Raw genomic sequence first — 115,343 nt, 5'->3', positions numbered from 1 at the left:
TGGACGGCAGGGCGCCCCTGCTCACCCGTGAGACGACGGCCCTGTTCGGCGGGCTGCGGACACCCGGCCCCGACCTGGTGACCGGCGGCGACGACCACTTCGCGGTGGGCTTCGAGTACCTGGCCGGCCGCTACCCGCTCCTCGGCGAGGAGTCCTTCGGACACAGCGGCGCCACGGGCTCGCTGGCCTTCGCCGACCCGGCGAGCGGGGTGGCCTACGCCTACACACGGCGGCGCTTCGCCTTCCCCTCGGGCGTCGGCGCCTCCCCCGAGAACGGCCGTCTGGCCGATGCCGTACTGCGGGCGGCCTCGGCCTCGTGACACGGTGGGACAAGGCCTGCACGGCCGTGTCCGGCGGGTCCGAACGGGAAGGGTGCGCGGCATGGGCGACGTGTTTCTCGTGCGGCACGGTGAGACCGAGTGGTCGCGGTCCGGACGGCACACCGGCTGGACGGACGTGCCGCTGACCGAGCGCGGCCGGGAGGAGGCCAGGCAGCTGGTGCCGCTGATCCGCTCGCACCGGATCGGGGCCGCGTTCGTCAGTCCGCTGCAGCGGGCGCGGGAGACGGCGGAGCTGATCGGGCTGCAGGACGTGCGGGTCGACCCGGATCTGCGGGAGTGGGACTACGGCGGCTACGAGGGGATCACCACCGTCGAGATCCAGCGCACCCGGCCGGACTGGTTCCTGTTCCGGGACGGGGTGGAGCCGGGCCCGCCGGACCACCCCGGAGAGACCCCCGAGCAGGTGGGCGAACGCGCGGACCGCATGCTGGCCAAGGTGGACGCGGCACTCGCCGACATCGAGGGCTGTGTGGTCCTGGTGGCGCACGGCCACTTCCTGCGGGTGTTCACGGCCCGGCGGCTGGGGCTGCCGCCGTCGGGCGGTGCCCTGTTCCAGCTGGCCACGGGGACGGTGTGCCGGCTGGGGACGGAGCACGGGCGGCCGGTGATCGCCGGATGGAACCTGCGGCCCGGGGCGTGAGCGCCCGTCACCGACCGTTGTCAGACCCTCCTCGTAGCCTCTCAGGAGGTGGGACAGGGGGCCCGGCGACGGGAAGGAGCATGCCGTGACACGACCACCGACCGCCGCTCAGCGGCGTGTGATCGATGCCGCCTGGCCACGGGGACGGTGTGCCGGCTGGGGACGGAGCACGGGCGGCCGGTGATCGCCGGATGGAACGTGCGGCCCGGGGCGTGAGCGCCGGTCACCGGCCGTTGTCAGACCCTCCTCGTAGCCTCTCAGGAGGTGGGACAGGGGGCCCGGCGACGGGAAGGAGCATGCCGTGACACGACCACCGACCGCCGCTCAGCGGCGTGTGATCGATGCCGCCGATCCGGTGACGGGGCGGCTGAGGGGTACGGAGGCGCAGCTGGCGGCGCTGGTGAAGTGGGGGTTCGCCTTCCGGCACCCGCGGCCGCCGCACGACCACTTCCTGACGCCGGCCGGGCATCGCATACGGGAGGCCGGGGAGCCGGGGACGCCTGCGCCCGAGACCGAGGCGACCGCCGACAGCGGTGTCTTCGCCGCGCGCGTCGGCGGTGAGGAGGAGCCGCCGCAGGCCGGTCCGGCCCGCGGGCGCGAGGTGCGCAGCGCCTGGCAGGGCTTGCTGGAGCTGCGGCGGATGACCAATCCGGACGGGGCCCTGGACCGGCCGTGCGGCTGGGAGCGCGCGCACCTGGTGCAGGCCGCGGCGCTCGCCCTGGAGGCGGCCGGCCACCGTCCGGCGGGTGCTGACCTGGTCGGCTACCGGGTGAGGGCGACACCGCAGCCGGAGGCGGTCGCCGTGCACGAGCCGGATCCGGCCGCGCTGCGGGCCTGCGCGGCCACGCTGGAGGAGGCGGGCTGGCAGGTCGGCGAGCACAACGACCCACGGTCCAGGGCGCGTTATCTGCTGGCCTCACCCCGCCGGGCATAGCGAGGCATGCCAAGATCGGTCGGTCGCATCGTCCATCAGTACGAGCTGTACTGCGAGCTGTACGAGGAGAGGGAGCAGTGACCGAACCGTTTTCCGTCCCGGTGACCGTGCGCGGGTACGAGACCGATGTGCTGGGGCACCTCAACCAGGCCGTGTACCTGAACTACGCGGAGCACGCCCGCTGGTCGTTACTGCATGCGGCCGGTATGACCCAGGCGACCCTGGTGGCCAAGGGCGTGGGCCCGGCGGCCCTGGAGACCACCCTGCGCTTCAGGCGTGAGCTGGTCGCCGGCGACGAGGTCGAGGTGACCTGCGCCTTCGAGTGGGGCGGCGGCAAGACCTTCCACATCGAGCAGACGATACGGAAGGCCGACGGCACGGTGGCGGCGGAGGTCACCGCGGTCGTCGGCCTGATGGACCTGAAGCAGCGTCGGCTGCTCCCGAACCCGCGGGAGTTCTTCAAGGAACTCTCCACGGACCCGGCCCTGTTCGGGCTGTGACGCCCCCTCGTCTCAGACCTCCCCGAACGCCCCCTTGTGGTCCTCGGCCCACTCCCGGTAGGTCCGCGCCCGCCGCCCCAGGACCTGCCGTACGTCCTCGGTGACGACGTCGTTGCCGCCGTCCTCGATGAAGCGGGCGGCGGCCATGAGGCTGTCGGCGTACGTCTCGCCCAGGCCGGCCGCGAGGAACTGTTCGCGGCGTTCGGCGGGCGAGAAGTCGTGGAGGGGCACCGGACGGCCGAGGACCTCGCCGAGGACGGCGGCCTGCTCGCGGGCGCTGAGGGTCTCGGGACCCGTCAGGGTGTACGTGCGTCCAGCGTGGCCGGGGTCGAGCAGTGCGGCCACGGCGATCTCGGCGACGTCCCGCGGGTCGACGACGCCCTGCCTGCCGTCGCCCATCATGTTCGGCGCGGGGGTGCCCTCGCGGACGGCCGCGGCCCAGGTCAGGGTGTTGGAGGCGAAGGAGGAGGGGCGCAGGACCGTCCACTGCAGGCCGCTGTCCCGTGCTGCCTGCTCGCCGGGCATGTGCCAGGTCGCGAACACTCCCAGCTCGGGGTCGCCGGTGCCGATCGAGGAGAGCTTCACGATGCGCCGTACGCCCGCGGCCCGCGCCGCCTCGACCAGCCCGCGGTCGTGCTCGGCGTCGTCCGGCCCGAACACCCCCACCAGGAAGGCGGCTTCCGCACCCGCCATCGCGGCCTCGACCGAGGCACGGTCGCGGTGGTGGCCCGGCGCGGTCTCCACGCCGGACGGCACCCGCGCCCGCGCAGGCTCCCGGGTCAGGGCACGGACCTTCTCGCCGCGTGCCGCGAGCTGTCGTACGACGTCACTGCCGATGGTGCCCGTGGCACCCGTCACAAGGATCATGTCCATCACGGTGGGCCGCGCGCGGCCCCGAACTCTTGGAAATTCCGGCACGGTTGCGGAGCCCGGGCGGCCGTGCGGCGCGCTTACGGTGGAGGGGTGACCAACATCGTGTCCCGAGAGGTCCTGCCCACGCCCGAGGTGCTGCGCCCGTGGATCGCGGGCATCGGATCCGTGACGGTCGGCGACGTGCCGACGGAGCCCTTCGTCCACCTCCCGGAGGCCACCACCAAGGTGGTCGTGCGCACCGGGGAACACGGCATCCGAACCACCATGGTCGTCGGCCCGCGGGTCCGCGCCTCTTACCACCGAGGCAAGCGCCGTGCCTCCTGTGTGGAGCTGCGGCTCGCGCCGGGAACCGTCCGCCCCCTGCTCGGCATCCCGGCCGTCGACCTCGTCGGCCGTGCGGTGCGGTTGGAGGAGCTTGCGACTTTGCCGGCCCGCCAACTGGACGATTTCCTGCGCCGGTTGGAGCCCGAGGAGGCCCTGGCCCACCTCGCAGAGGTGCTCCCCGAGTGGCTCGCGGACGCCGCGGACCGCTCCCGCACCGAGCTGGTGCGCGCCGGCGTCGACGCGATGACGGTCCGCACCGGTCGCACCCCTGCCCCGGTGGGTGACGTGGCGCGCGAACTCGCGGTCAGCGAGCGGCAGTTGCGCAACCTGTTCGCCGAGGGCGTCGGCCTCTCCCCCAAGCACTACGCCCGTATCAACCGGGTGCGCACGGTACTGGACTTCGCCGGCACCTGCCCGTGGGCCGAACTGGCGGCCGCCATCGGTTACTACGACCAGTCCCACATGACGACCGACTTCCGCACCCTGATGGGCGTACCGCCCCGCTCGTACTTCACCGGCCGCCTGCCGGTCGCGACGCCCTGCCAGGCGATCCGCCGGGGCTGAAATCGGATGCGGGCACCCCTGCCCGCCTGCGATGCTCCACCCTCATGGCCGCACGACGTATCAGACCCAGCCGCTACATCTCCCTCGACATCGAGGCCGACGGCCCCATCCCCGGCCCGTACTCGATGCTGAGCTTCGGCGCGTCGGTCGCCGGGACACAGGATGCCGACGGGTTCACGGCCGCCGACCCGCAGCGGCAGACCTTCTACCGCGAACTTCGCCCGATCAGCGAGGAGTTCGTCCCGGAGGCGCTCGCGGTGAGCGGGCTCGACCGGGAGCGCCTGCAGAGCGAGGGCGCCGAACCCGCCGTCGCACTGGGTGAGTTCAGCGACTGGGTGCGCGAGGTGAGCGCGGGCGCGCAGCCCGTGATGTGCGGCTACCCGGCCTCGTACGACTGGACGTTCCTGTACTGGTACCTGATCCGCTTCACCGCTGCGAGCCCGTTCGGGCACTCGGGCTGCCTCGACATGAAGACGCTGTACGCGACGAAGGCGGGGCTGCCGCTGCGCGCGGTCGCCAAGGGCACGATGCCGCGCCATCTGCTGTCCCGGCGTCGCCATACTCACCATGCGCTGGATGACGCGATCGAGCAGGCCGAGCTGCTGGCCAACCTCATGAACTGGCCGGGGCCTCACGCGTCGGCACCGGCACCTGATTGAACGCGTAGTACAGGGCGATCAGACCGTGGGCCGCCAGGGTCAGCGGGGCTGAGACGAAGGCGAGGCCCACCGTCACCGGGTAGGCCAGGGAGCCCAGCGCGAAGCGTGCGCGGGTCGCCCGCGCCGCCGGTACGTCGACACGGGAGTCGAAGAGGTGGCCGGTGCGGGTCAGATGCCACCACAGGGCCTGGAAGGTGAGCGCCATCAGGACCATGACCAGGCTGTAGACGGCCGCCGCCACATGCGAGGCCGTGTCCTCGCGCAGATACTCCGCGAGCATCGCGGTCGGCCACGGCACCGCGGCCACCACCATCAGCACCAGCAGGTTCAGGAACATCAGCGTCCGGTCGACGCGGGCGACGTAGCTGAACAGCTGGTGGTGGTTGATCCACATGATGCCGATGACCAGGAAGCTCACCACATAGGCGGCGTACGAGGGCCACTGCGCGCCCAGCGCGTGCCACAGACCGCCGTGCTCACCGACCGCGGGAACCTTGATCTCCAGGATGAGCAGGGTGATGGCGATGGCGAACACGCCGTCGCTGAAGGCCTCGACGCGACCGGACTCATTCATGGGAGACAGACTGCCCCATCGCCGGTGGGGGCACGGCCATTACCGTGCCCCGCACCGACGGTTCAGTGGGCGGCGGCGATCTGCTCGCCGGCCTCCATGGGGTGGGTGACGTCCTGCTCGTCCCGGCTCCTGCCGAGGTGGTTGAAGACCAGGTTCAGCAGGACCGCCGCCACACAGCCCGTGGAGATGCCCGAGTCGAGGACGATCTTCGCGGTCTGCGGGAAGGCGTGGTAGAAGTCCGGCGCGGTGATCGGGATCATGCCGACGGCCAGCGACACGGCGACGATCAGGACGTTGTTGTCCTTGTCCAGACCGGCCTTGACGAGGGTCTGGATACCGCTGGCCGCGACCGAGCCGAACAGGACCACGCCCGCGCCGCCGAGCACCGGGCGCGGTACGACGGCGATGAGTGAGGCGGCCATCGGGCACAGGCCCATCAGGACCAGGAAACCACCGCCGGTGGCGGCGACGTAGCGGCTGCGGATCCTCGTCATCGCGACCAGGCCGATGTTCTGGGCGAAGGCGCTGCACATGAAGCCGTTGAACAGGGGGCTCAGCGCCGAGCCGAGGGTGTCGGCGCTCAGGCCCGCGGCGATGGTCTTCTCGTCCGCCGGGCGTTCGACGATCTCGCCGAGCGCCAGCATGTCCGCGGTGGATTCGGTCATCGAGACCACCATCACCACGCACAGCGAGAGGATCGCCGCGAGCTGGAAGCGGGGCGCCCCGAAGTGGAACGGCGTGGGGAAGCCGATGACGGCCGCGTCCGTGACCGGCCCGAAGTCCGTGGCGCCGAAGGGGATCGCGAGCAGGGTGCCGGCGATCAGGCCGAGCAGCACGGCGATCTGTTTGACGAAGCCGCGGGTGAAGCGGCGAAGCACCAGCACGATCAGGAGCGTTGCGGCCGCCAGGCCGAGGTTGGTCGTGGAGCCGTAGTCGCCGGCGGTGGGGTTGGGTCCCTGTGCCCAGCCGAAGGCGACCGGCAGCAGGGACACGCCTATGAGGGTGATGACGGTGCCGGTGACGACCGGCGGGAAGAAGCGGACCGCCTTGCTGAAGAACGGGGCGGCGATGAAGCCGAGCAGCCCGGCGACGATGACCGCGCCGAAGATGATCGGCAGGGCGTCGGACTTGTCCTTGGTGGAGGCGACCACCGCGGTCATGGGGGCGACGCCCGCGAAGGTGACGCCGTTGACGAAGGGCAGCCGGGCGCCGATCTTCCAGATGCCGAGGGTCTGCAGGAAGGTGGCGAGGCCCGCGGTGAAGAGGCAGGCGCCGGTGAGGAAGGTGAGTTCGCTGCCGGTCAGGCCGATGGCCGCGCCGACGATCAGGGGCGGGGCGACGACCCCCGCGTACATGGCGGCCACGTGCTGCAGGCCGGTGGTGGCCATTTTGAGTGCGGGGAGTTTTTCGTCGACGGGGTGGGCGGTCACGGCGGTTCCTCCGGGTCAGCTAACACGTCGGCTCTGACGTGGGTTTCTTGGAGGTGGTGCGCGGTCATGGGGGTACCTCCCGCTCGAGCGAATTCGAGAGTGGGGGAGGGACCGCCTGGAAGGAAGGTGACGGTGACCGTTCCGGGGCACGCACGTCCATGCGCGCCCCGGAGACGGCCGCCATGGAACCGCTGGGGTCCACGGCTACCGGTCGAGGGCCGTCCCCCTCGACCGGAGATCTTCGACCGCTCAGCCCTGCGCGGCGATCTGCGCCAGGCGCCGGGCCTCGGCCCGCGTGGAGCGGGCGATGGCGTCCTCGTCGATGTGCAGCAGGCGGCCCGCCTCGACGATCTGCCGGCCGTTCACGAAGGAGGCGGTGACCGGGGCGGCCGCGCCGAAGACCAGCGCGGTGACCGGGTCGGCGATGGAGGCGTGGGCGAGGGTGTCCAGCTTCCACAGCACCAGGTCGGCGAGCTTGCCGGGCTCCAGGGAGCCGATCTCGGCGCTGCGGCCGAGGACCTGGGCGCCGCCGTAGGTGCCGAGGCGCAGCGCCTGGCGGGCGTTGAGGGCGGCTTCGCGGTGGGCGCCGAGGCGGTTGATGAGCAGGGCGTTGCGCAGCTCGGTGTGCAGTTCGCCGGACTCGTTGGACGCCGTACCGTCGACGCCGAGGCCGACCGGGACGCCGGCCGCCAGCATGTCGGGGACCCGCGCGATGCCGGCCGCGAGGCGGGCGTTGGAGGACGGGCAGTGGGCGACACCGGTCTTGGTACGGCCGAAGGCGGCGATGTCGGAGTCGTTCATGTGGACGCAGTGCGCCATCCACACGTCCTCGCCGAGCCAGCCGGTGGACTCGAAGTAGTCGGTCGGGCCCATGCCGAACAGCTCCTTGCAGAACTGTTCCTCCTCGACGGTCTCCGAGCCGTGGGTGTGCAGACGCACCCCGAGACGGCGGGCCAACTGGGCGCCCTCACGCAGGAGTTCGGTGGAGACCGAGAAGGGCGAGCAGGGCGCTACGGCCACCTGGGTCATCGCGTCGAAGGAGGCGTCGTGGTGCTCCTTGACGGTCGCCTCGGTCGCGGCGAGGGCGCCTTCGAGGGTCTCGACGGCGAAGTCCGGGGGCAGGCCGCCGTCCTTCTCGCTGCGGTCCATGGAGCCGCGGGCGAGGGTGAAGCGGACGCCCGTCTCGCGGGCGGCGCGGATGATGGCGCCGGACAGGTCGCCGGAGTCCTTCGGGAAGACGTAGTGGTGGTCCATGGCGGTGGTCACGCCACCGCGGGCCATCATCGCGAGGGATCCCTGGGCGGCCGAGTACACCATCGGCTCGTCGATGCGCGCCCAGGTGGGATACAGCGCGACCAGCCAGTTGAACAGGTTGTGGTCGGTGGCCAGGCCCCGGGTGATCCACTGGTAGAAGTGGTGGTGGGTGTTGACCAGGCCGGGGGTCACCAGGTGACCGGATGCGTCGATACGGCGTACGACGTTCTCCAGGCCCTCGGGGGCTCTGCCCGCGCCGAGCGCCTCGATGCGGTTGCCGGCGATGACGACGTACCCGTTGGCGTACTCGGTGTCGTCGGCGTCGACCGTTGCGATCGAACAGTTCTCGATGACGATGCGCTGGGCTGCTGCCATGATTCGTCCTTTTCGCTCAGTGGACTTTTGTGGAGAGGGCACGGCAGGACCCTAGGAGTTTTGAGTGCCGTGACCGGGGACGCGGGGAGGCGGGTTCCCCGGTCACGGGTGCCGAATATCGAGCTGCCCGGAAGGTGCTCAGAGGTTGGTGAGGTCCACCGGGATCTTCGGCTCGCAGCCGTCCCGCAGGATCGTCGCCTCGATCAGGCCGTAGGGGCGGTCGGCGGCGAAGTACACCTCGTTGTCGTTCTTCAGGCCGAAGGGCTCCAGATCGACGAGGAAGTGGTGCTTGTTCGGCAGCGAGAAGCGGACCTCGTCGATCTCGCTGCGGTTGTTGATGATGCGCGAACCCATTTGGTACAGGGTCTGCTGCAGGGAGAGCGAGTACGTCTCGGCGAAGGCCTGGAGCATGTGCTTCTTCGTCTGCTCGTAGGACTTCTCCCAGTTGGGCATCCGCTGCTCGTCGTCGGTCCAGTTGAACCGCCAGCGGGCCGAGACCGACGTGGCCAGAATGCGGTCGTACGCCTCCTGCAGCGTCGTGTACTTGTCCTTGACGTAGCCCCAGAACTCGGAGTTCGTCGAGTTCATCACCGTCAGGTCCTTGAGACCGGAGACGACCTCCCACGACGAGCCGTCGTAGGTGATCTGGGTCAGCCGGGTCTCCTGGCCCTTGCGCACGAAGGAGTGCTTGACCTCGTCCGCGCCGATGAACTGGGAGTTCGCGTCGGAGGCGGCGATCCGCTCCCAGGCGTACTCCTCGATACGGATCCGGGCCGTCTTGATCGGCTCCTGGCTGGTCACGAAGTGCCTGGCCAGGTGGATGCCGAACTGCTCGGCCGACTCGATGCCGTGCTCCTTGGCGAACGCGAACACCGTGTTCTTGGTGGTGTCGGTCGGCAGCACGTTGGCGTTGGAGCCGGAGTAGTGGACCTCGTCCATGTCGCCGCTCAGCGCGACGGACACGTTCAGGTCCTTGATGTGGTGGGTGGCGCCGTCCCGCGTGATCTTTACGACTCGGTTCTCGGCCTTGCCGTACTGGTTCTGTCCCAGGATCGTGGGCATGTGTCTGCTAGCTCCCTCGGTAAACGGAGTAGCCGAACGGGTTGAGCAGCAGCGGTACGTGGTAGTGCTCCCCGGGCTTCACGGCGAAGGTGATCGCCACCTCGGGGAAGAACACGGCACCGCTGTCCCGATTCGCGGGGGCGTCCTGCTGCGCATCGGCTTGCTTCTTCTCGAAGTACGGCTCCACTGCGAAGTCGAGCCGTACGTGGGTCGTCCCTTCCGGCAGCGCCGGCAGGTCCTTGCACCGGCCGTCCGCGTCGGTCGCGGAACCGCCGAGCGCCTGCCACGCGGCTTCCCTGCCGCTACGGGCGGAGAGCTCGATGGCGACGCCCTCGGCGGGGCGGCCGACGCTGGTGTCCAGGATGTGCGTGGACACGGAGGCGGTGGTGCTGGTGCTCATGGTGTCAGGCTTCCTCTTCGACGAGTCGGGCCAGTCGGATGCGGTTGATCTTGCCCAGCTCGGTGCGGACGATCTCCCGCTCCTGCTCCGGCGAGTTGCCGATCCGCTCCTTGACCGCGTCCCGCATCTGCTCGCCGGTGCGGCCGGTGGCGCAGATGAGGAAGACATGGCCGAACCTGTCCTGGTAGGCCAGGTTCAGTTCGAGCATCTCCGACTTCAGTTCCTCGGAGGCGCCGGCCATGCCGCGCTGTTCCCGGGCCGAGGTGGGGTCCCCCGGCTTGGGGCGGCCGATCGGCGGGTGCCCGGCCATCGCCTCGGCCAGGTCCTCGGCGCTCAGCTCGGCCATGGCGGCGTCGCTGGCGGCGAAGAGGTCCTCCGCGGTGGCGTACGGGCGGGCGGCGAGCAGCCGCCGTGCCCAGGTGGTGGAGGCACACGCCTCGTGGAGGGCGGCGAAGGCCGCGTGCTCCTCCAGTACGTTGAACCGGGCCAGGCCCGGGGGCGTGGAAGTCGACGTCACGGGTGCCTCCGTGGCCGCGAGAACGGCCTTCGTGCTGAACGGGCTGCCGTTAGCTAACGCCCCCGCGCGACGCCGCGTCAACACTTTGTTGAAAATTCGGGGTAACAAACCTGACCGGACGGCGACCCCGGGAGGGCCCCTCAGCCCTCCTTCTCACGGTTCAGATAGTTGTAGACCGTGAACCGGCTGACGCCGAGGGCGCCCGCGACGGTCTCCACGCCGTGCCGTACGGAGAAGGCGCCGCGCGCCTCGAGTATCCGTACGACCTCCTGCTTGGCCTTGCGGTCCAGGTCGGCCAGGGGCTTGCCCTGCTTGCGCTCCATGGCGGCGAGGATGTGGTCGAGGGAGTCGGCGAGCTGGGGCAGGCGTACGGCGACCACGTCGGCGCCCTCCCAGGCGAGCACGACGTCGTCGGGGCCGGCCTCGTCGGGCGGGAGCAGCTCGCCGCCCATGGCGTCGACCAGTGGTTTCACGGCCGTGATGAACGGCTCGTCCCCGGTGCCGGTCACTCGGCGCCCTCCCCGGCCGCGCCGACCACGTTGACCTGCAGCGAGACCCGGGTGGCACCGGCCTGGAGCGTCTGGCGGAGCAGCGCGTCCACGGCACTCAGCACGGCGTCGGCGGCGCCCTCCGCCGTGTTGCCGAACGGGCCGACGTCCACCTCGTCCAGCTCGGCCGCCTCGATGACCTGGCGGGCGACCACCGCGTGCGCGGGCGCCTCGTCGAGATCGAAGGGCTCGGTCGTGAACTCCACTCTCAATCGCACAGTACCCCCACACAGCCTTCTGACCTGCACTTTTGCCCCCGACCACCCACCGAGAGGGCACATCAGGGCACACCGAGGGCACAGTGAAGGGTGCACCACAGTCGCGATCCACCGCAGGCCGGTCAAGTTCACGCGACGGAGCCGGTTCGTCCGCCACGAGGCGACCCTAACCGACCGGGCAAGGGGATGCCGTGCGCGCTCCCTACGGGGCCGTGCGCGCAGGTTCGAGTCCTGGCATCAACCTCCGGCGGGGACACCGGGCACAGACGGCGCCCGGTGGCCGCCGCGTGGTCATCGCACGTCGAACCGGTCGATCACCAGATAGGTGCCTCCTGTCTTGGTGAGGGTGAGGGTGTGGCGCCCGAGGGGCAGGTCACTGACGGAGTACACGGTCTGCTGGGCCTGGCGCCTCGCGGAGGATGCGTCGACGGTGCCCCGGGAGGCGCCGTCGAGGGAGACCGCGATGGTGCCCTCGTCGGAGTTGGTCTCGGTGACGAGGCTGATCCCGGTGCCGGTGAAGGTGACGGTGGCCGAGTCGCCGTTGGCCGTGGTGGCGTGGACGTCGTCCTTGTAGTCGCCGAGACCTCGGTTGGCGTAGTAGCGCCAGGAGGCGCCGGTGTAGGCGAGGGAGGAGTCGGTGTCGTTGTGGACGCCGGTGACCTCGAAGCCGTCCAGGGTCGCCCAGGTGCCGCTGCGCTTGACGAACTGCACGGTGTGGCTGCCCGCGGTCAGTCCGCTGGTGCTGTAGATGACCACCTGGGCCCGGCGGGTGGTGGCGCTGGTGTCGACCAGGCCCTTGGAGGTTCCGTCGATGAAGACCTCGACCTGTCCCTGGTCGGTGTTCTTCTCGCCGATGACCGAGACGCCGGTGCCGGTGAACGTCAGCGAGGCGGTGTCACCGTTGGTCCCCGTGGCGTGCACGGCGTCCTCGTAGTCGCCCGCGCCGCGGTTGCCGTTCGCCGTCCAGCTGCCGGTGTAGGAGATGGCGGTGTCGTCGTCGTCGATCCTGCCGGTCAGCGGCTGATGGGCCGCGTCGGGGCCGGCGGCGGCGATGACGGCCCGGGCGGCGGAGGGCCAGGCGCCGCCGGAGACGATCGTGGCCTGGTTGAAGGTGATGTTGGTGCCGCTGTTCTTGTAGTTGGTGGTGTCGGAGTAGTTGTCGTGGATGTTGATGTCGTGGATGGTCGGCGTCCACATGCCGATCCAGTTGCCGCCGCCGATGCGGGTGACGTTGTCGTGGGTGTTCCAGTAGGAGCTGCCCTCGTCCTGGTACAGCCTGTTGTTGGTGTGGTTGCCCACCTCGACGAGGTTGCCCGCGAGCATCGACGTGGTGGAGCCGTCCCCGTTGCCCTGGCCGCCGTTGGTGTAGATGGGGCCGCCGTCATAGAGGATGTTCATCACGTCGTGCACGTGGTTGTCCAGGATCTGGTTGCCGCCGGCGTAGATGGTGCCGTGCTGGCAGGTGCGCAGGCCCTGGGCGGACTGCATGGAGCACGGTGAGGCGTAGCCCCAACCCCAGCCGAGTGACATGCCGGAGTAGGGGGTGTGGCCGATGTCGTTGTGCGAGATGGTGAGGTCGCGCGTGTAGCCGGCCCAGATGCCGACGGCGTCGGAGTAGTCCCGGCCGACGTCGGAGATCCCGTTCTGGGAGACGGTGTCGCCGGTGGTCATGCGGTGGGTGTCGGTGAGGTAGTAGTCGTCCACCTCGCCCACGGAGACGCCGCCACCGGAGGTGTCGTGGATGAGGTTCCCGGTGATCGTGGAGTCCTGGGTGCCGTCGGCGAGGTCGATGCCGGTGCCGCCGGTGTGGGTGATCTCGTCGCCGGTGAAGGTGATGCCGGATCCGCGGTGGACCTGGACGGCGGCGGGGATGCGAATGGGGGCGTTGTGGTTGCCGGGGTCCCACAGCACGCCGGCCTGGTTGTCGATGTAGCCGGCCGTGGAGGGCAGCGTCCAGGTGGTGTAGGCGAAGGTCAGGCCCTGGAAGGTGATGTCGTGCGCGGGCGTGATCGCGTCCGGCACCACGGTGAAGCCGTCCAGGATCATGTTCGTCCCGCCGGTCTTGACCAGCTTGATGGTGTGCCGGCCCTTGGCGAGGCCGCTGACGGAGGCGACGACCTGCTGGGCGAGCCGCGATGAGCCGGAGGCGGACACGCTCTGGACCTTGGTGCCGTCGATGTAGACGTCGATGCCGCCCTCGTCGCTGTTGGTCTCCGAGAGCACGTCGATCCCGGTACCGGTGAAGGTGTAGCTCAGCGAGTCGCCGTTGGTCGTGGTGGCGTGCACGTCGTTGTAGAGGTCACCCAGGTTGCGCCCGCTGGAGGAGCTCCAGGAGCCGGTGTAGGTGATGGCCGGGTCCGTGTCGTTGACCGGGGCGAGGTGGCCCGGCGAGCCGCTGACGTTCAGCAGCGTCTCGGTGGTGGGCAGTTCCACGTCGGCGGTGCCGAGGTCCTCACCGCCGCGCGGCTTGTAGTACAGGAAGCCCGCCGAGCTGTCGAGGTAGAACTCGCCCGGGGCGTCGAGCAGTTGGTAGGCGTTCTCCACATAGGTGATGGAGCTCAGCTTCGGCAGTCCGGCGCCGTTGAAGGGGAAGCCCCGGTTGGGCACCGAGGTGTTGTTGTTCTTGAAGCAGGCCGGGTCGACGTTGAGGCTGGACCCGCCGCCACTGGGCACGGTGATGCTCGCGAGCGGGCAACGCATCTGCTTCCAGGCGTTGTTGTTCACGATCTCCACGGAGGAGGCGTTGGTGAACGACGTGTAGGAGGAGTCGCTGGTGGTGAAGCCGGCCCCGGAGAGGGTGAAACCCGAGGGGTTCAGCGGACCGCGTGCGCGCTGGGCGCGTACTCCGTCGACGAACAGCTGCCGGCTCTGCGTGCCGGCCGGCACGGCGGCGCGGTAGATGTTCTTGCCGCTGTCGAACAGGGAGAACCCGCTGACCTTCGTCGCCCCGCTGAGGACGGGCTTCTCACCCGGGTAGGCGGCGTAGACCACCTTGAAGCCGTTGCGCCCGGAGTCGGACGCGCCCAGAGCGAACGCCTGGGACAGGCGGTAGGTGCCGCCGCGCAGATAGACCTCGATGTCGGCGGCCATGCCAGGGGCGAGGCCCGCCACTTTGCGCTTGGCGCCGTCCAGGCTGCACGGCGCGCTCAGTGAGCAGGTGCTGCCGGACCCGGACGGCGACGCGTACAGCACGGTCGGCGTGGCGGCGTACGCCGGGCTGGGCACGGCGATCGCGGTGCATATGAGCCCTGCCAGCGTGCCGAGCACGCCGGAGAGGCCGGCGGCTCTGGGACGGAACAACGGCATTGATGCTCCTTCGAGGAGGTGTGAGGACACCCAGGGCTGCGGACCCCATCGCCACAGGGCGGCGACCGCCTGCCGCCCGGGGCCCGCAATTGCCTCCGGGAGGGATGAAAAGAGATCCGATGTCCCTTGACGGCCTTGCGCTGACAGCTGGAGTGCACAACGGAAAAGGGGAAGTTGACCAACGAGACATCGGATCTATGGCCTGGGAGGAGGCTACGGCGACGACCCGCCACGGGCAATAGCCAGGAACCGGGGAGTTGAGTCCTTGCCGACCGAAGGCGGCAGTTGATAAGTCGTACTCATGCTAATCAAGATCACAAATGCAAGCCTTGTACTTTCAAGCCCATACACTAACTTTGCCGGGCAAAATAGCGCATAAGCTAAGCCCATCGCCCTGAGTCCATCAAAGAAGTGCCGTACGCACCCTTGACGACTCCCTTGATGAGGCGGCTAATTTCTTGCCTCGTTGATATCGATGTAGCCGTCTCATCCGACTTCCCCCCGCCCTACTCGGGCCTCTGCAAACCAACGGAACCCGGAGCCGCCACATGAACGCTTTGCCGAGCGTCCGCAGGCTGTCAGCAGTGATTGGCATGGCGTGCTCGGCTGCGCTGCTGACTTCCCTCACGACGCCGACCACGGCCACGGCCGTGACCCGGGCGACCTACTACGTCGCCCCCGACGGCGACGACGCCAACGCCGGGACGATCACGGCGCCGTTCAAGAGCCTGCAGCACGCACGCGACGTGGTGCGCACGGTCAACAGCGACATGACCGGAGACATCACCGTCTATCTCCGTGGCGGTGACTACCCGGTGAGCAGCACCATCGACTTCACGTCGGCCGACTCCGGAACGAACGGCCACCATGTCGTGTACGCCGCCTACCCGGGCGAGAAGCCGGTGCTGGACGGGGGCGTTCAGGTGACCGGCTGGACTCAGCACAGCGGGAACATCTGGAAGGCCACGCTGAACCGCAACATCAAGCTCCGCTCGCTCTATGTCAACGGCAAGCGCGCCAAGATGGCCTCCAAGACGATCAACTCGGCCGGGTGCTACGGGTCCTACGCCGTTACGGCCGGCCAGGCTTCCTGGGCGTGGGAGTCGGGTTCGCAGTGCGACGGGGCCAAGTACAGCCTCTCCGACCTTCCCGCCGTCGCCTCCAACCAGGACGACGTGGAGATCGAGTCGGCGACGACCTGGACCACGGCCATCGTGGGCGTCCGCCAGATCACCACGAGCTCGGACGGCGCCAGTCGGGTGGCCCTGTTCCAGGAGCCGGGCGCGGCCATCGCCCAGGCACCGCCGAACGGCAACTTCAAGGCCGGCAGCGGCAGCCACACCTTCATGAACGCGTACGAATTCCTGGATCAGCCCGGCGAGTTCTACTTCGACAAGACGAGCCACACGCTCTACTACTACAGGTCCGGCTCCGAGAACATGGCGTCGGCGCAGGTCTTCGCGCCGAACAACGTGTCCACGCTCATCAAGATCGCCGGTACCTCCACGACCGACCACGCGCGGAACATCACGTTCTCCGGGCTCACGGTCGAGCACAGCGACTGGAACCTGGTCAACGTCGCCGGCTCCGCCTTCCGCCAGGGACAACAGGGCAACGCGAGCTCGACCGTGTACGCGAAGCAGAACTTCCACGCGTACACCTACCGCAACGTCGACCTGCCGCCGGGGGCCATCCAGATCGAGAACGCCGACGGGATCGTCCTGCAGCGCAATACGGTTCAGCACACCGGCGCGGACGGCATCAGCCTGGTCAACGACGTGACGGACTCGCAGTTGACCGGCAACGTCACGAACGACACAGCCGGATCGGCCATCACCGTGGGGCACCCGCAGCACGTGTACGTCGGGGACTACACCTCGACCAACCACGAGAAGTACCCGGTGAACGTCGAGGGAGTCTGCAAGAACATCTCGATCACGGACAACTACCTCTACGACAGTGCGGTGTTGTTCCAGGGGTCCAGCCCCGTGTCGGCGTACTTCACCGACACGCTGTCCGTGCAGCACAACCGGATCGAGAAGTCCCCGTGGGCGGGCATCACCCTCGGCTGGGGATGGTGGAACTTCGACGGTTCGGCGAACTCCATCAATCCCGGGACACCGACCACCACGGCGAAGAACAACACCGTCAGCCACAACCAGATCGTCGACACGATGCAGGTGCTTGGCGACTCCGCTCCCATCTACGACCTGGGGAGCCAGCCGGGCACCGTGATCAGCAACAACTACGTCCAGGGCGTCCCGGCCGGCCGCAAGTACGGACTGCACCCCGATGAGGGGTCCGCCTACCTCGACTTCCACGACAACGTGCTCGACGTCGACCCGAACGTGGCCTACACCATCAACTCCGGTACCTGGGGCCGCCAGCACGACTTGACCATCACGAACACCTACGGCACCGTCAACAAGATCGCCAGCAAGAGCGTCCCGAACAGCACCATCCAGGACGTGCACGCGTACTCGGACGACGTGTGGCCGTCGCAGGCGTACAGCATCGCCGTGAACTCCGGTCTGGAGGACGCCTACAAGGACCTCGTCCCCCGGAGCAACCTGGGTGATCAGGACTACGTTCTGCCCGCGAGCACGTTCACCGGCAAGGGCGTGTCGTCCATCCCCGTCCGCAGCCTCGGCGACGCGACCAAGACGCTCTGGCTGGCTCCCTCGGGTACGACGACGTTCGCCGCCGGCCCCACCATGACCAAGGCGACCGGCACGGCGACGACCATCAGTGTCCCGCCGACGGTCGGCGACTACCGCCTCTACGTCGTGGACGCCCAGGGGAACGCGTCCGCCGCCTCGAAGTCCCTCGTACGGCAGCGATGGGCCTACGTCGACGACAAGGCTTCGGGTCCGACCTACTCCTCCGCCTGGTCGAACTGGAACGACTCCAAGGACTTCGACGGATCCGAGAGGTACACCAACAGGTCCGGCGACTACGTCCAGTACTCGTTCACCGGCTCGGGCGTCCGGTATCTCGGCATGAAGCAGCCGAACATGGGCAAGGTCGACGTCTACATCGACGGCACCCTGGCGCAGTCGGGCATCGACGCCTACGCCCCGACGGTGACGAAACAGGTGCCGCTGTTCGAGAAGACGGATCTCCCGGCGGGTTCGCACACCATCAAGGTCGTCTGCGACGGAACGAAGAACGCCGCCTCCTCCAACACCGTCTGCGCGCTGGACGCGTTCGCCTCCATCCCGTTCCCCGCAAAGAACGCGTTCTACAAGGTCCTCAACAAGAGCAGCGGCAAGGCGGCCGACGTCTCGGGCGGATCGACCTCCGCCGGGGCGAACGTCATCCAATGGAACGACACCGGAGCGCAGAACCAGGACTGGCGGTTCGTCGCGTTGGGTGACGGCAGCTACGAGATCGTCAACCAGAACAGCGGCCTGCTGATGGACGTCACCAGCGCATCCACCGCGGACGGCGCGACCGTCATCCAGCAGGCCGACGACAACGCTGACAGCCAGCACTGGAAACTGACCGCTGCCGGAAACGGCTACTACAAGATCAAGAACGTGAACAGTGGCCTGCTGCTCGCGGTGTCGGGCTCCTCGACATCAGCAGGCGCCCAGCTCGTGCAGACGACGGACACGAACGCCGACAGCCAGCTGTGGCAGGCGGTGAACGTGGACTGACGACGCGGGCCGGCACCATCCCCTGCCGGCCTCCACCAACCGCGTGCTCGCGCACAACCCCTCCCCTACCCGTGATGACTCCTGGGGCAAGGACGGACATTCGTGGACATCACCAGACGACAGCTCGGCCGGCTCACCGCGGTCGGCGCCGGGGCGCTCCTGCTGCCGGGCCTGCTGCCGGCGAGCACGGCGGAGGCAGCCGCACTGTCGGCCGGGAAGTGGGGGGACCAGGGTGACGGCACCTACGTCAACCCCGTCCTCCCTGGCGACTTCAGCGACTGGGACTGCATCCGGGTCGGCGCCGACTACTACGGCATCACCAGCACGTTCGGGTACTCGCCCGGCGTGGCCGTTCTGCACTCGACGGACCTGGTCAACTGGCGGACGCTGGGCGGCGCGGTCGACGATCTCACCAACATCGGCCCCTTGTTGAACTGGGACCGGATGAACCGCTTCGGCCGCGGAGTGTGGGCCGGGGCCATCCGCTTCCACGCGGGGCGGTACTGGGTGTACTTCAACACCCCCGACGAGGGTTTCTTCATGACGTCGGCCCCCTCGCCGAGCGGGCCGTGGGATCCGCTGACGGCGGTGTGGCGGACCTCCGGCTGGGACGACCCGTGCCCCTTCTGGGACGACGACGGACAGGGCTACCTGGTCACCACGCACTACGCGGACGGCTACAAGATAAACCTCTTCAAACTGTCCGAGGACGGCAAGTCGCTGGTCGGCTCGCCCACGGTCATCCACCAGTCGCCGGGCAGCGAGGCCAACAAGCTGTACAAGATCAACAGCTTGTACTACCACCTGTACAGCGAGGTGAAGTCCGAGGGCCGAGTGCTGATGATGAACCGCGGCTCCAGCCTCTACGGCCCGTACGAGACCCGGCAACTGGAGCACGTCAACGCCGCGGTGGACCGCGAGCCCAACCAGGGAGGGCTGGTTCAGGCTCCGGACGGCACCTGGTACTTCGTGACCCACCACGGCCACGGCGACTGGGAGGGGAGGCCGCTGTCCCTGCTGCCGGTGACCTGGGTGGACGGCTGGCCGATCCTGGGCCAGGTGGGCGCGGACGGCATCGGCACCATGGTGTGGACCGGCCAGGTACCCGCCGGCGGCACACCCGGCCTGCCCCTCGACGCACTGCCCCCCGTGGTGACCAGCGACCTGTTCACCGACACCCGCCTCAAGCCGCAGTGGGAGTGGTACTACCAGCCGCGCGCGGACCACTGGTCGCTCACCGAACGCCCCGGCTACCTGCGGCTGAAGGCGTTCGCCCCGCTGGCGGCCGACAACCTGACCAAGGTCGGCAACACCCTCACCCAGCGGGTGCTGCGCACCGCGGGCGGCGCGACGGTGACCGTCCGCCTCGAACTGGCCGGCCTCGCCGACGGCCAGCACGCCGGACTGTGCCACTACGCGGCCACCTACGCCGGACTGGGTGTCCGACGCTCCGGCACCACCACCACGATCGCTCACAACGCCGGCGGCACCCTGACCTACGGCCCGGCCGTCACGCAGGACGCCGTGTGGCTGCGCACCACCTGGGACGTCGACGGAGTGAGCCGGTTCTCCTACAGCCTCGACGGCAGCGCGTTCACCTCGTTCGGCGGCACCTACCATCTCACCTGGGGCGGCTACCGCGGCGACCGGGTGGGTCTCTACACCTACAACCCGAACAACACCGGCTACGTCGACGTGGACTCGGTGCAGTACACCGTCGCTCCCACCCGGACCTACACGTGCGTCAGCATGCGCAGCGGCAAGGTCGCCGACGTCTCCGGCGCCTCGACCGCGGACGGCGCCTACGTGATCCAGTGGCCCGACAACGGCAGACCGAACCAGCAGTGGACCTTCCAGTCCACCGCGGACGGCTACCACACCATCACCTGCGTCAACAGCGGCAAGGTCCTCGACGTGGCGGGGTCCTCACTGGCGGACGGTGCGCGGGTCGTGCAGATGCCCGCCGACGGCCGCACGAGCCAGCAGTGGCAGCTGCGCGCACAGGCCGGTGGCCAGTTCATCCTGGTCAACCGCAACAGCGGCAAGGTGCTCGACGTCAGCGGGGGCAGCACGGCCGACGGCGCCGCACTGATCCAGTACCGCGACACCGGCGGCTCCAACCAGCGGTGGACCTTCCACCGCGTCACCGGCAAGTAGTGCTTGGCCAGGTGTAGCCCGACCAGCAGACGCGCCTGTCCGCGTTCGGGCAGGTCAGTGCCCCCAGAGCACCACCACTGGCCGACAAATTCACTGCGGAGCGCGGGAGGGGTGCCCCCAGAAGCCGGGGGCACCCCTTTCGCCATGCGGTGATGCGTCAGGCGCAGTCGCGCACCTTGATCGTGTAGATGCCGCGGCCGTGGGTGGCCGCGTACAGGGTGCTGCCGTCGGGGCCCAGCTTCAGCTGGAGCACGGCGACGGCCGGGAGGTCTCCGACGCGCTGCCACTTGGTGTGGCCCGGGGCGCGGTAGACGACGCCCAGGTCGGTGGCGACGGCGAGGCCGCCGTTCGGTGTGACGATCGCGGAGTTGGTCGGCACGTCGGGCAGGTTCGCGGAGATGTCCTTCCAGGTGGTGCCGCCGTCGGTGGACTCGAAGACATGGCCGACGCCGGCTCCGGGGCCCTCCGTCCAGTGCCGGGAGAAGCCGTTGACGGCGAGGAAGACGTGGTCGGCGTTCTTCGGGTCGATGGCGAAGCCGCTGAGGTAGCGGTTCGGTACGGTCCCGTCGGCGGGCAGGGTGATGTCGTGCCAGCCGGTGCCGTCCGCGTTGCCGACGGAGATGCCACGCGCGAAGCCCTGGTTGTTGCAGGGTCCGCACCAGGCCGCGTACACCTTGCCGCCCGATGCCGCCACGGCGGTCGCGGTGCGGCCGGCGCCGAGGTCGTAGACGCTCGTCCACTCCTTGCCGCTGCGGATGGCGTAGCCATGGGTCTGCACCCAGATGTGCCGGCCGCCCGCGATCCACGTCGAAGAGCTCTTCAGGTCGGTCGCGAGCGGGGCGATGAAGCGGGCCTCGCTGGTGGCGTTGTCGGCCGGGGCGACGTTGTACGAGGTGGCCTTGGTGGCATCGGTGGTCCAACTGCCGTCGTTCACGGCGCAGTTCTGGGTCACCTGGATCGCGAGGTAGACGTACTCCTCGGCGATGTTGCAGCCGTTGGCGGGGTCGGTGAGGGTGTCGCCGCCGTCGCCGCCGAAGTCGGAGCCCATCACCTTGTCGTTGCTGCGCAGCACGGACTGGCCGTTGTCCTGGAGACCGCCGGTGACCGAGACGCCGCCGTAGGTCAGGTCCTTGCCGATGCCCACCGAGTAGTACTGGAGGGTGTCGATGGTGCCGTCGTTGAGGGAGGTCCAGTCGGTGGCGTGGCCGGAGGCGTCCTGGGAGCCGTCGACCGGGCGCCGGTAGACGCCGCCGTCGTTGCCGACGTACACGAAGCTCTTGCCGTGGTAGCTGCCGATCGCGACGCCGTGCTGGTCGGAGTGGGTGGTCTGGTTGCAGTCACCGGTCTGCTTGGCAGGGTCGATGCTCCAGCAGGAGAAGGTGAAGTTCCAGTACGGGCCCACGGTCGACCAGGTGCTGCCGCCGTCCTTGGTCTCGTAGACCTCCTCCAGCCCCGCGTAGACGTGCTTGGGGTCGCTCGGGTCCACGGTCAGGAACTGGTTGTACCAGGCCTGTACGCCGGGCATGTAGCCGCTGGTGGTCAGCGCGGAGCCGTCGGCGGCCAGACCCTTGTAGTCGGCGATCTTCGTCCAGGGGCCGAACGGCGAGGCGGCACTGTAGATGCCCTCCAGGCCGCTGTCCGGGTTGGTGTTCAGCTGCTGAGGGGACTCGTCGATGGCGTAGTAGCGGGAGCCGTCGGCGGAGCGGGCGAAGGTGACGTTGCCGACGTTGCCCGCGTCGGTGGGCAGATCGCCGAAGCCGCTGGTGATCCGCGTCCAGGCGCCGCTCGCGTCCTTGGTGAAGAAGCCGTTGTAGTCGTCACCGCTGCGCCAGCCGACCGCCAGGATCACCTTGGACGGGTCCTTGGGGTCGATCGCGACGTCGTTGGCGATGTTCTTGTACGCGGCCGACGGGTCGCTCGCCTTCGGACCACCGGGGAGGTAGTCGGGGTTGGGCGCGTACTCCAGCTTCCAGGCGCCCTTCAGGGTCTTCGTGGAGTGGCTCCACACGCCCGCGCTGGTCGCCGCCCACACCTTGCCGCCGCCGAAGCGCAGCTCGTGGATGGTGGTGGACTCCAGCTCGTCGCCGCCGACCCGGCTGCGGGCGGAGAAGGTGCCGTGGTGCGGTTGGGACAGGACGTAGACGCCGCTGCCGAGGTACGCGTCCGCGTTGGTGGTCGCCTCGCCGGTGCCCAGCCACAGCCGCCCGCCGCCGTCCAGCGCGAGCGCCCCGGTGGACTGCGAGGGCAGCTTGTCGCTGATGGGCTTCCAGTTCCCGCCGCCCCGCTTGGACCGCCAGACGCCGCCGCCCGCGCTGCCCGCGTACACATACCCGTCGTCATCGGCGGCGAGCGCGGCCATGCGGCCGGTGACATTGCCCGAGCCGCCACTGGAGTTGGAGTCGATGTCGCGGTAGCGCGAGTCGTCGGAGTTGTACGGCAGGTCGGTGATGTTGCGCCAACTGCCTCCGGTGCTCGGCAGGTTGGTCAGGCTCGTCCAGGCGGCGCCGTAGGCGCCGGGGGCGACGATGCCGGGTGAGGTGCGGGCCTCGGCGTACTGGTCCGCGCCCTCGGCTATCTCGTCCGCCTCGTTGCCTCCGTCGCCGTCCTCCCCCTTCAGCCGCGGGCTCATGGTGCCGACCGACTGCGTGCGCTCGGCGGCCAGTTGAGCGAGTGTGCGGGCGCCGAACGGAGCCTTCGTCCTGCCGGACGCGGCGCCTGCGGGTGTCGCGACGAGTGCGGCGGATGCGGTGATGGCACAGATCGTGAACCATCGTCTCTTACGGGTTGGTGCTGACACCAGATCCTCCCGAACGGGTGGTCGTACAGCCGTCGCAGGAGACCCGATCACGGGCGATGGAAGACATCTGCTTTTTGGACAAGCCTTGACCAGAACCTGTCACCCACGGGTCGTTCAGGGGCTGTCCTCGCCGCCCTCGGTGCCGCCGTTGGCCAGCCACTGCGCGTAGGCGATCGCGGCCAGTCGGGCGGAGAAGAGGTTGTCACGTGCCGTGGCGGTCGTGGCGGAGGCGGTGCCGGCGGCCGCGGCGAGGCCCGAGGCGGGCGTGTACATCGCCTCGTTGAAGACCGAGCCGCTGGGTACGGTGGCCACGGCGAAGACGGGGTGGGCCGTGGAGCCGGAGAAGGACGTCGAGATGTAGTCGCCGACCATGGTGCCCTGGGTGGTGCTCGCCAGCCAGGAGTGGCTCATCGGACCGGCCAGCTGAGTGGGCGCCGTCCAGGTGCTGCCGCCGTCGGTGGAGGAGACGTAGCCGACGTCCAACTGGCAGGTGGAGGCGGTGCAGTCGGCGACCGGGTGGTAGTAGTACGTCAGCGCGAGGTGCGCGGTGGAGCCCGAGGTGGCCGGGTCGACCGCGAGGCCGGGGATGAAGTGGTCGACGGCACTGGTCGTCGCGTCGATCGGGACCCGGGTCACCGAGGACCAGGTCGTGCCGTTGGTCGTGGTCGCCATCACGATGTCGTTGGAGGTGCAGGAGCCCCCGCTCGCGCGGAAGCGGCAGTCCTGCCAGACGACGTACACCTTCCCGGAGGCGTCGATCTCGGCGGAGGGCAGCGGGCCGCTGCGCAGACCGCCTCCCACGGTGAAGGAGCTGACGGTGGCCACGGTGGTGGTGCTGGACCAGGAGCTGCCGCCGTTGGTGGAGCTGAAGGCCCGGATCGCGGTCTCCGAGGCGTTGGCGATCGGGACGACCACGGTGCCGTTGGGCTGCACGACGGGCTGGCCGCCCAGGCCGGTGGCGTTGTTGCCGGTGTTCTTCGAGGCGCCCCAGGTGAGGCCGCCGTCGCTGGAGGTGGTCATCTTGATGCGGTCGCCGGCGCCGTTGTTGTCGTACTCGGTGTAGCAGTTGCCGTAGAAGGCACTGCCGGCGGTGTTGTCGCAGACGATCCAGTTCTTGTCGAGGCTCGAACCGGTCGCGGTGACCACGGGGTTGCTCCAGGTCAGGCCGCCGTCGGTGGAGCGACTTGTGAACACCTCGGGCACGGAGACGGACGAGGTGATGGGGATGCTGGAGATCAGCCAGACGCCGTGCTTGGCGTCGTAGGTCACCGACGCGTCGCTGACCCGCTGGAAGGTGCCGCCCGCCTGGGTGGTGATCCCCGGCAGGAAGCCCTTGGTCCAGGTGGTGCCCCCGTCCTTGGAGGTGGCGAAGCCGACGTTCGAGCCGCCGCCGTCGGTGAACCGGCCGACCTGGAAGGCGGAGACGATCGTGGAGCCGTAGGAGAAGGTGTCCGGCTCGACCTCGGTGGCGTGCTGGCTGGTGGAGTTGGTGTAGGGATCGGCGCTGATCGGGGTGAGGGCCGGGGCCGCGGCGGCGGAGGTCGTCGACAGGGCCAGCGCGCCCGCCGCGAGGGCCACCGTCACCAGGCCGGGTCTCGCCAGGCGGTGGAGCAAGGACGCCAGGGACATGATCCGTTCCCTTTCCGAGAAGGGGCACGTCCGGCATGCCTTGTACACGTCCGCACCATGAGGGGCGGGCGGGAGCCCGGCCGAACCGAACATCGTGCTGGACGTGCTGAACGACGTCGACACATTGCTCTGCTTACATGGTCATGTCAATGCGTGACGACCCAACGCCCCATAAAGCACTGGGAATTGACGCCCGTTTGACCTTCCCCCGTCACCGCTCCGTCTGCCGGCCCTTCCGCAGGAAGCCCCGCAGCCGGCGCTCGGGCCAGGTGTTGATCACGTCGTCCCGGGTGAGCCGGCCGCGCTGGGCGGTGCCGATGCCGTAGCGCATGTTCGCCAGGTGGGGGACGGCGTGGGCGTCGCTGTCGACGGCGAACTTCACGCCGTGCCGCCCGGCCCGCAGGATGTCCTCGTCGCGCAGGTCGAGCCGGTCCGGGTGGGCGTTGATCTCCAGGGCCGTGCCGGTGCGGGCGCAGGCGGCGAAGATCGCGTCGAGATCGGCGTCGATGCCGGGCCGCTTGCCGATGATGCGGGTGGTGGGGTGGCCGATGATGTTGACGTACGGGTTCTCGCAGGCCCGTACGATCCGCCGGGTCAGGGCCTCGCGCCCCTGGGTGAAGTGCGAGTGCACGGAGGCCACGCACAGGTCGAAGCCGGCGAGGAACTCCCCGGGCCAGTCCACCTCGCCGTCCGGGCCGATGTTCAGCTCGACGCCGTGCAGCAGCCGCAGACCGCCGCGCCTGCCCCGGGTGGCGTACGTCCCGTCGAGCTCGCGCACCCGCTCGCGCTGGGCCAGCATCCGCTCGTCGGTCATGCGCTGCATGGCCATGTCCGGGCCGTGGTCGGTGATCGCGTAGTAGGTCCAGCCCCGCGCCGCGGCGGCCTCCACCATCTCCTCCAGCGGGGCGAGGCCGTCGGTGAGGTCGGTGTGCGAATGCAGATCGCCGCGGAGGTCCGCCTCCGTCACCAGGTCGGGCAGTTCGCCGTGCAGCCCGTCCTCGATCTCCCCGCGGTCCTCGCGCAGCGTCGGCGGGATCCAGGGCAGCCCTAGCCGGGCGTACACCTCTTCCTCGGTCTCGGAGACGATCTTCTTGCCGCTCTCGACGTCGAAGAGCCCGTACTCGGAGAGCTTCAGCTTCTGGTGCACGGCCAGTTCGCGGGTGCGGATGTTGTGCGCCTTGGAGCCGGTGAAGTACTGCAGTGCCGCGCCCCAGGAGTCCGGCGGAACGACCCGCAGATCGACGTTGAGGCCCTTGCTGGTGCGCACGGACGTCTTCTTCTCGCCGGTGCCGATCACCTCGGTGACGTACGGCAGCTCGGTGAACGCCCGCATGATCGGGGCGGGTTCCGTGGCCGCCGCGAGGATGTCGATGTCGCCGATCGTCTCGCGCATCCGGCGCAGTGAGCCCGCGTAGCCGCAGCGCAGGCAGCCGGGCACGGCGGACAGCTCGGCGACGATGTCGTCGGCGAGGCCCATGGCCAGGTCGATGTGGACGCGGCCGCCGGAGGACTGCAGCAGCGAGATGCCGTGGAGGATGTTCTCCTCCGTCTTCGGCCCGAAGCCCTTGAGGTCGCGCAGCCGCTCCTCGTGGATGGCGTCGGCCAGTTCCTCGACCGAGGAGATGCCCAGCTCCTCGTAGACCGTCAGTGCCTTCTTCGGGCCGAGCGTGGGGATGGCGGTCAGCCGGCGCACCCCGGCGGGGATCTTCGCGCGCAGCTCCTCGACGGCCGAGACGCTGCCGTGGTCGAAGTACTCCAGCACCTTCTGCGCGATCGACCTGCCGACGTTCGGGATCTGCTGGAGGCCCTTGAGGTCGAGCGTGGCGACATCGGCGTGGTGGCCGCCGACCGACCGGGCAGCCTTCTCGTAGACGCGTGCCTTGAACGCGTCTCCTCCCGTGATCGAGATCAGATCCGCGTACTCCTGGAGGAGCGCGGCGACCTCGTCGTTGGACCGGGCCACACCTTCAGGGTAGGCACGCCGCGACGGACGTGCCGTCCTCCCCCGTAGAGCAGGTGACAGGAGTTCGCAGGGAGGGACCGCAAGGTGACAGGGCGCAGGGTAAGACGGGTCAGGGGTACGGCGGTGGCAGCGGCGGCGATGGCGGCGCTGACCGCCTCGCAGGCGCCGGGGGCGATCCCGGCACGGGCACAGGCGCCGATGGCGCGGCCCGGGGAGCACGGGCCGAGCGTGTCGGGCGACGCCCCGTACCGCACGGAGCTTCCCCCGCTCGCGCGGGAGCACGTGGGCCTCGGGGGCGGGGCACCGGCGGTCACGGGCGGCGCGGTTCCCGCGACGGTCTTCGCCGCGTACCGCCGTGCCGAGGCGGAGCTCGCGCGTACCGCGCCCGGCTGCGGGCTGCGCTGGCAGCTGCTGGCCGCGATCGGGCAGGTGGAGTCGGGGCAGGCGGACGGCGGCCGGGTGAGAGCGGACGGCACGACCGTGACGCCGATCCTGGGCCCGCGCCTGGACGGCGGTGCCTTCGCCGTCGTACCGGACACGGACGGTGGTGCGTACGACGGGGACGCGGTGTACGACCGTGCGGTGGGCCCGATGCAGTTCATTCCGTCCACCTGGGCCCAGTGGGGAGCGGACGGCAACGGCGACGGGCGGGCCGACCCGAACAACGTCTTCGACGCGGCGCTCGCTGCCGGGCGGTATCTGTGCGCGGCCGGCGGGGACCTGTCCGAGCCGGCGGGGCTGGACCGGGCGATCCTCGGCTACAACCACTCGGAGGACTATCTGCGCACGGTGAAGGCCTGGTACGCGTACTTCCTGCAGGGGCACACGGTGGTGCCGGACGGCTCCACGGCCTCGTCGGTACGGCCCTCGACGCGTCCCGGACCCTCGCACCCCGCGAAACCGACCGCGACCCCGAAACCGACGCCGAAGCCGTCCCCTCGGCCGAGCACCACCCCCTCCGCACCGGCGTCCTCACCCCCGTCCAACTCCGGTCCGACGGCCGGTACTTCACCCGAACCCCTCGCCCCTGCCACCAGCCCCTCCATCGCCCTGCCGACCGACAAACTGCTGCCCAGCGGCCTCCCGCTGACCGGCGGCTGACCAGTAACGGCGCGGACTCGATGCCCGCTCCCCCCTCCACAACCGCCGCTACCGGGCGGTAATGTCGCCATCCGCCGGGCTGGGACGAGACGCCCGGTGGGGTGAGCGCAAAGGGGCCCTCATGGCGACGGAGATGCCTGCGGAGGCAAGAGCTGCCGAAGAGCGTTGGCGGCGCATGTGGAGCCACCGTGAGCAGCTGCTCAGGGTGGCCCGGCGCAGGTCGATGAGCCAGGAGGACGCCGAGGACGCGGTGCACGAGGCGATGCTGCGGGCTGCCGAGCGGCCGGATCTGGACGACGAGCGGCTCGGGGCGTGGCTGACGACGGTGACCATGCGGTTGTGCGTCGACCGGTACCGGCAGGTCAACCGGGAGGCCGAGGTCCGCACCAGCCCGACGCTGATCGCGCCAGGCCCGGTGCCGGTGGAGGAGGCCGTGTGCGACCGGGCGGAGGCCAAGTGGCTGGCGGTGCGCAGCGGTGAGCTGCCCGCGCGGCAGGCGGAGGCGCTGCGGCTGAAGTCCGAGGACCTGGACGTGAGCCAGGTCGCGGTGCGGATGGGGCTCAGCTACCGGACCGTCGAGTCGCTGCTGGCCCGGGCCCGGCGGACGCTGCGCGCCTCCCTGGCCGGGACGCTCGGGTTCGTGTTGTTCCTGTTCGGGCGGGGGCGGCTGCGGGCGGGCGGCAAGGCGCAGGCGGTGGCGGCCGCGTCGACGGCGGCCACGCTGGTGGTGGCGGGCTTCGTCCTGCCGTACGCCCTGGACGGCGGCCACCCGGCCACGACTCCCCCGCCGGGGGCGTCCCCCGCCCCCGGGAAGGCCGCCGAGACGGTACGCCCCGCGAGCGCCGGCCGCACGCCCACCGCGAAGGCCCGCGAACTGTCGACGGCGGCCTCGAAACCGTCGACCGGCACCCACAAGGGCTCCCTGCTCCCCCTGTCGGTCCCGCCTCTCCCCAAGGCTTCACTCTCCCCGGTTCCGGCAGTCCCCGAGGTCCCGAACCTGCCGAGCGCCCCCGCCCTGTCGGCCCTGCCGACCGTCCCCACACCGGCGACGACGCTGCCCAGCCTCCCGAAGGCTCCCGCCACCCCGTCCGCGCCGGTCTCACTCCCCGCACCGACGCCGACCGGGCTGCCGTAAACGCGAGTCGCACCGCCGGAGCCGACCTGACTGCGGGAAGCCGCGCCCCGGTGCCGTCCCTGCCGACTCAACTGCGGGCAGTCGCGCGGCCGACGCCGCCCGTGCCGCCGTAGCTGCGGCCAGTCGCTCCGCCATCGCCCACCGTGCCGCCGTAGCTGGGGGCAGTCGTGCCGCCGGGGCGGCACGGGTGGGCGCAGGTCCCGCGCGGGGCGCCCATGCCGACGCCCACAGCACGACACGACAGGGCCACCGCCCCACCTGCCGTAACACCCGCAGTCCTCCCCCCCAGCCCCCGAGCGCCTCGGGCCTGCCGACCACGCCCGCCCCGCCGGGCCGCCGCAGGCACCCCGCACCCCCTCCGAAAAAAATCCGCCTCCCCGCGACGGACCCCCCGCCCCTCCCCGTAGAGCAGATGTCGGAGCTGCTCCACGGGCCGAGAGGTGGACCGGATGGGTGTCGAGATCTGTGTGGAAGGGCTGACCAAGTCCTTCGGTCACCAGGTCATCTGGCAGGACGTCTCGCTGACGCTGCCCGCCGGGGAGGTGTCCGTCATGCTCGGCCCCTCAGGGACCGGCAAGTCGGTGTTCCTCAAGACGCTCGTCGGGCTGCTGAAGCCGGAGCGGGGCAGTGTGAAGATCGCGGGGCGGGACATCACACGGCTGCGCGAGCACGAGCTGTACGAGGTGCGGAAGCTGTTCGGTGTGCTGTTCCAGGACGGCGCGCTGTTCGGCTCGATGAACCTCTACGACAACATCGCGTTCCCGCTGCGCGAGCACACCCGTAAGTCCGAGAGCGAGATCCGGCGCATCGTGCTGGAGAAGATGGACATGGTCGGGCTCATCGGCTCGGAGGCGAAGCTGCCCGGGGAGATATCCGGCGGCATGCGCAAGCGGGCGGGGCTGGCCCGGGCGCTGGTCCTCGACCCCGAGATCATCCTCTTCGACGAGCCCGACTCCGGGCTCGACCCCGTCCGCGTCGCCTATCTCAACCAGCTCATCGTCGACCTCAACGCCCAGATCGACGCGACCTTCCTGATCGTCACGCACGACATCGCCTCCGCCCGCCAGGTCCCGGACAACATCGGGCTGCTGTTCCGCCGCGAGCTGGTCATGTTCGGGCCGCGGGAGGAGCTGCTGACCAGTGACGAGCCGGTCGTGAGGCAGTTCCTGAACGGGCGGATGCAGGGCCCGATCGGCATGGCGGAGGAGAAGGACGCCGCCCAGGTCGAGCAGGAGCTGGCCGCGCTGAGCGGCAGCGAGACCGCACAGACACCCGGCAGCCAGGCTCTGACTCCCCGCCTGCTGCCGGGGCCGGGCATCACCCGGCCGCCGCGCTGGGAGGCGATCGCCCGGCGGGAGGCGGAACTGCGGCGCCGGAAGGCGGTGGCTGACGCATGAGACTGTCGCCGACCGGAGCGCTGCGGCAGTCGGGGAACCTGTTCGCGATGGCGCTGGACGTCGTCCGGACGATGCCCCGACGGCCGTTCCAGGCAAGGGAGTTCATCCAGCAGGCCTGGTTCGTCGCCAGCGTGACCATCCTGCCCACCGCCCTCGTGTCCATCCCCTTCGGGGCGGTCATCGCCCTGCAGATCGGCAGCCTGACGAGGCAGCTGGGCGCCCAGTCCTTCTCCGGGGCCGCCTCCGTCCTCGCCGTGCTGCGCGAGGCCTCGCCGATCGTCACCGCGCTGCTGATCGCGGGCGCCGGCGGCACCGCCATCTGCGCGGACCTCGGGGCCCGGAAGATCCGCGAGGAGATCGACGCCATGCAGGTCCTCGGCATCGATCCCATCCACCGCCTCGTCGTACCCCGGGTGCTGGCCTCGATGGTGGTGGCGGTGCTGCTCAACGGTCTGGTGTCGGTGGTCGGCGTCGCCGGCGGCTACTTCTTCAACGTCGTCCTGCAGAACGGCACCCCGGGCGCCTACCTCGCCTCCTTCACCACCCTCGCCCAGCTCTCCGATCTGTGGGCGGCCGAGATCAAGGCGCTGGTCTTCGGGGCGATCGCGGCGATCGTCGCCTCCTACAAGGGACTGACCGCGAAGGGCGGCCCGAAGGGTGTGGGCGACGCCGTGAACCAGTCGGTGGTGATCACCTTCATGTTGCTGTTCGTGACGAACTTCGTGATGACCGCGGTGTACTTCCAGGTCGTCCCGCAGAGGGGCTGAGGCACAGACATGGCAGTGTTGAGAAGTCTGGAGGAGCTCGGCCGTCAACTCTCCTTCTACGGACGGTCGTTGGCGTGGACGGGCCGTACCGTGCGCCGCTACAAGAAGGAGATCCTGCGGCTGCTGGCCGAGGTGAGCTTCGGCCGTGGCGCCCTCGCCGTCGTCGGCGGCACGGTCGGCGTGATCGCCTTTCTGTCCTTCTTCACCGGCACCGAGGTGGGCCTCCAGGGGTATGCGGCGCTCAACCAGCTCGGCACCTCCAACTTCGTGGCGTTCCTCTCGGCGTACTTCAACACCCGTGAGATCGCCCCGCTGGTCGCCGGGCTCGCGCTGTCCGCGACCGTCGGTGCGGGCTTCACCGCCCAGCTCGGCGCGATGCGGATCAGCGAGGAGACCGACGCCCTGGAGGTCATGGGCGTGCCCTCGCTGCCGTTCCTGGTGACCACACGGATGATCGCCGGGTTCGTCGCGGTGATCCCGCTGTACGTGATCGGGCTGCTGTCCTCCTACTTCGCCGCCCGCACGATCACCACCGGCTACTACGGCCAGTCGGCGGGCACCTACGACCACTACTTCTCCCAGTACCTGCCACCGGTCGACGTGCTGTGGTCCTTCGGGAAGGTGCTGGTCTTCGCCGTCCTGATCATCCTCGTGCACTGCTTCTACGGCTACTACGCGAGCGGCGGCCCGGCAGGCGTCGGCGTCGCGGTGGGCCGTGCGGTGCGGACCTCGATCGTGGCGATCAACGTCCTCGACTTCTTCCTTTCGTTGGCCATCTGGGGCGCCAACACGACCGTGCGGATTGCGGGGTGAACCGTATGAGGGTGTGGAGACTGCGGTTGTACGGCGTGGTGTTCCTCGCCGTGCTCGCCCTGTTGCTGTCGTTGTCCGTCGCCGTGTACCGGCAGGCGTTCACGCCGGTCGTACGGATCAGGCTGGAGGCCGACAGCCTCGGCAACCAGCTCGACCCGCGCGCCGACGTCAAACTGCGCGGCCTGCTGGTCGGCGAGGTGCGCTCGGTGCACGCCGACGGACAGAAGGCGACGCTCGACATCGCGCTCAAGCCGGAGTACGCCGCCGACATCCCCTCCGACGTGCGGGCCCGGCTGCTGCCCAAGACGCTCTTCGGCGAGAAGTACGTCGACCTGGTCGCGCCCGCCCGTTCCTCGGCCCGGCCCATCCGCGCCGGTGACGTGATCACGCAGGACCGCACCCGGGTCGGCATCGAGCTGCAGCAGGTGATGAACGACCTGCTGCCGCTGCTGCGGACCGTGCAGCCCGGCAAGCTCAACGCCACGCTCTCCGCGTTCGCCACCGCCCTGGAAGGCCGCGGCGACCGGATCGGCGACAACCTCACGCGCGTGGAGGACTATCTGCACCGCCTCAATCCCCATCTGCCGTCCCTCACCGAGGACTTCGCCCGGCTGGCCGATGTCGCCCAGGTGTACGGCGACGCGGCGCCGGACCTGATGGAGATCCTCCGCAACACCGTGACCACCAGCCGCACCCTGGTCGCGGAACGGGACCGGCTCGCGTCGGCCCTCACCACGACGGCCGGCGCCGCCGGCACCGCACAGGACTTCCTCGACGAGAACGGCGACCGGTTGATCACCCTGGGGCAGGTCTCCCGCCCGACCCTCGAACTCTTCGCCCGCTACTCCCCCGAGTACCCGTGCCTCCTCGCGGGCCTGGTCCACGAGGAGCAGGCCTCCGAGCAGGCGTTCCGGGGCGGCAAGATGCACATCACGCTCGAGGTCGTACGGCAGCAGGGGGCGTACCGGCCCGGCGAGGAGCCGCGCTACGCCGACCGGTCCGGTCCGAACTGCCGTGATCTGCCGCATCCTGCCGTGCCCGCACCGGGGTTCCACCTCAACGACGGTTCCCGCAGCGGCGGTCCGTCCGGTCCGCTCGGTGTCTCCGCCACCCGGGCCGAACAGCGGGCGGTCGGCTCGCTGGTCTCGCCCGTGCTGGGGGTGCCCGCCGACGAGGTGCCGCCGGTCGCGACGCTGCTGTTCGGGCCGATGGCGCGCGGGACGGCGGTGAGCGTCGTATGAGGACCTCTGCAGCGCGGCAGACCGCCGCTCCCCTCATCAAGTTCAGCCTCTTCGCACTGGTGACGATCGTGGCGACGGCCCTGCTCGCCGCCACCATCGTGAACCTCTCCTTCACTCCCGACCGCACCTACCGTGCCGTCTTCAGCGATGTCACCGGCCTGGAGAAGGGCGACGACATCCGGGTCGCCGGAGTGCGGGTCGGGCAGGTCCAGGGCATCCGGATCAAGGACCGTACGCTGGCGGAGATCACCTTCACCGTCGGCGCCGACCGGCCGCTGCTCACCAGCACCCACGCCGTCATCCGCTACCGCAACCTGGTCGGGCAGCGGTACGTCGCCCTCACCGAGGGCGCGGGCGACGGCACCCCGCTGAAGCCCGGCGGCACCATCCCGCTGCAGCGGACCCAGCCCGCGCTGGACCTCAACGCCCTGCTCAACGGCTTCAAGCCGCTGTTCGCAGCGCTCAGCCCGTCCGACGTCAACCAGCTCGCCACCGAGATCATCAAGACGCTCCAGGGCGAGGGCGGCACCGTCAACAGCCTGCTGGCGCACACCGCTTCCCTCACCACGACCCTCGCGGGGCGGGACAAGCTGATCGGCTCGGTGGTCGACAACCTCAACGCCGTGCTGAAGACGCTGGACGAGCGCGGCTCCCGCTTCTCCGAACTGCTCCTTCAGCTGCGGCGGGTGATCTCCGGGCTGTCCGCGGACCGGGGTCCCATCGGTGAGTCACTGGTGAACATCGGTGATCTGACCGACGCCACCTCGGGGCTGCTGACGGACGCGCGGCCGCCGCTGAAGGACGACATCGCCCAGCTGACCGATCTCACCGGCACGCTGAACGACAACGAGAAGACCGTGGAGGGCGTCCTGCAGCGGCTGCCGAACAAGCTCAACGCACTGACGGGGACCGCGTCCTACGGCTCCTGGTTCAACTTCTACCTCTGCGACTTCGACGGCCGGATCGTGCTGCCGAAGACGAAGCAGGCGCTCACCCCCGATCTGCACGTGGCGAGGGCGAGGTGCGGCTCATGACCCGCAGGAACCGCCCGGAGCCCCTGGTGAAGGTCCGCATCGACCCGCCGAAGCTGCCGAGGCCACGGCTGCCCCGGCGTGCGCCGCGGGCGCGGGGGCCGGAACCGCTGATGAAGGTGCGCATCGAGCCGCCCCGCCTACGGCGCCCGAAGCCGAAGCCGCAGCCGCGCCCGGCGGCACCGCGCCCGCAGCCCATGATGAAGGTGCGCATCGACCCGCCCAAGCTGCCGCGCATACGGATACGGCGGCCACGCCTGATCCCGTTCCGCGAGCGGAACCCCGTGGTCATCGGGGCTGTCGGTCTCACCGTCCTGGCACTGCTGACCGTGGCCGCGTTCAACGCCGACAGCCTGCCCTTCATCGGCGGCGGCACCACCTACAGCGCGGCCTTCTCGGAGGCGGGCGGGCTCAAGCCCGGGGACGAGGTGCGGATCGCCGGGGTGAAGGTCGGCAAGGTCGAGGCCGTCGACCTGGACGGCGACCACGTCAAGGTCACCTTCAAGGTCAAGGGCGATCCGCACTTCGGCACCGACACCGGCGCGTCGATCCGGATCAAGACGATCCTCGGCGCGAAGTACCTCGCGCTGCAGCCCGAGGGGCCGGGCCAGTTGTCGGCGGGCAGCGAGATCCCGCTCAGGCGCACTGTGCCGGCGTACGACGTCGTGCAGGCCTTCAGCGACCTGACCACCACCACGGAGAAGGTCGACACCGGGCGGCTGGCGAAGGCCCTGGACACCATCTCCGCCACCTTCCAGGACTCGCCCGCCGAGGTGCGCGCGTCCATCAAGGGCCTGTCGGAGATCTCCCGTACGGTCGCCTCCCGCGACCAGGCCCTCGGCGAGCTCCTCGACCACGCGAACGGCACGACCGGTGTGCTCGCCGACCGCTCCAAGGACTTCACCGCCCTGGTCAAGGACGGCGACCAGCTGTTCCGGGAGATCAGCAGGCGACGGGAGGCGATCCACAAGCTGCTGAAGACCTCGGCCGCGCTCGGCATCCAGCTCTCCGGACTGGTCCAGGACAACGAGAAGGAGATCGGGCCCGCGCTCGAGGGCCTGAAGCGTGTGGTGCAGATGCTCGAACGCAACCAGGCAAGCCTCGACCGCAGCGTGCAGCTGCTCGCGCCGTATGTGCGGGTCTTCACCAACGCCCTGGGCAACGGCCGTTGGTTCGACTCCTACGTCCAGAACCTCGTCGCCGCTCCGGTGACACCCCGGACGGGAGGCACCCCGTGAAGCGCCTGACGAGACGCCTGGCGGTGCTCACCGCACTCGCCCTGGTCGCCGCCCTCACCTATGTGCTGTGGCCGCGGCCCGAGCCGGTGCGCATCACCGCGTACTTCCCGCGCACGGTCGGCATCTACCCCGGCTCGGACGTCCGCGTCCTCGGTGTCCGTATCGGCGAGGTCGAGAAGATCACGCCCGAGGGTGAGCGGGTGCGGGTGGAGCTGGAGTTCGACCACGGGCGCAAGGTCCCCGCCGACGCCCAGGCCGCGATCATCAACTCCTCGGTGGTCAGCGACCGTTATGTGCAGCTCCTGCCGGTGTACCGGAAGGGCCCGGTCATGCACAGCGGTGCCGTCATCCCCGAGGACCGCACCGCCGTACCCGTGGAACTGGACCGGATCTTCGACAGCCTGCACACCACGGCCGAGGCGCTGGGCCCCAAGGGCGCCAACAAGGACGGCTCCCTCTCCCGGCTGCTCGGGGTGAGCGCGGACAACCTCGACGGACAGGGCGCGAACCTCAACCGGACCGTCCAGGACCTGTCGCAGGCGGTGACCACTCTGTCCGACGGGCGCAAGGACCTGTTCGGGACGGTGCGGAACCTCCAGGTGTTCACGGCGGCGCTGGCGGCCGACGACAAGAGCGTGCGGTCCTTCGACACCAGCCTCGCCGACGTGGCGCAGCAGCTCTCGGGCGAGCGTCAGGACCTCGCGGACGCACTGACGAACCTCGGCACGGCGCTCGGCGACGTGTCCGCGTTCGTGAAGAACAACAAGAAGTCGCTGACCTCGGACGTGAAGGGCCTCAGCAAGGTGACCAAGGTGCTCGTCACCCAACGGGCCGCCCTGGACGAGCTGTTGCGGGTCGCGCCCACGGGCATGTCGAACCTCAACAACGCCTACAACCCGTCCTCCGGCACCCTCGACACCCGCAACAACGCCCAGCAGGCGCAGGACCCGGCCTCGCTGCTGTGCTCGATCCTGCGCACGACCGGCGACGCGGGCGGCCGGAACCCCGACTGCAAACAGCTGAAGAAGCTCTTCGACTCGCTGCCCGAACTGCCCACGCAGGGCACCGCGGTGACCGGCACGGTCGACAAGACGCTCGGCGGGATCCTGGGGGCGAGCGCATGAGCACACGACGCAGGGCCGGGGCGCTCGCCTGGGCGGCGGCCGGTTCGCTGCTGCTGTCCGGCTGCGAGTTCAACGGCTGGTACGACGTCCCGCTGCCCGGCGGTGCCGCCGACGACGGACACGCCTACCACGTCACCGTCGACTTCCGTGACGTCCTCGACCTGGTGCCGCAGTCGGCGGTGAAGGTCGACGACGTCACCGTGGGCGCGGTGGAGAAGGTGGAGCTGGACGGCTGGCACGCGCGTGTACGGCTGCGGGTCGCCGACTCGGTGAAGCTGCCCGCGAACGCGGTCGCCGAGCTGCGGCAGACCAGCCTGCTCGGCGAGAAGTACGTGGCGCTCGCCGCCCCGACCGGCACCGCCCCCGTGGGCCGGCTCCGCGACGGCGACCGCATCCCGCTCTCCCGCAGCGGCCGCAACCCGGAGGTCGAGGAGGTGCTCTCCGCGCTGTCGGCCCTGCTCAACGGCGGTGGTGTCGCCCAGCTGAAGACGATCACCGTGGAGCTGAACAAGGCCCTGGACGGCCGGGAGAACCGGGTCAGATCACTGCTGAAGGAGCTGAACACGTTCGTCGGCGGACTCGACAAGCAGAAGGCCGACATCATCCGCGCGATCAAGGCCGTCGACCGGCTCGCGGGGCGGCTGGGCAAGGAGAAGAAGACCATCGCCGAGGCCGTCGACACGATGCCGCCCGCCCTGAAGGTCCTCGCCGACCAGCGGCGCAACCTGACGAAGATGCTCACCGCCCTGTCGAAGCTCGGCACGGCGGGCACCAAGGTGGTCAATGCCTCGCACGACGACACGGTCGCGAACCTCAAGGAGCTCCGGCCGATCCTGCAGCAGCTCAACAAGTCGGGCAACGACCTGCCCAACTCCCTCGAGCTGCTGACCACGTACCCGTTTCCGCGCAATGCCATGGACGCCGTCAAGGGCGACTACGTCAACCTGCACATCACCGCGGACCTCGATCTGGCGGACCTGTACGGGAATCTGGCAGGCGGCAACTCCCGCCATGGCAGCGGCAGTTCGCCGACGCCGGGCGGCTCCACCGCACCGGGCCTCCCGCACCTGCCGAGCGTCCCGACGCCGGTACCGCTGCCCAGCACACCCAGCCTGCCGTCGTCGCCCTCCGTGCCGTCGTCACCCTCGGGCGGCGGCGGGCCGCTGTGCCCGCCGGTGTGCACGAGCAGCTACACCACCGGAGCGAAGCCGCCCGAGGGCATCGACCTCGCGCTGGCCGAGCTGATGCTGAAAGGGGTCCAGCCGTGATCACTCGTACGGTCAAGGCCCAGCTGGTGGCCTTCGCCGCCGTCACCGCGGTCGGGGTGTCCTATGTCGGCGCCCGGTACACCGGCCTGGTGGACGACGTCCTGGGCCGCGGCTACACCGTGCAGGCCGACTTCGCCGACTCCGGAGGCATCTTCCCCGGCGCGGAGGTCACCTACCGCGGGGTGCCCGTGGGCAAGGTCGGCGCGCTGCGGCTGAGCGGCTCCGGGGGCGTGTCGGTCGCCCTCGACATCAAGGACGGGACGCCGCGCATCCCGGCGGACACCCTCGCCGTGGTGGCGGACCGGTCGGCGGTGGGCGAGCAGTACGTCGATCTGCAGCCGCGCACCTCCCACGGCCCGTACCTGCTCGACGGAAGCGCCATCCCGCGCGGCAGCACACGCGTGCCGCTGCCCACGACGGACCTGGTCCTCAGCCTCGACCGGCTGGTGAACTCGGTCGGCAAGAACGATCTGCGGGTCACCGTCGACGAGCTGGGCAAGGCCTTCGACGGCACGGGCCCGAACCTGAGCCGCCTGGTGGACTCGGGCAACGCGCTCGTGGAGTCGGCGTCCCAGTCCCTGCCCCAGACGATCTCGCTGATCGAGAACTCGCGGAAGGTCCTCAAGACACAGGCCGACCAGGGCTCCTCCATCAAGTCGTTCGCGCACGATCTGGCGGCGCTCAGCGCGCAGTTGAAGTCGAGCGACGGGGATCTGCGCAAGGTGATCGGCAATGCGACACCGGCCGCGCAGCAGGTCGACTCGCTGCTGAGGTCGACCGGCCCCTCCCTTTCGGTCCTGCTGGCCAACCTGATCAGCGGCGGCCAGGTCACCCGGGCGCACCTCCCCGGCGTGGAGCAGGCCCTCGTCACCTTCCCGGCGCTGGTCGCGGGCAGCTACACGGTCGTCCCGGGCGACGGCACCACCCACTTCGGGCTGGTGGTGAACGCCAATGATCCGCCGCCGTGCACCCAGGGATACGGCACCACCTGGCGCGACCCCTCGGACACCAGCACCCGTGCGGCCAACACCGGCGCGCACTGCACCGCCCCGCGCGGTGGCAAGACGTCGGTGCGGGGTGCGCAGAACGCCCCCGGCACGTCCTACGGCGGCGCGAACCAGGCGGCGTACATCACCCCGTACGACCCGGACACCGGCAGCGCGACCGGTCCGGACGGAAGGCCCGTCGAGATCGGCTCGACGGGCGGCCAGCAGACGGTGTTCGGAAAGGAGTCGTGGCAATGGCTGCTCGTCGGCCCGATGGCATGAACAGGGTCCTGACGGTGGGGCTGGTCGCGGCGACCGTCCTCACCGCCGCGGTCGCCGGCTGGCTGGGCTTCGCCCTGCACGACCGGCACGAGACGGAACAGCGGCGCCAGGACCTCCTGGCCGCTGCACGTCAGTCCGCGCTGAACTTCACCTCGCTCGACTACCGGCACTACGACCGGGACAGCGCGAACGTCCTCAAGGGCGCCACCGGTGACTTCAAGAAGCAGTTCACCGCGCAGACGGCGCAGCTGACCAAGCTCGTCACCGAGAACAGGTCGGTGTCCGAGGGGCAGGTCCTGGACGCCGGCATCGTCCGCTCCGACGCCCACTCGGGCCGCGTCCTGGTGGTCGCCGACAGCAAGGTCACCAACACCGCCGTCCCCCAGGGTCAGGCGCGCACCTACCGGCTGCAGCTCGACCTGGTGTACCGGGACGGGCGCTGGCTGACCTCCGACGTCGAGTTCGTGGGCTGACGGGCCCCCAGTGAGGAGTACGACCATGGCGAACCCGACCACCCGGAGCCGCACGATGAGCGCGGCCGCCCGTGCGGCGGCCAAGCGCGCCAAGCGGGTGGAGTACCTGCAACGGCCCGAGCCGCCGGCCCCGGACAGCTGGGACGACCCGCCGGAGCCCTCGCCGGATCCGCTGGAACAGGACCCGGACGCCCTCGCGGAACCGGAGGGAAGCGCTCCGCCGCCCCGCTCCCGGCCAAGGCTGCTCCCCGCGGGGCTCGGCGTCCTGCTGGTCGCGGCTCTCGTCGCCGCCTCGCTGCTCGGGTGGCAGTACGCGCAGGGACGGCAGGCGGAGAGCGCACGGTCGCAGGCCCTTGCGGCCGCGAAGAAGGCGGCGCCGGTCGTGCTGTCGTACGACTACCGGCATCTGGACCGGGACTTCGCCCGGGCCCGCACGCTGCTGACCGGGCACTTCAAGGAGCAGTACGGGAAGACCACGACGACGGTGGTCGGGCCGACGGCGCTGAAGTACCACGGGGTGGTGAAGGCGACCGTCCCCGCCGCCTCCGTCGCCTCGGCCTCGCCGGACAAGGTCACGGTCCTGCTCTTCGTCAACCAGGTCACGCAGAGCACCCAGGTCTCCGGCTCCCGGCTGGACCTCAACCGGGTGCGGATGACGATGAGCCGCACCGCCGAGGGCTGGAAGGTGAGCGCCGTCGACGCCCTGTGATCAGCCGCTTCACCGTGCCCCCGCGCCTTTCGCGCGGGGGCCCTTTTTGTCCGCGCTACGCCGGGCGCTCTTGACAGTCCTCCCTGTCCACAGGCAGTCTTCCATTAAGCAGAAATCAACTTCCGCTATCCGGAATAGCGAAGTAGCCACAGTCGCCACGGAAGGGAGCGCCGACCCCCATGGGATTTGCAGAGCAGCGCTTCAACGTCAACCTGTCGATCCTCTTCACGGAACTCCCGCTCCTGGAGCGCCCCGCGGCCGCCGCCGCCGCGGGCTTCACCGCGGTCGAGCTGTGGTGGCCCTGGGTCGACTCCCCCGCCCCCCAGCAGTCCGAGCTCGACGCCCTGAAGAAGGCGATCGAGGACGCGGGCGTGCAGCTCACGGGCCTGAACTTCTACGCCGGACAGCTGCCCGGCCCCGACCGCGGCGCCCTGTCGATCCCCGGCGAGGAGTCGGAGAAGTTCCGCGCCAACATCGAGGTGGCCGCGGAATTCGCCCGGTCGCTCGGCACCAAGGCGCTCAACGCGCTGTACGGCAACCGCGTCGAGGGCGTGGACCCGGCCGAGCAGGACGCGCTCGCCCTGGAGAACCTGGTCCTCGCGGCCCGCGCCGCCGACCGGATCGGCGCGATCCTGCTGATCGAGACGCTCAACCAGCCCGAGTCGCCGCTGTACCCGCTGGTGTCCGCACCGGCCGGCATCGGCATCGTCGACAAGGTCAACGCCGCGACGGGGCTCGGCAACGCGAAGTTCCTCATGGACCTGTACCACCTGTCCATGAACGGCGAGGACCTCCCCTCGGTGATCGAGCAGTATGCCGCCAGGACCGGCCATGTGCAGATCGCGGACAACCCGGGCCGCGGGGCACCGGGAACGGGCTCGCTCCCGCTGGAGGAGCTTCTCGACCAGCTCACGAAGTCTGGTTACGAGGGGTGGGTCGGGCTGGAGTACAAGCCGGGTGACCGGCCCAGTGCGGAGGCCTTCGACTGGCTGCCGGTGGAGTACCGCGCCGCTCGGTGACGGCGCCGCCGGCCGGGGGGCTGGCCGCCCCCGGGCCCCGCTTTCGGCCTCAACGGCCTCAATTGACATACGTAGCACCGCAGTTCAGAGAGGTACCCCCAATCATGAGCACCCTCCCCAAGATCGCCTGGATCGGCCTCGGCATCATGGGCTCCCCCATGTCCGAGAACCTGATCAAGGCGGGTTACGACGTCACCGGCTTCACCCTGGAGCAGGACAAGCTGGACCGCCTCGCGGCCGCCGGCGGCACCGTGGCCGGGTCCATCGCCGAGGCCGTGCGCGACGCCGACGTGATCATCACGATGGTGCCCGCGTCGCCGCAGGTCGAGGCCATTTCCTACGGCCCCGACGGCATCCTGGAGAACGCGCGCTCCGGCGCGCTGCTGATCGACATGTCGTCCATCACGCCGCAGACCTCCGTGGACCTGGCGAAGGCCGCCGCGGACAGGGGCATCCGGGTGCTGGACGCGCCGGTGTCCGGCGGTGAGGCCGGCGCCATCGAGGCCGTACTGTCGATCATGGTCGGCGGCGAGCAGGCCGACTTCGACCTGGCCAAGCCGATCCTGCAGGCGCTCGGCAAGACCATCGTGCTGTGCGGTCCGCACGGCTCGGGTCAGACCGTGAAGGCCGCCAACCAGCTGATCGTGGCCGTGAACATCCAGGCGTGCGCCGAGGCCGTGGTCTTCCTGGAGAAGTCCGGCGTGGACCTCAAGGCGGCCCTGGACGTCCTCAACGGCGGCCTGGCGGGCTCGACCGTGCTGACGCGGAAGAAGGACAACTTCCTCACCCGCGACTTCAAGCCGGGCTTCCGTATCGACCTGCACCACAAGGACATGGGCATCGTCACCGACGCCGCCCGCAACGTCGGCGCCGCCCTGCCCGTCGGTGCCGTGGTCGCCCAGCTGGTCGCCAGCCTGCGTGCGCAGGGCGACGGCGGCCTGGACCACTCGGCCCTGCTGCGGGCGGTCGAGCGCCTCTCGGGCGCTCAGCTCTGAGACTTCCGGGTCGCGGCGCCGCTGACATCTGTCCTGTCGCGCCCAGGCGGCGCCGCGACCCGGAATCAACTTCAACAAACTGTTGACGCTCGACCCGCCCACTCTTAGGCTCCACAAAGCGGAAACAAGTTTCCGCTGACACCCGCACGGAAGGTCCACGATGTCGAAGCGCGTGCTCACGACGAGAACTCTCACTACGGAGTCCGGCGCCCCGGTCGCAGACAACCAGCATTCCGCCTCCGCCGGCATCGGCGGTCCGCTCCTGCTCCAGGACCAGCACCTCCTGGAGAAGCTGGCGCGCTTCAACCGCGAGCGCATCCCGGAGCGCGTGGTGCACGCCCGCGGCTCGGGCGCCTACGGCTACTTCGAGGTGACGGACGACGTCACCGGGTTCACGTACGCCGACTTCCTGAGCACGGTCGGCAAGCGCACCGAGGTCTTCCTGCGCTTCTCGACGGTGGCCGACTCGCTGGGCGGTGCGGACGCGGTCCGCGACCCGCGCGGTTTCGCGGTCAAGTTCTATACCGAAGAGGGCAATTACGACCTCGTGGGGAACAACACCCCGGTGTTCTTCATCAAGGACCCGATCAAGTTCCCGGACTTCATCCACTCGCAGAAGCGCGATCCGTTCACGGGCCGTCAGGAGCCGGACAACGTCTGGGACTTCTGGGCGCACTCCCCCGAGGCCACGCACCAGGTGACCTGGCTGATGGGCGACCGCGGCATCCCGGCCTCGTACCGCCACATGAACGGCTACGGCTCGCACACCTACCAGTGGACGAACGCCGACGGCGAGGCGTTCTTCGTCAAATACCACTTCAAGACCAACCAGGGCGTCCGCTCGCTGTCCTCCGAGCAGGCCGCCGAGATCGCGGGCAAGGACCCGAACTCGCACCAGACGGACCTGCTGCAGGCCATCGAGCGCGGGGTGAACCCCTCCTGGACCCTCTACGTGCAGATCATGCCGGCGGCCGAGGCGGCGGACTACCGCTTCAACCCCTTCGACCTCACCAAGGTGTGGCCGCACAAGGACTACCCGCTGCAGCGCGTGGGCCGCCTGGTCCTGGACCGCAACCCGGACAACGTCTTCGCCGAGGTCGAGCAGGCCGCGTTCTCCCCGAACAACTTCGTCCCGGGCATCGGTCCCTCGCCGGACAAGATGCTCCAGGGCCGCCTGTTCGCCTACGCGGACGCCCACCGCTACCGCCTGGGCGTCAACCACACCCTGCTCGCGGTGAACGCCCCGAAGGCGACGAGCGCGCAGAACTACGGCCGCGACGGCTTCATGGCGGTCAACGGCCAGGGCCGCGGCGCGAAGAACTACGAGCCGAACTCCTACGACGGCCCAGTGGAGACCGGCCGCCCCCTGTCCGCCCCACTGGCGGTGACCGGCCACACCGGCACCCACGAGGCCCCGCTGCACACCAAGGACGACGACTTCTTCCAGGCGGGCGAGCTGTACCGCCTGATGTCGGCGGACGAGAAGTCCCGTCTGATCGCCAACATCGCCGGCGGCCTCTCCCAGGTCTCCCGCGACGACGTGATCGAAAAGAACCTGGCCCACTTCCACGCCGCCGACCCGGAGTACGGCCGGCGCGTGGAGGAGGCGGTCCGCGCCCTGCGCGAGGACTGACCACAGGCGGCCCGCGACCGCCGGACGGCCCGGATGAGGGGTGGCCGGCCGGCGGTGGCGGGCGAGGCAAGGACCGCGGCGGCGTGCGAGCCAGTGCGGTGGTGAAGGTCCGGGCACTGCTTCTTCGACCTGAGGGAGGCGGTGTCGCGGCTCCGTCGCACCCGCCGCGGTCCCAGCCACAATCCACAGACTCCGTCCGGCGGCGCGAACGTTCTGTCGCGCCCAGCCTCGCACCGCCGGACGGCCACAACCGAAGACCTCACCGGCCGAGCGGCGCCGGATGCGGACGGTCCCGCATCCGGCGCCTTTCGGCGTTCGTGGGGGTGCGGATCGGCGCGGCCCGCAGGACGCTGAAGGCATGGCACATCCAACGGAGCATCCGCACATCGTGGTGCACTCGCCGGCCCTGGACGGCTCCCGGCGGGTCACGGAGGGCGACGAGACGCTGGGGATCGCCACCCACGTCGACGACGTCAGCGAGATCCTGCGCCTGGCCGACCTGTACGTCACGGACGTCGAGGAGAGCGACCTCATCGAGTGGCAGGGCGGCGGCCCGGACGACTGGCCGGGGCTGTCGGAACACCACGAGGGGCCGTGAGCGCATGCGTACGCCTACGCCCCGCAACGTAGGACGTCTACGCAAACCTCAAATCCAGCTCTGAACATGGTTCAAGAGGCTTCAGCCGGACCCACCGGCGGGCATATTCACGTCACATGGGGCCCGCCGACACGGGGGCGGCGGGCTCCATGACGGGGGAACCGGGAGAGCGCACGGGGGAAACGGGGGATCTCACGGGGGAAACGGGGGCCGGCTCCTGGGAGCCGGGCACGCGAAAGGGGCGGTCCAACCGGCAGGTTGGACCGCCCCTCAGCTGTCGGCCGGCTCAGACCTTCAGCGTCCTGATCGACGTCGGGGCGTGCCCCGGCTCCGTCGCGAGCTCCTCGAACTCCATGACGTTGCTGATGTCGTTGGTGGTCGACATGGCGATGTTGGTGACGCGCTCCAGGATCGCCTCGACGACGACCGGCACCTGGAACTCGGCGGCGAGCTTCTTGGCCTGCTCCAGGGCCGCACCCAGCTCGTTCGGGTCGGTCACCCGGATCGCCTTGCAGCCCAGGCCCTCGGCGACCTTGACGTGGTCGACGCCGTAGACGCCGAGCTCGGGCGAGTTGATGTTCTCGAACTCCAGCTTGACCTGGAAGTCGATGTCGAACGCCCGCTGCGCCTGCCGGATCAGGCCCAGGTAGGAGTTGTTCACCAGGACATGGACGTAGGGGATCCTGTGCTGCGCGCCGACCGCCAGCTCCTCGATCATGAACTGGAAGTCGTAGTCGCCGGACAGCGCGACGACCTGCGCCTCCGGGTCCGCCTTGGCGACGCCCAGCGCGGCCGGGATGGTCCAGCCGAGGGGTCCCGCCTGGCCGCAGTTGATCCAGTGGCGCGGCTTGAAGACGTGCAGCATCTGGGCGCCGGCGATCTGAGAGAGGCCGATCGTGGAGACGTACCGGGTCTCGGGTCCGAACGCCTTGTTCATCTCCTCGTAGACGCGCTGCGGCTTGATCGGGATGTCGTCGAAGTGCGTACGGCGCTGGAGAGTCGCCTTCTTCTCCTGTGCCGAGGCCGCCCACGCGGAGCGGTCGGGCAGCCTGCCGGCCGCCTTCAGCTCCCTTGCCACCTCGACGAAGAGCTCCAGGGCCGCCTTCGCGTCGGAGGCGATGCCGTAGTCCGGGGCGAAGATCCTGCCGATCTGGGTGGGCTCGACGTCGACGTGGACGAACGTCCGGCCGGCCGTGTAGACGTCGAGCTTGCCGGTGTGGCGGTTGGCCCAGCGGTTGCCGATGCCGAGGACGAAGTCGGACTCCAGGAAGGTCGCGTTGCCGTAGCGGTGCGAGGTCTGCAGGCCCACCATGCCGGCGTTCAGCTCGTGGTCGTCGGGCAGGACACCCCAGCCCATCAGGGTCGGGACGACCGGAGTACCCGTCAACTCGGCGAATTCCACGAGGAGTTCGGCCGCGTCGGCGTTGATGACACCGCCGCCGGCGACGATCAGCGGCCGCTCGGACTCGTTCAGCAGCCCGATCGCCTTCTCGATCTGGGCGCGGCTCGCGGCCGGCTTGTAGACCGGGAGCGGCTCGTAGGTCTCCGGGTCGAACTCGATCTCGGTGAGCTGCACGTCGATCGGCAGGTCGATGAGGACCGGGCCGGGACGGGCGGAGCGCATCAGGTGGAAGGCCTGCTGGAAGACGCCGGGAACCTGTGCGGCCTCAAGCACGGTGACCGCCATTTTCGCGACCGGCTTGGCGATCGAGGCGATGTCGACGGCCTGGAAGTCCTCTTTGTGGATCACCGCGGTCGGCGCCTGGCCCGTGATGCACAGGATCGGGATGGAGTCCCCGATCGCCGAGTACAGGCCGGTGATCATGTCGGTCCCGGCGGGCCCCGACGTGCCGATGCAGACACCGATGTTGCCCGCGTGGGTGCGGGTGTAGCCCTCGGCCATGTGCGAGGCGCCCTCGACATGGCGGGCGAGGGTGTGGTCGATGCCACCGGAGGCCTTGAGCGCCGCGTAGAACGGGTTGATCGCCGCGCCGGGCACACCGAACGCGTTGGTGACGCCCTCGCGCTTGAGGATCTCAACTGCCGCGCGGGCAGCGGTCATACGTGCCATCGAGTACTCCTGCTTCGGCTGTCGGACCAGCCCTCCCGTCGCGCCCCGCGGTGAGCTCTTCCGTAATCGGCTTCCATCGACAGTTTCCACATTGCGGAAACTGTTTTCTACTATCTGGAAGCAATGTAAGTGGGCGGAGGAAGGCCGTCAAGAGACGGACAAGCGGGGGCCCGCTGGAGGACGATGTGGGCCATGTCAGAGAGCGTCTCGGTGCGCTGTCCGGCCTGCGGGCGCGCGCACCTGTATGCGGCGCCGTCGTATCCGTGTACGTGCGGGGCGCCGGTCGCACCGCGGCTGGACCCGCGGGGGACGGCGACGGCCGTCACCCATCGGACCTGGGCGGAGGACTGGGTCACGCTGCCGTGCGGCTCCTGCGGCCGCCGGGACCAGTGGCCGCGCCCGGAGCTGGGCTGTCCGTGCGGGACGGTGCTGCGGATCCCGCTGGCCGGACAGACCGCCACGGCGCAGGCGGGCGCCGAGGCCGCCCCCGCTCCGGCGAAGCGCCGCCGGCCCTTCCAGCCCGTCACCATCCGCACCGCCCGGGACGCGGTGACGGCCGCCGCCGTGTATCTGCGCTGGCTCGGCTACCGGGACATCCGCCGGGCCGACCAGCGGCCCCCGTCCGGCATCGGCATCGCCGCGCGCGGCCTGCTGGCCCAGGTCGACCCGACCGTGCGCCCGGCCTCGCTGCGGGACGTGGAGTGCCTGTGGCTGACCGCCATGACGGAGTCGGCGGCCGGCGTCTACTTCTCCCTGGCCGGCTACGCCACCGACGCCCGCACCCGCGCGGACACCCTCGGCGTCCCCCTGTTCGTGCTCGACCTCACGGGCACCCCGCAGCCGGTCAACAGCCTCGCCGACGAGCTGGACGCCACCGGGGTGCGGTAGTCCCGCACGCGAGGAGCGGGGGCGCCGTGGACACCCCCGCTCGAACGCGTTCACGTAACCGCGCGTTCACTGCTCCCGCTCGGCGCGGTACCGCAGCGCGAGGTCGTAGTGGCCCGGGACGGTGAGCAGGTCGACGATGATGCCCGCCAGCCGGCCGGCCACCAGCCACCCGCCGAAGCACGGGACCAGGGCCACGACGACACCGGCCACGATGCCAGCTGCCCCTTCCACGCGCTGGCCCGTGAGCACACGGAGACGGTGTGCGGGATGAACCTCCATCTGCTGCGCGGCCCGGGGGGCGAGACCGGCTACGAGGCCTGTCCCGCCCCCCGGGACGGGCGATGCTGCGTGCTGCTTCAGCCGGCCGTCTGATGCCGGCTGTCTGATGCCGGCCGCCCGGCTACAGGGCGTACTTCTCCCGCAGTTCCACCTTCCGCACCTTCCCCGAGACCGTCATCGGGAAGGCCTCCAGGATCTGCAGCCGGCTGGGCACCTTGTAGTGGGCCAGCCGGCCCTCGCAGAAGGCGCGCACGTCCTGAAGGGTCGGCGGGTCGGCCGGGTCGCGCGGGATGACGCAGGCGAGGACCTCCTCGCCGTAGCGCTCGTGTGGTACGCCCACGACCTGGACGTCCGCGACCTTCGGGTGGCCGTAGAGGAACTCCTCGATCTCGCGCGGGTAGATGTTCTCGCCGCCCCGGATGATCATGTCCTTGATGCGGCCGACGATCTCGACGTAGCCGTCCTCGCGCATCACCGCCAGGTCGCCGGTGTGCATCCAGCGGCCGGGGTCGACGGCCTCGGCGGTCTTCTCGGGCTCGTTCCAGTAGCCGAGCATCACGCTGTAGCCGCGCGTGCACAACTCGCCCGGGACACCGCGCGGTTGGGTCACTCCGGTGGCCGGATCGACGACCTTCACCTCGATGTGCGGCAGGACCCGGCCGACCGTTCCGGTGCGGTGCTCCAGATCGTCGTCCCGACGGGTCTGCAGGGAGACCGGGGACGTCTCCGTCATGCCGTAGCAGATGGAGACCTCCTCCATGTGCATCTCGGCGACCACCCGCTTCATCACCTCGACCGGGCAGGGCGAGCCCGCCATGATGCCGGTGCGGAGGGTGGAGAGGTCGTAGTCCGCGAAGTCGGGGAGGTTCAGCTCCGCGATGAACATGGTCGGGACCCCGTACAGGGAGGTGCAGCGCTCCTGCTGGACGGCTTCGAGGGTGGCCCTGGGGTCGAAGGACGGGGCCGGGATGACCATGCACGCGCCGTGCGAGGTGGCCGCGAGGTTGCCCATCACCATGCCGAAGCAGTGGTAGAAGGGCACCGGGATGCAGATCCGGTCCTGCTCGGTGTAGGCGATCAACTCACCCACGAAGTAGCCGTTGTTGAGGATGTTGTGGTGGGAGAGGGTGGCCCCCTTGGGGAAGCCGGTCGTGCCCGAGGTGTACTGGATGTTGATGGGGTCGTCGCAGGACAGCTCCTCGTACGAGGCCTCGGCGGTCCCGCGGCCGAGCAGGGCCTGCCAGCTCGGGTCGCCGATGTACACGACCTCCCGCAGCTCGGGGCAGCGGCCCCGCACCTCCTCGACCATCGCCCGGTAGTCGCTCGTCTTGTGGCTGAGGGAGGCGAAGAGCAGGGAGATCCCGGCCTGCTTGAGGACGTACTCGACCTCATGGGTGCGGTAGGCCGGATTGATGTTCACCATGATCGCGCCGATCCGGGCGGTGGCGTACTGGACCAGCACCCACTCGGCACAGTTGACCGCCCAGATGCCCACCCGGTCACCCTTGGCGACCCCGCTCGCCACCAGCGCCCGCGCCAGCTCCTCGACGTCCGCACTGAATTGGGCGTACGTCCAGCGCCGCCCGGACGGCACGTCGACCAGTGCCTCGCGATCCGGCCAGGTGGCCACGGCCCGGTCAAGGTTGGCGCCGATGGTGTCCCCGAGCAGGGCGGTGGGGCTCGTCCCGTGCGTGTACGACAGTGCGGTCACCGGAAGTCCTCCTCGCGGTACTCGTCGGCCGAGCCCGCGGCGGTCGCCTCGCGCAGCTCGATCCGGCGGATCTTGCCGGAGACGGTCTTGGGCAGCGGCGCGAACTCCAGGCGGCGGATGCGCTTGTACGGGGCGAGGACCTCGCGGGAGTGCTCGAACAGCACCTTCGCGGTGTCGGGGCCCGGCTGCCAGCCCTCGGCGAGGACGACGTACGCCTTGGGGACGGCGAGGCGCAGCTCGTCCGGGGCGGGCACGACGGCCGCCTCGGCCACCGCCTCGTGCTCGAGGAGCGCGCTCTCCAGCTCGAAGGGGCTGATCTTGTAGTCGGAGGCCTTGAAGACGTCGTCGGCGCGGCCCACGTAGGTGATGTAGCCGTCGGCGTCGCGGGAGCCGATGTCGCCGGTGCGGTAGTAGCCGCCGGCCATCGCCTCCGCCGTGCGGTCCGGGTCGCCGTGGTAGCCGGTCATCAGGCCGACGGGCCGGGTCGACAGGTCGAGGGCGATCTCGCCCTCGGCGGCTCCGGGGGCGCCCGTCACCGGGTCCAGGAGCTCGACCTTGTAGCCCGGGCTGGGCCGCCCCATCGAGCCGGTCTTGAGTTCCTGGCCGGGGCTGTTGGCGACCTGCACGGCCGTCTCGGTCTGCCCGAAGCCGTCCCGGATGGTGACGCCCCATGCCCGCCGGACCTGCTCGATGACCTCGGGGTTCAGGGGCTCGCCCGCCGCCACGACCTCGCGCGGCGGGGTGCGCAGCTGGGTCAGGTCGGCCTGGATGAGCATCCGCCACACGGTGGGCGGGGCGCAGAAGGTGGTCACCCTGGCCCGGTCCATCTCGGCCATCAGCCGGGCCGCGTCGAAGCGGGTGTAGTTGTGGATGAAGACGGTCGCCTCCGCGTTCCAGGGGGCGAACAGGTTCGACCAGGCGTGCTTGGCCCAGCCGGGCGAGGAGATGTTCAGGTGCACGTCACCCGGCTTGAGGCCGACCCAGTACATCGTCGCCAGGTGGCCGATCGGGTACGAGGTGTGGGTGTGCTCGACCAGCTTGGGCCGGGCGGTGGTGCCGGAGGTGAAGTACAGCATGAGCGGGTCGTCCGCGAGCGTGGGGCCGTCGGGGAGGAAGTCGGCGGAGGCGAGGGCGTACGCGTCCTCGTACGGCTCCCAGCCCTCCTCCGGCAGACCACCGACACAGATGCGGGTGTAGGCGCCGGGGACGTCGTCGAACTTGGGGGTGTCCTCGGCCCGTACGATCACGTGCTTCACTCGCCCCCGCTCGACACGGTCGCGCAGGTCGGCGGGGCCGAGCAGCGGGGTGGCCGGGATGACCACGGCGCGCAGCTTCATCGCGGCGAGGGCCGTCTCCCACAGCTCGGCCTGGTTCCCGAGCATGACGAGGATCCGGTCCTCGGCGCGCACCCCGCGCTCGCGCAGCCAGTTCGCCACCCGGTCGGAGCGGTCGGACATCTCCGCGAACGAGACCCGGACCTCGCTCCCGTCCTCCTCGACGATGTGCAGGGCGGTCCGGTCGTTGCCGTCGGCGATGACGTCGAACCAGTCGAGCGCCCAGTTGAAACGCTCGGGCCGGGGCCAGCTGAAACCCTCGTACGCCCTCGCGTAGTCCTCGCGGTGCTCCAGCAGGAAGTCCCGCGCACTGCGGAAGAGCTCCGTCGCCGTCGTCATTCCTCGTTCCTCCTCATCACCGGACCATTGCCGGGCGGCTCTCTGCCATCGTGTAATCCGTGATGCAGGTCTCACTACCCCCGAACGGGGGTGTGCGCTGCAGGGAGAGGGCAAGCAGGTGACAGCAGACACGGCCGGGGCGGTCGAGATACGCAGTGCGCTGGTACGGCTGCGGCGCACGACCGGGCTGCCGGTCGCCTTCGGCGGCCTGGTGGAGCCGGGGCGCCGGCACATGCGCATCAGCGAACTCAGCGGCACCGAGACACCCGCGCTGAGCGGACTGCCGGTGACCTCGGGCAACGGCCTGGGCGGCCGGGCGGTCGCGCTCGCCCGGCCGTGCGCGGTGACGGACTACTCCTCCTCGCGGCAGATCAGCCACGAGTACGACATCCCGGTCGCCACCGAGGGGCTGCATTCGATCCTCGCGGTGCCGGTCGTCGTACGGCGCCGGGTACGGGGGGTGCTCTACGGCGCCCTGCGCACGGCGCAGCCGCTCGGGGACCGGACGCTGGGTGCGGCGATGGAGGCGGCGCGGGACGTGGAGCAGGCGCTGGCCGTGGGGGACGAGGCGCGGGGACTGCTGGCGGCGGCCGCCCGCGGCGAGCCGGAGCGGGGCCCGGCGGCGGGTGCCGCCTGGGAGCAGGTGCGGGAGGCCCACGCGGCCCTGCGCGCGCTGGCACCGCGGATCGCCGACCCGGCGCTGCGGGCGGAGCTGCTCGGCGTGTGCGGGCTGCTGACCCCGAAGAGGCAGGCTCACGGGGTCGATCTGGCCCCCCGCGAGCTGGACGTACTGGCCTGTGTGGCGGCGGGGGCCACCAACGCGGTGGCCGCCGAGCGGCTCGGGCTGCGTGCCGAGACGGTCAAGGGATACCTGCGGTCGGCGATGCGCAAACTGGGCGCTCACACGCGGGGGGAGGCGGTGGCCGCGGCGCGCCGGGCGGGGCTGCTGCCGTAGCGCCCTATTCGTTCACCGGAGCCTTGAATTTCTCCATGCCCGACCGTTGTTATATCCCTCACCACGGCGTCCGTCCGAATTTCAAAGAGAGATTGCCTAGAATTTGGCCCGAACACGACACTCGGAGGGGAGCGGTGACCGTGCGAGGGGACTTGAGGGAGCCTGCCAGACGCCACCCCGACCTGGTCATCGGCCGGGACGAGCTGCTCAGCGCTGCGCGCGAGCAGCTCGCGCGGGGCGGCAGCGTGCTGCTCCACGGCCCCGCCGGAATAGGAAAGTCGACCGCTCTGCGGGCATTGGCATCCGAATACGGGACAGCCGCCCGCACCGTGCTGCGCTGCTCGGCGACCGAGTCCGAATCCCACCTCCCCTTCCTGGCCCTCGCCGACCTGCTCGGCCTGGTCGTGGACCAGGTGTACGACAAGCTGCCCGCCGCGCAGCGCACGGCACTGGAGTCGGCGCTCACCGGCCGCGGCGAGTCCACCCTCCAGCGCGACGGCCTCGCCCTGCGCCTGGCCGTCCTGTCGGCGCTGCGCGCGCTCGCCGCGCAGGGCCCCGTCCTCGTCGTCGCGGACGATCTGCAGTGGCTGGACCCGGCGAGCGCGGAACTCCTCGGCTTCGCCGCCCGCCGCCTCGGCGACACCCCGGTGCAACTGCTGTGCGCGGTCCGCACCGAGGGCCAGGAGTACGACCGCCACCTGAGCGCCTCCCCGCCCGACACCCTGGCCGTGCGGCTCGGCGGGCTCTCCCGCGCCCAGGTGTCCGCGCTGCTCGACCACCGCGGCTACACGGGCCTGCCGCGGTCCACCGTCCGGGACATCCACCGCACCAGCGGCGGCAACCCGTTCTTCGCCCTCGAACTGGGCCGCGCCCTGGCCGAGAGCCCGACCCCGCCGCGGCCCGGTGAGCCGCTGCCGGTGCCCACCTCGCTGCGCGCCCTCGTCCTGAACCGGCTCGACATGCTCTCCGTCGAGGCCCGCCGCACCCTGCTGGTGGCCAGCGTCGGGGCCCGCCCCACCCTCGCCCTGCTGCACGACGCCGGCCGGGAGAACGCCGAGGCCGAGACCGCGCAGGCGGCCGAACTGGGGCTGCTGGCCACCGAGCCGGAGGGCCCCGCCGTACGCTTTGCGCATCCGCTGATCTCGGCCGCGCTGTACGCGGAGGCGCCCGCGCAGGACCGGCGGGCCGCGCACGCCGCGCTGTCCACGGCGGCCTCCGACCCCATCGAGCGGGCCCGCCACCTCGCCCTCGCGACCACCGGCACCGACCCGGAGGCGGCTGCCCGGCTCGCCGAGGCCGCCGCCACGGCCCGGGACCGCGGGGCACCCTCGGTCGCCGCCTCGCTCGGACTGCTCGCCGCCCGGCACACCCCGGCCGACGGCGAGCCGGGCCCGGACGAGCGCCGGCTGGAGGCGGCCGAGGACGCGATCACCGCCGGCGAGGTGGACCTCGCCCGGGACATCGCCCGCGACGTGCTGACCCGGGCCGCCGAGCCCGCGGACAGGGTAAGGGCCTGGATGGTGGTCATCGAAGCCGCCGGGCAGGCCCTCGGCGAGGTCGACACCGTCTACCCGCAGGCCCTGGCCGACGCCGGCGACGACCCGGGGCTGCTGGCCCAGGTCCACTACCAGCTGGCCTGGCGCGGACTGGTCGTGGAGGGCGACTTCGCCATCGGCCGGGAGGAGGCCGCGCACGCCGCCGAGCTCGCCGCCCGGGCCGGCGACCGGCGCACCGAACTCCTCGCACTGGCCTTCCAGGCGACGACCGAGACCCTGATGGGTCACCCGGACGCCCCCGCGACCATCAAACGCGCGCTGAAGGAACCTCAGCTCCCCGACGTGGCCTGCCACCACAACGGGGCGGGCGCGACCCGCTACCGCTGGCTGATCATGAGCGACCAGCTGCCCGAGGCCCGCTCCACCGTCAACGCGCTGCTGCGCGAGGCGCGCCGGCGCGGCATGGTCGAGAGCGAGGTGCACTTCGTGCGTCTGCTCGCCGAGACCGAACTGCGCTCCGGGCACTGCGGCCGGGCCCTCGACCTGGCCCGGGAGAGCATGCGGCTGGCCCGTGACTCGGGGATCGGCGAGATGTCCTCCGCCGTGCTCGCCTCCCTCGCCGAGGCCTCCGGCGGGGACGTGGAGCGGGCGCTGACGCTGGGCCGGGAGGCGGTGGAGCTGGCCGAGCGGGCCGGCGACCAGATGTACATCTCCCGGGGGCTGACCGCGCTCGGGCACGCCCAGCTGGTCGCCGGGGACGCCGAGGGCGCGGTCCGCTCGCTGCGCCGGGTACGGGACCTGGAGAACGGGCTGGGCATCACCGACCCCGCGCGCGGCCGCTGGCACGGCGACCTCGCCGAGGCCCTCGTCCGCACCGGCGAGACCGAGGAGGCGCAGCAACTCCTCGACGTGGCGCGCGAACACGCCGTGCGGCTCGGGCGCGAGGGCGTGCTGGCCGTGCTGGACCGGGCCGAGGCACTGGTACGGGCCGCACGCGGCGAGCACGAGGCAGCGCTCGCCCAGCTGACGTCGGCGCAGAACCGGCTCGCCAAGCTGGGCTACGGCCTGGAGGAGGCACGCGCCGCGTTCGCGCTGGCGTCGCTGCGTCCCGGCCGGACGGGCCGCGCGTCGTACGACGAGGCGGCCCGGCTGTTCCGCCGTTGCCGGGCGCTGCCGTGGGTGCGTCAGGTGGAGGCGGCGGCCGTGGCGAGCCCGGTGGAACCGATCGCCCCCACCGCCGCGTCGGAGGGCCTGGAAGGGCTCGCCGCGATGGAACGCCAGGTCGCCGCGCTCGTCATGGAGGGCGCGACCAACCGGGAGATCGCCGCGCGGCTGTTCATCAGCGTGAAGACGGTCGAGGCGACACTGACCCGGGTCTACCGCAAGCTGGGGATCCGCTCGCGCGTGGATATCGTCCGTTTGGCGGCGGCACGGCGAGCGAAGTGACGGCGCGCCAGGTTAACTGAACCCGACCGAGGGTTTTCCCTTACACAACCCCCTAGGGGGTTCCCTCATTGGGAGCCGGGGGTTCCGCGTCCTAGCTTGAGGACGTGCCGCTCGCCCGGGCATACGGGGGTCGGTCCCGCGGCCCCCGTGCTCAACCCCCCACACCCGCGCGACCCCCACCGGCAACCCCCACTGAGGAGACTCATGTTCGGGTCCAACCGTGCCAGGAAGACCGCCGCGGTAGTCACGGCGGCCGCTGCAGCGGCCGCCACCGCACTGCTCGGCGCGTCTTCCGCGGCAGCCGCGCCCCAGCCCATCGTGGGCGGCACCACGACCACGACCACGGCCTACCCGTTCGTCATGCAGATCACCGACGCCTCGCAGAACCAGTTCTGCGGCGGCACCCTCGTCTCCGCCACCAAGGTGATCACCGCCGCTCACTGCATGGTCGGAGAGAGCGCCGGCAACGTCAGAGTCGTCGGCGGCCGCACCTATCTGAACGGCACCAACGGCACGGTCAGCAAGGTCAGCAAGATCTGGATCAACCCGGACTACACCGACGCCACCAACGGCGACGACGTGGCCGTACTGACGCTGTCGACGTCGATGCCGTACACGACAGCCTCCTACGTCTCGTCCTCGGACACGTCGGTGTACGCGGCCGGCACCACCGCCCGCATCCTCGGATGGGGCACCACCTCGGAGAACGGCAGCTCCTCCAACCAGCTGCGGACCGCGACCGTGCCGATCGTGGCCGACGCCGGCTGCAAGAGCTCCTACGGTTCTGACTTCGTGCAGACCGACATGGTTTGCGCCGGATACACATCCGGCGGCGTAGACACCTGCCAGGGCGACAGCGGCGGTCCCCTGCTCATCGGGGGCGTCCTGGCAGGGATCACTTCTTGGGGCAACGGCTGCGCGGAGGCGGGGTACCCGGGTGTCTACACCCGGCTGACCACCTTCTCCAGCCTGGTGACCGAGCAGGTCAACTCGTAGGACGAGTGCTCCAGAAGATCTCCTGAGCACCCCTCAGGTGAGAGACAAGGGGGCGTTGCGGGCTACCACGAGCAGCTCGCAGCGCCCCCTTTCCATGCCCTGCCCGTCGCGCGGGTGGCGCTACTTGTCGGCGGTGAGCCTGCCCGCCGCGCCCCAGCTGTCCGCCGGCACCTCGTGGATCCACACCTGAACGGTCTCGGCCGGGATCCGGTAGGCGTCCACGAAGGCGTCGGTGATGCGCTTGACGAGGTCCCGCTTGAGCTCGGTGTCGCGGGGACCCTGCTGGACGGTGACGATCGGCATGGCTGAACTCCCTTGAATACGCTGCCTGTTGGGGCCTGCTGCGGTCCCTTTCGGTGAGTACAGTCCATCGCGTCGGGCGCCCGCGACCAAGAATCAGACCGCGACCGCAGCGATCAGTTCTCGTGATCGCCGCAGGCCAGCAGCAGGGTGTCCAGGTGCGGGGGCGGGTCGCTGAGGGGCACGGCGAGGCCCGTGGACAGGGCGAGGCCGGGCGCGCGGAACGGTACGAAGGCGACGCGGGGGCTGTGCAGCACGCGCGCGTGGGAGGCGTACACGACGGTCCACAGCGGGCGGCTGCCGATGGTGGCGAGGGTGTCCTGGAGGGAGCCGCTCGCCGGACCGGGCCGCGGCTCGAACCCGGCCTCGTGACAGGCGCCGACGACCAGGTCGACCAGGGCGGGGTTGTTGCGGCGCTCGGTGAGGGCGAGCGGGACCTCGGCCAGTTCCTCGATGCCGATCTCCGCGCGGCCGGCCAGGGGGTGGGTGGCGGGGAGGGCGGCCACCAACGGGTCGGGCCACAGGGGCAGCACGCGTACGCCGGGCACCGGTTCGACGGCCCGTACGAAAGCGGCGTCCAACTGGCCGCCCGCGACCCGGGCCAGGCGTTCGGCCACCGGCAGCGAGAACAGTTCGACGGGCACGTCCGGCGCGCGGCGCGCGAACGCGGTGAGCACACGGTCGAGATGCGTGCCCAGGCCCGTACTGGTGCCGATCCGCAGGCCGGGCGGCGGGGCGACGGCGGCACGCGCCCGGTCGGCCGCCGCCAGCACCTCCCGCGCCTCGGGCAGCAGCCGCTCCCCCGCCGCCGTGAGCCGCACCCTGCGCGGCGTCCGGTCGAACAACTCGGCGCCCAGCTCCCGCTCCAGGCGCTGTATCTGCATGCTCACCGCGGACTGCACGATGTGCAGCCGTTCGGCCGCCCGCCCGAAGTGCAGTTCCTCGGCGACGGTCACGAAATAGGTGAGCTGCCGCAGTTCCATGGGCTCGACTCTAGAGGGGCCGGGCGGGCTGAGGCCTACGGCATCACGGTCCCGAACCGGATGTCGTACGACGTTCCCGGATGCATGGTGTCGAGCATCCGCACCGCTTCTTCCTCGAGTTCCGCGCGCTGGGCCTTGCCGAGTGTGCCGAACGGCTCGATGACGAGCGCGCCCTCCTCCAGCCTCCACACCCCCGCCAGGAAGCCGTCGACGAGGAAGGTGCAGTAGGCCTGATTGCCCACCCAGCTGCGCCCCCAGTACTCGGCCGGGACGACCCGGGTGCGGTCGGCATGGGAGAGGAGCAGGTTGTCGAACTCGGGGAGGAAACGGGGCGGCGCCGGAGTCTCCGCGTCGGGCCGCGGCGCCTCCGGCAGATCGAAGAGCTCGACGCCACTCTCGTCCCGGAATGTGACGAGCTGCGACCGAAGCCGCTCGAAGGCCTCACGCAACCGGGTCAGCCCGGCCCAGGTCTGCATGTCCTTGACGGATGCGGGCCCGAAGGCGGCGAGATAACGCAGGACGGTGGCGTCGGGGGACTGGGCGGTTTCGGCGGGCGGTGCCTCCGACGGCGGGGCGGTGGGGGCCGACGAGGCCGCGCCCCGTGCTGCCGCGCGCGGCGGAGTCGCGGCCGATGAAGTGGTGGCCGGGGGCATCGTGCGGGCGGTGGGGGCGCCCAGCCAGTGTTCCGCTGTGGTCAGGGCGACCTGGCCGCTTTTGCCCCACAGGCCACGTGGGGTGACCTGGACGAGGGGGAGTTTACAGCGGGCTGCGATGGCGAGGGCCTGGGGGTCGGCATCCGGCCACTCGGTCTGCAGGGCCTCGCGCAGTTGCTTCATGGTGCGCGGCTCGGCCTCGACGAGGTCGCGGGCGAGGGCGGCGAGCCGGTCGAGGTCCACGCCCACAAGGCCCTTGCGGAAGTTGGTGAGTTCACGGTCGCGGGCCGGCTGGACGAGCGGACGCAGGGTGAGGGCGTCGGCGGCGGTGTGGGTGTGGATGGTCGAGCGCATGGTGACGATACGGACGACCTCGCGGTCCGCCAGCAGCCCGGACAGCTCCTCGGGGGTGAAGCCGTCGAGGCGGGCGGCCAGCGCGTAGTACGGCGGCTTGACGTTCTGCGCCTGGAGACCGAGGAGATGCTCGACGGCGGCCTTGGCGGAGAGCGGGGACCGGCGCAGGAGCAGCTGCCGTTCGAGGGTCGCGCGGTTGAGCGCGCGGGTACCGAGCACGGGAGCCGTCGCTGTCGTCTTCGTCATGCCCCGCACGCTAGCCCTGCTTGCGGACACCTGCTGTCCGCAAGTCTCACGGAAGCCCCAGCGGATCATGTCGACCCCCAGTCTCGGAGTTCGGTCTCGTACGGTCCGCGAAGGGCGGCGTCCGCGTCCCGGGCGATGGCATCCGTGCCCAGCAGCGCGTCGATCATGCCGTCGGCCCACTGGGGCAGCAGGGCGGTGAGCGACAGCAGCCGTGCCGCGCGCGGTACGAACACCTGCGGGCGGGGCCGTTGAAGGACGCCGGCGACCGCGTCGGCCACCTGCTGGGGCCGGAGCGCGGGCAGAACGCGGGGGCGGATACCGGCGGCGGCAGCGGTGTGCACCATGTACGGCAGGACTGCGGTGACGTGGATGCCGTCGACGCGCAGTTCGCGGTGCAGACTCCGGGAGAGGGCCAGCACGCCGGCCTTGGTCGCGCTGTAGGCCGCGAAGCCGGGCAGTGGCTTGACGGCGAGCACGCTGGCGATGTTCACGATGTGCCCGCCCCCCTGGGGGTGCATCCGCAGCGCGGCGGCGCGGCAACCCTGCACGGTTCCGGTGAGGTTGACCTGGCAGGCATAGGCCAGCAGACCGGCTTCCTGATCGTCCAGCCGCCCCAGGGGCACGATCCCGGCGTTGTTCACCCACACATCGAGCCGCCCGAAGTGAGCCTCGGCGGCCCCGGCGAGTTGCTCCGCGGCTTCCGCACGGGCGATGTCCCCCTCCACCAGGACAGGTTCTCCGCCGAGTTCGGCCGCGGCTCGGTGCAGCCCGTGTCCGTCGACGTCGCCGAGCACGAGCCGGTAGCCGTCGCCGGCGAGCCGCCCGGCGACGGCGCGCCCCACCCCGCGTGCGGCTCCGGTGACCACAGCGACCGGTGACGGACCGTTGACGGTGCCTTCCTTGCGCGGCCTGCGCACCGGGCGCCAGTTGCCCTTACCTCCATGCACGCCCCTCCAACGATGCCGGTCCCGGTCCGTCACCTGGGGAAAGGAGGAAGGCAGCCAACTGGTGTCACAAGAAGACGAAGCCGCACCCCATGTGATGGTCCGATCAATCCGATGGGCGCCACCTGGCCGCGCCATGGTCGTTGGGGCAGGACGTGATCAGAAATGTCGATCGTCCGACCAGAATGACGGGGCGCACGAGCAAGCTCCGATTCGCCCTGGCCCTTGCGCCCTTGTCCGTCGGCGGCACCGCCCTGCTGGCGGGCAGCGCACAAGGTGCCGTAGCGGTGGCCTTCGCGGGCCAGGTACCGGTCACCGTGCACGCTGCACGGGTCTCCGGCTCCGACCTGACGGCCTCCCCTTCGGGATCCGGCCGTGGCGGGCTGTTGCCGGCACTGGCGACCCGGCTGGAACAGGCTCGGGTGGAGGACGCCTGCGTCACGTCCACCGCTCAACTGCCCCTCGTCGGAGCAGTGACGGCAGTCGTCCACATCGACCGGGCCTCCGCCACGGGGCTGACGGTGGAGGCGGGCAAGGCCACCGCGCGATCCGTGTCCGTCTCCGGCGCCGAGTTCAGCACCCCGCAGGTGTCCCTGACCCGGTCCACGGGTCTGTTCAGCGTCGGCGCGCGCAAGGTCAGCGGCCGCGAGGTCAGCACCGAGCCGCGGGCCTTCACCGCGGGGACGATCACGGCCAGTGGAGTCACCATCGACCTCCACCAGGGCGAGGGCGGCTGCGCGCGGGAGGGGCACCGGTGACCGCCGCGGTCGTCACTCAGCGATGGTCGAAGTGGCGGGAATGGCGGGGCGGCCGCCCGTTCGCCGCCGGACTGTTGCTGACTCTGGGCGGGCTGGAGATGATCTGCGTCTCCTGGAGCGGTCTGGGGTTCCTGCGGTTCACCGGCACCGCGGGCGCCGCGTCGTGGACCCTGGGCGCGTTGTTCGCCGTGGCCGGGCTGACGACCTGGCAGAACCCGCCGCTGCGCTACTTCGCCGGAGTTCTGTCCGCCGTCCTGTCCCTGGTCAGCCTGATGGCCGCCAACCTCGGCGGTCTCCTGCTCGGCTTCCTGCTCACCGCCGTGGGCAGCGCTCTGGCCCTGGCCTGGGTCCCGCAGCAGCCCGCCGCCGAGGAAGAGGAGGCGTGAGATGAGCCCCTCCGCCGTGCCGCGGGCCCGCTGGGGATCCGTCTACCGCCGCGGCGGTGTGCACGATCCCGCTCTGCGCCACGGGTACGACATGTGCCGGCGCGCCACCCGCTCCACCGGGGAGATCGAGTACGCCGTCTCGCTGTTGTTGCCCCCGCCGCTACGGCTCGCCGTCTGGGCGCTGTACGGCGCCGTAAGAGCCGTCGACGACCTGGCCGACACGGTCGGCACCGAGACCCATGGGGCTGCCGCCGGCGCGGGGCGGGTCGAGCGGCTGGAGGCATGGATCGCGGCGTTCGACGCGGACCTGCGGGAAGGCGCCGGCACCGACCCGGTCCGGCTTGCCCTGATCGACACCATGCTGACCTGGAACCTGCCGCCGGAGTTCCTGCACACCCTGTTCGAGGAACTGCGCCAGGACGTCCACGGCCGGCACTTCGCCACCTGGGGTGAATGGAGGCGCTACAACGGCCTCGTCAACACCCCGCTCGCGCTGCGGACCGGCTCGTTGCTGCTGCGCGCCGCGGGCCTGCCCGCCGAACCCGAAGCCCTGGCCGCCGCCGTACCCGGCACGGCCGCGGCCTGGCAGACGGCCGTCGACGCCGTCTACCTCACCGACGCGCTCGTCGACCTCGCCGACGACCTTGACCGTGGCCATGTTCCGCTGCCCCAGGAGGCCTTGGACGAAGCAGGCGTGCGGCGCGCGGACCTGCTGGAGCGGCGCGGCACCCCGGCCTACGAACGCATGGTGCGGGATCTGGCGGACCGGGCCCGCAACTGGTTCGACCGCACCCCCGTCCCTCCCGTGCTGCACCCGGCCGTCGGCCTCGCGCTCGGCGCCTACAGCGACCTGTACCGGCTACGGCTGGCCACCCTCGCCCGCGATCCCGTCGCGCTGCTGCACCGCAGGCCCGCCCTGCCCCGGCTCGCCCGGCTGCGGCTGCTGCCGCCCGCCCGCGCACGCGCCGCGCTGGCCTGCGGCCTGTACCCCTTCACCGTCGTGAGGGGCTCGGCGACCGCCTCCGCGCCACTGCCGCCCGGCCCGGCCCTCGGCCCGGCCGAAGGGAGCAGACCAACTGCCGCCCGGCGACAGCCGGTCACCGCTCCGGCGCCTCATCCGTCCGGCGCCCGCCCGCCCGAGGTGCCCACCCGCGCGATGCCACGCCACGTCGCGATCGTGATGGACGGCAACGGCCGCTGGGCCACCGCCCGCGGCCTGCCCCGAACCGACGGCCACCGCGCCGGCGCCGACGCTCTGATCGACGTCGTTCACGGTGCCCTGGAAATCGGCCTCGACTACCTGAGCGTGTACATGTTCTCCACCGAGAACTGGAAACGCCCAGCGGACGAACTGCACTCACTGATGTACGAGATCCCGCAGCTCCTGCGCCGGCTGCTGGACGACTGCCGCCCCCTGAACGTCCGCCTGCGTTGGGCCGGACAGCGGTCCCGGCTGCCCGCAGATGTCGTCGACACCCTCGTCGAGGCGGAGCAGACGACCCGCGACTGCGGCGGGCTGACCGTCACGGCCTGTGTGAACTACGGCGGCCGCGCCGAGATCACCGCCGCCGCGGCGCAACTCGCCCACGACGCCGCCGCCGGAAGAATCGACCCGGCCGCGGTCTCCGAGCACGCCTTCGCCCGCTATCTGCACGTCCCCGAACTACCCGACGTCGACCTGCTCCTGCGCTCGGGCGGCGAGCGGCGCACCTCCAACTTCCTGCCCTGGCAGGCCACCTACGCAGAACTGCTCTTCCTCGACACCTGCTGGCCCGACATGGACCGCCGCGACCTGTGGCGGGCGATCGAACAGTACGCGCACCGTACCCGCCGCTACGGCACCGTCCCCCGGACCCGCACCCGCCCGCACGATGATCTTGCCGGTGTTCCGGCCCCGTAGCATCCCCAGGAACGCGTCCACGATGTGCTCGAACCCGTCGACCACCGTCTCGTCCAGAGCGAGCCGGCCGCTCTGCAGATGCGGTACGGCGAACTGGTACAACTCCTCCTGCAGATCGCGGTGGTGGCTGACCAGGAACCCCTCCATACGGAGGCTCTTCTCCACCAGGTGCGCGTAGTCGAAGCGCGGTGGCGGCGCGTCGGGGGTGTTGTACTGGCTGATCGTGCCGATCCGGACGATGCGCCCGAACTCGCGCAACGCCCCTACGGCGGCGGCCAGTTGTTCGCCGCCGACGTTGTCGACGAAGACGTCGATGCCGTCCGGTGCGGCCTTGGCGAGCAGGTCGGCGGCGGGTCCGTCGTGGTAGTCGAAGACGGCGTCGTAGCCGACCTCCCGCGTGAGGTGATCGGCCTTCGCGGTCGAGCCCGCGCTGCCCACGAGCCGCCCGGCGCCGAGCAGGCGGGCGAACCGTCCGGTCGCGGTGCCGACCCCGCCCGCCGCGGCCGACACGAACAGGTCCTCGCCCTCCTTCAGCCGGGCGATCCGGGTCAGCCCCACATAGGCGGTCAGGCCGGTGCCACCGAGGATGCTCAGGTACGCCGTCAGGGGCACGCCGTCGAAGCGGGGCAGCCGCCGGATCTCCTCCGGCGTGACCACCGCGTGGGTGCGCCAGCCCTGCCGGTGGAACACGATCTCGCCCTCGGCCAGCCGGGGCGTGCGCGAGGCGACGACCCGCCCGATGGTGCGGCCCTCCAGCGGTGCGTGAAGCGCGAAGCCGCCGGACACCTCGTCCATCATCTCGCGGTGATAGGGGTCGACGGACCAGTAGAGGTTCTCCACCAGCGCGCTGCCGGGGGTGGGCTCGGGAAGCGCGGACTCCACGAAGGCGAAGTCTTCGGCGGTGGGGAAGCCGTGCGGGCGGGCGGTCTGGTGCACGGTGAGCGCGGTCTCGTTCATGAGCGGACCGTAGGGCGGGAATGCGTCCGGCGGGCAGCCGGTTGGGCTCATGCGACGGCCCGTTCCATGAGCAGTTCTCATACGTTGAGGTGAGCGCCCCGTGGCCCGCACGACCGACTCCGATCTCGCCCCGCACGAACTGCGCGTTCTGGTGGCGGTCGCGGACACCGGTGGCTTCTCGGCGGCGGCCCGGGCACTGGGTCTGACGCAGTCGGCGGTCTCCCACTCGGTGCGCGGCAGCGAGCGGAAGATCGGTGCCGTGCTCTTCGACCGCGGCCGCAGCGGCGCCCGCCCCACCCCCGCCGGAGAGAAGGCCGTGGCGCACGCCCGCCGTATCCTGCGGCTGCTGGACGTCCTGACCGCAGAGGCGCGCGGTGCGGCCCGGTCCGACGCGGCGCAGGGGCCGCTGCGGATCGCGGCCTTCCGCAGTGCGGCTCTGCATCTGCTGCCTCCGGTCCTCGAGCGGCTGCGCGCCCGGCATCCCGGGATCGAGCCGCGGGTGCGGATCGTGCGCGAGGTGGGGCGCGGCACCGCGGGTGAAGTGGCCGACGGGAAGGCCGACCTCGCCATCGCCACGCTGGGCGGTTCGGTGCCGCTGCCGCCGGGTCTGGTCGCGAGCGGGCTCTTCGAGGAGCCGTACTCCCTGGTGCACGCGGCGGGACACGCCACCCCGCGTTCGCTGCCGTTGGTCGACTGGGCCGAGAACTGCGGCTCGTACACCCGCGACTGGTGGGCCGCACAGGACTGGATCCCGAAGGCGACCGTCGAGGCCGAGGACGACGGAGCGGTGCTCTCCTTGGTGAGCGCAGGCCACGGAATGGCGATCATGCCCGCGCTCTCGCTGGCCGGAGCACCGGACACGGTCGGCATCGCCGATCTCGGCCCGGAGCGTCCGACGCGCCGGGTCGGCTATGTCACCACGGCCGAACTGGCCGGATCCGCCGTCGTGCGCGCCTGCGTGAGGGAACTGCGGGCCACGGCCGTTCCTCTGCGGCCGCCTGCGGGAATCCTGCCGACAGCCTTGCCGACCTGAGGAAATCAAGCCCATGCCCTCCTCCCCCACCTCCCTCGCCTCCTACGTCGAGTCCTGGCACCCCGAGCCGGTCACGGACGGGGACGCCCTGCCGGCCGGGCCCGCGGCGGCCCTGTCGGCGGTACTGGACCTGCCCGGACCCGCCGCCGCAGCGGGTGATCCGCTGCCTCCGCTGTGGCAGTGGCTGTACTTCCTGCACTGGCCGCCCCAGCAGTCCCTCGGCCCGGACGGGCATCTGCGCGACGCCCGCTTTCTGCCGCCCGTACCGAGCCGGCGGCGGATGTTCGCCGGCGGCCGTTGCACGATCAGCGAACCCCTGCGCCTCGGCGAACCGGCCGAGCGGATCAGCAGTCTGGCCGCGGTCGCCCCGAAGCAGGGCCGCAGCGGTGAGCTGCTGTTCGTCACCGAACGCCAGGAGTTCCGGCAGCACGGCCGTATCTGTCTGGTCGAGGAGCAGGACATCGTCTACAGGTCGGGCGCGGGCGCCGCTCCCCGGCACCCGGCCGTGCCCGACGACTCCGCCGTACCGGAGGCGGAGGGGCCGTGGCGGCTGCGGCTGCGGCCGGACGAGACGCTGCTCTTCCGGTTCAGCGCGCTCACCGCCAACGCCCACCGCATTCACTACGACACCCCTTACTGCCGTGACGTCGAGGGCTTTCCGGGCCTCGTCGTGCACGGCCCGCTGCTGGCGCTGCTGATGCTGGAACTGGTCCGCAGGAACGCCCCGAAGCGGCAGGTGCGGTCGCTGTCCTACCGGCTGCACCGTCCGGCGTTCGCGGGCGAACACCTCCTCGCCGACGGCACGCCCTCCGACGGGCGGGCCCAGCTGCACATCGCCACCCATCGCGAGGCCCGGCACGCGAGCGCCGAGGCGGCCTTCACCTGAGCCGGAGGACGACGGCCGTGTCGGGGCGGGGCAGCGAGACGGTGAGCTTTCCTTCCGCCGCGTTCCACCGCGCGGTGCCGTCGAAGGCGGCGGGGTGGAGCACGGACGGCTGGAGCTGTGCGCCGCGCAGGTGCGCGATGGTGAGCTCGCGGCTCGCGCCGTCGGCGGGGCCCCTGCGCCACACCGTGACGAACGTGGACTCCCGGCCGCGCAGCCCCTGGGCGATCCAGGCGTCGTCCCAGCCCGGCAGGCCGAGCGGCCAGAAGGGGTGCGCCTCGGCGATCTCCGGCCGGATGTCCTTGTAGACGTCGAGCGCCGAGCGTACGAGGGCGAACTGGTCGGGGTTCATACGGTCGAGGAAGCCGGAGAGGTGGATCCGGCCGAGCAGTGCCCCGGCGAGGGTGAAGGCGATCTCGTCGAGGGTGTGGTGGGGCTGCGGGTAGGCCCAGACGGCGGCCTGTTCGGGGGTGACGGCGGTGGCGGCCGCGGCGGCGATGGGCGGGTAGCGCAGCAGGTCCTGCTGGTCGCTGGTGGACTGCAGCTGGGCCACGGCAAGTTGGGCGTAGTCCATGCGCAGGCCGCCCGAGCCGCAGTTCTCCAGGACCAGGCCGGGGTGCCGGTCGAGGACGGCGGCCATCCAGTCGAGGTGGGCGCGGTGGTGCCCCAGCAGTCCGGCACCCGGGCTCTCGGCGCCGTTCTCCGTACCGGGGCCGATGTTGATGTTGTAGTCGAGCTTGAGGTAGCCGACGCCCCATGCGCCGGCCAGCCGGTCCACGACCGCGTCGAGATGGGCGCGGGCCGCGGGGTGCCGCAGATCCAGGTGGTGCCGGCCGTGTTCGGTGACGCGGATGCCGCCGCGCCGGAAGAACGCCTCGGGCGGCAGGGCGCGGGCCAAGGGGCTGCGCACGCCGACGACTTCGGGTTCCAGCCACAGCCCCGGGGTCATGCCGTGGGCCCGGACGGCGTCCAGGACCTCCTTGATGCCGCCGGGGAAGCGCCCCCGGGCGGGCTCCCATGCGCCGACGGCGTCCCACCAGCCCTGGGCGTCGTCGTCGTACCACCCCGCGTCGATGACGAAGACCTCGGCGCCGGCTGCTCCCGCCGCCTCGATGAGCGGCATGAGCTTCTCGGTGGTGGGGTCGCCCATGAGGGTGTTCATGTAGTCGTTGTAGATCACCGGGAGTGCACGGTGGTCGGGGTGGTCGCGGCGCAGAGCGCGGCGGTGGTCGGTGAGTCGGCCGAAGGCGGCGTCGAGGCCGCCCTCCTCGACCCGGACGAGGGCGGCGGACACGGTGTGGAACTCCTCGCCGGGCGCGAGGGTGTGGTGCCACTGGTGGTGGGCGTCGTCGGGGCCGAACAGGGCGACGTAGGCCGCGCCTTCCCGTTCGCCGGTCTCGAAGCGCCAGCCCGCGCTGGACTCGATCTGCCACAGCCAGGCGCCACCGTCCCGGTCGGTGAGCGCGCCGACGGGGAGATGGCGGCCCGTGGACCAACTGCCCTGCGAGGAGCGCTCGAAGCAGCCGCGCCCCTCGTGTCCGTGGGCGGACCGGCTGAGCGGGACGACCTGCTCGCGGAAGGCGGCCTTGCGCCAGCGGCATTCGGCGAGCCAGTCGTTGTCGGCCCAGTGCAGGGTCAGTCCCTCGGGGCCGCCGTCCGCGTCGGTGATGCCGCCGAGGGTCAGGGTGGTCACGCTCTCCAGCCGGAGCGGTGCGCCGCCCTCGTTGACCAGGCGCACCCGGGCCCGCAGGAAAGCGGCGCCCGCAACGGTCTCCAGGACGACGTCGGCGGCCAGTTCGGTCACCGGGTCCGCCAGCCGGATCGTCGTACGCTCGCGGTGTGCGTCCTTTGCCGTCTCGTGGCCGCGGTAGGCCAGGCGGTCGCCGATGGCCGTCTCGATGAAGCGCTCGCCCGACCACAGGCGTCCGTGGCCGGTGGCGGTGACCTCGACGAGCGGGACGAGGGCGGCCCAGTCCTGGTCGGAGGTGCCCAGTCCGACCGAGCCGGAGGCGTCCACGAAGGCGTGCAGCCCGAGTTCCGGGTGCGACCAGAGGCGGGCTCTCTCCCCTGTTGCGACGGCAGCGGTCAACGCTCTCCCCTTCCAAGGCTCTTCCAGGACGGTTCCGGGCACTCGGGCGGTCCGAACGAGGGACATTGCGTGTGTCAGCGGCGTACGCCGAGACGCAGAGCGCCAAGGTGTCCGCCATGAAGCAGAAGATCATGCGCTTGTTCGCGCTGTCGACCGTCCTGACCTGCCTGCTCGGTGCCGCCTCCGGTGAGCCGAAGGAGGGGACGGAGTACTTCCGTCTCAAGCACCCGGTCAGCGGTGTGCCCGCGCGGGAGGTCGCGGAGCTGTTCTGGTACGACTGCCCGCACTCCTACGAGCTCGAGAAGCCGCTGGAGGACTGGGCGGCGCGGCAGAGCCCCCCGGTGAAGGTGGTGCGGATCCCGGCCACCTGGGAGGACCAGCCCGACATGGTCGCCTATGCCCGCCTGTTCTACACGCTGGACCGGCTCGGCCTCGCGGAGAAGGAGGCCATCCCGGTCTTCCAGGCCGTACGGGACGAGGGCAAGGACCTCACCACCGAGCGGAACGTCGTGCGGTGGGCGGTCAGGCAGGGGCTCGACGTGGCGGCGGTACGGCACGCCTACACGTCCAAGGAGGTCGACGACGCCGTCAAGGCCGCCCCCGCACTGCGTGAGCGCTACCAGGTGAACGAGATGCCCACGGTGGTCGTGGCCGGCCGCTACCGCACCACGCCGATGCTGCTGGGCAGCGCGGCCAAGACCATCTCGGTGCTGGACCACCTCTATCGCACCGCAGCGCGTCACTGAGCAACCGCCCGGCAGGCCGGAGTTCAGCGGTAGGTGAGCAGTCGGCGGCCGTCGCCGGTGAAGTGGGCGTGGTCGTTGAAGGTGAGGAGGCTGGTCCCGGAGCCGCCCACGACGAGGGTGGTGACGGAGGCGTTCACGACGACGCGGTTCAGGGCGACCACCGAGGCGGGCGGCAGCGACAGCAGGGTGCCGCAGAGCGCGGCGAGGACGCCGCCCGAGGTGACCACGACCGCGTCTCGGCCCTGGCCGAGGGTCGTCGTCAACTCGGCCAGCGCCGCCCTCGCGCCGCCGGCGAACGCCGTCCAGCCGGTGGGGCCGGTCTCGGCGGTGTCCTCGATCCACCGCCCCAGGGCGTGGTCGAGGACCACCTGCACCGCGCGGGAGTCCGCCCGGTCGCCGGGCCCGGGGTGCTGGGGGTAGCGGGACATCAGGGCGGTGTGGTCGTACTCGTTCCAGCGCGGATCCTCGGACCAGGGCTTGTCGAAACCGGCCGCGTCGGCGAGGAGCCGGGCGGTGTCGCGCTGCCGGGTCAGCGTGCCCGAGACGACCCGCGGGTCGCGCAGGCCGCGGCGGGCCAGTTCCCGGCCGACGGCGGTGCCCTGTTCGCGGCCGAGGGCCGACAGCGCGTCGTAGTCCTGCGCGCCGAAGGAGGCCTGGCCGTGGCGGACGAGGCAGATGAGCGGCATACGGTGTTCCTGCTTCCTGCTTCCCGCACCTCGGCGGTCGGTACGGCGGATCGACGCCGACGTCGGTGTCGGCGTCGATCAAGGTAGTCGACGGGACCGTCATGCAGTCGCGGGCGGTCCCAGCCTGCGTTCGGCCAGGGCCCTGGCTTCGTGCAGCGGGGTCGTGCCGTTCGTGCGTGACCTGTCGAGCAGCAGGCGTACGGTGTCGCCGATGCCCAGTACCCGTCGTACGGCCTCTTCCTGGGTGCAGCCGTCGCATTCTCGGCCCAGGGTGAACACGACACCGCCCGCGCTCGCGACGAAGTCCGGCACCCACACGATGTTCTGTTTGGCCAGCAGGTCGGCGGTCGAGTCGGTGGTGAGCTGGTTGTTCGCCGGGCCCACCACCAGACGTACGTCGAGCCGTGCGACCGTCTCGGGGCCGAGTACGCCCCCGACCGCGGCCGGCACCAGCACGTCCGCCCGGGTGCCGGGCACCTCATGGGGTTCCAGCCAGCCGAAGCCCGCGCCCACGGCCGTCTCCCGTTTCGCCGTGTCCACGTCGGAGACCAGCACCCGTGCGCCGTCGGCCGCCAGGCCCGCGGCGATACGGCTGCCGACGGAGCCGAAGCCGCTGACGACGACGGTGCGGCCGGTGAGCGAGGAGGAGCCGAGGACGTGCTCCGCGCCGGCGCGCAGGGCGGCGAGGACTCCGGTGGCCGTGGGCGTGCTGGACGTGCCCGTGCCGCCGTGCTCCTCGGGCAGGCAGAACACGTACGGGCAGGCGCGGCGCAGCACCACCATGTCCTCGGGGGTGGTGCCCACGTCGGGGCCCGCGCGGTAGGAGCCCTCGAAGGAGGCGATGAACTCGCCCATGTCGGCCAGTGCGGCCGCGCGCAGCCCCGGGGTGAGTGCGCTGTGCTCGTCCAGGGCGATCACGCTCTTGCCGCCGCCGAAGTCCAGTCCGGATGCTGCGCACTTGAAGGTCATCGCCTCGGACAGGCGCAGCGCGTCCGCGAGGCCCTCGCGCCAACTCCCGTACCGGCGAAGGCGGCAGCCGCCGACCGCGGGGCCCAGAGCCCGGGAGTGGACCGCGATGATCAGGGGCAGCCCCGAGCGGGGCCCGCGGCGGATCGCCACCTCTTCGTGCTCGAGTGTTTGCGTCATGGCCCGGAGGTTAGGGAGATGTTCCGGGCCGTGGACGAGGTCCCGAACGAAATTCGGGATTAGACGAGGGAAGGCGATCGTGGACGAACTTGATACGGCGATCCTGCGGCAGTTGCAGGAGGATGCGCGGCAACCCAACCGGGCCATCGCACAGAAGGTCGGCATCGCGCCGTCCACCTGTCTGGAGCGGATCCGGCTGCTGCGGCAGCGCGGCGTGATCCGCGGCTATCACGCCGAGGTCGCGCTGCCGGCGCTGAACCGGAGTGTGCAGGCGATGGTGGCGGCGACCGTCCGGCCGCTGAGCCGTGAGGTGGTGGCGGAGTTCGAGCGGTCGGTGTCCCGGCTGCCCGAGGTCCTGTCCGTGTACACGATGGCGGGCAGCGACGACTTCCTGGTGCATGTCACGGCCCAGAACATCGAGCACCTGCATGCGTTCCTGCTCGACCGGTTCACCGAACGCCGTGAGATTCTGAGCTTCCGCACCATGATCATCTACCAGCATCTGACCAACCAGGTGCTGGATCCGCTGCCGCCGCCCTCCGACTCGGTCACACGCTGAGCGGACACAGCCGCGCGTCACCAGGTCAGGTGCAGGCTCTCCGGTGACCGGTGGATCATCGTCGGCCGCATGGTGACCGGGCGGTCGTCGGCCAGTCGCAGTCCCGGCAGCCTGCGGGTCAACTCCGCCAGGGTGAGGCGGAGTTGTTCGCGGGCCAGCTGGGATCCGGGGCAGCCGTGCACGCCGAGGCCGAAGGCGAGGTGGCGTTCCGGCGGGCGGGTGATGTCGAACTCGTCGGGGCGGGCATGCCGGGAGGGGTCCCGGTTGGCGGCGCCGAAGGCGACGAACAGCGTGGCGCCGGACGGGAGTTCGGTACCGGCGAGGGTGACCGGGCCGGTGGTGGTACGGCGGAACCCCTGCAAGGCCGTGTCATGGCGGGCGGCCTCCTCGACGGCCGCCGGGATCCGCTCGGGTTCGGCGCACAGCAGCTCCCACTGGCGGGGGTGCCGAAGCAGGTGCAGGACGGTCGTGCCGATGAGCGCGGTCGTCGTCAGATGCCCGGCGAGCAGCAGGTTCTGGAGATGGGCGACGAGTTCGTGCCGGTGTTCCAGGGTGAGCTCGCCCTCGCCGACGACCGATGTGACGAGCTCCGTGCACAGGTCCTCGCGGGGCGCGGCGTGCCGCTCCCGTGCGTACCGGTCGAGGATGTGCTGCATCGCCACGACATCCTCGGCCGCGGCGATCTGCTCGTCCTCCGCCAGGGGGCGGAACAGGAGCTCCTCGGCGCGATGGCCGCCGTGCACGACGGCGGGCACGTCGGCGGGGTCGAGGCCGACGATGCGGCCGATGACCTCGCCGGGAAGCTTCCCGGCGTACGCCGACATCAGCTCGACATGCCCGTCCTTCACGAACCCGTCCACCAGGGCGGCCGCGCGCTCGGCGGCGTACGGCAGTACGGCCGCGACGCGCGCCGGTGACAGCCCACGGACGATCGGCGCCCGTAACCGCTGGTGGTCCGCACCGTCGGCGGTGACGACGACGGGCCGCCCGCCGAAACCGCCGCCGAGGACGGCGAGTGCGGCGGGCCCGGGCAGCACGTCGGGAGTCAGCGCGTTCGCGGACGAGAAGTCCTCGGGCCGGCGCAGGACTTCCCGTACGTCGGCGTCCCGGGCGACCAGCCAGGCGTCGAGCTCGGCGACATGGGTCAGGCCCTCGGCGCGCCGCGCCCGTTCGTAGTGCGGGTAGGGGTCGCGCTGCAACTCGTCGAGCCTGCCGTGCAGTTCACGGTCCACGGGACACCCTCCCGGCCGACGGTGGTACGGGGTCGGGCTCATCGTGCCGTACGGGTGTGCGAGTACGGTAGAGGGCTGCCCCGCTCGGCAGATGTCTTTGCGGGTCGGATCGGAACACCGCGGACCGGCCTTCGCGGGCGGCCTGCCCGGCTGGGGTGCCCCTGGGGGCGGGGTGATCGCGCCGCTGGGCCAAGTGCGTGACGTGCGGAGGAACGGCGCGCTGAGCAGCCCGGATTCCCTACGATTCGGCACGTGGTCAACTTCCTCGTCCAACGCACGGCACCGCTCCCCCTCGACGAGGCGTGGCGGCGCCTGACCGAGTGGCCCCGGCACGGCGAAGTGGTCCCGCTGACCCGCGTCACGGTGACCACTCCCCCGCCGACGCGCGAGGGCACGGTCGTCGTGGCCCGTTCGGGACTCGGGCCGCTCGCCTTCGACGACCGGATGGAGGTCACGGTGTGGCAGCCGCCGACGGACGACGCACCCGGCCTGTGCCGGCTGGAGAAGCGGGGCCGGGTGGTGACGGGGTGGGCGGAGATCGAGGTGCGGCCGGGTCCCGGGGGTCGCAGCCGGGTGATCTGGCGGGAGGAGCTCGGGGTCCGGCTGCTGCCGGGCTTCTTCGACCCGCTCCTGCTGCGGGCGTCCCGGTACGTCTTCGGGCGGGCCGCGAACCGGCTTCTCAGGATGCCGTGATGCCCGCCGACCGCGGTCACTGGGAGCAGCACTTCGCGGCGGGCAACGGCTTCCACCGCCCCGACGCCCGCGAGATGCGCCTGCTCGGCGAGGCGCTGGGACCGCACCACGGGGCCCGGGCCCTGGACGTCGGCTGCGGACTGGGCACGTACGCCGCCGCACTCGCCGGCCTCGGCCACCGCACGCTCGCCGTCGACTGGGCCGATGCCGCGGTGGCGGCGACGCGGGACCGGTACGCGGACCTGGAGCCTCGGCTGGAGGTCGCCCGGCTGGACTTCGAGGACGCGACCGCGCGCCTGCCGCGTGCGGCCTTCGACCTGGTGACGATGCGGCTCGTCTTCGCGTTCATGGCGGACAAGGAGGCGGCCGCCGAGCGCGTGCGCGCACTGTTGGCGCCCGGCGGGGCGTGGGTGGTGACCACATCGCTGGCTCAGTGGCTGCCCGAGGACCGCCGGCGCATCGGGCTGACGGCGGCCGAGGTCGGCGGGCTCCTATGTGGCTGGAGCCGGGGGCACTGGTACGACCTGGATCCGGGCGTACTGCGCGTCTTCGTGCTGCGGGCACCGGCCGGCTGAGCCGGTGACCTGCGGTGCGGTCTGGGCGGGCGGTGCCGGTCCTGCAACAGTGGGCGCCATGAAGGAAGTTGACGGCACGGTGATGGTGGACGAGGTCGAGGAGCTCGCGGCGGACGGCCTGCGGTGGCTGCTCGCCGCGGCACGGGAGACGGAGGGCGGCGGCCTCGGCTGGACGTCCGTCCCCTCGGACGACGAGCTCGACCCGGCGTTCTACGGCGGTACGGCGGGTGTGGTGCCGGTCCTCCTGGAGGCGCGTCGGCACTTCGGTGACGACTCCTACGGCGAGACCGCCCTGCGCGCGGCCCGCGGCCTGGCCGCGGCCGTCACCGACATCGACGACGACTCCCTGTACTTCGGCCGCACCGGAATCGCCCTCGCGCTCAGCGCCGTCCACGACGAGCTCGGCGACAGCACTGCCAAAGCCGCCGTGGACCGGGCCCTGCATCTGGTGCGGTCGCGTTTCGACGGGACCCGCTGGGGTGAGCTGTTCGAGCTGATGGGCGGCAACGCGGGGATCGGGCTCGGCGCCTGGGAACTGGGCGATGCCGAGTTGGCCGTACTCGCCCTTGAGCCGTATCTGCGGACGGCCGAGAAGACCGCGGCGGGTGTGCAGTGGGCGCACCGTCCGGACCGGGAGTCACGTCTGAACCACATCTCGCACGGCGCCCTCGGCATCGTCGCCGCACTGGCCCGGGTGGGCCGCGCGGCCGGCCGCGCGGACTTCGTGGAGGCGGCGCTGGCCGGTGCCGCGAACGTCGTGTCCCGCGACGAGGCCGGCCCGGACGGCTTCCTCGTCCCGCACTCCGACCCGCTGTACCGCCCCGACGTGGTGCCGCGCATCAGTTACGGGTGGTGCCACGGCCCGGCCGGCGACGCCCAGGTCTTCCGGCTGCTGCGGGACGTCACCGCCGACCCGCTCTGGGCGTCCCTCGCCGACCGGTGCTGGCACACCGTGACCCGCTCCGGGATTCCCGAGCGGCTGCGCCCCGGCTTCTGGGACAACAACGGCCGCTGCTGCGGTACGGCCGGTGTACTCGCCCTGGCCCTGGACCGGATGGCCGAGCAGGGCGACGGCGCCGGCTTCGCCCAGGTCCTCGTCGCGGACCTCGCCGCCCGGGCGACCCGGGACGGCGACGGCACGCGCTGGTCCAACGTCGAGCACCGGGCCACTCCGAGCGCCCTCGAACCCCGCACGGGGTGGGCCATGGGCAACGCGGGCATCGTGCGGGAACTGCTGCGCTTCGTACGGCTCAGCCGCGGCGGCGACCCGGCGTACGCCGTCGGCTGGCCGGACCAACCCGCGGTGCGCCGGGCGGACTGAGGCCGTCGCGTGCCGCTCAGGCCACCGATCCGATCCGCCGCGCCGGCACGGACGCCGTGTCGCGGTGGATCGGTGTGTGTGCCCCGGTGAGCGAGACCCCGCTGCCGCCGCGCCGGTTGGCGACGATCTCGGAGGCGATGGACAGGGCCGTCTCCTCCGGGGTACGGGCACCGAGGTCCAGGCCGATCGGGGAGCGGAGACGGGCCAGCTCCAGCTCGGTGACGCCGACCCGGCGAAGGCGTTCGTTGCGGTCGAGGTGGGTGCGGCGGGAGCCCATCGCGCCGACGTAGGCCACCGGGAGGCGCAACGCCAGCTGCAGCAGCGGGATGTCGAACTTGGCGTCGTGGGTGAGGACGCAAAGGACGGTGCGGGCGTCCACGGGCGTCCGTTCAAGGTACTTGTGGGGCCACTCGACGACGATCTCGTCCGCCTCCGGGAAGCGGGCCCTCGTCGCGAAGACGGGGCGCGCGTCGCACACCGTCACGTGGTAGTTCAGGAACTTGCCGATCCGCACCAGCGCGGACGCGAAGTCGATCGCGCCGAACACGATCATCCGGGGCGGGGGTACGGAGGACTCCACCAGGACCGTGAGCGGGGCTCCGCAGCGTGAGCCCTGCTCACCGATCTCCAGGGTGCCGGTCCGCCCGGCGTCCAGGAAGGCCGCCGCCTCCCCGACCACCGTGCGGTCCAGTTCCGGGTGGGCGCCGAAGCCGCCCTCGTAGGAGCCGTCGGGGCGCACCACGAGCGCCCTGCCCTGAAGTTCGGCCGGTCCCGACACGATCCGCGCCACCGCCGCCGCCTCCCCACGGGCGGCGGCGGCCAGCGCGGACGCGACCACCGGGCGGGCGGGATCACCGGCCCGTACCGGCGTGACGAGGATGTCGATGATGCCGCCGCAGGTCAGGCCGACTGCGAAGGCGTCCTCGTCGCTGTACCCGAAGCGCTCCAGGACGGTTTCGCCGTCCGCGAGCGCCTGCTGGCACAGGTCGTACACGGCGCCCTCCACACAGCCGCCGGAGACCGAGCCGATCGCCGTGCCGTCGGCGTCCACCGCGAGGGCGGCACCCGGCTGGCGGGGTGCGCTGCCGCCGACGGCCACCACGGTGGCCACGGCGAAGTCACGTCCCTGCTCGACCCACCGGTTGAGCTCCTCGGCGATGTCCAGCATCTCTCGGTCTCCTAACGGGGTTTGGCGTGAGGGCTGTTCAAGGGCGTCTAGTGGACGCCCATCCAGCTCTGGATCGGGTTGAGGGCGAAGTACACCAGGAAGACGGCCGTCAGGCCCCACATGAACGCACCGATCTCCCGCACCTTGCCCTGGGCGAGCTTGATGGCGACGTAGGAGATGACTCCGGCCGCGACACCCGCCGTGATGGAGTACGTGAACGGCATGATCACGACGGTCAGGAAGACCGGGATGGCGGTGGCGCGGTCGGCCCAGTCCACATGGCGGGCGTTCATCATCATCATGGCGCCGATGACCACCAGGGCCGCGGCCGCGACCTCGCCGGGGACGATCGCCGTCAGCGGGGTGAAGAAGAGGCAGGCCGCGAAGAACAGGCCGGTGACGACGGAGGACAGGCCCGTACGGGCGCCCTCGCCGACGCCGGTCGCGGACTCGACGAACACGGTCTGGCCGGAAGCGCCCGCGACGCCGCCGATCGCGCCGCCCGCGCCGTCGATGAACAGCGCCTTGGACAGACCCGGCATCCGGCCCTGCTCGTCGGCCAGCTTGGCCTCGGTGCCGACGCCGATGATGGTGGCCATCGCGTCGAAGAAGCCGGCGAGCACCAGCGTGAACACGATCATGCCGACCGTCATCGCGCCGACGCTGCCCCAGCCGCCGAACTCCACCTTCCCGAAGATCGAGAAGTCCGGCATGGACACCGCGCTGCCGTGCAGTTCGGGAGCGCCGCTCGCCCACTGCTTGGGGTCGATGACGCCCAGGGCGTTGAGGAGTACGGCGACCACAGTGCCGCCGACGATGCCGATCAGGATCGCACCGGGCACGGCACGCGCCTGGAGCATGAAGATGACGAGGAGCGTGGCGGCGAACAACAGGACGGGCCAGCCCGCGAGTTCACCGGTCGGGCCCAGCGTCACCGGGGTCGCCTTGCCCTGGTGCACGAAGCCCGCCTTGACCAGGCCGATCAGGGCGACGAACAGGCCGATGCCCATGGTGATGGCGTGCTTGAGCGCGAGCGGAATCGCGTTCATGATCATCTCGCGCAGGCCGGTGACGACCAGCAGCATGATGACCACGCCGTACATCACGCACATGCCCATGGCCTGCGGCCAGGTCATGTGGGGCGCGACCTGCGAGGAGAGCACACCGGAGACGGAGAGGCCGGCGGCGAGGGCGAGCGGCACCTTGCCGAAGAAACCCATCAGCAGCGTGGTGAAGGCCGCCGCGAACGCGGTCGCGGTGATGAGGGCCTTCTGGCCGAGCGTGTCCCCCGCCACGTCCTTGCCGGACAGGATCAGGGGGTTGAGCAGGAGGATGTACGCCATCGCCATGAAGGTGGTGATGCCGCCGCGCACCTCGCGCGCAACGGTGGATCCTCGCTTGGATATGTGAAAGTACCGGTCGAGCCAGGACCTGCCGGCCGGGATACGGGTTCCTTCACCCGCATCGTCGGCGGTGGTCGACGGCTCCAGTGACTGCTGGGTCATGTGGGCCTACTCCCAAGGTTCACAGGGGCACCCGCGGCTGCCTTCGGCGCATACGGGATTTGGGAAGGTGCTACGGCCGCACGACCCGGGGGACGGCCCGAGACGAACGAACTCTCTGGTACTGACGGTGGTGCTGTGGTGCTTCAAGTGCCGCGAGCGGTGCGGTGCTTGAGTACTCCGGGCGGCGCGGCGAAGTGTGACGTTCCCGGCGCCGCCCGGAGAGACGGTGCCTACGCCGTTCCGGTGAGGTGCTCCGGACGTACCGGCGTGCGGTTGAGCTCCAGCCCGGTCGCGTTCCGGATCGCCGCGAGGACGGCCGGGGTCGAGGACAGGGTGGGTGCCTCGCCGATGCCCCGCAGCCCGTACGGGGCGTGGTCGTCGGCGAGTTCGAGCACGTCGACCGGGATGATCGGGGTGTCGAGGATGGTCGGCAGCAGATAGTCCGTGAAGGACGGGTTCCTGACCTTCGCGGTCTTGGGATCGACGATGATCTCCTCCATCACCGCGATGCCCATGCCCTGGAGGGTGCCGCCCTGGATCTGGCCGAGGACGGACAGCGGGTTGAGCGCCTTGCCGACGTCCTGCGCGCAGGCCAGCTCGATCACCTTGACCAGGCCGAGTTCGGTGTCGACCTCGACGACGGCGCGGTGCGCGGCGAAGGAGTACTGGACGTGGCCGTTGCCCTGGCCGGTGCGCAGGTCGAAGGGCTCGGTCGGGCGGTGCCGCCACTCGGCCTCGACCTCGACGGCCTCGCCTTCGAGCACGTCCACCAGGTCGGCGAGGACCTCGCCGCCGTCGGTGACGACCTTGCCGCCCTCCAGGAGCAGCTCCGCCGTCGCCCAGGCCGGGTGGTACGAGCCGAACTTGCGCCGGCCGATCTCCAGGACCTTCTCGCGCACCAGCTCGCAGGAGTTCTTGACGGCGCCACCGGTGACGTACGTCTGCCGCGAGGCGGACGTCGAACCGGCCGAACCGACCTGTGTGTCCGCCGGGTGGATGGTCACCTGCGCGACGCCCAGCTCGGTGCGGGCGATCTGCGCGTGGACGGTGACACCGCCCTGGCCGACCTCCGCCATGGCCGTGTGCACGGTGGCGACGGGCTCACCGCCGACGACCTCCATGCGGACCTTGGCGGTGGAGTAGTCGTCGAAGCCCTCGGAGAAGCCGACGTTCTTGATGCCGACCGCGTAGCCGACACCGCGCACGACGCCTTCGCCGTGGGTGGTGTTGGACAGACCGCCGGGCAGCTGTCGTACGTCGGAGCCCTCGCTGGACTCCCACTGGCGCTCCGGCGGCAGTGGCATCGCCTTGACCCGGCGCAGCAGTTCGGCGACCGGGGCCGGGGAGTCGACCGGCTGCCCGGTCGGCATGATCGTGCCCTGCTCCATCGCGTTGAGCTGACGGAACTCCACCCGGTCCATGCCCACCTTGTCGGCGAGCTTGTCCATCTGCGCCTCGTAGGCGAAGCACGCCTGGACCGCGCCGAAGCCGCGCATGGCGCCGCAGGGCGGGTTGTTGGTGTAGAGGGCGATGGCCTCGATGTCGACGTCGTCGATGACGTACGGGCCGACGGAGAGCGAGGAGGCGTTGCCGACGACGGCCGGGGAGGCGGAGGCGTAGGCGCCGCCGTCCAGGACGATCCGGCACTTCATGTGGGTGAGCTTGCCGTCCTTGGTCGCCCCGTGCTCGTAGTAGAGCTTGGCGGGGTGGCGGTGGACGTGCCCGAAGAAGGACTCGAAGCGGTTGTAGACGATCTTGACGGGCTTGCCGGTGCGCAGCGCGAGCAGACAGGCGTGGATCTGCATTGACAGGTCCTCGCGGCCGCCGAAGGCGCCGCCGACGCCGGCGAGCGTCATCCGGACCTTGTCCTCGGGCAGGCCCAGGACCGGGGCGATCTGGCGCAGGTCGGAGTGGAGCCACTGGGTGGCGATGTAGAGGTCGACGCCGCCGTCCTCGGAGGGGACCGCGAGACCGGACTCCGGGCCGAGGAAGGCCTGGTCCTGCATGCCGAAGGTGTACTCGCCGCGGACGATGAAGTCGGCCTTCTTGGCGGCCTCGTCGGCGTTGCCGCGCACGATCGGCTGGCGGTGGACGATGTTCGGGTGCGGGACGTGGCCGATGTGGTGGTCGTCGCGGTTCTCGTGGATGAGGATCGCGTCCGGTGCGGTCGCGGAGGCCTCGTCGGTGATGACCGGGAGCTCGCGGTAGTCGACCTTGATCTTGGCGGCGGCGCGGCGGGCGGTCTCCGGGTGGTCGGCGGCGACGATGGCGACCGGCTCGCCGTGGTGGCGTACCCGGCCGTGCGCGAGGACCGGGGTGTCCTGGATCTCCAGGCCGTAGTTCCTCACGTCGGTCGGCAGGTCGTCGTACGTCATGACGGCGTAGACGCCCGGGGTCTTGAGCGCCTCGCTGGTGTCGATCGAGACGATCTCGGCGTGCGCGACGGTGGAGCGCAGGATCTGGCCCCAGAGCATGTCCTCGTGCCACATGTCGGACGAGTACGCGAACTCGCCGGTGACCTTGAGGGTGCCGTCCGGGCGGAGCGTGGACTCACCGATGCCGCCCTTGGTCTTCGAACCCTGGGTGACCTTGGTGGGAGTGCCGAGGGGAGCAGCGTTGGTGGGCATCGGTCAGACCGCCTCTCCCTGCCGGGCGGCCGCCAGACGGACCGCGTCCATGATCTTCTCGTAGCCCGTGCAGCGGCACAGGTTGCCCGACAGGGCCTCGCGGATGTCCGCGTCGCTCGGGTTCGGGTTGCGCTCGAGCATCTCGTCGGCGGCGACCAGCAGACCCGGGGTGCAGAAGCCGCACTGGACGGCACCGGCATCGATGAACGCCTGCTGGATCGGGGAGAGTTCGGTGCCCTCGCCGGTCTGCGAGTCCTGGCCCTTCGCGGCCCACGTCTGGGCGTCCTGCAACGACGTACCGCAGGCACCGGTCGCACAACCGCCGTGCTCCGCACGCTGCTTGGCGAAGTCCGCCAGCCCCTCGACGGTGACGACCTCGCGGCCCTCGACCTGACCTGCGGCCACCAGGCAGGCACACACGGGCGCGCCGTCCAGGCGGACCGTGCAGGACCCGCACTCGCCCTGCTCGCAGGCGTTCTTGGAGCCGGGAAGCCCCAGGCGCTCGCGCAGGACGTAGAGCAGGCTCTCGCCCTCCCAGACGTCGTCGGCTTCCTGCGGACGTCCGTTGACGGTGAAGTTGACGCGCATTACGCAGCTCCCTCAGTGGTGCGGCGGGCGCCGCGGTACGACTCCCAGGTCCAGGTCAGCGTGCGGCGTGCCATGACGCCCACCGCGTGCCGGCGGTAGCTCGCCGTGCCCCGGACGTCGTCGATCGGGTTGCAGGCGCCGGAGCACAGCTCCGCGAACTGCTTGGCGACCGACGGGGTGATGATCTTTCCGTTGTCCCAGAAGCCGCCCTCTTCGAGCGCCGCGTTCAGGAACTCCTCCGCGGCCTTCGCCCGGACGGGGGTGGGTGCCGCCGAGCCGATGCCGGTACGGACGGTGCGCGACGACGGGTGCAGGGCCAGGCCGAAGGCGCACACGGCGATGACCATCGCGTTGCGCGTGCCGACCTTGGAGTACTGCTGCGGGCCGTCGGCCTTCTTGATGTGCACGCTCTTGATGAGCTCGTCGGCGGCGAGCGCGTTGCGCTTCACGCCGGTGTAGAACTCGTCGATGGGGATCAGCCTGGTGCCGCGCACCGACTCGACCTCGACCTCGGCGCCCGCCGCGAGCAGCGCGGGGTGGGCGTCGCCGGCCGGGGAGGCGGTGCCGAGGTTGCCGCCGACGCCGCCGCGGTTGCGGATCTGCGGGGAGGCGACGGTGTGCGAGGCGAGGGCGAGACCCGGCAGCTCGGCGCGGAGGCTCTCCATGATCTTCGAGTACGGGACGGAGGCACCGAGCCGCACGGTGTCCTGGCCGACCTCCCACTCGTAGAGGTCGCCGATGCGGTTCAGGTCGAGCAGGTACTCGGGCCGGCGGTGGTCGAAGTTGATCTCGACCATCACATCGGTGCCGCCCGCAATGGGCACAGCGGTGGGGTGCTCAGCCTTGGCGGCGAGCGCCTCCTCCCAGCTGGCGGGGCGAAGGAAGTCCATGACCGGCTCTCTTCTTCGTCTCGTGAGTCGTACGGATCAAGCCAGATCTGGTGCGGCGGGCCCGGCTTGTTCATGTGCTGTTTACGCGGAGTGGAGCCAGTACACAGCGCGGTGCTCCACCCAGGTCAGTCACGGAAACCATGAAGGAGTTGGCTGGCCAGGCCGGGCATCTTGTAGATTCGTATGAACGGAGGTCATCAGTAACCTCTTCGTTTTCCTGTAGAAACGCAGGAAACAGCCTGGCAATCAAAGGATGCGCCGTGCGCACCGGTCGCCGGGCTCCTCCCACCGACCATCCTCACAACTCATCGTAGATTTCGAGACAAAGAACGGCGGCGACGAGAATGCGGCTGCGCGCACTGCTGGACACCGACGCGCTGGGCCTGCGGCTGCTCGGCGGCGAGGACGAGCTGGATCGCACCGTGCGCGGTGTGATGACCACCGACCTCAGGGATCCCAGCCGCTACCTCTCGGGCGGGGAGCTGGTCCTCACGGGGCTGGCCTGGCGCCGCGACGCCGACGACTCCGAGGCGTTCGTACGGATCCTGGCGCAGGCCGGGGTGGTCGCGCTGGCCGCCGGTGAGGCGGAGCTCGGGGACATCCCGGACGACCTGGTGGTGGCCTGCGCCCGGCACCGCCTGCCGCTGTTCGCGGTGCACGAGTCGGTGGCGTTCGCGACGATCACCGAGCACGTCGTACGGCAGGTGTCCGGGGAGCGCGCCGGGGACCTCGCGGCGGTCGTGGACCGGCACCGGCGGATGATGACCTCCGGTCCGGCGGGCGGCGGCCCGGACGTGGTCCTCGACCTGCTCGGGTCCGACCTGGACCTGCGGGCCTGGGTGCTGTCCCCCACCGGACGGCTGATCGCCGGCCCGAAGGTCGCCGGACCCGGGCTGCCCGCCGACACCTGCGCCGAGCTGGCCGCCGAGCATCTCGCCGCCGCCCGCACGGGCCGGCGCGGACCGCACCGGGTGACGCTCGGTGCGGCCACCTACAGCCTCTTCCCGATCCGCAGCTCGGGGCACCGCACGGCGGCCGGGGGCGGGCGCTCCGCACAGGCCTCCCGGGACGTGCGCGAGACGGTCCTGTCGGACTGGCTGCTGGCCGTCGAGGCGGACGCCGGGGACTGGCCCGCGGAGCGCCTGGACCTGCTCCAGGGCGTCACCCAGCTGATCTCCGTCGAGCGGGACCGCCGGGATGCGGCGCGCACGGTGCGCAGACGGCTTGCGCAGGAGGTCCTGGAGCTGGTGCAGACGGGTGCCGCGCCCGCCGAGATCGCCGCCCGGCTGCGGGTGGCCGCGCCGGTGCTGCTGCCGGGCCTCGGGGCCGCCCCGCACTGGCAGGTGGTCGTGGCCCGGGTCGAGTGGGAGGGCGGCGACATCGAGGCGGGGCCGGTCGCCCAGTCGCTCCTGGAGGAGATCCTCGTCGACCCGCTCGCCACGGGCCCGGAGCCCTCCGACCGCATCGCCGTGGCGCACACGGGCGACGAGGCGATCGCCCTCGTACCGCTGCCGGCCGTCTCCACAGAGCACGACGGCTCGGAGTCCGGCATCCTCGCGGACGCGCTCCTGGAGTCCGTACGCGACCCGCTGTCGGCCGGTCTGGACGGCGACGGACAGGTCACGCTGGGCGTCAGCGCGGCCGTGCACTCGGCGGAGGGGCTGCGCGGAGCGCTGGAGGAGGCGCGGCACGCCCGGCGGGTGGCGGCGGCGCGGCCCGGGCGGGTGTGCGCGGCGGGCCACCAGGAACTGGCCTCGCACGTCCTGCTGCTGCCGTTCGTCCCGGACGACGTGCGGCGGGCGTTCACCGCGCGGCTGCTGGATCCGCTGCGGGACTACGACCGCCGGCACCGCGCCGAGCTGATCCCCACCCTGGAGGCGTTCCTCGACTGCGACGGCTCCTGGACGCGCTGCGCGACCCGGCTGCACCTGCACGTCAACACGCTGCGCTACCGGGTCGGGCGGATCGAGCAGTTGACGAGCCGTGACCTGTCGCGCCTGGAGGACAAGCTCGATTTCTTCCTGGCGTTGCGCATGAGCTGAGGTCACCGGGGCATGCCACGGACGGGGGTCCCCCCGGCTCGAGCGCAGCCGAGAGTTGGGGGAGGCATCAAGTGCCGTCGCTGTCCCACGACTTTGTGAAATCCTTCACCCACCCCCTTGGCCGGGCGCCGCGATTCGTGCTGAGATGCCGCCACCACTCATAGCTCGATGGCGTGCTCGGGGAGGGCAACGTGGCGCATACCGCCATGTCTGGTAACGGAACGACCGCCGGTGACGATCCCCTCCAGACCGCGGTATGGCGGCTGCGCTCACGCGCCTGCTGGGCCGACGCGGCGGCCCTGCTCGAACCCCGCACCGCGGACGCGGCGCTGCAGCGGGCCGCGCTGCTGGTCGAACGGTGTCTGTACACCGAGCAGGGCTGGGAGGAGGCCGAGGACGCACTGCGTACGGCCGAGGCGCTGGCCCACACCGACGACGAGCGGGGCGCGGCCGCTTGTGAACGCGGGTACTTGGCGTACGCCGCGACGCTGATGGGGGTCCGGGACCGGGCCGACGAGGCGCGCGCCGCGCTCGGGCGGACGGCGGCGCTGATCCCTCCGGGGGCGGCGGGGCGGCCCTTGCTGGACTTCCGGCGGGGGCTGGTGGCGCAGAACCTCGCCGACGCGCCCCAGGCGGCACGGGCCGCGTTCCGCCGCGCCCACGCGGGGGCGACCGCGCACGGCGATCTCCTGCTGCTGTCCTTCACCTGGCGGCATCTGGCGGGACTCGCGCTGCGCGAGGGGGAGTTGGCGGAGGCGCGGCACGGGTTCGCCGAGTCACTGCGGATCCGTGAGGAGCTGGGGTATCTCGTCGGTACGGCGCCGGCGCTGGCGTCCCTCGCGGATGCCGAGGCGGAGCCCGAGGCCTCGCGACTGCGGGAGGAGGCCCGGCGGTTGTTCCAGTTGCTCGGGGGTGTGCCGACGTGGCTGGCGCGGCAGCTGTCGCCGCCTGCGGCGGGGGCGGCCACGGCTTGAGAGGCCACTGAGAGCAACCTGAGAGGTTGCTGTGCCAGGGTGGCGCGCCCGACCCCCTGGAGGAACGCCCGATGAGCCTCGTCAACGGCTTGCCCGCACATGTCCTGCTGGTCCATTTCGTCGTGGTACTGGTACCGCTGACGGCCCTGGCCCTGGTCGTGTGCGCCGTGTGGCCGCCCGCAGCCCGCCGACTGGGCCTGGTGCTGCCGGCGCTGGCCCTGGTCACCCTGGCGAGTGTGCCGCTGACCACGGGGGCCGGCGAGTGGCTGGAGAAGCACGTGGGCAGCAACGCCCTGGTACGGCGGCACGCGGAACTCGGCGACGGGCTGCTCCCCTGGGCGTTGGGCCTGTTCGTCCTGGCGGCGGCGGTGTGGTGGACGACCCGCCGGTCGTCGGCACAGCAGGACGGGGCCCGTTCCGGCTCCGTCATCCGGATCGCGGCCGCCGCACTGTCCGTCGCGGTGGCGGCGGGCGCCGTGGTCGACGTCTACCGCATCGGCGACTCCGGCGCGAAGGCGGCCTGGCAGGACGGCTACTCGAAGACGGCGACCGGATCGAGCGAGGGCGACGGCTGACCCAGGTCGGCGCCCTGACGGGCCGTGCGGGGGTTCCAGTCGGCGGGAACCCCCGCACGGCCCATGAGCGCCACAGCCCTCAGAGCGTCCCCCACGAGCCTGCGCCCCCGCCAGGCAGAGCGTGGAGCTGTCCGTCCTTCCCCATGCGACGGACCGCGTCGACCGGGGCTGCGCCTCTCCAGCCCGTCCGGCGTTCGAGGACGAGGCCGTTCAGACCGAAGGACGACAGCGGCACCCAGGCACCCCGGCCAAACACTCCCCCACCAGCCCGCGCACCACGTCCAGATCCCCCCGATCAACGACAACCGGCCTCGCTCGACACCGCGACACGACACAACAGCAGTCCGACCGGTGCGACTCCGCACGAACCACACACCCCACGGCACTCAGATCCCCGCCACGTGCTCTCATGCCAGCGTGCGCACCACGTCCAGATCCCCCCGATCAACGACAACCGGCCTCGCTCGACACCGCGACACGACACACCAGCAGTCCGACCGGTGCGACTCCGCACGAACCACACACCCCACGGCACTCAGATCCCCGCCACGTGCTCTCATGCCAGCGTGCGCACCACGTCCAGATCCCCCCGATCAACGACAACCGGCCTCGCTCGACACCGCGACACGACACGCCACCAGTCCGACCGGTGGGACTCCGCACGAACCACACACCCCGCCAAACACTCCCCCATCAGCCCGCGCACCACATCCAGATCCCCCGGTCAGGGACGAGCGGCCTCCGTCGGCCCCGCGGCAGGACACGCCAGCGGTTCGATCGGTGGGGACTCCGCGCGGATCGCGCGTCCCGCAGGGCTCAGGACGCCCCCGCGAAGTGTTCGCCCACCAGTGCTCGCACCACGTCGAGGTCCCGGGCGATCAGCGCGTCCAGCAGGGTGGTGTGTTCGGTCGCGTCCGCCAGGAGTGCGGCGTGGCCGCGGGAGGACGGGCTGCCGACCAGGGGCCACTGGGCGCGGCGGTGCAGGTCGTCGGCGATCTGGACGAGTTGTTCGTTGCCGGACAGGGCGAACAGGGCGCGGTGGAAGGCGCGGTCGGACTCGGCGTAGGTCGCGCGGCAGCCGGAGGACGCGGCGCGGAGGGTCGCCTCGGCGAGGGGGCGCAGTGCGGTCCAGCGCTCGGCGGGCACCGTGCGGGCCAGGCGGAGCATCACGGGGATCTCGATCAGTGCGCGGACCTCGGCCAGCTCGGCCAGTTCGCGGGCCCCCCGCTCGACCACCCGGAAGCCACGGTTGGGCACGACCTCGACCGCGCCCTCCAGGGCGAGCTGCTGCATCGCCTCGCGCACCGGCGTCGCGGAGACCCCGAACCGCTCCCCCAGTGCGGGCGCCGAGTAGACCTCGCCCGGCGTCAGCTCGCCCGCGACCAGCGCGGTGCGCAGCGCGTCGAGGATCTGCCCGCGCACGGAGGCCCGCTGGACCAGGCGCGGCCGCGGAATCGGCGCTTCACTGTGCGTGTGCTCGCCCCGCGTGGCCCCCGCCTCGACGCCCCGCTCCCGGTCCACGTCCTGAGCCCTGGGCTGCGGCGGCACCCGGCGCACCACCCCCGTGTCGGCGGAGCCGTGGGTGCTCTGCTGCACGGGTCCTCCTCCGGACGTGTCGGTACTTGGGGTCATTACGGCGGGTTGTTACTCGCCCGTCAAGCACCTTAGGCGCAGTTGTCATCAGTTCAAATCCCATTCGATTCAGATAAGGATAGCCTTACCTTGTTAGTCGTCATGTGTCCGTCATGGATCGATGACCCTTGCACGCCTGCGCCGCACCCGGCACTCAGCGCCGCCTACGCCCGCCTGAACAGGACCTTCCCCGGGCCGGCCGTCAGGGAGGTGGGCGCCGACGAGCGGGTCCCGACGGGTGATGGACGGGTCTCCGCCGCCTCGCCCGCGCAGGGCGGCGTCGATCTCGACACATTTCTGGCACCGGACGACACACAGATGCCGCGCGACTACGGAGTGCACGGCCGGACGTCGTCGCGAGCTTCGGGCTGCCCCGGTACGCATGGCCCGCCTGTCCGCTGATCACCGCGCCGGGTTCCTGCTGCGCCGGGCGCCCGGTCCCGCCTGGCCCTGTGGCGCACGGCTACCGACGAGGCCGTGGAGGGACTCCGGTACGTCACCCACCCGGGACCGGGTCAGCTGCCGCACGTTCTGCACCGTGCACCCCGAGGGCGCCTGTGCCACCTACCCGCCCACCCGTGACGCCGACCGGGTCGGCAAGCTGTCGGCCATCGCCGTCAGTTGAGGCACCCTCAGGCACAGCGGCCGCCGGCCGTCCCGTAAGATCAGCGCGAACAAGGCGCCCGCCCGGTTACAGGCAATTCACAACTTCCTCACTTGCCGCAGGAACTTTCCGTGGAACCATCCGTACGGGTAGTCTTATTCGAACTCAACTCCCGCCCCTCAAGCGGCAGTTCGAGCAGAACGCCGCCCTGGGCATCCCCTTGCACTTCCTTGGCGGCCTCTTGCCCCGAAACCCCCTGAGGGCCGGTGGGATTGGGCCACTATGGCGGGCGATACGCCCTATCCCAATGCAAGGGACCCCAGATGAGACTGACCGACATATCGCTGGACTGGCTGCTTCCGGGCGCCGTACTGCTCCTGGGCATGCTGGCGGCGGTGGCGGTGCTCGCGCGCAGCAAGCGCTCCGGGGAGCACGCGAAGACGGACGATTCGTGGGAGCGCAGCGAGGAGCGCCGCCGGCGCAAGGAGGCCATATATGGCACCGCCTCCTATGTCCTGCTGTTCTGCTGTGCGGCGGTCGCCGCCGCCCTCTCCTTCCACGGCCTGGTCGGCTTCGGCCAGCAGAACCTCGGCCTGACCAACGGCTGGGAATACCTGGTGCCGTTCGGCCTGGACGGCGCGGCCATGTTCTGTTCCGTGCTCGCGGTGCGCGAGGCCAGCCACGGTGACGCGGCCCTCGGCTCCCGGATACTCGTGTGGACGTTCGCGGGCGCCGCGGCCTGGTTCAACTGGGTGCACGCGCCCCGGGGTATCGGTCACGACGGTGCGCCCCAGTTCTTCTCCGGCATGTCCCTGTCCGCGGCCGTCCTCTTCGACCGCGCCCTGAAGCAGACCCGCCGGGCCGCACTGCGCGAGCAGGGCCTGGTGCCGCGCCCGCTGCCGCAGATCCGTATCGTCCGCTGGCTGCGAGCCCCCCGCGAGACCTACAAGGCCTGGTCGCTGATGCTCCTGGAGGGCGTGCGCAGCCTGGACGAGGCGGTCGACGAAGTACGCGAGGACAAGCGCCAGAAGGAGGAGAACCGGCTGCGCCGCCGCGAGGCGGACCGCCTGGAGCGCGCCCAGCTCAAGGCCATCAGCCGGGGCCACCGCGGGTTCATCGGCCGCGGCGGCGGACGTCAGGTGGAGCCCCAGGCCCTGGAGCGAGCCTCCGCGTCGGTCTCCGCGGAGCCTGCCATATCCAGCGCGGAACCGCTGCCCGTACGCTCACGCCCGTCCCTGCAGCCCGTCCGCAAGGCCGGCGCTGAACCGGTGACCGTCGACCTCACCGCGGAGGACGACACCATGGCCCTGCCACGGCTCGACTCCCTGGAGCGCAAGCTCAAGGACCTCGAGCAGCAGTTCGGCTAGAACGGCCTGCACGGGAAGGGGGCGTGACCTTCGGGTCACGCCCCCTTCCCGTGTCATGCCGCTCCGGCGTCGAGTTCGAACCACACCACCTTTCCCACCCCGTGCGCCCGTACGCCCCACGCGTCCGCGAGGGACTGCACCAGGACCAGGCCTCTGCCGTGCGTACCGTCGTCGGCGTTCGGTACGCGCAGCCTGGGCCTGCGGCCCACGAAGTCCCTCACCTCCACCCGCAGACCACGGGGTCCGAGGGTGGCGGTCAGCACCGCGTCGTGGTCGGTGTGGATGAGTGCGTTGGTGACGAGTTCGCTGGTGAGCAGCTCCGCTATGTCCGAGCGGCCGGGCCTGCCCCACTGCCGTAGCAGCTCGCGCAGTGCCCGGCGTGCCTCGGGCACCGCCTTCAGGTCCGCGCGGCCCAGTCTCTGCCGCAGCTTCCGTATCTGGGACGGCTGCGCCTGGTCCGCGTCGCCGTCGGTCTTTTCCTCCGTCTTCGCCGAGAAGGCCCCGATCGCCATGGGACCGCCCCCTCGTGCCTGCCTCTTCATGACCCCCGCCCGCGTGCCGATGTCGGTCCCCTCCTTGTCGAACACGTTCACGGGATCCATGCCCCACTGGGCACGCGCCAGTCATGTCCATCCTCGGGTGGCCAGGTGTTCGGCCACGGATGCTGCGGTTCCGGCCGGACGGAGGGACCCTTTGGAGCGAGGCACCACAGCCGTCCGAGCGCCGAGGGAGCCGCCGTGCACGACGACCGAACGCTGGTGGAGGCGCGCCTGGAGCGCGCCATGGGACAGTTCGTGCGGCCCGCGCAGTACGCGGAGCGCGTGCCGCTGGTGCTGTCCGTGTGGCATGTGCCCGGCGAACCGGTGCCGGTGGACCAGGCGCTGCAGGCCGACTACGAGGCCTTCACCACCGGAACGGCCTGGGGAAAGCCCTGGTCGACGAGTTGGTTCCGGTTGACGGGCCGGGTCCCGAAGGAGTGGGCCGGGCGCCGCGTGGAGGCGGTCATCGACCCCGGGTTCACCGGTGACGGGCCCGGTTTCCAGGCCGAGGGACTGCTCTACGACGCCGCGGGCGTGCCCCTCAAGGGCATTCACCCGCGCAACCGTCACCTCGCCGTCGGCTCCCCGGCGAGCGGAGGCGAACCGGTGCACCTGCTTCTGGAGGCGGCCGCCAATCCGGCCGTACTGCACGGCTTTGCACCTACGCACCTGGGGGACGTCCTGACCGCCGGGGATCGGCTCATCTACCGGTTCCGCTCTGCCGACCTCGCCGTACTCGACGAAGCCGTGTGGCAGTTGGTGCTGGACGTCGAGGTGCTTTCGGAACTGATGCACGAGCTGCCGATGGACCGGCCCCGGCGGCACGAGATCCTGCGTGCCCTGGAGGACATGCTCGACGCCCTCGATCTGCACGACGTCTCCGGTACGGCGGCCGCCGCCCGGGCCGCGCTCACCGAGGTACTGTCCCGACCGGCCTCGGCGAGCGCGCACCGGATCTCCGCGACCGGGCACGCCCACATCGACTCGGCCTGGCTGTGGCCGCTGCGCGAGACGGTCCGCAAGGCCTCGCGCACCTTCGCCAACGTCACCGCACTCGCCGCCGACTACCCCGAGCTGGTGTTCTCCTGCTCGCAGGCCCAGCAGTACGCCTGGGTGAAGGAGCACCAGCCGCACATCTGGGAGCGGATCAAGAAGGCGGTGGCGGACGGCAACTGGGCGCCCGTCGGGTCGATGTGGGTGGAGTCGGACGCCAACATGCCCGGCGGTGAGGCGCTGGCACGGCAGATCGTGCACGGAAAGCGGTTCTTCGCCGAAGAACTGGTCGTGGACACGGAGGAGATCTGGCTGCCGGACTCCTTCGGCTACACCGCGGCCTTCCCGCAGCTCGCAAAACTGGCCGGAATCCGATGGTTCCTCACCCAGAAACTCAGCTGGAACCAGTCGAACAAGATGCCCCATCACACCTTCTGGTGGGAGGGCATCGACGGCACCCGCGTCTTCACGCACTTCCCGCCAGTCGACACCTACAACTCGCAGTTTCACGGCCGCGAACTGGCCCGCGCGGAACGCAACTTCGCCGAGAAGGGGCGCGCCACCCGCTCGCTGGTGCCGTTCGGCTGGGGCGACGGGGGCGGCGGCCCGACCCGCGAAATGCTGGAGAAGGCCCGCCGGCTGCGCTCCCTGGAGGGCTCACCGCGGGTCGAGGTCGAGAAGCCGTCCGCGTTCTTCGCGGCCGCCGAGCAGGAGTACGGGCCCGCGGCCCCGGTGTGGTCGGGCGAGCTGTACCTGGAGCTGCACCGGGCCACCTACACCACCCAGGCGAAGACCAAACAGGGCAACCGTCGCTCGGAACACGCCCTGCGGGAGGCCGAGTTGTGGTGCACCACGGCGGCCGTACGCGATCCGTCGTACGCCTACCCGTACGACGCCCTGGACCGGCTGTGGAAGACGGTGCTGCTGCACCAGTTCCACGACATCCTGCCCGGGTCCTCGATCGCCTGGGTGCACCGGGAGGCACGGGACACGTATGCGCGGGTGCTGGCGGAAGTGGAGGAGCTCACGGCGGCGGCCGTGGCGGCGCTGGGGACGGGCGGGCCGGTGGTCCTCAACGCCTCGCCGTACGAGCGGACCGAGATCGCCGGGGGCGTGCTGGTGACCGTGCCCGGGCTGGGCAGTGCGCCGGTCGTCGGCGCGGCGGGCGAGGTCGTCCGGGCCGAGGAGGATGAGGGCACGTACGTACTGGAGAACTCCCGGCTCCGGGTCACCGTGGACGCGCAGGGCCTGCTCTCCTCGGTCCGCGATCTCGCCGCCGGCCGTGAGGTGCTGTGCGGCCCCGGCAACCTCCTCCAGTTGCACCCCGACCATCCCAACGCCTGGGACGCCTGGGACATCGACCGGCACTACCGGCGTCGGCACACGGACCTTGCCGGCGTCGAGTCGGTGGAGCTGGTGGAGGACGGGCCGCTGACGGCGGCAGTACGGGTGACGCGGACCTTCGGGAAGTCGCGGATCACCCAGGAGATCCGCCTGGCGGCCGGCGCGCGGCGCCTCGACGTCGTCACGGATGTCGACTGGCAGGAGTCCGAGAAGGTGCTGAAGGCCGCCTTCCCGCTCGACGTGCACGCCGAACGCTCCACCGCGGAGATCCAGTTCGGGCACATCCACCGCCCCACGCACACCAACACGTCCTGGGACGCGGCCCGCTTCGAGATCTGCGCGCACCGCTGGCTCCGGGTCGCGGAGGAGGGCTACGGCGTGGCGGTCCTCAACGACTCGACGTACGGACACGATGTGACCCGTATCCCGCACGAGGGCGGCCTCGGCACGACCGTACGCCTGACGCTGCTGCGTGCCCCGCACAGCCCCGACCCGGAAACCGACCTGGGCAGGCACCGCTTCACCTACGCCCTGCTGCCGGGCGCGGACGTCGGGCACGCGGTCGCCGAGGGGCTCGCACTGAACCTGCCGCTGCGGGTGGCGCAGGCGCCGGTCGTGGAGCCGCCGGTCCGCGTCGACCACCCGGCCGTGACCGTCGAGTCGGTGAAGCTCGCGGAGGACCGCAGCGGGGATGTGGTGGTACGGCTGTACGAGTCCCGGGGCGGACGGGCGCGGGCCACGCTGACACCCGGGTTCCCGGTGGGCCGGGCCGAGGTGACGGACCTGCTGGAACGGCCGCAGCACGAAAGCGACTTGAGCTTCGAGCTGCGGCCGTTCCAGATCCTCACGGTGCGGCTGCGACCGGAGTGACTACTTGGCCGTTGCGCCCTTCTCGCCGATGTGGAAGATCTTGCGGCTGTCGCGGGCCATGTCCACCACCAGCTTGGTGGTGTAGTTCCTGCTCCACGTCAGGGTGACGACGGCCTCCGTGCGGTTCGCGGTGCTGCCGTTGTCGGTGACCTTCCAGGCGAGCGGGACGTTCTGGGCGCGCAGGACGCCGTCGGCGTGCTCCCGGTCCTCCCAGGCCGCCAGTTCCTTCTGGAAGGCAGGGGTCAGGTAGTGGGCGCGCAGTGCGTCCCCGAGGTGGCCGCTGTCCTCGTCGGTCACCGCGTCGATGTAGGCGCCGTAGAAGTCGGCGATCCGGCTGATGTTGTCGGACGGCTTGCCGCTGACGCTGTGCGCGGCGCCGGCGGAGGCCTGGGCGGTGGCGCCGAGGCCGAGGGCCACGGCGAGAAGGCCGGCGGTGAGGACGGTGCGGGTCTTGCTGCTCATGTTCGGTTCCCCGTTTCGAGTGACTGAGTGTTCGAGCGGTCGAGCCGTGCTGTGGGCCGCCCTCCCGACCCCCGAGACGGGAGGGCGGCCCTGGCTCGCTCGGGCATGGGTGACCCATGAATGAGTGCATGGGTGTCGGTTGTCGCCGACGCCGGATGGTCGGTCCGGCCCTGGTCGGTGCGACACCAAGAGCATCGGCGGTCACGGCGGGCCGGCGCAACGGCAGACGCCCCATCCGCGACGGTGGAACCATCCCAGCCCATCTGACGTGCAGGTATATGAGTGCCTGGGATACGGGATGCGGTGGACGACGGGGGAACAGTGGAGACTCGGGACGACGTCGAGGCGTTCGCGGCGCTGTTACGGCAGCTGAAGGACCGCACGGACCGGAGCTACGGCTCCCTGGCCCGCCGCCTCACCATGAACACCTCCACGCTCCACCGGTACTGCGCGGGCGAGGCCGTACCGCAGGACTTCGCTCCGGTGGAACGGCTCGCGGCCTTCTGCGAGGCGACACCCGAGGAGCGGCTCGAACTGCACCGGCTGTGGCTGCTCGCGGTGGCGGCACGGCAGCGGCCGCGGGCCGCGGGTGAGGAGGCCGGCGCAGAGCCGACGGAGGCGCCGGAGAGCCGGAGCCCTGGGGGGCGGTCGCGTGCGGAGGAGCCGGTGCGCCCGCCGGCGCCTGCCTGGTTCCGACGCCGACGCGCCCTCCTCGGGACCGCCGTGGGGACCGTACTGCTCGTCACGTTCGGCAGCCTCTCCGCCCTGTCGGCCGACCGCTCGCCGGGCGATTCGGCCAAGGCCCCGGGACAGTCCCGTACCTCCGGGCCCCCCGGGTCCCGCCGCCCCTCGGCCACGGCGACCGGCCCCTCCCCCACCGGCTCCCCGGCCTCACCGTCGGCAGGCGTCGTAGCGGCTTCCGCCGACCCCACCTCGAAGGAGGGGGCGACGGCCGGCGGGAAGAGCGGAGCGCCCGCGTCCACCGGGGTGCCCCTCGCCTGGAGCGCCGACTCGCAGATCTGGGACGGGGGTTGTGCACACGACTACGTCATCGACAAACAGCCGGACCAGGTGCCCCCGCCGCCGGTGCCCCAGGACGCCGCGGCCTGGGCGGCGACGCAGGGGGCGGTGCACGGGCGGCAGACGATGGTGCAGATCTCGGTGCAGGGGAAGTCGTCCACGGCCGTGGTCCTGGAGGCCCTCCGGGTCCGCGTCGTCAGCCGCGGCACCCCGCTCAAGGGCACCACGTACGACATGGCGCAGGGCTGCGGCGGCGGCCTCGGCCCGCGCTACTTCGACGTGAACCTCGACATCAACCGCCCCATCGCCCGCACGGTCTCGGGCGCCGACGACCGAGGAGACCCCGCCCCCGCCGTGCAGTTCCCCTACCGCGTCTCCGCCCAGGACCCGGAGGTGCTGCTGGTCACCGCGACGACCCAGACGTACGACTGCTCCTGGTACCTCGAACTCGACTGGTCCTCCCAGGGCCGCACCGGCACGGTCCGCATCGACGACCACGGCCGCCCCTTCCGCACCAGCAGCATCAAGGGCCTGCCCCGCTACTGGTACGGCACGAACGGCCACGGCGTACGGCAGTGGGTGCCGGTCGGCAGTTAGTCAAGGGAGCTCGTGCTGCACCAGGTCAGGAAGTACGCCGGGCCGTCACGCCTCCCAAACGGCGGCAGCCGTACGGTCGTCCGCGTACCCCTTGACCCTGACCTGGGTGTCGGCGAGGAACGCGGCGAGGCCCGGCGGGGTGGGCCCGGACCACCGGGTCGTCAGATACCGGCACAGATCGGGTTCGCCGCGCAACGGCTCCGCGAGGCCGCCGCTGCACATCAGGAGCGTGTCCCCCGGGCGGGCGACGGAGGCACGGAACCGGAAGGGCTCGCGGGGCGGCTCGGGGGCGGGTTCGTACGGGCTCGGCGGGGTCGGGATCCCCAGGTCCATGGTGAGCCGGTCGCCCTCGGGGGTCTCCGCGGGCAGCGAGCCGAAGCCGACGACGGGCTCGCCGGTGACCTCGCCGACCCGCGGCTCGATGTCCTGCCAGTCGCCGTCGCGCAGTCGGAACAGTCCGCCGGCGCCCACCCCGAAGAAGACGCGCGTACGGCACTGGGGGTCGGCGGGCAGGAGCAGACAGCGCAGGGCGGCCGCGTACTCCTCGGGCTCGATGCCCTGCTCGGCGGCGCTGGCGCGGAGTTTGCCGAGGCTGCGGTCGGTGAGGCGGTGCAGGCCCGACTTGAGGTCGCCGCGGCGGGCGGCCCTTATGTCCTCCGCGAGCCGGGCGTGACTGCGGCCGACGGCCCGGCCGATCCAGTGGCAGGCCTCGGCGGCCGCCCGGTGCGCTCCCGGTGTGGCGCGGGCGCCGGTGGCCATCGCCACCAGGACCAGGGCGTGCTCCCCGGTGCCGAAGCGTGCGGTGAGCAGGGAGTCGCGGCGCGGCTCGCCCCGGTAGCGGGCGGAGTCGCCGCGGACGGAGACGGCACGGAGGGTGCAGGCGCCGTAGCGCGCGCCGTCCAGCACGGTGTCCGCGACCAGGTCGTCGAGGTCGTCGGGGTCGGCGGGCGGGAGGGCGGTGGGTTCGGCGTCGTAGGTGGGCGGGCCCGAGCCGACGTAGTCGAGGGAGGCCGGGGGGAGGGTGGGGAGGTCGAAGTGGGTGGCGGTACGGGCGGGTGCGGGGGCCGGCTGCGGGAGGGGCTGCTCGGTGGCGGCGCGATGGCGGGCGGTGTGCGGGACTGTTCCGTCGGCGACCTGCGGCGCAGGGTTGTCCGCCGCATCCGGGCCCGCCGGGGTCACGGCAGCGGCGGGCGAGCCGTCCCGGACGGGGTTCGCGTCCGCCGCGCCACCCGGGCTGTTCGCCTCGGCGGGCATGCGCGACTCGGGCACCGTCGTGCCGGGTGTTTCCGTGGAGGTACGGCCGCCGGGCGGGGGCGGGAGGTCCCAGGGCGCCCTCCGTCGGCCGGACCCCTCGTCCACGCCGTCCGCCCCGGCCTCGGCGCCCATGGCCCCGGCCACCGAGGCGAACCGGTCGTCCAGGGTGTCGGGCGCGGCTGCGGGACCCGTGTCCTCGGTGGAGTCGTCGTACAGCTGCCCCCACCAGTCGTCCTCACCGGTGGGACTTCCCCCCTGCTGGCTCATGCCCCTAATTGTCCACCGCATGGGCGGTATGAAAACGGGGCATCAGGAAAAACCGGCACAGTACTCAGCGCGAGGCGGCCATCAGGGGTGAGCCGTCGAACGGCGGTGCGGAAAGAGTGGCCGGTGGGACCGGGGTCCGGACCGCTGACCTGCGTCTCCTCCGTCCCTCCGGCACTCTGGTGAGATGGGAGTGTGGGACCTCCTGCTGGTCGGACTGGTCCTCCTGCTCGGCCTGTGCGGAGTGCTGGTGCCCGGGGTGCCCGGATCGTGGCTCGTGTGGGCCGCGGTCCTGTGGTGGGCGCTGAAGTCCACGGAGCCGGTGTCCTGGTGGATCCTGGTGGGCGCGACCCTCGCGATGTTCCTCTCCCAGGTGGTCCGCTGGGCACTGCCCCCCAGACGGCTGCGCGAGAGCGGCGCCACGCCCCGGATGGGGGTCTACGCGGGGGCGGGCGCGCTCCTGGGCTTCGTCCTCATCCCCGTGCTCGGCACGATCCCCGGCTTCATCGGCGGTATCTACCTGTACGAACGCCTTCGCCTCGGCCGCCACGGCGAGGCGAAGGCGGCCTTGCGCACCGCGATGCGCTCGGGCGGCTCCAGCGTGCTGGCGGAGCTGTTCACCTGTCTGCTGATCACGGGGGCCTGGCTGGGCGCGGTGATCTGGGGCTGACGTAGGGCCACGGGACTAGGCCGAGGTTCCGATGCGCGGCGCGGGCCGGGCGTGCTTCGCTGCTCCCATGACCGAATTCAGCGAGGCGGAACGCGCGTATCTGAAGTCGCAGCGCCTGGGGCGGCTGGCCACCGTCGACCCGGACGGGCAGCCGCAGGCCAACCCGGTCGGCTTCTTCCCCCAGGACGACGGCACCATCCTGGTCGGCGGCCATGCCTTGGGCCGCACCAAGAAGTGGCGCAACCTCCGGCGGAACCCCAAGGTCGCCCTGGTCGTCGACGACATCGTGAGCCTGCGCCCGTGGAAGGTACGAGGCGTCGACATCCGGGGCGAGGCCGAACTCCTCACGGGACCGCACGAGTTGGGCCCGCACTTCAGCGAGGAGCTGATCCGCATCCACCCGCGCCGGATCCACAGCTGGGGCCTGGAGGACTAGAGGGCCGGCCCGGTCGCGGGAGGCTGCAGGACACCTTCCAGCGTCAGCAGCTGCACCTTGCGTGCAAGGCCGCCCGCGTACCCGGTCAGCGAACCGTCCGCTCCGATCACCCGGTGGCACGGCCGCACGATCAGCAGCGGATTGGCGCCGATCGCGCCGCCCACGGCCCGTACGGCAGCCCGTGAGGCACCGATCCGCGCGGCGATCTCGCCGTAGCTGGTGGTCGCCCCGTAGGGAACGCTGTCGAGAGCGGCCCACACCCGCTCCCTGAACTCGCTCCCGGCGGTGCTGAACTCCAGCCGGAACTCCTTCAGTTCACCGGCGAAGTAGGCCGCCAACTGCTCCTCGGCAGCACGGAAGGCGCCGGGCTCGAGCCGCCAACCGGCCTGTACCTCACGCCCCTTCTTCTGTCCGGGCACGGACACGGAGGTCAGAGCACCGTCCGGGTCGGCGGTGAGGAGGAGGGGCCCGACGGGACTGTCGAAGCGGCTCCAGAGAACACTCATCAGGATCGGTCCCACTTTCTCGCTACGCGCAGGTGTTGCAGGGCATACGAGCGCCAGGGGCGCCAGCTGTCGGGAACGCCGGGGCCGGGCGGGGCGACGTCGGGATCGCCGAGCGCCCGGGTGCGGATCACGGCGACCGTACCGGCGTCCATGCCGGGCACGGCGAGCAGCGCGGCCTCGGCCTCGTCGCGGTCGACCCCGGGATCCAGGTGTACGGCGCCGTCGGCGAGGGCGGCGGTGAGCGCACCCAGGGTGCCGTCCGGTTCGGCCTCCGCGAGGACGGCGGGCTCGGGAAACAGCCGGGTGAGGCTGCCGCACGGCGCGTCGAGCGCCTTCCCGTACTGCCGTACGAGCCGCTCGGCCTCCGCCCGCCCGACCAGCGCGCGCACCGCCAGCTCCTCGGGATCGGCGGCCCCCGGCGACCGCAGCCCCGGCCGGGCGGCGACCAGTGGTGCGAGCCGGTCGTCACCGCCGAGCCGCTCGTCCACGGCGTACGGATCGGCGTCGAGGTCGAAGAGCCGCCGCAGCCGCCCCACGGCGGTGGTCAGATCACGGGGATCGGTGAGATGCAGCCGGGCGTCCAGCCAGCCACCGGGATGGGCGCCGGACGCGGACCTGGCGGCCCCCGCCCGCTCGTCGACGGCTACGATGCCGGTCCCGTGCGGAAGCCGGAGGGTACGCCGATAGGTCCGCCGCCCACGCGCCCCACGCACCTCCTCGACCCCAGCCACGGCCTCACCCGCGAGCAGATCGAAGACGGCACCGGCCTGGTACGGCCCCCGGTGGGCGAGCCGCAGCGGAATCCCCGCGGTCGGGGTGGCCGCCCGCCGACCGGTCCTGGGAGCGGCCGCCCGCAGCTCGCTCGGCGTCGAGGCGTACACGTCCCGGATCGTGTCGTTGAACTGCCGGACACTGGCGAACCCGGACGCGAACGCGATCTCCGTGATCGGCAGCTCCGTCGTCTGCACCAGCACCCGCGCGGTGTGCGCCCGCTGGGCCCGGGCAAGAGCGACGGGCCCGGCCCCGAGCTCACCGGTCAGCTGCCGCTGCACCTGCCGCGCGCTGTACCCGAGCCGCTCGGCAAGCCCGGTGACCCCCTCCCGGTCCACGACCCCGTCCCCGATGAGCCGCATGGCCCGCCCCACCACATCGGCCCGCACATTCCACTCGGCCGACCCCGGCACGGCATCCGGCCGACACCGCCGGCAGGCCCGGAACCCCGAGCCCTGCGCGGCGGCGGCCGTCGCGAAGAACCGGACGTTGCGCCGCTTCGGCGTCACGGCGGGGCAGCTGGGCCGACAGTAGATCCCGGTCGTCGCGACGGCGAAGAAGAACTCCCCGTCGAACCGCGCATCCCGGCTCCGCACGGCCTCGTACCTGCTGTCTTCGTCCATCACGCCGTCCAGTCTCGTCCGGACGGGGCGAGTGGGCTAGCGGAAATCGGACGCGAAGCTGAACTGCCCGTTGTGCACCCCGGCCGGCCCTCCCAGCCCACCCGGCGTGCACACACAAGGCCACCTCAGCCACCGCAGCCCGCCCGGCGTGCACACACGAGGCCACCTCAGCCATCTCAGCCCGGCGTGCACACCCAGGGCCACCTCAGCCATCTCAGCCCGGCGTGCACACACAAGGCCGCCTCAGCCATCCCAGCCCGCCCGGCGTGCACACACAAGGCCGCCTCAGCCATCCCAGCCCGCCCGGCGTGCACACACAAGGCCACCTCAGCCATCTCAGCCCGTCCGGCGTTTGAGGACGAGGCCCCTTAAGGGCCGAAGCGGGGGCCTGGGGGCGGCAGCCCCCAGACAGCGCCGCCGCCCCCGGCACCTTTACCGCCGCCCCCGCTTGAGCTCCATGGCCGCCCGCCCCGCGGCCCCCCTCCGCTTCCACTCCCGCCGAAGCTCCGCACGGACCCGCGCATCGGTCTTGGCCACGATCCACTGGTTCTCCCGCATCAGCTTGCGGTAACTCTCCAGCCGCCGGTGCGGCAACTCCCCGCTCTCGACAGCCTCCCGCACCGCACACCCCGGCTCCGCATCATGCGCGCAGTCGTGGAAGCGGCACCGCTCGGCCAGTTCCTCGATCTCGGAGAAGACCTGTCCGACCCCGCTCTCGGCGTCCCAGAGGCCGACGCCCCTGAGCCCCGGTGTGTCGATGAGGACACCCCCGCCGGGCAGGGCGAGCAGGTTGCGGGTGGTCGTCGTATGACGCCCCTTGCCGTCGACGTCCCGCGCGGCCTGCACCTCCATCACGTCCTCGCCCAGCAGCGCGTTGGCGAGGGTCGACTTGCCCGCACCGGACTGCCCGAGCAGCACGGAGGTACCGCCGGAGACGAGGCCGACGAGAACGTCGAGCCCGTCCCCCTCCACGGCACTGACCGTCAGCACCGTCACGCCCGGCGCCGACAACTCGACGTCCTGGACGAGATGCGCACGCGTCACCGCGTCCGGCACCAGATCGGCCTTGGTGAGCACGACCAGTGGCTGCGCGCCAGACTCCCAGGAGAGTGCCGACGTATGCAGCGGCGCCTCACCGCCCGAGCCGGACATGGCAAGCGCCAGGAACCGCTCGATCCGCCCAAGATCGAGGTCGACCGCGAGCGACACACAGATGACGACGTGATCGATGTTAGTGGCCAGCACCTGGCCCTCGGACCGCTTCGACGACGTCGACCGCACGAACGCGGTACGGCGCGGCAGCAGCGTCCGCACGTACCGCGGGTCGCTGCCTTCGGGGTCGACGGCGACCCAGTCCCCCGTGCACACGACCTTCATCGGGTCACGGGGAACGACGAACTCGGTGTCGGCACGGACCGTGCCGACGGGGGTGACAACGTCGCACTGGCCGCGGTCGACACGCACGACACGTCCGGGCAGGAGACCCTGCTCGGCATACGGAGCGAACTCCGCTTCCCATCCTTCGTCCCAGCCGTAGCTGGCCAGAGGGTGCGACGAAGCGGAAGAAGCAGAAAGAGAAGAGAGATTCAAGGGGAACCCTTCACAGGGCGGCCCCGGCCGCGCGCACTCACAGGCGCGAAAGAAGACAGGAAAGATCAGCCGGAGACCACGGAGGTGGAGTGGATGAACTTCTGGTTGCGGGCAGCACCCATCACAGAGACAGCCATCAGTCACACCTCCCGTTTCTCACTCAGCCGACAGCGACGGCCAACGGCCACCGCGTGAAGCGAACCTCATCCTAGAGTCGCCCACATTCCGGCGCCACCGAATTTTCCCGTCAGGCGCTCGTAGACGGCGTTGCCCGTCTGTTTCAAGGGCGGTTCAGCCAGCCGTAGGTAGACCGCGAGCACGTCGGCAGGATTTTCCGAACGGCCCCACCGCGAACGGTTAGGCCATCGTGAGGGTTGCCCCCAACACGGTTGCCGATAGTTTCGTACAGGGGTCCGGAGTGGGTCACCACAGTTCTCGCCTGGATCGGGGCAGCGACTTCCAGCGGATTCGCCATCACGGCGGCATCTCCCTGACAACGACGGGCGTCACCCAGGCCCGTCAACGAACCTGGGGTGAACGTCGCTGTGGGCGGCCACTGACCCGCCGGCGAGTCGGACGCGATCAGCTGTTCGCCGGGATCAGCTGCGCTTACAGATGCGATCCATCAGAGTGGCGGTGGCTCGCTGGATGCGGGGGTGGACGTGGCCGGGGCGGTCCAGGGAGGGAGACCAGGCGAAGGTGCCGGAGGCGAAGACCCAGGCGCCGGAGGGGGCGCGGTAGAGGGAGGTCTCCTGGTGGCGCAGGGCGCCCTCGCCGTCCGTGTACGGGGAGTGGGCCAGCAGGATGCGCTCCTCGTGCTCGGGCAGCGCGGTGCGCGGGAAGTACCGGTCGGCCTCGCCGGCGACCAGACCCTCGATCTCGTCGCCCTCGTGCGCTCCGGTCGCCTCCCACAGCCAGTGGCCGGCGTTGCGGACGATCAGCGGGTGCGGCTCGGGCACCCGGCCCGCGTACTGGATGCCGACCAGCTGCTGCTCGGGCCGGTCGATCTCGCGCCACAGCACCGGTTTGCCGGGGCCCTTGCGCTTGCGGCAGGTCAGCAGTCGGTCCGGGACGCCGGACGGGGACGGGCCCAGCTCCACCTGCCAGTACATGGTGTTGGCGGAGAGGAAGACCAGCGAGGTGCCCCGGTCCCGGGCGTCCTCGACGGCCCGGCGCATCGGCACCGACCAGTACTCGTCGTGGCCGGGGAAGACCAGGCCCCGGTAACGGGAGGTGTCGACACGGCCGGCGTGCAGGTCGCGGGCGTCGGCGTAGGCGAGGTCGTAGCCGTAGCGCTCGGCCCAGCGGATGAAGTCGTAGGCGTGGCCGACGTGCAGGGGCAGGCCCGCGCCCGCGTAGGGGCGGTCGAAGGAGACGGTGGTCGCCGCGTCGGCCTCGCCGAGCAGACGGCCGTTCTCGTCCCAGGCGTGGTAGAGGCTGGCGCCAGTGCGGCCGTCCTCCGGATACAGGTTGTACGCCTGCCAGGTGATGTCCGGGAGCAGGAGAAGGAGGTCCGCGGGACGGTTGTCGCGCACAGTGAAGGGGACGTGGGAGCGGTAGCCGTCGGCGGTGGTGAGGACGGCCACGTACGCGCCGACGTTCCAGTAGCTCGGGATCTGCAGGCGCCAGGACAGCCACCAGTGGTGGCAGGAGACCGTGCGGTCGGCAGTCAGCGGCGGGGGCTGGACGATGCCGGAGAGGCGGGGGCTGGTGGTGATCTTGGCGGCGCCGTCGCCGCCGTAGTGGCCGATCCGGTAGACGTCGACGCTGAACTCCTGGGGCGGGTCGACCGTGATGCAGAAGTCGATCGTCTCACCCGGCGCGACCGCACCGGGCGAGGCGAAGCCCTTGATCTGACGGTGCACGTCGTCGGCCGGGCGAGGACCGCGGACGCGGGCGTGGGGGACGGTCTCTCCGCTGCCCTGGGCTGGGTCGATATACCAGGGGACAACATGACCTGTGTCGTCGAAGTACTGCTCGTTACCCCTGAGCCAGGGCACAGGGCCCAGGCCGAAGGGATCGGTGACCGCATGCGCCAGTGCACCCGACTCCCACCGGCGCAACCTCACACTGGTCACGGCCGGTTCTTCGGCCGTGCCGAGGCTCGACAGGGGCGGCTTGCGCGTCACCCTTCTATCGGGCGGGCTGGGCTCTGGATGCCACGGGACGGCTAGGACCCTGTCGTTCTGATCATGCGGCTGGGACGACTGACTCGGTCGAGAGGAGTCTGTCGCGGTGTGTGGGAGCACCCCGAGGAGTTCGAGTGTCTGTCGGGACGCAGCCGCAAGTGACTGCAAGGAGGCGGAGAGCGCCACGTTTCCGTCGGTATCGGAAACAGCGGAGGAAAGGGCACCATCTGGTGCTGCCCGGTCAGCAATGTGCTCCTGCAAGGCATCGTGGACCCGCCATGCGTCGGACTGGCCCAGAACCTTGGTCAGCGCGACTCGGGCGTCTTCGCGGAAGTGGAGGCTTGGACCGACTTTGAGCAGCAGGCCGCCGCTGATCAGCTCGGCGACGTCGTCCGTCCCCGCCTCGGGCACCAGTTCTTGGCGGATGAGATTGATCAACGGAAGCGTCAGGTCACGGAACGGGGAGCATAGAACGGCCAGTTGAGCCGCAGCTGGTGAGGCGACGCGCTGGAACGAGTCGGCGAGGACCGCCCCGGAGAGGGGCTCGGCATCCTCGTGCGGACGGCCGCCTTGGGGGATCAGCAGAGCATCACAGCCCGGCGCGTCCCTCTGCATCAGGGTTCTGGCCCACTGCCCGAGCGCGTGCCGCGTAAGCCTGACGGCCGGAATCGGCACCCACTGATCGTGGGACCGCTTCCGCAGCAGGTGGGGCACCCGGTGACTCAGCTCCGTGTTCACAGCCCCAGGCACCGAAGCGCCCACGCGGATCGTGGGGAGATCAAGGCCGGAGCGGGACCAGAGCCGGGCGGGGAGGGGAGTGAGAAGGGCGGTCGGACTGGACAACGCCCAGGCGCGGAGTATGCGCCACACATCTGGCCGGCGCCAACCGCTGTCGCTCCCGTCGGTGACCACGATCACGAGAGTGCGGCGGTTGGGCGCCTTGAGCTGATCGGGCCCTACGGCGTCGCCCTGCTGATTGCGCAGCACGGAGCGGTCTCCCGAGGGCGTCATACGACACTGCTGGATGCGGCGGAAAGCTCCAAGTTGCCTCAGAAGACGCGCCAGTTCGGCGACGGCATGATCCCACAAGGCCATGCCAGGTGAGTCGTCGATGACGAGAAGGAGGTCGAACCACCTCTCCGGCGCGGGCCGGAACTCCGGGATGAGTCTGCGCGTGAGGGTGAACGACCGGACGGTGGCCTCGAGGTCGAGTTCCGATTGCCGCCCTTGGGGCCAGCGCCGCTTGAGGGGGCGAAGGGCGTTACCGAGGGCCAGCGTGTTGGGGAGAGCGTCTGCCTGCCGGACGAGTACCTGTCTATTGGACACCGTCCGACGAACGCCCGAAGCCGACGCGTCGCCGGACGCCGTCCTGGTCGAGCCCTGGGCGTCGGTCTGCGCAGGCTCTGGCCGCTGCGGATCAGCGGCGGCGCGCGGTGGCGAGTCGGTGTGACGCGCCACCTTGCGGAGGCCAACCACATGGTCGGTGGTGGCGTCCAGCGGCGTCGCCGTGGCCAGCCACAACGCCTCAGCGATGGCCGTGGCGTCGAGGCCCAGATCGAGCCGTAGGACGGACTGCACAAGCCCGTCGAGATTGTCAGCCACCATTGAGATCCTGCAGCAGCAGACGGAGTACGCGCTCGCGGGGTGCACCGCGCGGCGCGTCATCACCGGCGACGACGAACAGGGCATTGAGCAGTTGGTCGACGGCCAGGCTGTCGCCCGCTTGGATCCTGGTGACGAAGTCCCGCACGAGGTCGGCCAGCGGAGCGGAATCGGTCACGTCGAGGCCGAGATGGGCCAGAACCACTTTGCGGATGGCCTCGTTGTCAGGCTTGGGCATGACGAAGCGGATGCACCGGCGGAGGAATGCCGCGGGGAAATCGCGTTCCCCGTTACTCGTCATGACGATGAACGGAAACTCGGTGCACTGGACTCGTCCTCGAGTGATCCGGTGACGTTCCTCGCTGTCCCACATGCGGACGTCCACGTCCTTGCGGTTGTAGCGGGTCAGCTCTGGGATCTCGAATTCTCCGCGTTCGAGCACTTCGAGAAGGTCGCTGGGCAGATCCAGGTCACTTTTGTCGAGTTCGTCGATCAGTAGGCAGCGGGGCTTGGGCGACGGGATCATCGATGTCCCTAGTGGGCCCAGCTGGAGAAAGTGCGCGATGTCATCCGCCGGGCGGCTGGGCTGAGCCAGTTGTTGGTCATGGATGCGGCCGAGGACGTCGTAACGGTACAGCGCTTCGCTCAACGTGCTGCGGGAAGTGATGTGCCAGCGTAGGACGGGGCCGAGCCGGAGTTCCTCGGCGACCGACTCGATGACCGTCGACTTGCCCGATCCGGGCGTTCCGGTGATGAGCAGCGGCCGACGAAGACTCAGTGCCGCGTTCACCGCTTCCGGTAGCCCGTCGGGAGGCTGGAAGGGAATACCGAGGGAGCGCCGGGGGAACTCACGCCACGGTGGCGGTGCGCCCAACGACACATCACGCGTGACACCGTCACCACGGTAGTAAGAACCCCACGTCATCGATTTCTCCTTGGTGAAGCATGTGAGTGGCGTTTGACGCCTGTACAGAAGGCCAGCCACTCGTCGTCGTCCCAAATCGCACGTACGTCAGCCATGGGGTCGCTGTGGTTTCCGGCCCACCGGGCGCGGTAGGCGGCAAGAAAGCCGGCCGGTAGGTCGTTCCAGCGCTTGACGACCTGCGCACAATGCTCGGCCGACCAATCGGTCGCGTCCGGCCACAGTAGGATGGGCGCGTACGACAGAAGTAGGTCGAGGAGCTCCGGGTCGCCACGGGGGCAGTCCAACAGACCGATTGGTTTCACGAGACGGCCGTTCTGGAGTTCGTCCCGCAGTCTTTCGTAAGGTCTCACCTCGTGATCGGCCAGCCAAGTTATGGGGCTGCTGCCGCTGTCATGCGCTGCGATGACGGAGAGTCTCGCTTGTGCGTGCTTGTTGATCCACCGCATTCCGGCCGGTGGATCGAGGCGAATGCTCCATCGGGTCCGTACGTCGTATTGCACTCCGAGGCGTGTGCCGTTGATGGCTGCCTCAGGAGCCCACTGCAGCATGATCCTGCTGGGAACGGCCACTTCAATGCGCTGCAGACGCAGGTCGAGTTCCTCGGCCATGGCTTCTGCCCATTCGACCGCCTCGATGAGCTTTGCCTCAGCACCGGCCTGGCTGGCCGCGCACTGAGTGAACACCGCATGATCGTGGATGGCCCCGTCCAGGAGGAGCCACGCGGTCAGGCTCTCCGGCCAGTCTCCTGCCGGCGAGTCGAGGCGGACCACCAGCCGCAGTCGACGTTCCCGACTGGTTTCCCGAGCTCGGAGGACCGCATCGTTGTAGGGAATCAGCGCATCGATGCCGAGGGCCCACGAGCGCAACTCGGTTGCTTCGAGGTCACATCCGGTGTCCTCGGCCAAAGCCACAACGAACCGTGCCAAGGCGGACCGGCAGGAGCCGTCTTCCACGGGATGGTTGAGGGCGATGCTCTCCACTGCGTCTCGCGCACCGTCCAGAGGCCGGCGTGACCGCGCTCCCACAGTCGCCATGGCGCGACGAAGCGCAGGCGTGTTGAGGCCGGCCGGCATGAAGGAGTGCAGAAACGTGACGGTCTGCCTGGCGAGGAGCAGGCTGTCCAACGATCTGGCTACGCGGACTTGCGCCGGCGTCGCGGGAAGGCCGCCGATCTCCCTCTGAAGGTTGTGCAGAGCGGCCGCTGTCCAAATCCGGGGGAACTCCCGGTCCGGGAAGAGACCGAGCAGTCCGGTGGCCAGCTCGTCCGTTCCCCGCTGACCGACTGCCGACGTGGCACAGCCGCCGGCTTGCCGGTTACGCGCCAGCCACAGCTCGGGGGGCGAGGAGTCACCGTCGTAGGAGGAGGCGATGACCCTACGCGTGGCCGCCTCGGCCCGTAACCCCTCCGTCAGCACTCCCACTCCGAGGCGCTCTCCCCCGGCCGGTACGCCGCCCCGCAGGAGCTTGGCGAGCCCCTTGGAGAAGTCCAGATCGTAGGCGCTCTGCTGGACGGCGGAAGCCATGAGCAGGTCGATCCTGGTCCGGCCGCTCCGTGCGCCGGTGGTGAGCTCCTCGATCGAGGGGTGTGCGGCTGCGGCGTTGCACGTGTCGATGATGGCGATGACGCCTCTCACGCCCAACTGGTTGGCCGCTTTTCCCAGCAGATCCTTGATGTTCACGGCGGAGACTGCCACACCCTCAGTCGACTGCCAGCCCATGAGATGCAACGTCGCGTGTTCGCCCGAGACCAGACCATGACCGAGGAAGGCCATGATCAGGGCAGCACCGTTTGCGGCCGCGTGCTCGATCGCGCTCCGAACCGCGGTCCAGATCTCGTCGGCATCAACACGACCCAGGAGCAGTGACCTGCCGTCCGGCAGGCCCGGGGCACAGTCGCCTATCTCGGGGTCGGCGAGTACGGCGACCAGGGAATTCGCGGCACTTTCCAGCTCCAGGAGGTCTTCCATCGCCTTGCACTGCGCGGCAACGACCAGCAAGTGCCTGCACTCTCCTGCTGTCATGAGGGTGTGGCAGTTGCTTGAAGAGCCTCGATCACCGGGCCGGCGACCGCTCCTTGACTCAGGTACTTGGTGGCCGTGTGCACCCACAAACCGTCCGAGTCGACACGGGAGCTGTGGACACGCACCCGGTCGGCGTTCGCGCCGACGTCCGACTCCAGGATCGGTCTGGCCACGATGACGTCGTCGCGATCCCAGAAGTTGAGCCAGGAAGCGACACCGGGTGGAGTGCTGCACGGCTTGGGCTCCAAGTGCGGCCACACCACCGCGCGCATCGCCAGCGGTGAACCTATGGTCACCAGCAGCGGCACAGAAACGGGGACCTCGTGCAGCGTCTCGTAGGCCACTACGCTGCCCAGGGAGTGCGCCACCACGACCGACGGGCCAGTGCCTATCGCCTGCGCCACCACACTTCTGATCATGACATCAAGGGCGTTGCGGCTTCGCGCCAGGTACCGAGCCACCTGGTTGAGGTCACGCACCAGGAACTTGCCGCCGGCCCATTGACCGCCTTTGCGCCAGGGCCCGGCATCCAGCATCGTCGTACTCGCGTTGATACAGGCCCGGACGACGTTGCCCGATCCCTGAGGCACCTTGCCTGCGGGACGGAGTTCGGCCAGGGCCTGGCGGAGGGCGGACTGTTCGTGGCGACCGATCGCCTGATCGAGGTGGGCTTCCAAGATTTCCGCCAAGAGTCCTGCAAGGATTTCGGCCTCGGCATCCACCGACTCCCGACTGGCCGTTCCCTGAGCTCCGGGCTTGCGGAGGAGATCGCCGTAGTACGCGAAGACGACATCCGCGAGGCTGCCCTCCATGAGCTTCACTGCGGCCTTGGCGTGTCCCGCAGCCTTCGCTCCCTGAGCCAGCGCTGCCGTCCATCGGTCACGGTCCAACTCGACCCGGCGCGGACCACCAATGCCATGGACGAAGACGAGCCGTAAGACCACCGGGCCTCCACGAACGGCAAAGGGGGAGAAATGCTGGCGATCAGTGACCTTAGCCCACCACACACCGCGATACCGCGTGAAACAGCAAATCCGGAGTGGACGGAAACTGCAACCACCCCGAGTACAGACCTCGTCCAGGTCTCTGCGGGCGCTCTCCGCCAGTAACTCCAGCCCACGCGCCAACTGCCGCTCCTCAGCGACCTGTTGTCGTATCAGCGCGAGCAGCTCGTCCCTGGAGCACGCGGCCAGCCACGCATCCCACTCCTGGGCACGAGTCCTGACCCGGCCACGTTGCCGCGTCACCACCTCCGCCTCGGCGAGCCCGGTCAGCCCCAGGGCGACCCGGTGCTTGCAGAAGGTACCCTCCACGCCGTACGGGCAGTCGTGCTCACGAAGAGAATGCCGGCAGCGGTGTGCGCTATCCCCAGGCGGAGGCTGCACCGATACGGCTCAGGTATCGGCGCTGCGGCCAAAGCGCACGCCGGGTAGCCAGTTCTCCGGCTGACCCGCAAGTTCGACAATGCAGGAACCGCGCGGACGCGGCTTAGACCTCATTTCACTTGGTCAGTCGGCGGTGACATATGAGGGTCGCGGCGATGGCTGTGAAGGCAAGGAAGTGTTCCGGCTTGCGCTCGTATAGCGGCGGTGCAGGCGGCGGCAGCCGGACAGCCAGGACATGGTCCGCTCCACCACCCAGCGGTGCCGGCCCAGCCGCTGGGACGACTCGATGCCCTTGCGGGCAAGGCGGTGCCTGATGCCGCGGGAAGCGAGCCATCGCCGCAGGTGGCGGTAGTCGTATCCCTTGTCGCCGTGCAGCTTGGCGGGCCGGCGGCGCCGTGGGCCGCGACGTGTGCGAATGGGTGGGATGCCGCGGACCAGCGGGATGAGGGCCTGGCTGTCGTGGAGGTTGGCGGCGGAGATGCCGATCGACAGGGGCAGGCCCTGGCGGTCTACGATGAGGTGGATTTTCGATCCGCTCTTGCCGCGGTCGGTCGGATTCGGTCCCGTCAGCTGCCCCCTTTGACTGCACGGACGCTGACGGAGTCGATCGCGCACCGCGACCAGTCCAGGTCTCCGCGGGCACCGAGCTCGTCGAGGACCAGGCGGTGAAGCTTGGCCCACACCCTGGCCTCGGTCCACTCGGTGAACCGGCGGAAGGCCGTCACTCCCGACAGCCCGAAGCCTGGGGGCAGTTGGTTCCAGGTGCAGCCTGAGGTGGCCACGAAGATGATGGCAGCCAGCACCTCGCGGTCCCCGCGCCGCCGGTGCCCTCCACCCTGAGGGCGGACCGGCGCCGGCGGCACCACCTGCTGGAACAACGTCCACAGCTCTTCCGGCGCCATCCGCTCGACAAGCGCAGCAGTCATCACCCCCGACTGCCGCAAGATCACGCCAACTGAAATGGCGTCTTACAGGCCCCGTGATCGTCACTACCGCCGTCAGAGGACTCAGAAGCCCCGTCGGGAAAACTCCCGACGGGGCTTCTGGACGTCTTGCTTTTCGATCAGGAAAGGCGGCATCCGCTGTTTCCCTATTAGAGGCGAAGCATTACTTTCCTCTACCCAAAGCAAGATCCCGTGATGACTGGTCGATCAGGAAAGCGCTGAACGACTCCCATCGGGCCTGCAGTTCAGTGCGACCCTCCTGGTACATCGCGACGGGTGGATCGTCACCGCGTTCAGACTCCAGCCAGTAAACTTGATAGCCCTGATGCATCGCAAACACGATTGAGTTTGCTGCCATCAAGTGAGAAGCGCCACTCTCGGCAAGGAGTTCCAGCGCGTCGGACTTAATTCCCATCAACCCTGGGTAGAAGGCGTCTGTTCCGATGAGGAACTGTCCGGCGCAACGACCCATCCGGCGAAGAAACTCCTCGTAATAAAAAGGCAAGGAGTCCACCTGCTGATCGTCGCGGATCTGCTCGATCTCACCAAGGCCCAGGCCAGCAACCTCGGGTCCTGTCCCAATGGTCTCGATCGACCTGATCAGATCGTCGAAGAACTCGACCGCTCGGCCGCGCCCTTCATTATCCAGTAGTGACATTGATCGAAACTCCCGGGAATCGCTCTTGGAACTGCTGAATTACCGATTTGCAGCTAGGGCACACTGGCCGGTCAGAGAACATATTGATAGTTCCCTTCGCGCCCGGAGAAAGCTTGGCTGCCAAATTCTCCAAGACCTGCCATTCTGAATCCGAATCTCTTTCCCCGGGGTTGAAAATCGGGTTGCGCGGAATTCCGACCGCGCCGGGGTTCGGATGATCCCCGCTCACTCCGATCAGCTGGCCGTTCTGGCCGTCGATTTCATACTGGGCGACAGCAATGTTCCTCCGCTTACCGACACCGTTTGTAACATCAGCACGATAGGCCGCAGCCACTTCCGCGGGCGTCCCGCAAAGACCGCCGTTGCTGTTATGTACCAGTACTGGAGTTCTCCCGGCGACTACATAGTACGTGTGGAGGTCGTCGACGGTGAGGTTGTAGGTGCGGGTGTGCTGGTCGTAGGCGCGGTTGGCTTGGACACGGACGGTGGCGTTGTTGGTGCTGAGGAGTGTGGTGCCGGGGGTGAGGTCGCGGGCTTTGACCCACTGATGTGCTGAGGGGCTCCAGAAGGGGTGTTCGTAGGTGGCGGTGAGTTTCCGGGGGCCGTCGGGGGTGGTAATGGTGAGTTCGTCGAAGTGCCTGTCGCCGTCGGTGGTGATGAGGCGGCTGACGTTGCGGGGTGCGGTGCGGCCGGTGAGCGGGTCGGTGGCCAGGACGGTGTCACCGGGGCGGATGGTCTCGATGTTCCTCGTACGGGCGTTGGCCATGAGCACTTTGGTGCCGGCCGGGAAGCACTGGGTGCAGCCCTTTGTGTAGCGGGAGGCCCTCAGGTCGTCCAGTGCTTCCATTCCTCGTTCGAGGTACTTGAACTTCGAGCTGAGGAGAAGGTCTTCGCCGAGTTGGAGGCAGGCGTCGATGTTGCCGCCGCCCTTGCAGGCGTCAAGTTGCCCGAGGCCCAGGAGGTCCTTCTCCGCGTTCCACAGCTGCCTGCCCGCGGCATCGGCGGCGGGGCCCATGGAGGAGAGCTCGCAGAGGACCTCGTTGTGCTGGCACCAGCGGGCCGGGTGTTCGCGGGCCTCACAGCCGAGCATGCCGCAGCGGTAGCGGGCTTCGGCCTGGCTTCCGGTGTCCTTCTCGGCGGCCTTGCGTTCGGCTTCCTTCTTCTCCACGGCCGCCTGGAAGGCGTCCTTGAAGGCCTGGTCGGCGGCCTTGGAGTCCTTGCCGGCCGCGGTGGCGGAGGCGCGGGCCTGGTCGCCTGCGGTGTAGGCGGCGGTGGCGGATGCCTGGGCCCACTGGGCGGAGCCGGCGGCGTCGACGGCGGAGGTGGCCGCGTCGCTCGCGGACTTGTCGGCGGAGGCGGCGGCCTTGGCCGCGGTGTGGGCGGAGGCGGCTGCCTGGTCGGCGGAGGCCTGGGCGTCCTTGGCGGACTGGGTGGCCTGGTCGGCGTAGTTCTTGGCCTGCTTGCCGGATGCGGCGGCCTTCTTGGCCCAGTCGGCGGCCTGCGTGGCGGCCTTGGCGGCGTCGGCGGCGGCCTTGTGGGCGTCGGCGGCGTTCTGCTGGGCGGTGGCCGCGACGCCGGCGGCGTCCGCGATCAGCTGGGCGATCTGCGCGGTGTGGGTGGCGCCGAGGAAGTCCTGGCGCTGGGCCTTGTACTGGCCGACCTGGATGAACTGGTCCAGCAGGTCGTCGGGGCCCTCCTGGGCGATCCGGGCTGCGGACTTGACGTCGGGGCCGCCGCTGTCGATCAGCTGGGCCGCGCGGACCCGCTCGTCCTGGGTACGGGCCTGGTATTGCCCGGTGGTGATGAACTGCCGGAATTTCTGCGGGTCGTCGGAGTCCAGCGCGGCCCGGCCGGTCTCTTGCACCACCGGTCCGCCGGCGTCGATGATCTGGGCGATGGCGACGCGGAAGTCCTGCGCCCCGGCCTCGTACTGCCCGGTGGCCAGGAACGCGGAGACCTGGTCGTCGCTGCCCTTGAGGGCTTCCGCGGCGGCGGTGCGCACCGAGGCCAGGGAGCTCTCCTGAGCCAGGGTCTGCACCTGGTAGCGGTCGTCCTGGTGGGCGGCCTGTGTGCGGCGGGTGGTGAGGTAGTCGACGACGTCCTGGTCGCTGCCGGTGAGGGCTTCCTCGGCTGCGCCCCTGCTCCACGGTCCGCCGGTCTGCATCGTCGCCAGCGCCACCTTGCGGCCGGCCGGGGCGAGGGCCTTGGAGTCGGCTCCGGGCTGTGTGGCCTGCGCCGCCAGGGTTTTGGCCTGGTCGTCGGTGTCCTTGACCTGCTGGGCGGCTGCCGCGTCGGCGGCGGTCTGCTGGTCCTGCTGGGCCTTGAGGTCCTTGGCCTGGGCGATGCCGGCGTTGGTGCGTTCGGTCAGCTCCTCCGTCTCGATCTTGACGGCGGTCTGGTGGGTCTTCTTGGCCTTGTCGACGGCCGCGGTGGCCGCGTCGGCCGCGGCCTGGGCGGCCTTGGCGTGGGCCGCGGACTGGGCTGCGGCGGTGGCCGCCTGCCCGGCGCGGGCTGCCGCGTCGTCGGCGTCCTTGGCGGCGTTCTCCGCATGCGTGGCCGCTGCGTTGGCCGCGTCCCGGGCGTCGTTCGCGGCACCGGCCGATTCTGCGGCCAGTGATGCGGCCGCGTTGGCGGCGCGGTTGGCTTCCTGCGCGTGGCGGTGGGCGGCCGCCGCTTCGGCACCGGCCTCGCTGGAGTGGACGCCGGCCTGGGTGGCGTAGTCGTTGGCCTGGTCTGCGGCGTCGGCGGCGGCGTCGGCGTTGGTGCCGGCGTCGGCGGCGGCCTTGGCGGCGTTGCCCGCGTCGGCCGCGGCGTTGCCGGCCTGCGTGGCCGCGTCCGCGGCCAGGCGTGCTCCCTTGGCCGCGGTGCGTGCGTCGTCGGCCGCCTTGCGTGCCGCGGACGCCTTGTCGGCGTGCATGGCCGCGTCGGCGGCGGCGCTCTGGGCACGGGATGCTGCCTGCGCGGCGCCCACCGCGGCTGACGCGGCCTGCTCGGCGGCGCTGGCCGCCAGCCGCGCGCTGTTGTTGGCGGCGGAGGCGGCGTCGATCGCCTCCTGTGCGGCCTCTGCGGCCTGCTTGGCCGCCGAGGCCGCACGGCCCGCCGCCGAAGCGGCGTGCAGGGAGTCGTTCTTGGCCGCCTGGGTCTCGGCCGCTGCCTTCTGCGCGGCCTCCTTGGCCAGCTTCGCCGCGGTCACGGCACGCGCGGAGGCGTCCTTGGCCGCCTTGGTCTGCGCCGCCGCCTTGCTGCCGGCTGTCTTGGCCTGCGCCGCCAACTGCGCGACGCTGGCGTGTTCCTGGTCACGGGCGCGCGCCACGTACTGGCCGACCTCGAGGAACTCGTGGATGTCGTCTGCCGAACCGTCCAGCGCGATCCGGCCCGCCGCGGCTATGTTGGGTCCGCCTGCGTCGATGATCTGCGCGACCTCGACCCGTTCGTCCTGCGCCTGCCGGTCGTACTGACCGGTGGACAAGAACGCCTTGATGTCGTCGGGCGTTCCGTTCAGCGCGGCCTGCCCGGCCTTCTTCACCTCCGGGCCGCCCGTGTCGATGATCTGCGCGACCTGAACCCGCTGGTCCTGGAAGTAGGGATCCTGCCAGCCGTCGTCCAGGAAGTCCTCCAGGTCGTCCTGGGTTCCGTCCAGGGCTTTTCGGGCGGCGTCCTGCAGATTCCGGCCGCCCACACTCGCGAGCTGCGCTGCTCTGACGCGTTCGTCCTGGAATTCGGCGCTCCATGCCGACGTCTTCAGAAAGTTGGTGACGTCGTCATCACTACCTGTCAACGCGGCCTCCGCAGCCGCCCGCACCTCGGGACCGCCCTTCGACCACAGGTCAAGCACCCGAGCACGGTCAGTCAGCCCGTCGGTGGCAGCGCTGCCGCCGCCGCCCGGAGTGCCGTCGGCCATCGCACGGGAGCCCGCGCTCCCGAGCAGACCGACTATGAGTGCAAGTGGCAGCAGACATAGGCAGAGCATCCGTGCCGCATGCGCAACCCATCTCGCCGCGATGCTCGCGGGATTCCTCATGTTCAACGGTCTCTCATATCGTTCGTGGTCAGCTGGGGTCACGCCGGGGACGTCCGGGCAGGCGAGGGCGAGGGGGCGGCTCGCCGGTTGCTCGGGTGCCGCCCCCACAAGGCCCTGTCCGGTGTGTCAGCCGGCGGGTGCGAGCTGGATTTCGTCGTGGAGGCCCTTGGCGTCGACGCCCGTGAAGTAGCTGACGTGGCCGTCGTTCCAGCGGACGAGGATGTCGTTCGCGGTGGTGTTGGTGGCGAAGGCGCCCACGGCGATGACGGCGGCGTCCTTCCACTCCGAATTCCGGGAGCGGATCTTGTCTTCGGCGGGCAGGGACGTGCCCGTCATGCCGGGGTAGATGGTGGTCTCGCCGTCGATCCAGCGCACCAAAAGGTCATCGGTGCTCTTCCCCGTGAAAGCGCCGCTGGCGAGTACCTCGGCGACGGGCCAGGTGTTGTTCTTGGCCACGGGCTGGGTCTGCTTCTTCAGCCCGTTGACCGCCAGGTCGCTGAAGACAGAGACGTGGCCGTCCTTGAAGCTCACCAGCAGGTCGTCGCGCAGGCCGTTCGCGGTGAAGCGGCCACCGGTCAACTGCCGGGCGTCGTCCCTCCATTGGGCAGTGTTCGGCGGAGCAAGCTGCTTCTCGCCGTGGAAGCCCTTGGCGTCGACGGATGTGTACAGGGTCATCTCGCCGTCGGACCACCGCACCACCACTCCGTCGGTGCCACCGCCGGTGTTGACGCCGGTCACGTTGACGGCCTGGGTGAAAATGCTCTTCCCGGGCTTCAACTGGTGTTCCGCGGCGAAGGGGCGGGCCGGGTCGTTCCCGTAGCCGCCCTGGTAGAGGGTGACCTCGCCGTCGCCCCAGACGACGATCAGGTCCATGTGACGCGTCCCGCCGGCAGAGTCGCCCGCGTAGTAGCCCGCCGTGATCTGCACGGCGTGCTTCCACGGGGCGGCCGCGAAGACGGGGGCGTAGGCGACCTGCTGGACCCAGGAGGACAGGTCGTCGACCCGGACGGCCACCGCGCCGGTGCGGCTCTCGGCCGGGTCGGTCCCCAGGCAACCGCCCTGCCAGGACAGGCTGCTGACACCCACGACCGCGCCGGTGCTGCCCAGTACCGGGCCGCCGGTGTCGCCCTTGCAGATCGCTGCGCCGTCCGACTTGCCCGCCAGATCAAGAGCCGTGGCGCCGATGTTCTGCACGGTGAAAGCAGCCGCGTGCACCTGGTCGGGCACCCACTCCTCGCGGGTACGCCCGAACCC

Annotated in this window: 91 protein-coding genes and 3 pseudogenes (1 of these 94 running past the window's edge); 47 read left to right on the top strand and 47 right to left on the bottom strand. The window is 70.7% G+C overall.

Annotated features, from left to right (window positions below):
* From ABD355_RS00480 to ABD355_RS00460, 4 genes are all read left to right on the top strand, one after another.
* A protein-coding gene (locus ABD355_RS00480; protein WP_344397912.1) for a serine hydrolase domain-containing protein crosses the window boundary here: on the top strand, positions 1-320 show its 3' end. The gene continues 838 nt to the left of window position 1, outside the view; only the last 320 of its 1,158 coding nucleotides appear in the window; its start codon lies beyond the left edge, outside the window; the stop codon is at positions 318-320.
* Positions 321-381: 61 nt separating this feature from the next.
* Positions 382-981, top strand: a complete 600-nt coding sequence (locus tag ABD355_RS00475; RefSeq protein WP_344397911.1) for a histidine phosphatase family protein — start codon at positions 382-384, stop codon at positions 979-981.
* 301 nt (positions 982-1,282) lie between these two features.
* Entirely contained in the window at positions 1,283-1,915 is a 633-nt protein-coding gene (locus ABD355_RS00465; protein ID WP_344397910.1) for a hypothetical protein, read from the top strand.
* A gap of 77 nt (positions 1,916-1,992) precedes the next feature.
* Positions 1,993-2,415 carry an acyl-CoA thioesterase gene (locus ABD355_RS00460; protein ID WP_344397909.1) on the top strand — a complete coding sequence of 141 codons (423 nt, stop codon included), beginning with the start codon at positions 1,993-1,995 and terminating at the stop codon, positions 2,413-2,415.
* A gap of 12 nt (positions 2,416-2,427) precedes the next feature.
* Here ABD355_RS00460 and ABD355_RS00455 read toward each other — a convergent pair whose 3' ends face one another.
* Positions 2,428-3,282, bottom strand: a complete 855-nt coding sequence (locus tag ABD355_RS00455) for an NAD(P)H-binding protein (protein ID WP_344397908.1) — start codon at positions 3,280-3,282, stop codon at positions 2,428-2,430.
* A 96-nt stretch (positions 3,283-3,378) separates the two neighbouring features.
* Between ABD355_RS00455 and ABD355_RS00450 the strand changes: the two genes are divergently transcribed.
* Both ABD355_RS00450 and ABD355_RS00445 read left to right on the top strand, forming a co-directional pair.
* The gene (locus ABD355_RS00450) at positions 3,379-4,176 is read left to right on the top strand and encodes a helix-turn-helix domain-containing protein (RefSeq protein WP_344397907.1); all 798 of its coding nucleotides are present in this window, start codon (positions 3,379-3,381) and stop codon (positions 4,174-4,176) included.
* A gap of 44 nt (positions 4,177-4,220) precedes the next feature.
* Entirely contained in the window at positions 4,221-4,835 is a 615-nt protein-coding gene (locus ABD355_RS00445) for a 3'-5' exonuclease (RefSeq protein ID WP_344397906.1), read from the top strand.
* On the opposite strand, the gene ABD355_RS00440 is transcribed toward ABD355_RS00445, so the two are convergent.
* The 9 genes from ABD355_RS00440 to ABD355_RS00400 form a co-directional block, all read right to left on the bottom strand.
* A complete protein-coding gene (locus ABD355_RS00440) occupies positions 4,789-5,409 on the bottom strand; it encodes a TMEM175 family protein (protein WP_344397905.1) in 621 nt (206 codons plus the stop codon). The two genes, ABD355_RS00445 and ABD355_RS00440, sit on opposite strands and share 47 nt — an antisense overlap.
* Before the next feature lie 62 nt (positions 5,410-5,471).
* Positions 5,472-6,839, bottom strand: coding sequence for a nucleobase:cation symporter-2 family protein (locus ABD355_RS00435; protein ID WP_344397904.1), 1,368 nt, complete (start codon positions 6,837-6,839; stop codon positions 5,472-5,474).
* A 249-nt stretch (positions 6,840-7,088) separates the two neighbouring features.
* Positions 7,089-8,468 carry an 8-oxoguanine deaminase gene (locus ABD355_RS00430; RefSeq protein ID WP_344397903.1) on the bottom strand — a complete coding sequence of 460 codons (1,380 nt, stop codon included), beginning with the start codon at positions 8,466-8,468 and terminating at the stop codon, positions 7,089-7,091.
* 138 nt (positions 8,469-8,606) lie between these two features.
* Positions 8,607-9,530, bottom strand: a complete 924-nt coding sequence (gene pucL / locus ABD355_RS00425) for a factor-independent urate hydroxylase (RefSeq protein ID WP_344397902.1) — start codon at positions 9,528-9,530, stop codon at positions 8,607-8,609.
* Positions 9,531-9,537: 7 nt separating this feature from the next.
* Positions 9,538-9,930, bottom strand: coding sequence for a hydroxyisourate hydrolase (gene uraH, locus ABD355_RS00420; protein WP_344397901.1), 393 nt, complete (start codon positions 9,928-9,930; stop codon positions 9,538-9,540).
* A 4-nt stretch (positions 9,931-9,934) separates the two neighbouring features.
* Positions 9,935-10,447: a 2-oxo-4-hydroxy-4-carboxy-5-ureidoimidazoline decarboxylase gene (gene uraD / locus ABD355_RS00415; RefSeq protein ID WP_344397900.1), complete on the bottom strand. Its 513-nt coding sequence runs from the start codon at positions 10,445-10,447 to the stop codon at positions 9,935-9,937.
* 140 nt (positions 10,448-10,587) lie between these two features.
* Positions 10,588-10,956 carry a helix-turn-helix domain-containing protein gene (locus ABD355_RS00410; protein WP_030940519.1) on the bottom strand — a complete coding sequence of 123 codons (369 nt, stop codon included), beginning with the start codon at positions 10,954-10,956 and terminating at the stop codon, positions 10,588-10,590.
* Positions 10,953-11,213 (bottom strand): thiamine-binding protein, encoded by a 261-nt coding sequence (locus tag ABD355_RS00405; protein WP_344397899.1) that lies wholly within the window; start codon positions 11,211-11,213, stop codon positions 10,953-10,955. The genes ABD355_RS00410 and ABD355_RS00405 overlap by 4 nt, the downstream gene beginning before the upstream one ends.
* A gap of 291 nt (positions 11,214-11,504) precedes the next feature.
* A complete protein-coding gene (locus tag ABD355_RS00400) occupies positions 11,505-14,519 on the bottom strand; it encodes a hypothetical protein (RefSeq protein WP_344397898.1) in 3,015 nt (1,004 codons plus the stop codon).
* Between the two features lie 593 nt (positions 14,520-15,112).
* Here ABD355_RS00400 and ABD355_RS00395 point away from each other — a divergent pair.
* Positions 15,113-18,178, top strand: coding sequence for an RICIN domain-containing protein (locus ABD355_RS00395; RefSeq protein WP_344398122.1), 3,066 nt, complete (start codon positions 15,113-15,115; stop codon positions 18,176-18,178).
* Positions 18,179-18,280: 102 nt separating this feature from the next.
* Complete coding sequence (locus tag ABD355_RS00390) at positions 18,281-20,335, top strand: family 43 glycosylhydrolase (protein WP_344397897.1); 2,055 nt, start codon at positions 18,281-18,283, stop codon at positions 20,333-20,335.
* A 157-nt stretch (positions 20,336-20,492) separates the two neighbouring features.
* On the opposite strand, the gene ABD355_RS00385 is transcribed toward ABD355_RS00390, so the two are convergent.
* From ABD355_RS00385 to polX, 3 genes are all read right to left on the bottom strand, one after another.
* On the bottom strand, positions 20,493-23,132 hold the full coding sequence (locus ABD355_RS00385) for a beta propeller repeat protein (RefSeq protein ID WP_344397896.1): 2,640 nt from the start codon (positions 23,130-23,132) through the stop codon (positions 20,493-20,495).
* Positions 23,133-23,246: 114 nt separating this feature from the next.
* On the bottom strand, positions 23,247-24,761 hold the full coding sequence (locus ABD355_RS00380) for a sialidase family protein (protein ID WP_344397895.1): 1,515 nt from the start codon (positions 24,759-24,761) through the stop codon (positions 23,247-23,249).
* Between the two features lie 211 nt (positions 24,762-24,972).
* Positions 24,973-26,724 (bottom strand): DNA polymerase/3'-5' exonuclease PolX, encoded by a 1,752-nt coding sequence (gene polX, locus ABD355_RS00375; RefSeq protein WP_344397894.1) that lies wholly within the window; start codon positions 26,722-26,724, stop codon positions 24,973-24,975.
* 123 nt (positions 26,725-26,847) lie between these two features.
* Between polX and ABD355_RS00370 the strand changes: the two genes are divergently transcribed.
* The 17 genes from ABD355_RS00370 (at position 26,848) to ABD355_RS00290 (ending at position 44,534) form a co-directional block, all read left to right on the top strand.
* Positions 26,848-27,825 carry a lytic transglycosylase domain-containing protein gene (locus ABD355_RS00370; RefSeq protein WP_344397892.1) on the top strand — a complete coding sequence of 326 codons (978 nt, stop codon included), beginning with the start codon at positions 26,848-26,850 and terminating at the stop codon, positions 27,823-27,825.
* A 121-nt stretch (positions 27,826-27,946) separates the two neighbouring features.
* On the top strand, positions 27,947-28,960 hold the full coding sequence (locus ABD355_RS00365) for an RNA polymerase sigma factor (RefSeq protein WP_344397891.1): 1,014 nt from the start codon (positions 27,947-27,949) through the stop codon (positions 28,958-28,960).
* 449 nt (positions 28,961-29,409) lie between these two features.
* Positions 29,410-30,357, top strand: a complete 948-nt coding sequence (locus tag ABD355_RS00360) for an ABC transporter ATP-binding protein (protein ID WP_344397890.1) — start codon at positions 29,410-29,412, stop codon at positions 30,355-30,357.
* Positions 30,354-31,124 (top strand): MlaE family ABC transporter permease, encoded by a 771-nt coding sequence (locus tag ABD355_RS00355; RefSeq protein WP_099932182.1) that lies wholly within the window; start codon positions 30,354-30,356, stop codon positions 31,122-31,124. The genes ABD355_RS00360 and ABD355_RS00355 overlap by 4 nt, the downstream gene beginning before the upstream one ends.
* Positions 31,125-31,133: 9 nt before the next feature.
* Complete coding sequence (locus tag ABD355_RS00350; protein ID WP_344397889.1) at positions 31,134-31,937, top strand: MlaE family ABC transporter permease; 804 nt, start codon at positions 31,134-31,136, stop codon at positions 31,935-31,937.
* A gap of 5 nt (positions 31,938-31,942) precedes the next feature.
* On the top strand, positions 31,943-33,178 hold the full coding sequence (locus tag ABD355_RS00345) for an MCE family protein (protein WP_344397888.1): 1,236 nt from the start codon (positions 31,943-31,945) through the stop codon (positions 33,176-33,178).
* Positions 33,175-34,212 carry an MCE family protein gene (locus tag ABD355_RS00340; protein ID WP_344397887.1) on the top strand — a complete coding sequence of 346 codons (1,038 nt, stop codon included), beginning with the start codon at positions 33,175-33,177 and terminating at the stop codon, positions 34,210-34,212. The genes ABD355_RS00345 and ABD355_RS00340 overlap by 4 nt, the downstream gene beginning before the upstream one ends.
* Before the next feature lie 254 nt (positions 34,213-34,466).
* Positions 34,467-35,447, top strand: coding sequence for an MCE family protein (locus ABD355_RS00335; RefSeq protein WP_344398121.1), 981 nt, complete (start codon positions 34,467-34,469; stop codon positions 35,445-35,447).
* On the top strand, positions 35,444-36,571 hold the full coding sequence (locus ABD355_RS00330; protein WP_344397886.1) for an MCE family protein: 1,128 nt from the start codon (positions 35,444-35,446) through the stop codon (positions 36,569-36,571). The genes ABD355_RS00335 and ABD355_RS00330 overlap by 4 nt, the downstream gene beginning before the upstream one ends.
* Entirely contained in the window at positions 36,568-37,839 is a 1,272-nt protein-coding gene (locus tag ABD355_RS00325; protein WP_344397885.1) for an MCE family protein, read from the top strand. Before ABD355_RS00330 ends, ABD355_RS00325 begins: the two co-directional genes overlap by 4 nt.
* Positions 37,836-39,107 (top strand): MCE family protein, encoded by a 1,272-nt coding sequence (locus ABD355_RS00320; protein WP_344397884.1) that lies wholly within the window; start codon positions 37,836-37,838, stop codon positions 39,105-39,107. Before ABD355_RS00325 ends, ABD355_RS00320 begins: the two co-directional genes overlap by 4 nt.
* A complete protein-coding gene (locus ABD355_RS00315) occupies positions 39,080-39,580 on the top strand; it encodes a hypothetical protein (RefSeq protein ID WP_344397883.1) in 501 nt (166 codons plus the stop codon). The genes ABD355_RS00320 and ABD355_RS00315 overlap by 28 nt, the downstream gene beginning before the upstream one ends.
* A gap of 25 nt (positions 39,581-39,605) precedes the next feature.
* Complete coding sequence (locus ABD355_RS00310; protein ID WP_344397882.1) at positions 39,606-40,289, top strand: hypothetical protein; 684 nt, start codon at positions 39,606-39,608, stop codon at positions 40,287-40,289.
* Between the two features lie 179 nt (positions 40,290-40,468).
* A complete protein-coding gene (locus ABD355_RS00305) occupies positions 40,469-41,308 on the top strand; it encodes a TIM barrel protein (protein WP_344397881.1) in 840 nt (279 codons plus the stop codon).
* Positions 41,309-41,412: 104 nt separating this feature from the next.
* Positions 41,413-42,303 carry a 2-hydroxy-3-oxopropionate reductase gene (locus ABD355_RS00300; RefSeq protein ID WP_344397880.1) on the top strand — a complete coding sequence of 297 codons (891 nt, stop codon included), beginning with the start codon at positions 41,413-41,415 and terminating at the stop codon, positions 42,301-42,303.
* A gap of 160 nt (positions 42,304-42,463) precedes the next feature.
* Positions 42,464-43,936: a catalase gene (locus tag ABD355_RS00295; protein ID WP_344397879.1), complete on the top strand. Its 1,473-nt coding sequence runs from the start codon at positions 42,464-42,466 to the stop codon at positions 43,934-43,936.
* A gap of 358 nt (positions 43,937-44,294) precedes the next feature.
* Positions 44,295-44,534 carry a hypothetical protein gene (locus tag ABD355_RS00290; protein ID WP_030940469.1) on the top strand — a complete coding sequence of 80 codons (240 nt, stop codon included), beginning with the start codon at positions 44,295-44,297 and terminating at the stop codon, positions 44,532-44,534.
* Between the two features lie 286 nt (positions 44,535-44,820).
* On the opposite strand, the gene gcl is transcribed toward ABD355_RS00290, so the two are convergent.
* Complete coding sequence (gcl, locus tag ABD355_RS00285) at positions 44,821-46,605, bottom strand: glyoxylate carboligase (RefSeq protein WP_344397877.1); 1,785 nt, start codon at positions 46,603-46,605, stop codon at positions 44,821-44,823.
* A gap of 183 nt (positions 46,606-46,788) precedes the next feature.
* Here gcl and ABD355_RS00280 point away from each other — a divergent pair, with 183 nt between their 5' ends.
* Entirely contained in the window at positions 46,789-47,493 is a 705-nt protein-coding gene (locus ABD355_RS00280) for a hypothetical protein (RefSeq protein WP_344397876.1), read from the top strand.
* Between the two features lie 66 nt (positions 47,494-47,559).
* Here the strand turns inward: ABD355_RS00280 and ABD355_RS00275 are convergent, their stop codons facing one another.
* The 3 genes from ABD355_RS00275 to ABD355_RS00260 all read right to left on the bottom strand — a co-directional run bounded on the left by ABD355_RS00275 (position 47,560) and on the right by ABD355_RS00260 (position 51,156).
* Positions 47,560-47,703, bottom strand: a complete 144-nt coding sequence (locus ABD355_RS00275) for a hypothetical protein (protein WP_344398139.1) — start codon at positions 47,701-47,703, stop codon at positions 47,560-47,562.
* 190 nt (positions 47,704-47,893) lie between these two features.
* Positions 47,894-49,483 (bottom strand): AMP-binding protein, encoded by a 1,590-nt coding sequence (locus tag ABD355_RS00265; RefSeq protein ID WP_344397875.1) that lies wholly within the window; start codon positions 49,481-49,483, stop codon positions 47,894-47,896.
* Positions 49,480-51,156 carry an AMP-binding protein gene (locus ABD355_RS00260; RefSeq protein ID WP_344397874.1) on the bottom strand — a complete coding sequence of 559 codons (1,677 nt, stop codon included), beginning with the start codon at positions 51,154-51,156 and terminating at the stop codon, positions 49,480-49,482. Before ABD355_RS00260 ends, ABD355_RS00265 begins: the two co-directional genes overlap by 4 nt.
* 118 nt (positions 51,157-51,274) lie before the next feature.
* Here ABD355_RS00260 and ABD355_RS00255 point away from each other — a divergent pair, with 118 nt between their 5' ends.
* The 3 genes from ABD355_RS00255 to ABD355_RS00245 all read left to right on the top strand — a co-directional run bounded on the left by ABD355_RS00255 (position 51,275) and on the right by ABD355_RS00245 (position 56,049).
* Complete coding sequence (locus tag ABD355_RS00255; protein ID WP_344397873.1) at positions 51,275-52,111, top strand: helix-turn-helix transcriptional regulator; 837 nt, start codon at positions 51,275-51,277, stop codon at positions 52,109-52,111.
* 134 nt (positions 52,112-52,245) lie between these two features.
* Entirely contained in the window at positions 52,246-55,053 is a 2,808-nt protein-coding gene (locus ABD355_RS00250) for an ATP-binding protein (RefSeq protein ID WP_344397872.1), read from the top strand.
* Positions 55,054-55,257: 204 nt separating this feature from the next.
* On the top strand, positions 55,258-56,049 hold the full coding sequence (locus tag ABD355_RS00245) for a S1 family peptidase (RefSeq protein WP_344397871.1): 792 nt from the start codon (positions 55,258-55,260) through the stop codon (positions 56,047-56,049).
* A gap of 120 nt (positions 56,050-56,169) precedes the next feature.
* On the opposite strand, the gene dmpI is transcribed toward ABD355_RS00245, so the two are convergent.
* From dmpI to ABD355_RS00225, 4 genes are all read right to left on the bottom strand, one after another.
* Positions 56,170-56,352 carry a 4-oxalocrotonate tautomerase DmpI gene (gene dmpI, locus ABD355_RS00240; RefSeq protein WP_115909963.1) on the bottom strand — a complete coding sequence of 61 codons (183 nt, stop codon included), beginning with the start codon at positions 56,350-56,352 and terminating at the stop codon, positions 56,170-56,172.
* Between the two features lie 113 nt (positions 56,353-56,465).
* Entirely contained in the window at positions 56,466-57,332 is an 867-nt protein-coding gene (locus ABD355_RS00235; protein WP_344397870.1) for a LysR family transcriptional regulator, read from the bottom strand.
* Positions 57,333-57,367: 35 nt separating this feature from the next.
* The gene (locus ABD355_RS00230; RefSeq protein ID WP_344397868.1) at positions 57,368-58,585 is read right to left on the bottom strand and encodes a winged helix DNA-binding domain-containing protein; all 1,218 of its coding nucleotides are present in this window, start codon (positions 58,583-58,585) and stop codon (positions 57,368-57,370) included.
* Positions 58,586-58,650: 65 nt separating this feature from the next.
* On the bottom strand, positions 58,651-59,532 hold the full coding sequence (locus ABD355_RS00225; RefSeq protein WP_344397866.1) for an SDR family NAD(P)-dependent oxidoreductase: 882 nt from the start codon (positions 59,530-59,532) through the stop codon (positions 58,651-58,653).
* Positions 59,533-59,714: 182 nt separating this feature from the next.
* Between ABD355_RS00225 and ABD355_RS00220 the strand changes: the two genes are divergently transcribed.
* The 3 genes from ABD355_RS00220 to uppS are packed head-to-tail and all read left to right on the top strand — an operon-like array spanning position 59,715 to position 62,573.
* A complete protein-coding gene (locus ABD355_RS00220; protein ID WP_344397864.1) occupies positions 59,715-60,287 on the top strand; it encodes a DUF6230 family protein in 573 nt (190 codons plus the stop codon).
* Positions 60,284-60,673: a DUF6114 domain-containing protein gene (locus ABD355_RS00215; protein WP_344397862.1), complete on the top strand. Its 390-nt coding sequence runs from the start codon at positions 60,284-60,286 to the stop codon at positions 60,671-60,673. The genes ABD355_RS00220 and ABD355_RS00215 overlap by 4 nt, the downstream gene beginning before the upstream one ends.
* A gap of 1 nt (position 60,674) precedes the next feature.
* Positions 60,675-62,573, top strand: coding sequence for a polyprenyl diphosphate synthase (uppS, locus tag ABD355_RS00210; RefSeq protein WP_344397860.1), 1,899 nt, complete (start codon positions 60,675-60,677; stop codon positions 62,571-62,573).
* Here uppS and ABD355_RS00205 read toward each other — a convergent pair.
* Positions 62,535-63,530: pseudogene (locus ABD355_RS00205) on the bottom strand (NADP-dependent oxidoreductase); the annotation flags it as partial. The gene uppS and the pseudogene ABD355_RS00205 sit on opposite strands and share 39 nt — an antisense overlap.
* A gap of 100 nt (positions 63,531-63,630) precedes the next feature.
* Here ABD355_RS00205 and ABD355_RS00200 point away from each other — a divergent pair.
* Positions 63,631-64,563 (top strand): LysR family transcriptional regulator, encoded by a 933-nt coding sequence (locus ABD355_RS00200; protein WP_344397858.1) that lies wholly within the window; start codon positions 63,631-63,633, stop codon positions 64,561-64,563.
* 13 nt (positions 64,564-64,576) lie between these two features.
* Entirely contained in the window at positions 64,577-65,449 is an 873-nt protein-coding gene (locus ABD355_RS00195) for an HTD2 family dehydratase (RefSeq protein ID WP_344397856.1), read from the top strand.
* Here ABD355_RS00195 and ABD355_RS00190 read toward each other — a convergent pair.
* On the bottom strand, positions 65,442-67,535 hold the full coding sequence (locus ABD355_RS00190) for an alpha-galactosidase (protein ID WP_344397854.1): 2,094 nt from the start codon (positions 67,533-67,535) through the stop codon (positions 65,442-65,444). The two genes, ABD355_RS00195 and ABD355_RS00190, sit on opposite strands and share 8 nt — an antisense overlap.
* Positions 67,536-67,606: 71 nt before the next feature.
* On the opposite strand from ABD355_RS00190, the gene ABD355_RS00185 reads away from it, so the two are divergent.
* Positions 67,607-68,281 carry a thiol:disulfide interchange protein DsbA/DsbL gene (locus ABD355_RS00185; RefSeq protein ID WP_344397852.1) on the top strand — a complete coding sequence of 225 codons (675 nt, stop codon included), beginning with the start codon at positions 67,607-67,609 and terminating at the stop codon, positions 68,279-68,281.
* Positions 68,282-68,304: 23 nt separating this feature from the next.
* Here the strand turns inward: ABD355_RS00185 and ABD355_RS00180 are convergent, their stop codons facing one another.
* Together ABD355_RS00180 and ABD355_RS00175 are read right to left on the bottom strand one after the other, a co-directional pair.
* A complete protein-coding gene (locus tag ABD355_RS00180; protein WP_344397850.1) occupies positions 68,305-68,967 on the bottom strand; it encodes a histidine phosphatase family protein in 663 nt (220 codons plus the stop codon).
* A gap of 99 nt (positions 68,968-69,066) precedes the next feature.
* Positions 69,067-70,113, bottom strand: a complete 1,047-nt coding sequence (locus tag ABD355_RS00175; RefSeq protein ID WP_344397848.1) for a Glu/Leu/Phe/Val dehydrogenase dimerization domain-containing protein — start codon at positions 70,111-70,113, stop codon at positions 69,067-69,069.
* Positions 70,114-70,192: 79 nt separating this feature from the next.
* Here ABD355_RS00175 and ABD355_RS00170 point away from each other — a divergent pair, with 79 nt between their 5' ends.
* Positions 70,193-70,672: an Lrp/AsnC family transcriptional regulator gene (locus tag ABD355_RS00170; protein WP_344397846.1), complete on the top strand. Its 480-nt coding sequence runs from the start codon at positions 70,193-70,195 to the stop codon at positions 70,670-70,672.
* 17 nt (positions 70,673-70,689) lie between these two features.
* Here ABD355_RS00170 and ABD355_RS00165 read toward each other — a convergent pair whose 3' ends face one another.
* The gene (locus ABD355_RS00165) at positions 70,690-71,904 is read right to left on the bottom strand and encodes a cytochrome P450 (protein WP_344397844.1); all 1,215 of its coding nucleotides are present in this window, start codon (positions 71,902-71,904) and stop codon (positions 70,690-70,692) included.
* Positions 71,905-72,156: 252 nt separating this feature from the next.
* Between ABD355_RS00165 and ABD355_RS00160 the strand changes: the two genes are divergently transcribed.
* Genes ABD355_RS00160 through ABD355_RS00150 form a run of 3 tightly spaced genes read left to right on the top strand, consistent with a single transcriptional unit; the run spans position 72,157 to position 74,493 of the window.
* A complete protein-coding gene (locus tag ABD355_RS00160) occupies positions 72,157-72,597 on the top strand; it encodes an SRPBCC family protein (RefSeq protein ID WP_344397842.1) in 441 nt (146 codons plus the stop codon).
* Positions 72,597-73,172, top strand: coding sequence for a class I SAM-dependent methyltransferase (locus tag ABD355_RS00155; protein ID WP_344397840.1), 576 nt, complete (start codon positions 72,597-72,599; stop codon positions 73,170-73,172). The genes ABD355_RS00160 and ABD355_RS00155 overlap by 1 nt, the downstream gene beginning before the upstream one ends.
* 58 nt (positions 73,173-73,230) lie before the next feature.
* Positions 73,231-74,493, top strand: a complete 1,263-nt coding sequence (locus ABD355_RS00150) for a lanthionine synthetase LanC family protein (protein WP_344397838.1) — start codon at positions 73,231-73,233, stop codon at positions 74,491-74,493.
* A gap of 16 nt (positions 74,494-74,509) precedes the next feature.
* Here the strand turns inward: ABD355_RS00150 and ABD355_RS00145 are convergent, their stop codons facing one another.
* The 5 genes from ABD355_RS00145 to ABD355_RS00125 all read right to left on the bottom strand — a co-directional run bounded on the left by ABD355_RS00145 (position 74,510) and on the right by ABD355_RS00125 (position 81,271).
* Entirely contained in the window at positions 74,510-75,661 is a 1,152-nt protein-coding gene (locus tag ABD355_RS00145) for an XdhC family protein (protein ID WP_344397836.1), read from the bottom strand.
* 47 nt (positions 75,662-75,708) lie between these two features.
* Entirely contained in the window at positions 75,709-77,166 is a 1,458-nt protein-coding gene (locus tag ABD355_RS00140; RefSeq protein WP_344397834.1) for an NCS2 family permease, read from the bottom strand.
* A gap of 230 nt (positions 77,167-77,396) precedes the next feature.
* The gene (locus tag ABD355_RS00135; RefSeq protein WP_344397832.1) at positions 77,397-79,793 is read right to left on the bottom strand and encodes a xanthine dehydrogenase family protein molybdopterin-binding subunit; all 2,397 of its coding nucleotides are present in this window, start codon (positions 79,791-79,793) and stop codon (positions 77,397-77,399) included.
* Positions 79,794-79,796: 3 nt separating this feature from the next.
* Positions 79,797-80,381: a (2Fe-2S)-binding protein gene (locus tag ABD355_RS00130; protein WP_344397830.1), complete on the bottom strand. Its 585-nt coding sequence runs from the start codon at positions 80,379-80,381 to the stop codon at positions 79,797-79,799.
* Positions 80,381-81,271 (bottom strand): FAD binding domain-containing protein, encoded by an 891-nt coding sequence (locus ABD355_RS00125; RefSeq protein ID WP_344397828.1) that lies wholly within the window; start codon positions 81,269-81,271, stop codon positions 80,381-80,383. The genes ABD355_RS00130 and ABD355_RS00125 overlap by 1 nt, the downstream gene beginning before the upstream one ends.
* Before the next feature lie 344 nt (positions 81,272-81,615).
* On the opposite strand from ABD355_RS00125, the gene ABD355_RS00120 reads away from it, so the two are divergent.
* The 3 genes from ABD355_RS00120 to ABD355_RS00110 all read left to right on the top strand — a co-directional run bounded on the left by ABD355_RS00120 (position 81,616) and on the right by ABD355_RS00110 (position 84,862).
* A complete protein-coding gene (locus ABD355_RS00120) occupies positions 81,616-83,313 on the top strand; it encodes a PucR family transcriptional regulator (RefSeq protein ID WP_344397826.1) in 1,698 nt (565 codons plus the stop codon).
* A gap of 191 nt (positions 83,314-83,504) precedes the next feature.
* A complete protein-coding gene (locus tag ABD355_RS00115; protein ID WP_344397824.1) occupies positions 83,505-84,287 on the top strand; it encodes a hypothetical protein in 783 nt (260 codons plus the stop codon).
* A 71-nt stretch (positions 84,288-84,358) separates the two neighbouring features.
* Entirely contained in the window at positions 84,359-84,862 is a 504-nt protein-coding gene (locus tag ABD355_RS00110) for a DUF2231 domain-containing protein (RefSeq protein WP_344397822.1), read from the top strand.
* Between the two features lie 816 nt (positions 84,863-85,678).
* On the opposite strand, the gene ABD355_RS00105 is transcribed toward ABD355_RS00110, so the two are convergent.
* Entirely contained in the window at positions 85,679-86,494 is an 816-nt protein-coding gene (locus tag ABD355_RS00105; protein WP_425585686.1) for a GntR family transcriptional regulator, read from the bottom strand.
* Positions 86,495-87,421: 927 nt separating this feature from the next.
* On the opposite strand from ABD355_RS00105, the gene ABD355_RS00095 reads away from it, so the two are divergent.
* A complete protein-coding gene (locus tag ABD355_RS00095) occupies positions 87,422-88,465 on the top strand; it encodes a DUF2637 domain-containing protein (protein WP_344397818.1) in 1,044 nt (347 codons plus the stop codon).
* A gap of 53 nt (positions 88,466-88,518) precedes the next feature.
* Here the strand turns inward: ABD355_RS00095 and ABD355_RS00090 are convergent, their stop codons facing one another.
* Positions 88,519-88,977, bottom strand: a complete 459-nt coding sequence (locus tag ABD355_RS00090) for an ATP-binding protein (RefSeq protein ID WP_344398119.1) — start codon at positions 88,975-88,977, stop codon at positions 88,519-88,521.
* 225 nt (positions 88,978-89,202) lie between these two features.
* Between ABD355_RS00090 and ABD355_RS00085 the strand changes: the two genes are divergently transcribed.
* Positions 89,203-92,211 carry an alpha-mannosidase gene (locus ABD355_RS00085; protein ID WP_344397816.1) on the top strand — a complete coding sequence of 1,003 codons (3,009 nt, stop codon included), beginning with the start codon at positions 89,203-89,205 and terminating at the stop codon, positions 92,209-92,211.
* On the opposite strand, the gene ABD355_RS00080 is transcribed toward ABD355_RS00085, so the two are convergent.
* A complete protein-coding gene (locus ABD355_RS00080; RefSeq protein WP_344397814.1) occupies positions 92,212-92,673 on the bottom strand; it encodes a hypothetical protein in 462 nt (153 codons plus the stop codon).
* Positions 92,674-92,994: 321 nt separating this feature from the next.
* Between ABD355_RS00080 and ABD355_RS00075 the strand changes: the two genes are divergently transcribed.
* The gene (locus ABD355_RS00075) at positions 92,995-94,290 is read left to right on the top strand and encodes a helix-turn-helix domain-containing protein (RefSeq protein WP_344397812.1); all 1,296 of its coding nucleotides are present in this window, start codon (positions 92,995-92,997) and stop codon (positions 94,288-94,290) included.
* A 45-nt stretch (positions 94,291-94,335) separates the two neighbouring features.
* Here ABD355_RS00075 and ABD355_RS00070 read toward each other — a convergent pair whose 3' ends face one another.
* Positions 94,336-95,811 carry a PP2C family serine/threonine-protein phosphatase gene (locus ABD355_RS00070; protein ID WP_344397810.1) on the bottom strand — a complete coding sequence of 492 codons (1,476 nt, stop codon included), beginning with the start codon at positions 95,809-95,811 and terminating at the stop codon, positions 94,336-94,338.
* A 184-nt stretch (positions 95,812-95,995) separates the two neighbouring features.
* On the opposite strand from ABD355_RS00070, the gene ABD355_RS00065 reads away from it, so the two are divergent.
* Together ABD355_RS00065 and ABD355_RS00060 are read left to right on the top strand one after the other, a co-directional pair.
* Complete coding sequence (locus ABD355_RS00065) at positions 95,996-96,478, top strand: DUF456 domain-containing protein (RefSeq protein WP_344397808.1); 483 nt, start codon at positions 95,996-95,998, stop codon at positions 96,476-96,478.
* Between the two features lie 67 nt (positions 96,479-96,545).
* The gene (locus ABD355_RS00060; RefSeq protein ID WP_344397806.1) at positions 96,546-96,914 is read left to right on the top strand and encodes a PPOX class F420-dependent oxidoreductase; all 369 of its coding nucleotides are present in this window, start codon (positions 96,546-96,548) and stop codon (positions 96,912-96,914) included.
* On the opposite strand, the gene ABD355_RS00055 is transcribed toward ABD355_RS00060, so the two are convergent.
* From ABD355_RS00055 to ABD355_RS00005, 12 genes and pseudogenes are all read right to left on the bottom strand, one after another.
* Positions 96,911-97,420: a methylated-DNA--[protein]-cysteine S-methyltransferase gene (locus ABD355_RS00055; RefSeq protein WP_344397804.1), complete on the bottom strand. Its 510-nt coding sequence runs from the start codon at positions 97,418-97,420 to the stop codon at positions 96,911-96,913. The genes ABD355_RS00060 and ABD355_RS00055 overlap by 4 nt on opposite strands.
* Positions 97,420-98,814 carry a DNA-3-methyladenine glycosylase 2 family protein gene (locus tag ABD355_RS00050; RefSeq protein WP_344398118.1) on the bottom strand — a complete coding sequence of 465 codons (1,395 nt, stop codon included), beginning with the start codon at positions 98,812-98,814 and terminating at the stop codon, positions 97,420-97,422. The genes ABD355_RS00055 and ABD355_RS00050 overlap by 1 nt, the downstream gene beginning before the upstream one ends.
* 432 nt (positions 98,815-99,246) lie before the next feature.
* Positions 99,247-100,404 carry a ribosome small subunit-dependent GTPase A gene (rsgA, locus tag ABD355_RS00045; protein ID WP_344397802.1) on the bottom strand — a complete coding sequence of 386 codons (1,158 nt, stop codon included), beginning with the start codon at positions 100,402-100,404 and terminating at the stop codon, positions 99,247-99,249.
* A 599-nt stretch (positions 100,405-101,003) separates the two neighbouring features.
* Positions 101,004-102,482: a N,N-dimethylformamidase beta subunit family domain-containing protein gene (locus tag ABD355_RS00040; RefSeq protein ID WP_344397800.1), complete on the bottom strand. Its 1,479-nt coding sequence runs from the start codon at positions 102,480-102,482 to the stop codon at positions 101,004-101,006.
* A 297-nt stretch (positions 102,483-102,779) separates the two neighbouring features.
* A pseudogene (locus tag ABD355_RS44560) lies at positions 102,780-104,138 on the bottom strand (SAV_2336 N-terminal domain-related protein); the annotation flags it as partial.
* Complete coding sequence (locus ABD355_RS00035; protein ID WP_344397798.1) at positions 104,128-105,060, bottom strand: AAA family ATPase; 933 nt, start codon at positions 105,058-105,060, stop codon at positions 104,128-104,130. The pseudogene ABD355_RS44560 and the gene ABD355_RS00035, both read right to left, overlap by 11 nt.
* Positions 105,057-107,057 carry a vWA-MoxR associated conflict system protein gene (locus tag ABD355_RS00030; protein ID WP_344397796.1) on the bottom strand — a complete coding sequence of 667 codons (2,001 nt, stop codon included), beginning with the start codon at positions 107,055-107,057 and terminating at the stop codon, positions 105,057-105,059. The genes ABD355_RS00035 and ABD355_RS00030 overlap by 4 nt, the downstream gene beginning before the upstream one ends.
* 20 nt (positions 107,058-107,077) lie before the next feature.
* A complete protein-coding gene (locus tag ABD355_RS00025; protein ID WP_344397794.1) occupies positions 107,078-108,394 on the bottom strand; it encodes a hypothetical protein in 1,317 nt (438 codons plus the stop codon).
* Positions 108,395-108,581: 187 nt separating this feature from the next.
* A pseudogene (locus ABD355_RS00020) lies at positions 108,582-109,392 on the bottom strand (IS5 family transposase).
* 181 nt (positions 109,393-109,573) lie between these two features.
* Positions 109,574-110,068: an SMI1/KNR4 family protein gene (locus ABD355_RS00015; protein ID WP_344397792.1), complete on the bottom strand. Its 495-nt coding sequence runs from the start codon at positions 110,066-110,068 to the stop codon at positions 109,574-109,576.
* Positions 110,052-113,903: a polymorphic toxin-type HINT domain-containing protein gene (locus ABD355_RS00010; protein ID WP_425585685.1), complete on the bottom strand. Its 3,852-nt coding sequence runs from the start codon at positions 113,901-113,903 to the stop codon at positions 110,052-110,054. Before ABD355_RS00010 ends, ABD355_RS00015 begins: the two co-directional genes overlap by 17 nt.
* Before the next feature lie 312 nt (positions 113,904-114,215).
* Positions 114,216-115,343: trypsin-like serine protease (locus ABD355_RS00005; RefSeq protein WP_344397789.1), on the bottom strand; the 1,128-nt coding region annotated here is incomplete at its 5' end.

Origin of the sequence: Streptomyces longisporus (genome assembly GCF_039532765.1) — a bacterium.
GTDB classification, from domain to species: Bacteria; Actinomycetota; Actinomycetes; order Streptomycetales; family Streptomycetaceae; genus Streptomyces; species Streptomyces longisporus.
The sequence above is the reverse complement of the archived record's forward strand: the minus strand, read 5'-3'. Positions and strand labels throughout refer to the sequence as shown.

Coding starts and splice junctions, on each gene's coding strand:
- ABD355_RS00475 (WP_344397911.1), top strand. CDS start 382: ATGGGCGACGTGTTTCTCGTGCGGCACGGTGAGACCGAGTGGTCGCGG.
- ABD355_RS00455 (WP_344397908.1), bottom strand. CDS start 3,282: ATGATCCTTGTGACGGGTGCCACGGGCACCATCGGCAGTGACGTCGTA.
- ABD355_RS00445 (WP_344397906.1), top strand. CDS start 4,221: ATGGCCGCACGACGTATCAGACCCAGCCGCTACATCTCCCTCGACATC.
- ABD355_RS00440 (WP_344397905.1), bottom strand. CDS start 5,409: ATGAATGAGTCCGGTCGCGTCGAGGCCTTCAGCGACGGCGTGTTCGCC.
- ABD355_RS00430 (WP_344397903.1), bottom strand. CDS start 8,468: ATGGCAGCAGCCCAGCGCATCGTCATCGAGAACTGTTCGATCGCAACG.
- pucL (WP_344397902.1), bottom strand. CDS start 9,530: ATGCCCACGATCCTGGGACAGAACCAGTACGGCAAGGCCGAGAACCGA.
- uraH (WP_344397901.1), bottom strand. CDS start 9,930: ATGAGCACCAGCACCACCGCCTCCGTGTCCACGCACATCCTGGACACC.
- ABD355_RS00400 (WP_344397898.1), bottom strand. CDS start 14,519: ATGCCGTTGTTCCGTCCCAGAGCCGCCGGCCTCTCCGGCGTGCTCGGC.
- ABD355_RS00395 (WP_344398122.1), top strand. CDS start 15,113: ATGGCGTGCTCGGCTGCGCTGCTGACTTCCCTCACGACGCCGACCACG.
- ABD355_RS00380 (WP_344397895.1), bottom strand. CDS start 24,761: ATGTCCCTGGCGTCCTTGCTCCACCGCCTGGCGAGACCCGGCCTGGTG.
- ABD355_RS00365 (WP_344397891.1), top strand. CDS start 27,947: ATGGCGACGGAGATGCCTGCGGAGGCAAGAGCTGCCGAAGAGCGTTGG.
- ABD355_RS00360 (WP_344397890.1), top strand. CDS start 29,410: ATGGGTGTCGAGATCTGTGTGGAAGGGCTGACCAAGTCCTTCGGTCAC.
- ABD355_RS00355 (WP_099932182.1), top strand. CDS start 30,354: ATGAGACTGTCGCCGACCGGAGCGCTGCGGCAGTCGGGGAACCTGTTC.
- ABD355_RS00350 (WP_344397889.1), top strand. CDS start 31,134: ATGGCAGTGTTGAGAAGTCTGGAGGAGCTCGGCCGTCAACTCTCCTTC.
- ABD355_RS00345 (WP_344397888.1), top strand. CDS start 31,943: ATGAGGGTGTGGAGACTGCGGTTGTACGGCGTGGTGTTCCTCGCCGTG.
- ABD355_RS00340 (WP_344397887.1), top strand. CDS start 33,175: ATGAGGACCTCTGCAGCGCGGCAGACCGCCGCTCCCCTCATCAAGTTC.
- ABD355_RS00325 (WP_344397885.1), top strand. CDS start 36,568: ATGAGCACACGACGCAGGGCCGGGGCGCTCGCCTGGGCGGCGGCCGGT.
- ABD355_RS00315 (WP_344397883.1), top strand. CDS start 39,080: ATGGCTGCTCGTCGGCCCGATGGCATGAACAGGGTCCTGACGGTGGGG.
- ABD355_RS00310 (WP_344397882.1), top strand. CDS start 39,606: ATGGCGAACCCGACCACCCGGAGCCGCACGATGAGCGCGGCCGCCCGT.
- ABD355_RS00305 (WP_344397881.1), top strand. CDS start 40,469: ATGGGATTTGCAGAGCAGCGCTTCAACGTCAACCTGTCGATCCTCTTC.
- ABD355_RS00300 (WP_344397880.1), top strand. CDS start 41,413: ATGAGCACCCTCCCCAAGATCGCCTGGATCGGCCTCGGCATCATGGGC.
- ABD355_RS00295 (WP_344397879.1), top strand. CDS start 42,464: ATGTCGAAGCGCGTGCTCACGACGAGAACTCTCACTACGGAGTCCGGC.
- ABD355_RS00290 (WP_030940469.1), top strand. CDS start 44,295: ATGGCACATCCAACGGAGCATCCGCACATCGTGGTGCACTCGCCGGCC.
- gcl (WP_344397877.1), bottom strand. CDS start 46,605: ATGGCACGTATGACCGCTGCCCGCGCGGCAGTTGAGATCCTCAAGCGC.
- ABD355_RS00280 (WP_344397876.1), top strand. CDS start 46,789: ATGTGGGCCATGTCAGAGAGCGTCTCGGTGCGCTGTCCGGCCTGCGGG.
- ABD355_RS00260 (WP_344397874.1), bottom strand. CDS start 51,156: ATGACGACGGCGACGGAGCTCTTCCGCAGTGCGCGGGACTTCCTGCTG.
- ABD355_RS00245 (WP_344397871.1), top strand. CDS start 55,258: ATGTTCGGGTCCAACCGTGCCAGGAAGACCGCCGCGGTAGTCACGGCG.
- dmpI (WP_115909963.1), bottom strand. CDS start 56,352: ATGCCGATCGTCACCGTCCAGCAGGGTCCCCGCGACACCGAGCTCAAG.
- ABD355_RS00235 (WP_344397870.1), bottom strand. CDS start 57,332: ATGGAACTGCGGCAGCTCACCTATTTCGTGACCGTCGCCGAGGAACTG.
- ABD355_RS00230 (WP_344397868.1), bottom strand. CDS start 58,585: ATGACGAAGACGACAGCGACGGCTCCCGTGCTCGGTACCCGCGCGCTC.
- ABD355_RS00220 (WP_344397864.1), top strand. CDS start 59,715: ATGACGGGGCGCACGAGCAAGCTCCGATTCGCCCTGGCCCTTGCGCCC.
- uppS (WP_344397860.1), top strand. CDS start 60,675: ATGAGCCCCTCCGCCGTGCCGCGGGCCCGCTGGGGATCCGTCTACCGC.
- ABD355_RS00195 (WP_344397856.1), top strand. CDS start 64,577: ATGCCCTCCTCCCCCACCTCCCTCGCCTCCTACGTCGAGTCCTGGCAC.
- ABD355_RS00180 (WP_344397850.1), bottom strand. CDS start 68,967: ATGCCGCTCATCTGCCTCGTCCGCCACGGCCAGGCCTCCTTCGGCGCG.
- ABD355_RS00175 (WP_344397848.1), bottom strand. CDS start 70,113: ATGACGCAAACACTCGAGCACGAAGAGGTGGCGATCCGCCGCGGGCCC.
- ABD355_RS00155 (WP_344397840.1), top strand. CDS start 72,597: ATGCCCGCCGACCGCGGTCACTGGGAGCAGCACTTCGCGGCGGGCAAC.
- ABD355_RS00150 (WP_344397838.1), top strand. CDS start 73,231: ATGAAGGAAGTTGACGGCACGGTGATGGTGGACGAGGTCGAGGAGCTC.
- ABD355_RS00145 (WP_344397836.1), bottom strand. CDS start 75,661: ATGCTGGACATCGCCGAGGAGCTCAACCGGTGGGTCGAGCAGGGACGT.
- ABD355_RS00140 (WP_344397834.1), bottom strand. CDS start 77,166: ATGACCCAGCAGTCACTGGAGCCGTCGACCACCGCCGACGATGCGGGT.
- ABD355_RS00135 (WP_344397832.1), bottom strand. CDS start 79,793: ATGCCCACCAACGCTGCTCCCCTCGGCACTCCCACCAAGGTCACCCAG.
- ABD355_RS00130 (WP_344397830.1), bottom strand. CDS start 80,381: ATGCGCGTCAACTTCACCGTCAACGGACGTCCGCAGGAAGCCGACGAC.
- ABD355_RS00125 (WP_344397828.1), bottom strand. CDS start 81,271: ATGGACTTCCTTCGCCCCGCCAGCTGGGAGGAGGCGCTCGCCGCCAAG.
- ABD355_RS00120 (WP_344397826.1), top strand. CDS start 81,616: ATGCGGCTGCGCGCACTGCTGGACACCGACGCGCTGGGCCTGCGGCTG.
- ABD355_RS00110 (WP_344397822.1), top strand. CDS start 84,359: ATGAGCCTCGTCAACGGCTTGCCCGCACATGTCCTGCTGGTCCATTTC.
- ABD355_RS00105 (WP_425585686.1), bottom strand. CDS start 86,494: ATGACCCCAAGTACCGACACGTCCGGAGGAGGACCCGTGCAGCAGAGC.
- ABD355_RS00095 (WP_344397818.1), top strand. CDS start 87,422: ATGAGACTGACCGACATATCGCTGGACTGGCTGCTTCCGGGCGCCGTA.
- ABD355_RS00090 (WP_344398119.1), bottom strand. CDS start 88,977: ATGGCGATCGGGGCCTTCTCGGCGAAGACGGAGGAAAAGACCGACGGC.
- ABD355_RS00080 (WP_344397814.1), bottom strand. CDS start 92,673: ATGAGCAGCAAGACCCGCACCGTCCTCACCGCCGGCCTTCTCGCCGTG.
- ABD355_RS00070 (WP_344397810.1), bottom strand. CDS start 95,811: ATGAGCCAGCAGGGGGGAAGTCCCACCGGTGAGGACGACTGGTGGGGG.
- ABD355_RS00065 (WP_344397808.1), top strand. CDS start 95,996: ATGGGAGTGTGGGACCTCCTGCTGGTCGGACTGGTCCTCCTGCTCGGC.
- ABD355_RS00060 (WP_344397806.1), top strand. CDS start 96,546: ATGACCGAATTCAGCGAGGCGGAACGCGCGTATCTGAAGTCGCAGCGC.
- ABD355_RS00055 (WP_344397804.1), bottom strand. CDS start 97,420: ATGAGTGTTCTCTGGAGCCGCTTCGACAGTCCCGTCGGGCCCCTCCTC.
- ABD355_RS00050 (WP_344398118.1), bottom strand. CDS start 98,814: ATGGACGAAGACAGCAGGTACGAGGCCGTGCGGAGCCGGGATGCGCGG.
- ABD355_RS00035 (WP_344397798.1), bottom strand. CDS start 105,060: ATGACGTGGGGTTCTTACTACCGTGGTGACGGTGTCACGCGTGATGTG.
- ABD355_RS00015 (WP_344397792.1), bottom strand. CDS start 110,068: ATGTCACTACTGGATAATGAAGGGCGCGGCCGAGCGGTCGAGTTCTTC.